The organism is Xanthobacter albus (genome assembly GCF_043194895.2).
Taxonomy (GTDB): Bacteria; Pseudomonadota; Alphaproteobacteria; order Rhizobiales; family Xanthobacteraceae; genus Xanthobacter.
This window is the reverse complement of the sequence record NZ_CM195532.1, coordinates 4,259,898-4,373,188: the sequence shown is the minus strand read 5'-3', so window position 1 is coordinate 4,373,188 and position 113,291 is coordinate 4,259,898. Positions and strand designations below refer to the sequence as shown.

The 113,291-nt window shown below is 70.6% G+C and carries 95 protein-coding genes, 1 tRNA gene and 1 riboswitch (2 of these 97 cut by a window edge); of the genes, 45 read left to right on the top strand and 51 right to left on the bottom strand.

The window, feature by feature from the left end:
• Positions 1-184, bottom strand: the 5' portion of a protein-coding gene (locus tag V5F75_RS19435) for a GatB/YqeY domain-containing protein (protein ID WP_394035165.1). 275 nt of this gene lie to the left of the window's left edge; the window shows 184 of its 459 coding nt (coding positions 1-184); its start codon is at positions 182-184; its stop codon lies beyond the left edge, outside the window.
• Positions 185-528: 344 nt separating this feature from the next.
• On the opposite strand from V5F75_RS19435, the gene carA reads away from it, so the two are divergent.
• Together carA and V5F75_RS19425 are read left to right on the top strand one after the other, a co-directional pair.
• On the top strand, positions 529-1,767 hold the full coding sequence (gene carA, locus V5F75_RS19430; protein ID WP_394035164.1) for a glutamine-hydrolyzing carbamoyl-phosphate synthase small subunit: 1,239 nt from the start codon (positions 529-531) through the stop codon (positions 1,765-1,767).
• Positions 1,768-2,132: 365 nt separating this feature from the next.
• Positions 2,133-2,603: a CBS domain-containing protein gene (locus V5F75_RS19425; RefSeq protein WP_394035163.1), complete on the top strand. Its 471-nt coding sequence runs from the start codon at positions 2,133-2,135 to the stop codon at positions 2,601-2,603.
• Between the two features lie 45 nt (positions 2,604-2,648).
• On the opposite strand, the gene pgi is transcribed toward V5F75_RS19425, so the two are convergent.
• From pgi to ypfJ, 15 genes are all read right to left on the bottom strand, one after another.
• Entirely contained in the window at positions 2,649-4,277 is a 1,629-nt protein-coding gene (pgi, locus tag V5F75_RS19420) for a glucose-6-phosphate isomerase (RefSeq protein WP_394035162.1), read from the bottom strand.
• A gap of 606 nt (positions 4,278-4,883) precedes the next feature.
• On the bottom strand, positions 4,884-5,111 hold the full coding sequence (gene rpsU / locus V5F75_RS19415; protein ID WP_234052638.1) for a 30S ribosomal protein S21: 228 nt from the start codon (positions 5,109-5,111) through the stop codon (positions 4,884-4,886).
• A 189-nt stretch (positions 5,112-5,300) separates the two neighbouring features.
• Complete coding sequence (locus tag V5F75_RS19410) at positions 5,301-5,657, bottom strand: hypothetical protein (RefSeq protein WP_394035161.1); 357 nt, start codon at positions 5,655-5,657, stop codon at positions 5,301-5,303.
• A gap of 79 nt (positions 5,658-5,736) precedes the next feature.
• Positions 5,737-6,846: a 5-(carboxyamino)imidazole ribonucleotide synthase gene (locus V5F75_RS19405; RefSeq protein ID WP_394035160.1), complete on the bottom strand. Its 1,110-nt coding sequence runs from the start codon at positions 6,844-6,846 to the stop codon at positions 5,737-5,739.
• Positions 6,847-6,850: 4 nt separating this feature from the next.
• Positions 6,851-7,333 carry a 5-(carboxyamino)imidazole ribonucleotide mutase gene (gene purE / locus V5F75_RS19400; RefSeq protein WP_394035159.1) on the bottom strand — a complete coding sequence of 161 codons (483 nt, stop codon included), beginning with the start codon at positions 7,331-7,333 and terminating at the stop codon, positions 6,851-6,853.
• 80 nt (positions 7,334-7,413) lie between these two features.
• Positions 7,414-8,313, bottom strand: coding sequence for a diguanylate cyclase (locus V5F75_RS19395; RefSeq protein ID WP_394035158.1), 900 nt, complete (start codon positions 8,311-8,313; stop codon positions 7,414-7,416).
• A 183-nt stretch (positions 8,314-8,496) separates the two neighbouring features.
• Entirely contained in the window at positions 8,497-9,432 is a 936-nt protein-coding gene (locus tag V5F75_RS19390) for a lipid A biosynthesis lauroyl acyltransferase (RefSeq protein WP_394035157.1), read from the bottom strand.
• Positions 9,433-9,491: 59 nt separating this feature from the next.
• Entirely contained in the window at positions 9,492-10,514 is a 1,023-nt protein-coding gene (locus tag V5F75_RS19385) for a zinc-binding dehydrogenase (protein ID WP_394035156.1), read from the bottom strand.
• Positions 10,515-10,535: 21 nt separating this feature from the next.
• Positions 10,536-11,285 (bottom strand): SDR family oxidoreductase, encoded by a 750-nt coding sequence (locus V5F75_RS19380; protein ID WP_394035155.1) that lies wholly within the window; start codon positions 11,283-11,285, stop codon positions 10,536-10,538.
• Positions 11,286-11,358: 73 nt separating this feature from the next.
• Positions 11,359-12,642, bottom strand: a complete 1,284-nt coding sequence (locus V5F75_RS19375) for a beta-ketoacyl-ACP synthase (protein WP_394035154.1) — start codon at positions 12,640-12,642, stop codon at positions 11,359-11,361.
• 280 nt (positions 12,643-12,922) lie between these two features.
• Complete coding sequence (locus tag V5F75_RS19370; RefSeq protein ID WP_394035153.1) at positions 12,923-14,110, bottom strand: beta-ketoacyl-ACP synthase; 1,188 nt, start codon at positions 14,108-14,110, stop codon at positions 12,923-12,925.
• The gene (locus V5F75_RS19365; RefSeq protein WP_394035152.1) at positions 14,103-14,576 is read right to left on the bottom strand and encodes a 3-hydroxyacyl-ACP dehydratase FabZ family protein; all 474 of its coding nucleotides are present in this window, start codon (positions 14,574-14,576) and stop codon (positions 14,103-14,105) included. Before V5F75_RS19365 ends, V5F75_RS19370 begins: the two co-directional genes overlap by 8 nt.
• A gap of 31 nt (positions 14,577-14,607) precedes the next feature.
• The gene (locus tag V5F75_RS19360; RefSeq protein ID WP_012113283.1) at positions 14,608-14,889 is read right to left on the bottom strand and encodes an acyl carrier protein; all 282 of its coding nucleotides are present in this window, start codon (positions 14,887-14,889) and stop codon (positions 14,608-14,610) included.
• A 240-nt stretch (positions 14,890-15,129) separates the two neighbouring features.
• A complete protein-coding gene (locus V5F75_RS19355) occupies positions 15,130-16,767 on the bottom strand; it encodes an acyl-CoA dehydrogenase family protein (protein ID WP_394035151.1) in 1,638 nt (545 codons plus the stop codon).
• Positions 16,768-16,895: 128 nt separating this feature from the next.
• Complete coding sequence (gene ypfJ / locus V5F75_RS19350; protein WP_394035150.1) at positions 16,896-17,801, bottom strand: KPN_02809 family neutral zinc metallopeptidase; 906 nt, start codon at positions 17,799-17,801, stop codon at positions 16,896-16,898.
• A 161-nt stretch (positions 17,802-17,962) separates the two neighbouring features.
• Here ypfJ and rnhB point away from each other — a divergent pair, with 161 nt between their 5' ends.
• Together rnhB and V5F75_RS19340 are read left to right on the top strand one after the other, a co-directional pair.
• Positions 17,963-18,658: a ribonuclease HII gene (gene rnhB, locus V5F75_RS19345; protein WP_394035149.1), complete on the top strand. Its 696-nt coding sequence runs from the start codon at positions 17,963-17,965 to the stop codon at positions 18,656-18,658.
• Between the two features lie 301 nt (positions 18,659-18,959).
• Entirely contained in the window at positions 18,960-19,724 is a 765-nt protein-coding gene (locus V5F75_RS19340; RefSeq protein ID WP_394035148.1) for an aldolase/citrate lyase family protein, read from the top strand.
• 33 nt (positions 19,725-19,757) lie between these two features.
• On the opposite strand, the gene V5F75_RS19335 is transcribed toward V5F75_RS19340, so the two are convergent.
• The 3 genes from V5F75_RS19335 to V5F75_RS19325 all read right to left on the bottom strand — a co-directional run bounded on the left by V5F75_RS19335 (position 19,758) and on the right by V5F75_RS19325 (position 24,887).
• Positions 19,758-21,356, bottom strand: a complete 1,599-nt coding sequence (locus tag V5F75_RS19335) for an AMP-binding protein (RefSeq protein WP_394035147.1) — start codon at positions 21,354-21,356, stop codon at positions 19,758-19,760.
• A 205-nt stretch (positions 21,357-21,561) separates the two neighbouring features.
• Positions 21,562-22,113 carry a CAP domain-containing protein gene (locus V5F75_RS19330; RefSeq protein ID WP_394035146.1) on the bottom strand — a complete coding sequence of 184 codons (552 nt, stop codon included), beginning with the start codon at positions 22,111-22,113 and terminating at the stop codon, positions 21,562-21,564.
• Positions 22,114-22,235: 122 nt separating this feature from the next.
• Positions 22,236-24,887, bottom strand: coding sequence for a DUF3772 domain-containing protein (locus V5F75_RS19325; RefSeq protein WP_394035145.1), 2,652 nt, complete (start codon positions 24,885-24,887; stop codon positions 22,236-22,238).
• A gap of 196 nt (positions 24,888-25,083) precedes the next feature.
• Here V5F75_RS19325 and dapE point away from each other — a divergent pair, with 196 nt between their 5' ends.
• Together dapE and V5F75_RS19315 are read left to right on the top strand one after the other, a co-directional pair.
• Positions 25,084-26,268, top strand: a complete 1,185-nt coding sequence (gene dapE / locus V5F75_RS19320; RefSeq protein ID WP_394035144.1) for a succinyl-diaminopimelate desuccinylase — start codon at positions 25,084-25,086, stop codon at positions 26,266-26,268.
• Between the two features lie 19 nt (positions 26,269-26,287).
• Positions 26,288-27,049, top strand: a complete 762-nt coding sequence (locus V5F75_RS19315; RefSeq protein WP_394035143.1) for an alpha/beta hydrolase — start codon at positions 26,288-26,290, stop codon at positions 27,047-27,049.
• A 50-nt stretch (positions 27,050-27,099) separates the two neighbouring features.
• Here V5F75_RS19315 and V5F75_RS19310 read toward each other — a convergent pair whose 3' ends face one another.
• The 3 genes from V5F75_RS19310 to V5F75_RS19300 all read right to left on the bottom strand — a co-directional run bounded on the left by V5F75_RS19310 (position 27,100) and on the right by V5F75_RS19300 (position 30,748).
• Positions 27,100-27,633, bottom strand: a complete 534-nt coding sequence (locus V5F75_RS19310; protein ID WP_394035142.1) for a queuosine precursor transporter — start codon at positions 27,631-27,633, stop codon at positions 27,100-27,102.
• A 62-nt stretch (positions 27,634-27,695) separates the two neighbouring features.
• On the bottom strand, positions 27,696-28,001 hold the full coding sequence (gene rpmB / locus V5F75_RS19305) for a 50S ribosomal protein L28 (RefSeq protein ID WP_393989946.1): 306 nt from the start codon (positions 27,999-28,001) through the stop codon (positions 27,696-27,698).
• A 269-nt stretch (positions 28,002-28,270) separates the two neighbouring features.
• On the bottom strand, positions 28,271-30,748 hold the full coding sequence (locus V5F75_RS19300; RefSeq protein ID WP_394035141.1) for a PBP1A family penicillin-binding protein: 2,478 nt from the start codon (positions 30,746-30,748) through the stop codon (positions 28,271-28,273).
• 358 nt (positions 30,749-31,106) lie between these two features.
• Here V5F75_RS19300 and V5F75_RS19295 point away from each other — a divergent pair, with 358 nt between their 5' ends.
• From V5F75_RS19295 to V5F75_RS19270, 6 genes are all read left to right on the top strand, one after another.
• Positions 31,107-32,267, top strand: coding sequence for a c-type cytochrome (locus V5F75_RS19295; protein WP_394035140.1), 1,161 nt, complete (start codon positions 31,107-31,109; stop codon positions 32,265-32,267).
• A gap of 198 nt (positions 32,268-32,465) precedes the next feature.
• Positions 32,466-35,270, top strand: a complete 2,805-nt coding sequence (locus V5F75_RS19290) for a [protein-PII] uridylyltransferase (protein WP_394035139.1) — start codon at positions 32,466-32,468, stop codon at positions 35,268-35,270.
• Between the two features lie 315 nt (positions 35,271-35,585).
• A complete protein-coding gene (gene mnmA, locus V5F75_RS19285) occupies positions 35,586-36,758 on the top strand; it encodes a tRNA 2-thiouridine(34) synthase MnmA (RefSeq protein WP_394035138.1) in 1,173 nt (390 codons plus the stop codon).
• 121 nt (positions 36,759-36,879) lie between these two features.
• Entirely contained in the window at positions 36,880-37,527 is a 648-nt protein-coding gene (locus tag V5F75_RS19280) for a class I SAM-dependent methyltransferase (RefSeq protein WP_394035137.1), read from the top strand.
• 86 nt (positions 37,528-37,613) lie between these two features.
• Positions 37,614-37,690: transfer RNA gene (locus tag V5F75_RS19275), tRNA-Met, on the top strand.
• 152 nt (positions 37,691-37,842) lie between these two features.
• On the top strand, positions 37,843-38,295 hold the full coding sequence (locus V5F75_RS19270; protein WP_394035136.1) for a DUF805 domain-containing protein: 453 nt from the start codon (positions 37,843-37,845) through the stop codon (positions 38,293-38,295).
• Between the two features lie 128 nt (positions 38,296-38,423).
• Here the strand turns inward: V5F75_RS19270 and mmsB are convergent, their stop codons facing one another.
• The 3 genes from mmsB to V5F75_RS19255 all read right to left on the bottom strand — a co-directional run bounded on the left by mmsB (position 38,424) and on the right by V5F75_RS19255 (position 42,150).
• On the bottom strand, positions 38,424-39,320 hold the full coding sequence (gene mmsB / locus V5F75_RS19265; protein WP_394035135.1) for a 3-hydroxyisobutyrate dehydrogenase: 897 nt from the start codon (positions 39,318-39,320) through the stop codon (positions 38,424-38,426).
• 83 nt (positions 39,321-39,403) lie between these two features.
• Complete coding sequence (locus tag V5F75_RS19260; RefSeq protein ID WP_394035134.1) at positions 39,404-40,537, bottom strand: isobutyryl-CoA dehydrogenase; 1,134 nt, start codon at positions 40,535-40,537, stop codon at positions 39,404-39,406.
• A gap of 116 nt (positions 40,538-40,653) precedes the next feature.
• A complete protein-coding gene (locus V5F75_RS19255; RefSeq protein WP_394035133.1) occupies positions 40,654-42,150 on the bottom strand; it encodes a CoA-acylating methylmalonate-semialdehyde dehydrogenase in 1,497 nt (498 codons plus the stop codon).
• 150 nt (positions 42,151-42,300) lie between these two features.
• On the opposite strand from V5F75_RS19255, the gene V5F75_RS19250 reads away from it, so the two are divergent.
• From V5F75_RS19250 to yihA, 3 genes are all read left to right on the top strand, one after another.
• Complete coding sequence (locus V5F75_RS19250) at positions 42,301-43,215, top strand: LysR family transcriptional regulator (RefSeq protein ID WP_394035132.1); 915 nt, start codon at positions 42,301-42,303, stop codon at positions 43,213-43,215.
• A gap of 273 nt (positions 43,216-43,488) precedes the next feature.
• Positions 43,489-44,775: a methyl-accepting chemotaxis protein gene (locus V5F75_RS19245; protein ID WP_394035131.1), complete on the top strand. Its 1,287-nt coding sequence runs from the start codon at positions 43,489-43,491 to the stop codon at positions 44,773-44,775.
• A 139-nt stretch (positions 44,776-44,914) separates the two neighbouring features.
• Positions 44,915-45,514 carry a ribosome biogenesis GTP-binding protein YihA/YsxC gene (gene yihA / locus V5F75_RS19240; protein ID WP_394035229.1) on the top strand — a complete coding sequence of 200 codons (600 nt, stop codon included), beginning with the start codon at positions 44,915-44,917 and terminating at the stop codon, positions 45,512-45,514.
• 124 nt (positions 45,515-45,638) lie between these two features.
• Here yihA and V5F75_RS19235 read toward each other — a convergent pair whose 3' ends face one another.
• The 3 genes from V5F75_RS19235 to V5F75_RS19225 all read right to left on the bottom strand — a co-directional run bounded on the left by V5F75_RS19235 (position 45,639) and on the right by V5F75_RS19225 (position 48,181).
• Positions 45,639-46,670 carry a patatin-like phospholipase family protein gene (locus tag V5F75_RS19235; protein WP_394035130.1) on the bottom strand — a complete coding sequence of 344 codons (1,032 nt, stop codon included), beginning with the start codon at positions 46,668-46,670 and terminating at the stop codon, positions 45,639-45,641.
• 207 nt (positions 46,671-46,877) lie between these two features.
• Entirely contained in the window at positions 46,878-47,069 is a 192-nt protein-coding gene (locus V5F75_RS19230) for a hypothetical protein (RefSeq protein WP_394035129.1), read from the bottom strand.
• 440 nt (positions 47,070-47,509) lie between these two features.
• Positions 47,510-48,181: a cold-shock protein gene (locus V5F75_RS19225; protein ID WP_393990018.1), complete on the bottom strand. Its 672-nt coding sequence runs from the start codon at positions 48,179-48,181 to the stop codon at positions 47,510-47,512.
• 714 nt (positions 48,182-48,895) lie between these two features.
• Here V5F75_RS19225 and V5F75_RS19220 point away from each other — a divergent pair.
• Positions 48,896-49,540 carry a nitroreductase family protein gene (locus V5F75_RS19220; protein ID WP_509212115.1) on the top strand — a complete coding sequence of 215 codons (645 nt, stop codon included), beginning with the start codon at positions 48,896-48,898 and terminating at the stop codon, positions 49,538-49,540.
• Positions 49,541-49,550: 10 nt separating this feature from the next.
• Here V5F75_RS19220 and V5F75_RS19215 read toward each other — a convergent pair whose 3' ends face one another.
• Positions 49,551-49,796, bottom strand: a complete 246-nt coding sequence (locus V5F75_RS19215) for a hypothetical protein (RefSeq protein ID WP_394035127.1) — start codon at positions 49,794-49,796, stop codon at positions 49,551-49,553.
• Positions 49,797-49,916: 120 nt separating this feature from the next.
• Here V5F75_RS19215 and V5F75_RS19210 point away from each other — a divergent pair, with 120 nt between their 5' ends.
• On the top strand, positions 49,917-51,524 hold the full coding sequence (locus tag V5F75_RS19210) for a gamma-glutamyltransferase family protein (protein WP_394041001.1): 1,608 nt from the start codon (positions 49,917-49,919) through the stop codon (positions 51,522-51,524).
• An 84-nt stretch (positions 51,525-51,608) separates the two neighbouring features.
• Here the strand turns inward: V5F75_RS19210 and V5F75_RS19205 are convergent, their stop codons facing one another.
• The gene (locus tag V5F75_RS19205) at positions 51,609-51,821 is read right to left on the bottom strand and encodes a hypothetical protein (RefSeq protein WP_394035125.1); all 213 of its coding nucleotides are present in this window, start codon (positions 51,819-51,821) and stop codon (positions 51,609-51,611) included.
• A 261-nt stretch (positions 51,822-52,082) separates the two neighbouring features.
• Positions 52,083-52,670, bottom strand: a complete 588-nt coding sequence (locus V5F75_RS19200; RefSeq protein ID WP_394035124.1) for a CarD family transcriptional regulator — start codon at positions 52,668-52,670, stop codon at positions 52,083-52,085.
• A 571-nt stretch (positions 52,671-53,241) separates the two neighbouring features.
• Between V5F75_RS19200 and ahcY the strand changes: the two genes are divergently transcribed.
• Positions 53,242-54,639 carry an adenosylhomocysteinase gene (ahcY, locus tag V5F75_RS19195; RefSeq protein ID WP_394035123.1) on the top strand — a complete coding sequence of 466 codons (1,398 nt, stop codon included), beginning with the start codon at positions 53,242-53,244 and terminating at the stop codon, positions 54,637-54,639.
• Positions 54,640-54,740: 101 nt separating this feature from the next.
• On the opposite strand, the gene rimM is transcribed toward ahcY, so the two are convergent.
• Positions 54,741-55,292 carry a ribosome maturation factor RimM gene (rimM, locus tag V5F75_RS19190; RefSeq protein ID WP_394035122.1) on the bottom strand — a complete coding sequence of 184 codons (552 nt, stop codon included), beginning with the start codon at positions 55,290-55,292 and terminating at the stop codon, positions 54,741-54,743.
• Positions 55,293-55,421: 129 nt separating this feature from the next.
• Here rimM and V5F75_RS19185 point away from each other — a divergent pair, with 129 nt between their 5' ends.
• The gene (locus tag V5F75_RS19185; protein ID WP_394035121.1) at positions 55,422-56,873 is read left to right on the top strand and encodes an FAD-binding oxidoreductase; all 1,452 of its coding nucleotides are present in this window, start codon (positions 55,422-55,424) and stop codon (positions 56,871-56,873) included.
• A 451-nt stretch (positions 56,874-57,324) separates the two neighbouring features.
• On the opposite strand, the gene V5F75_RS19180 is transcribed toward V5F75_RS19185, so the two are convergent.
• From V5F75_RS19180 to V5F75_RS19170, 3 genes are read right to left on the bottom strand one after another with little or no spacing between them, the layout of a single operon-like run.
• On the bottom strand, positions 57,325-59,379 hold the full coding sequence (locus V5F75_RS19180; protein ID WP_394035120.1) for a SpoIIE family protein phosphatase: 2,055 nt from the start codon (positions 59,377-59,379) through the stop codon (positions 57,325-57,327).
• Positions 59,379-60,305, bottom strand: coding sequence for a hypothetical protein (locus V5F75_RS19175; protein WP_394035119.1), 927 nt, complete (start codon positions 60,303-60,305; stop codon positions 59,379-59,381). The genes V5F75_RS19180 and V5F75_RS19175 overlap by 1 nt, the downstream gene beginning before the upstream one ends.
• The gene (locus tag V5F75_RS19170; protein ID WP_394035118.1) at positions 60,295-61,041 is read right to left on the bottom strand and encodes a hypothetical protein; all 747 of its coding nucleotides are present in this window, start codon (positions 61,039-61,041) and stop codon (positions 60,295-60,297) included. Before V5F75_RS19170 ends, V5F75_RS19175 begins: the two co-directional genes overlap by 11 nt.
• Before the next feature lie 164 nt (positions 61,042-61,205).
• Between V5F75_RS19170 and V5F75_RS19165 the strand changes: the two genes are divergently transcribed.
• The 7 genes from V5F75_RS19165 (at position 61,206) to V5F75_RS19135 (ending at position 68,526) form a co-directional block, all read left to right on the top strand.
• Entirely contained in the window at positions 61,206-61,883 is a 678-nt protein-coding gene (locus V5F75_RS19165; protein WP_394035117.1) for a hypothetical protein, read from the top strand.
• Complete coding sequence (locus V5F75_RS19160; RefSeq protein WP_394035116.1) at positions 61,880-63,862, top strand: MFS transporter; 1,983 nt, start codon at positions 61,880-61,882, stop codon at positions 63,860-63,862. Before V5F75_RS19165 ends, V5F75_RS19160 begins: the two co-directional genes overlap by 4 nt.
• A complete protein-coding gene (locus tag V5F75_RS19155) occupies positions 63,859-64,872 on the top strand; it encodes an ABC transporter substrate-binding protein (RefSeq protein ID WP_394035115.1) in 1,014 nt (337 codons plus the stop codon). Before V5F75_RS19160 ends, V5F75_RS19155 begins: the two co-directional genes overlap by 4 nt.
• Before the next feature lie 2 nt (positions 64,873-64,874).
• On the top strand, positions 64,875-65,552 hold the full coding sequence (locus V5F75_RS19150) for a GNAT family protein (protein WP_394035114.1): 678 nt from the start codon (positions 64,875-64,877) through the stop codon (positions 65,550-65,552).
• A 292-nt stretch (positions 65,553-65,844) separates the two neighbouring features.
• Complete coding sequence (locus V5F75_RS19145; RefSeq protein ID WP_394035113.1) at positions 65,845-66,294, top strand: ATP-binding protein; 450 nt, start codon at positions 65,845-65,847, stop codon at positions 66,292-66,294.
• Between the two features lie 311 nt (positions 66,295-66,605).
• Complete coding sequence (locus V5F75_RS19140) at positions 66,606-68,234, top strand: Na/Pi symporter (protein WP_394035112.1); 1,629 nt, start codon at positions 66,606-66,608, stop codon at positions 68,232-68,234.
• Entirely contained in the window at positions 68,224-68,526 is a 303-nt protein-coding gene (locus V5F75_RS19135) for an STAS domain-containing protein (protein ID WP_394035111.1), read from the top strand. The genes V5F75_RS19140 and V5F75_RS19135 overlap by 11 nt, the downstream gene beginning before the upstream one ends.
• 78 nt (positions 68,527-68,604) lie before the next feature.
• Here the strand turns inward: V5F75_RS19135 and epmA are convergent, their stop codons facing one another.
• Positions 68,605-69,702: an EF-P lysine aminoacylase EpmA gene (gene epmA / locus V5F75_RS19130; protein ID WP_394035110.1), complete on the bottom strand. Its 1,098-nt coding sequence runs from the start codon at positions 69,700-69,702 to the stop codon at positions 68,605-68,607.
• A 104-nt stretch (positions 69,703-69,806) separates the two neighbouring features.
• Here epmA and efp point away from each other — a divergent pair, with 104 nt between their 5' ends.
• Positions 69,807-70,376 carry an elongation factor P gene (gene efp / locus V5F75_RS19125; RefSeq protein ID WP_394035108.1) on the top strand — a complete coding sequence of 190 codons (570 nt, stop codon included), beginning with the start codon at positions 69,807-69,809 and terminating at the stop codon, positions 70,374-70,376.
• A 229-nt stretch (positions 70,377-70,605) separates the two neighbouring features.
• On the top strand, positions 70,606-71,049 hold the full coding sequence (locus tag V5F75_RS19120) for a response regulator (protein ID WP_394035107.1): 444 nt from the start codon (positions 70,606-70,608) through the stop codon (positions 71,047-71,049).
• Positions 71,050-71,561: 512 nt separating this feature from the next.
• On the opposite strand, the gene grpE is transcribed toward V5F75_RS19120, so the two are convergent.
• Both grpE and hrcA read right to left on the bottom strand, forming a co-directional pair.
• Entirely contained in the window at positions 71,562-72,188 is a 627-nt protein-coding gene (grpE, locus tag V5F75_RS19115) for a nucleotide exchange factor GrpE (protein ID WP_394035106.1), read from the bottom strand.
• Positions 72,189-72,302: 114 nt separating this feature from the next.
• Positions 72,303-73,406, bottom strand: coding sequence for a heat-inducible transcriptional repressor HrcA (hrcA, locus tag V5F75_RS19110; protein ID WP_394035105.1), 1,104 nt, complete (start codon positions 73,404-73,406; stop codon positions 72,303-72,305).
• Between the two features lie 178 nt (positions 73,407-73,584).
• Between hrcA and rph the strand changes: the two genes are divergently transcribed.
• Genes rph through hemW form a run of 3 tightly spaced genes read left to right on the top strand, consistent with a single transcriptional unit; the run spans position 73,585 to position 76,162 of the window.
• Positions 73,585-74,298, top strand: a complete 714-nt coding sequence (gene rph / locus V5F75_RS19105) for a ribonuclease PH (RefSeq protein WP_394035104.1) — start codon at positions 73,585-73,587, stop codon at positions 74,296-74,298.
• Positions 74,298-74,933 carry an RdgB/HAM1 family non-canonical purine NTP pyrophosphatase gene (rdgB, locus tag V5F75_RS19100; RefSeq protein ID WP_394035103.1) on the top strand — a complete coding sequence of 212 codons (636 nt, stop codon included), beginning with the start codon at positions 74,298-74,300 and terminating at the stop codon, positions 74,931-74,933. The genes rph and rdgB overlap by 1 nt, the downstream gene beginning before the upstream one ends.
• Before the next feature lie 17 nt (positions 74,934-74,950).
• Positions 74,951-76,162 (top strand): radical SAM family heme chaperone HemW, encoded by a 1,212-nt coding sequence (gene hemW / locus V5F75_RS19095; RefSeq protein WP_394035102.1) that lies wholly within the window; start codon positions 74,951-74,953, stop codon positions 76,160-76,162.
• A 93-nt stretch (positions 76,163-76,255) separates the two neighbouring features.
• Here hemW and V5F75_RS19090 read toward each other — a convergent pair whose 3' ends face one another.
• Positions 76,256-79,039 carry a heavy metal translocating P-type ATPase gene (locus tag V5F75_RS19090; RefSeq protein WP_394035101.1) on the bottom strand — a complete coding sequence of 928 codons (2,784 nt, stop codon included), beginning with the start codon at positions 79,037-79,039 and terminating at the stop codon, positions 76,256-76,258.
• Positions 79,040-79,199: 160 nt separating this feature from the next.
• Here V5F75_RS19090 and V5F75_RS19085 point away from each other — a divergent pair, with 160 nt between their 5' ends.
• On the top strand, positions 79,200-79,475 hold the full coding sequence (locus V5F75_RS19085; protein WP_394035100.1) for a metal-sensitive transcriptional regulator: 276 nt from the start codon (positions 79,200-79,202) through the stop codon (positions 79,473-79,475).
• A 206-nt stretch (positions 79,476-79,681) separates the two neighbouring features.
• On the opposite strand, the gene rsmD is transcribed toward V5F75_RS19085, so the two are convergent.
• Together rsmD and V5F75_RS19075 are read right to left on the bottom strand one after the other, a co-directional pair.
• Positions 79,682-80,233, bottom strand: coding sequence for a 16S rRNA (guanine(966)-N(2))-methyltransferase RsmD (rsmD, locus tag V5F75_RS19080; protein ID WP_394035099.1), 552 nt, complete (start codon positions 80,231-80,233; stop codon positions 79,682-79,684).
• 15 nt (positions 80,234-80,248) lie between these two features.
• Positions 80,249-82,306 carry a pseudouridine synthase gene (locus tag V5F75_RS19075; RefSeq protein ID WP_394035098.1) on the bottom strand — a complete coding sequence of 686 codons (2,058 nt, stop codon included), beginning with the start codon at positions 82,304-82,306 and terminating at the stop codon, positions 80,249-80,251.
• A gap of 300 nt (positions 82,307-82,606) precedes the next feature.
• Here V5F75_RS19075 and V5F75_RS19070 point away from each other — a divergent pair, with 300 nt between their 5' ends.
• Complete coding sequence (locus V5F75_RS19070; RefSeq protein WP_394035097.1) at positions 82,607-83,050, top strand: nucleoside deaminase; 444 nt, start codon at positions 82,607-82,609, stop codon at positions 83,048-83,050.
• 473 nt (positions 83,051-83,523) lie between these two features.
• On the opposite strand, the gene V5F75_RS19065 is transcribed toward V5F75_RS19070, so the two are convergent.
• Positions 83,524-84,507 (bottom strand): NAD(P)H-dependent flavin oxidoreductase, encoded by a 984-nt coding sequence (locus V5F75_RS19065; protein ID WP_394035096.1) that lies wholly within the window; start codon positions 84,505-84,507, stop codon positions 83,524-83,526.
• Between the two features lie 295 nt (positions 84,508-84,802).
• On the opposite strand from V5F75_RS19065, the gene V5F75_RS19060 reads away from it, so the two are divergent.
• The 5 genes from V5F75_RS19060 (at position 84,803) to V5F75_RS19040 (ending at position 94,361) form a co-directional block, all read left to right on the top strand.
• Positions 84,803-86,626, top strand: coding sequence for a mechanosensitive ion channel family protein (locus V5F75_RS19060; RefSeq protein WP_394035095.1), 1,824 nt, complete (start codon positions 84,803-84,805; stop codon positions 86,624-86,626).
• 358 nt (positions 86,627-86,984) lie between these two features.
• Positions 86,985-87,731 (top strand): ImuA family protein, encoded by a 747-nt coding sequence (locus V5F75_RS19055; RefSeq protein ID WP_394035094.1) that lies wholly within the window; start codon positions 86,985-86,987, stop codon positions 87,729-87,731.
• Positions 87,622-90,132 (top strand): Y-family DNA polymerase, encoded by a 2,511-nt coding sequence (locus V5F75_RS19050; protein WP_394035228.1) that lies wholly within the window; start codon positions 87,622-87,624, stop codon positions 90,130-90,132. The genes V5F75_RS19055 and V5F75_RS19050 overlap by 110 nt, the downstream gene beginning before the upstream one ends.
• 41 nt (positions 90,133-90,173) lie before the next feature.
• The gene (locus V5F75_RS19045; RefSeq protein WP_394035093.1) at positions 90,174-93,455 is read left to right on the top strand and encodes an error-prone DNA polymerase; all 3,282 of its coding nucleotides are present in this window, start codon (positions 90,174-90,176) and stop codon (positions 93,453-93,455) included.
• A gap of 576 nt (positions 93,456-94,031) precedes the next feature.
• On the top strand, positions 94,032-94,361 hold the full coding sequence (locus V5F75_RS19040) for an SMR family transporter (RefSeq protein ID WP_394035092.1): 330 nt from the start codon (positions 94,032-94,034) through the stop codon (positions 94,359-94,361).
• A 69-nt stretch (positions 94,362-94,430) separates the two neighbouring features.
• Here V5F75_RS19040 and V5F75_RS19035 read toward each other — a convergent pair whose 3' ends face one another.
• Both V5F75_RS19035 and V5F75_RS19030 read right to left on the bottom strand, forming a co-directional pair.
• Positions 94,431-95,057, bottom strand: coding sequence for a GNAT family N-acetyltransferase (locus V5F75_RS19035; RefSeq protein WP_394035091.1), 627 nt, complete (start codon positions 95,055-95,057; stop codon positions 94,431-94,433).
• A 220-nt stretch (positions 95,058-95,277) separates the two neighbouring features.
• Entirely contained in the window at positions 95,278-96,564 is a 1,287-nt protein-coding gene (locus V5F75_RS19030) for a glycerate kinase type-2 family protein (protein ID WP_394035090.1), read from the bottom strand.
• A 161-nt stretch (positions 96,565-96,725) separates the two neighbouring features.
• Here V5F75_RS19030 and clcA point away from each other — a divergent pair, with 161 nt between their 5' ends.
• Entirely contained in the window at positions 96,726-98,102 is a 1,377-nt protein-coding gene (gene clcA, locus V5F75_RS19025) for a H(+)/Cl(-) exchange transporter ClcA (RefSeq protein ID WP_394035089.1), read from the top strand.
• A gap of 165 nt (positions 98,103-98,267) precedes the next feature.
• On the opposite strand, the gene V5F75_RS19020 is transcribed toward clcA, so the two are convergent.
• Both V5F75_RS19020 and V5F75_RS19015 read right to left on the bottom strand, forming a co-directional pair.
• Positions 98,268-99,077 carry a ChbG/HpnK family deacetylase gene (locus V5F75_RS19020; RefSeq protein ID WP_394035088.1) on the bottom strand — a complete coding sequence of 270 codons (810 nt, stop codon included), beginning with the start codon at positions 99,075-99,077 and terminating at the stop codon, positions 98,268-98,270.
• Positions 99,074-100,084, bottom strand: coding sequence for a glycosyltransferase family 2 protein (locus V5F75_RS19015; RefSeq protein WP_394035087.1), 1,011 nt, complete (start codon positions 100,082-100,084; stop codon positions 99,074-99,076). Before V5F75_RS19015 ends, V5F75_RS19020 begins: the two co-directional genes overlap by 4 nt.
• Positions 100,085-100,471: 387 nt before the next feature.
• Between V5F75_RS19015 and V5F75_RS19010 the strand changes: the two genes are divergently transcribed.
• On the top strand, positions 100,472-101,305 hold the full coding sequence (locus V5F75_RS19010) for a universal stress protein (protein WP_394035086.1): 834 nt from the start codon (positions 100,472-100,474) through the stop codon (positions 101,303-101,305).
• 16 nt (positions 101,306-101,321) lie between these two features.
• On the opposite strand, the gene V5F75_RS19005 is transcribed toward V5F75_RS19010, so the two are convergent.
• The 5 genes from V5F75_RS19005 to tyrS all read right to left on the bottom strand — a co-directional run bounded on the left by V5F75_RS19005 (position 101,322) and on the right by tyrS (position 107,817).
• On the bottom strand, positions 101,322-102,107 hold the full coding sequence (locus V5F75_RS19005; RefSeq protein ID WP_394035085.1) for an ABC transporter ATP-binding protein: 786 nt from the start codon (positions 102,105-102,107) through the stop codon (positions 101,322-101,324).
• A 7-nt stretch (positions 102,108-102,114) separates the two neighbouring features.
• Positions 102,115-103,134 carry a FecCD family ABC transporter permease gene (locus V5F75_RS19000; RefSeq protein ID WP_394035084.1) on the bottom strand — a complete coding sequence of 340 codons (1,020 nt, stop codon included), beginning with the start codon at positions 103,132-103,134 and terminating at the stop codon, positions 102,115-102,117.
• Complete coding sequence (locus V5F75_RS18995; protein ID WP_394035083.1) at positions 103,134-104,090, bottom strand: ABC transporter substrate-binding protein; 957 nt, start codon at positions 104,088-104,090, stop codon at positions 103,134-103,136. Before V5F75_RS18995 ends, V5F75_RS19000 begins: the two co-directional genes overlap by 1 nt.
• A gap of 12 nt (positions 104,091-104,102) precedes the next feature.
• Positions 104,103-106,124 carry a TonB-dependent receptor plug domain-containing protein gene (locus tag V5F75_RS18990; RefSeq protein WP_394035082.1) on the bottom strand — a complete coding sequence of 674 codons (2,022 nt, stop codon included), beginning with the start codon at positions 106,122-106,124 and terminating at the stop codon, positions 104,103-104,105.
• A gap of 123 nt (positions 106,125-106,247) precedes the next feature.
• Positions 106,248-106,450: riboswitch (cobalamin riboswitch) on the bottom strand.
• Positions 106,451-106,572: 122 nt separating this feature from the next.
• Positions 106,573-107,817 (bottom strand): tyrosine--tRNA ligase, encoded by a 1,245-nt coding sequence (gene tyrS / locus V5F75_RS18985; protein WP_394035081.1) that lies wholly within the window; start codon positions 107,815-107,817, stop codon positions 106,573-106,575.
• A 133-nt stretch (positions 107,818-107,950) separates the two neighbouring features.
• On the opposite strand from tyrS, the gene V5F75_RS18980 reads away from it, so the two are divergent.
• From V5F75_RS18980 to V5F75_RS18960, 5 genes are all read left to right on the top strand, one after another.
• A complete protein-coding gene (locus V5F75_RS18980; protein WP_394035080.1) occupies positions 107,951-109,060 on the top strand; it encodes an anhydro-N-acetylmuramic acid kinase in 1,110 nt (369 codons plus the stop codon).
• A gap of 176 nt (positions 109,061-109,236) precedes the next feature.
• Entirely contained in the window at positions 109,237-109,953 is a 717-nt protein-coding gene (locus tag V5F75_RS18975) for a phosphatidylserine decarboxylase (protein WP_394035079.1), read from the top strand.
• Positions 109,953-110,807, top strand: coding sequence for a CDP-diacylglycerol--serine O-phosphatidyltransferase (gene pssA, locus V5F75_RS18970; RefSeq protein WP_394035078.1), 855 nt, complete (start codon positions 109,953-109,955; stop codon positions 110,805-110,807). The genes V5F75_RS18975 and pssA overlap by 1 nt, the downstream gene beginning before the upstream one ends.
• A gap of 79 nt (positions 110,808-110,886) precedes the next feature.
• Positions 110,887-111,681, top strand: coding sequence for a GntR family transcriptional regulator (locus V5F75_RS18965; RefSeq protein WP_394035077.1), 795 nt, complete (start codon positions 110,887-110,889; stop codon positions 111,679-111,681).
• A 571-nt stretch (positions 111,682-112,252) separates the two neighbouring features.
• Positions 112,253-113,291: the 5' end (the start) of a vitamin B12-dependent ribonucleotide reductase gene (locus V5F75_RS18960; protein WP_394035076.1), read on the top strand. The gene runs 2,696 nt beyond the window's last position; only the first 1,039 of its 3,735 coding nucleotides appear in the window; it begins with the start codon at positions 112,253-112,255; the stop codon falls past the right edge of the window.

Genomic DNA, 113,291 nt, shown 5'->3' with positions numbered 1-113,291 from the left:
GCTTCACCATCTTGGCGAGCAGGGCGCGCAGCTCGTCGTCGGTCAAGGGGTCCTTGCCCTGGCCGCGCTGCTCGATGTCGCGGTCCTTCAGGGCGGCGTTGACGAGGCGCAGGGTGGACAGGCGGCGCTTGTCCTGGGCCTTCATCGCCTCTTTCAGGGCGGCGTTGATGTCGTCACGAAGCACGGGTCGGTTTCCTTGAAGAAGAGCCGGGCGCGGAACGCGGGCCGGCCTGCCGGGCGGGGCGCTCACCACCTTGCGGCGTGAGGGCGCCTGGGCCACCGGGCAGGGACAGCCGCGCGTTCACGTGAATGTTCACAGGCTCGGGCTCGAATGGTCCAGCGTCGTGTCACACATCCCGGCGATAAGGCTCCGGCATGCTCGGTTCCTGCGGATGCGCCCTCCCGAGGGGGCGCCGCAGGCAGCGCCTGGCGGCCGGGGCGGATCTCGAAGCGCCGGGCACCGGCGCACACGTTTTTTCGCGCGCGGACGCTGGAAACGCGGCGCGTGACGCTCTATCTAGGCGATCCATGACGAACGAACAAGACCAGACCCCCACCGAGCCGGTTGCCACCGGCTCCGGGCGCTCTCCCGCGGCTGACGGCTGGAGCGAGCCCGTCCCCACCGCCGTTCTCGTCCTTGCCGACGGCACGGTGCTCGAAGGCTTCGGCATCGGTGCCGAGGCCACGCTCGCCGGCGAGGTGTGCTTCAACACCGCCATGACCGGCTATGAGGAAGTCCTCACCGATCCGTCCTATTCGGGGCAGATCATCACCTTCACCTTTCCGCACATCGGCAATGTCGGCACCAACGAGGAGGACATCGAAACGGTGTCCATGGCCGCCGCGTCGGGTGTGCGGGGGGTGGTGCTGCGCACGGCCATCACCGCGCCGTCCAACTACCGCGCCACGCGTTCGCTCGATGCCTGGCTGAAGGCGCGCGGCATTCCCGGCATCACCGGCATCGACACCCGCGCCCTCACCGCGCTCATCCGCGAGGCGGGCATGCCGAACGCGGTCATCGCCCATTCGCCCAAGGGCGAGTTCGATATCCCCGCCCTCAAGGCGGAGGCGCGGGCGTGGCCGGGGCTGGTGGGCATGGATCTCGTGCCCTCCGTCACCGCCGCCCAGCGCTTCGACTGGACCGAGACCCCCTGGGAATGGCCCGCCGGCTATGGCCGCCAGGATGCCCCGCGCCACCATGTGGTGGCGGTGGACTACGGCGTGAAGCGCAACATCCTGCGCCTGCTCGCCGCCGCCGGCTGCAAGGTGACGGTGGTGCCCGCCACCACCTCGGCGGAGGATATCCTGGCGCTGAAGCCCGATGGCGTGTTCCTCTCCAACGGCCCCGGCGATCCGGCGGCCACGGGGGAATATGCGGTCCCGGTGATCCGCGATGTCATCTCGGCCGGCGTGCCCACTTTTGGCATCTGCCTCGGCCACCAGATGATCGGCCTCGCGGTGGGCGGCAAGACCGTCAAGATGCACCAGGGCCACCACGGCGCGAACCACCCCGTGAAGGACCTCACCACCGGCAAGGTGGAGATCACCTCCATGAACCACGGTTTCGCGGTGGACCGGGAGAGCCTGCCCGCCAACGCGGTGGAGACCCACGTCTCCCTGTTCGACGGCTCGAATGCCGGCATCGCCCTCTCCGACAAGCCGGTGTTCTCGGTGCAGTACCACCCGGAGGCCAGCCCCGGCCCCCAGGACAGCCACTATCTGTTCGACCGGTTCGTGGCGCTGATCGAGAAGAACAAGGCGGCCTGAGCCGCCTCCACCGCCCCGCCGCAGGACGCGCGCGGGGCGGTTTTCGCCGCCCCATCCGCGGGCGCGCGTCGCCGCCGCTGCGGCGGCCTTTCCTCCCAAAAAGAATCTCGTCCGGCCCCGCCACGGCTCCGTGCCGCGGGTGGGCGCGCGGCTGCGCTGCTTCCCGGCTGCGCTCCGATACCGCAGGCCCGTCGGTCGGCGGTATCCGGACGACGCGCGGCGGTATCATGCGCCAAAATGTCGCGCTTGCGGTTGACAGGACGATTTGTCGCGGCTCAGCATGGGTCGTCCGGCAGCCGCCGGGCGCCATCGGGGCAGGAGCCTTCGCAAGACGCCGCCACCAGCCGGCGGGGGAGGGAACGCCAGTGATCACCGTGGACGACATCCTGCGCGCCAAGCGCGACACCCGCATCATCGCCATCCGCGTCTCCGAGACGTTGGCCAAGGCCACCTTGCTGATGAAGCGTGAGAACGTCTCGTCCGTCCTGGTGATGGACGAATGCGGCTCGGAGCACGGCACTGTCATCGGCGTGTTCTCCGAGCGCGATGTGGCGCGCGCGGTGCTGGCCTACGGCGCACAGGCGCCGGGCATGCTGCTCGCCTCCTTCCTGGAGCGGGAGCCCACCTGCTGCGCGCCCACGGATTCCATCATCACCGCCCTGCGGCTCATGGATGAAAACCAGGTGCGCCATCTGCCGGTGATGGAGGATTTCGCCCTCGTCGGCGTCATCAGCGCCACCGATCTCCTGCGCCATTTCCTGCGCGAGGCGGAGGCAAAGGGCCATGCCGACGCCCTGCTGACGAGCGGGGCGCCGGAGCTGACCGTGCTGAGCTGAGACCGGGACTCGCCGGTGCGGGCGCGTGGGCTGAAGTCCCGCCGCTCAGGCGTGGTGGGAGGAGAGGTGCGCGAGCAGCCCGAGGGTGGAACCGGAGGCGCCCTCGGGGGCGCCTTCTCCGCGCACGGCGGGCAGGAGTGCGGTGGCGAGTTCCTTGCCCAGCTCCACGCCCCATTGGTCGAAGGCATTGATGTTCCACACCGCCGCCTCCACGAACACCCTGTGCTCGTAGAGGGCGAGAAGGCGGCCGAGGGTGTAGGGATCGAGTCGGCGGTAGGCGAGGGTCACCGACGGGCGGTTTCCGGAGAACACCCGGTGCGGCGCCAGCGCCGCCACCTCGGCCTCGGGGAGGCCCTTCGCCCGCAGCTGGGCGGAGGCCTCCTCCAGCGTGCGCCCGCGCATGAGCGCTTCCGACTGGGCAAGGCAGCTCGCCACCAGAAGCTCATGATGCTCCCGCAGTTCCGGCTCGTGGCCCTCGGCCGCCACCAGGAACTCCACCGGCACGATCTGCGTGCCCTGGTGCAGGAGCTGGAAGAAGGCATGCTGGGCATTGGTGCCGGGCTCGCCCCACACCACCGGGCCGGTGGCCTGGGCCACGGGCAGCCCCTCGCGCGTCACGCCCTTGCCGTTGCTCTCCATGTCGAGCTGCTGGAGATAGGCCGGCATGCGCGCGAGCCGCTGGTCATAGGGCACCACGGCGCGGCTGGCATAGTCGCAGACGTTGCGGTGCCACAGGCCCACCAGGGCGAGCAGCACCGGCAGGTTCTCCGCGAACGGGGCGCTGCGGAAGTGCCGGTCCATCGCCTCGGCGCCGGCCAGCAGCTCGCGGAAGCGCTCCGGCCCGATGGCCAGCATCACCGGCAGGCCGATGGCCGACCAAAGGGAGTAGCGCCCGCCCACCCAGTCCCAGAAGCCGAAGGTGCGCGCCTGCGGGATGCCGAAGGCGGCGACTTTGTCGCCAGCGGTGGATACCGCAGCGAAATGAAGGCCGACCGCCTCCTCCCCCAGCGCCTCGACGATCCAGGCGCGCGCCGTGCGGGCGTTGCGCATGGTCTCCACGGTGGTGAAGGTCTTGGAGGCGACGATGACGAGGGTGGTGGCGGGGTCCAGCCCCTTCAGCGTGTCGGCCACATGGGCGCCGTCCACGTTGGAAACGAAGTGGCAGCGGGGGCCGTCATGGTAGGGCGCCAGCGCCTGGGTGGCCATGGCCGGTCCGAGATCCGAGCCGCCGATGCCGATATTCACCACATCGGTGATGGCGCGGCCCGTGGCGCCGGGGATGCGGCCCGCGCGCACGCCCTCCGCGAAAGCGGTGAGCCGCTCCAGCGTGGCGCGGACCTCCATCTTCACGTCCACCCCGTCGAGCATGAGGGGCGTTGCGGTGCTGTCGCGCAGGGCGACATGGAGCACGGCCCGATTCTCGGTGGTGTTGATGCGCGCGCCCGCGAACATGGCGTCACGCAGCCGGGCGACACCCGCGGCCTCGGCCACCTGCAGCAGCAGGGCGAGGGAGGACGCATCAAGCTCGGTCTTGGAAAAGTCGAGCAGCAGGCCGCCATCCGTGCGGGAGAAGGCGGCAAAGCGGCCGGGCTCGGCATTGAGCACGCGCAGGTCGCGGCGGGCCGCCGCGCGGGTGGAGGCAAGCATACTCCACAGGGGCTGGGTCGCGGTCATGGACGAAGGGGTCCTTCGACCGTCCGGCGGTCCCCCGGCGGCGCCGAGCGATCCGTCGGCATCCGGTCTCACGGTGGTTGACGTACCGGAGACACCCATGCACCCCGAGGTTGACAGCAGTACGTCGCTCATGTGCCGGCACTGCCCCATTGGAGGCGATAGGGTGGTGGAGTGATGAACCGGATGGGGCGGGCCGGTTCCAAGACGGCCGGCGTCCCCTTGCGGGGCTGCACGCGCAGCCGGCTCGCCTTCCTATAGCACGGGTCGCTGGCGTTGCACCGGGGGCAGGGAGCCCCCATGGGGCCGTGCAGCAGCCGGAGGTATCGGAATCAGTTGCGCGGGCCGGTTTTCAACAGATGCGAGGACCGCGCGCACTGCGCCCGCCCACGGCGACCCTCCCGGAACTGGCGTGCGCGGCTCCGCCACGGCCTGGAGACGCTGCGCTTCCGCCCACCTTGCCGGTTGCCGGCGCCCGGTGGCGTCAGGCTGCGAGGGTCAAAACGAAAATCCGCGCGGCTTGACCACGCGGATTCCGAACGTCACGAGATCGGTCCCCGAAGGCGCGGCCGCCGTTCTGCCGCCGAGGCGCGGAACGGCGGGATGCCCTCAGCGGCTGCGGGGCTTGGAGGGCAGCAGGCCTTCGCGCTGGGCGCGCTTGCGCGCCAGCTTGCGGGCGCGGCGGATGGCTTCCGCCTGCTCGCGCGCGCGCTTCTCGGACGGCTTCTCGTAATGACCACGCAGCTTCATCTCGCGGAAGATCCCTTCGCGCTGCATCTTCTTCTTGAGCGCCTTCAGGGCCTGATCAACATTGTTGTCGCGGACGAGAACTTGCACGTGTTTGCCTCTTCGAACTGTTGCGCCGATCCGGTGCGGAAATGATCTGGGACTCCGAACCCTGGGGCAAGGCGCCGAGCGGCGCCCCTGCGGCATGTCCGAAGGAAGCGCTCTATTATCAGAGAGGGACGCGGTTGTCCACCCGCCCGCATCCGCCGGCTTTGCCACGCGGGGCCTTGCGCCGGCTTATTATTCGGCGCCCAGGAGCACTCCCGCGAAGGGTGGGGAGGGGTCGTTGGCGGGCGCGCGGCCATCCGCATCGGTCAGGAATCGGATCACCGGCGGGCGGCGCAGCTCGCCACCACGGAATCGATATTGCGGCACGGGCGGCAGGTCCGTCTGCCTGCGGCGTTGGCGCTGGGCGGCCCGGCAGAGGCTGTCCAGCTCGTCCCGGAGCTTGAGATCGTGGAAGAAGCCCTGGGCGATGGCGAGCCCGCGGATGAAGCGCAGCTCGATCTCGATCAGGCGCCAGCCGCAGAACCGCCCCGATCGCGCCAGCGTCAGCGCCATCTGCCGGGCATCGGACAAAGCTTCGCCGTTGGCCATCCGGGGGTCCCCCGCCGCCGAAAAAGAATCACCAAGGACTGATTCGCTAATGGTTGTATCACACCGCGACTCGGCGGCGTCAGCAGCTTTTTCCCGCGCCGTTGTGAAATGCGCCGCTTTCGGCGCAGATGCGATTCACATGGCCCATCTTGCGTCCGGGACGCGCCTCGGCCTTGCCGTAGAGATGCAGGCGGGCGCCCGGCTCGGCCAGGATTTCCGGCCAGGAGAGCACGTCGTCGCCGATGAGGTTGGTCATCTCCACGCGGCCCAGGCGCCCGGTTTCTCCCAGCGGCCAGCCGGCCACGGCGCGCACATGCTGCTCGAACTGGGAGGTGACGGCCCCGTCCTGGGTCCAGTGGCCGGAATTGTGCACGCGCGGGGCGATCTCGTTCACCAGCACGCGCTCGTCGGCGCCGTGGCCGACCACGAACAGCTCCACCGCGAACACGCCCACATAGTCCAGCGCCCCGGCGATGGCGCAGGCGAAGGCGCGGGCCTGCCGCGCCGTGGCCGCGCTCACCTCGGCCGGCACCGTGGAGGTGTGCAGGATGTGATTGCGGTGGACGTTCTGTGTCACTTCATAGGCGGCGAAGGCGTCGTCGGCGCGGCGGGCGGCGATGATGGAGACCTCACGCTCGAACGGTACGAAGCCTTCGAGGATGGCGCTCTGCCGGCCGATGGCGTCCCAGGCGGCGGAAAGGTCGTCGCCGGGGCGCAGCGTCACCTGCCCCTTGCCGTCATAGCCGAAGCGGCGGGTCTTCAGCACCGCCGGCAGGCCGGTTTCCTTCGCCGCGCGAATGAGGCCGTCGAGGTCGTCCACCGGCGCGAACGGCGCGGTTTCGATGCCGAGGCCGTTGACGAAGGTCTTCTCCTGGAGCCGATCCTGGGTGAGCGCCAGGGCGCGGGCGCCGGGCCGCAGCGGCACGCGCTGCGCCAGGAACTCCGCCGTGTCGAGCGGCACGTTCTCGAACTCGTAGGTCACCACCTGCGCCATGGCGGCGAAGCGTGCGAGGGCCTCGAAATCGTCGTAGGCGGCGCAGATATGCGCGTCGCTCACCTGGAAGGCGGGGCTTCCCGCCTCGGGGCAGTAGATGACGCTCTTGAGGCCGAGCTGGGCGGCCGCGAGCGCGATCATGCGTCCGAGCTGGCCTCCGCCGAGGATGCCGATGGTGTCGCCGGGGTGAAGCATAGGATCAGACGGGACGCTCCGTCACCGCCGCGGTGCGCGCGGCGCGCCAAGCGGAGAGTCGTTCGGCCAGCGCCTCGTCGCCGAGGGCGAGCACGGAGGCCGCGAGCAGCGCCGCATTGGTGGCGCCGGCCTTGCCGATGGCGAGGGTGCCCACCGGCACGCCGGCCGGCATCTGCACGATGGAATAGAGGCTGTCGAGGCCCGACATGGCCTTCGATTCCACCGGCACGCCGAACACGGGCAGGGTGGTGAGGGCGGCGACCATGCCCGGCAGGTGGGCCGCGCCGCCGGCACCGGCGATGATGACCTTGCAGCCGGCCGCCTTGGCCGACTTGGCAAAGTCGAACATGCGCTCCGGCGTGCGATGTGCCGAGACGATCAGTGCGTCGTGCGGGATCTCAAGCGCTTCCAGCGTCTCGACCGCATGGCGCATGGTTTCCCAATCGGACTGGCTGCCCATGATGACGGCCACCGGCCGCGATGCCATTTCGATCACCCTCAGCAAACGCAAAGCGCGCGTTTATCGGATCGGCGCCGCGCCGGCAAGGGGCAACGCCGGCATTGCGCTCATGCGATGGCTGAGTCGCGGGCGGGCGGGGCCACCACGGTGCGGTTGCGGCCATCGTTCTTGGCGGCGTAGAGGGCCACGTCCGCCTTCTTGAGGAACTGGTCCAGGCTCTCGCCCGGCTCGTATTGCGCGACGCCCAGGGAGATGGTGACGGACACCGTGCCGCCGGAGGGCAGCGGAACCTCGGTCTGAGCCACGGTGATGCGCATGCGCTCGGCCTCCGCCAGCGCCTTGCGGGCGTCATGGTCCGGCAGGATGGCGACGAACTCCTCGCCGCCCAGGCGCGCCGCCTGGCCGGGCGCCCGCCGCGCCTCCTCCGCGACCGCCTTCAGCACGCAGTCACCGGCATCGTGGCCCTTGGTGTCGTTGATCTTCTTGAAGTGGTCGATGTCGAACATCACCAGCGACACCGCGCGGCCCTCGTCGCCGGCGGCGCAGATCACCTGGGCGCGCTCGAAGAAGGCGCGGCGGTTCAGGAGCCCCGTCAGCGGATCGATGGTGGCGAGGCGGATCAGCTCGCGCCGCGCCTGGTTCATGCGCTCGGCCGCCCGCAGCCGGGCGTAGAGCTCGGCCGGCACCGGCGGCTTGGCCACGAAGTCGTCCGCGCCCGAATCGAGCGCCTCCACCAGCTGGTGGCCGTCGGCGTTGGACGACATGGCGATCACGTAGAGCGGGCGCCCCGCGTTCGAGATCAGCCGCGCCTCCCAGCACAGCTCCAGGCCGGAGACGTGGGGCAGCTCGAAGCTCGTCAGGAGCACGTCGATGGGATGGCCGGCGCGCAGGTAGTCGAGCGCGTCGGCGCCGTCCGAAAAGGCGATCACCTCGTGCCCGACGAGCTGCAGCGTCTGGCCGATCAGCTTGAGGGAAACGCGACTGGGATCCGCCAGAACGATTTGCATCTCACTCGCCGTGTCTTGCCGTGGGGGTCGCGGGCATTTGGCCCCGGAGCGCGGGATCGGCCGCCTGGGGGAGGTGCAGCAGAATCGGCCGGGAGCGGGCACGCTTCCAGCAACCCCACGCCTATCTCCGCGTGGAGGGCTTACGTCAAGCGGCTCTTTTTGCCGAAGGCGGGGCGCGTCATTCTACCGCCAGCGGCGGTGCAACCACAGCCATTGCTCGGGGTACTCGCGCACCCATTCCTCGATGACAGAGGTGACGACCTGCATGGCGCCCACCACCTCGATCTTGCCCTCCGTGTCGCGGGGCAGGGGCACTTCCTCGGTGATCTCCACGCGGAACCGGGCGCCGGGCAGGCGGATGACGCGCATGCCGTGAACCGGGCAATCGAACTGGCGGGCGAGACGCGCCAGCGTGGGGTTGGCGTAACAGGGGCGGCCGAAGAAGGTCACCTTCGGGCCGCCGCTCCAATGCTGGTCCACCAGCATGCCGAGATGCTGGCCGTCCGCGAGCATCCGCGCCATGACGCGGCCGGCATCGCGGCCGGCGCGGATGAGCCCCGGCATGTTGCCGGCGCGCATCTCCTCGATGAGGTCGGCCGCCTTCTTGTTGTTGGGCGCGCGGTAGAGCACGCCGCCCGGCATGTGGAACTTGGCGCCGGCGACGGCGCAAAGCTCCCAGTCTCCGGTGTGGGCCGTGAAGAACAGGGCGGGGCGCCCGTCGTCGCGCAGGCGCTCGAAGATCTCGACGCCCTTCACCTCGATGCGGCCGGCGCCGGGATGGGCGGGGTCGTAGTCCCACAACCGGTCCTGCTGGGCGAAATCGGCGGCGAGCCGGCCCATGTTGGCCCAGACGCCCCGCACCAGGTGCTCGATCTCGGCGCGGCTCTTTTCGGGAAAGGCGGCCCTGAGGTTGCGCCGGGCGGTGCCGCTGACCGGGAACAGGGGGCCGATGAGCCGCGCCCAGAAGGCCATGCCGCCCGAGGACAGCCACAGCGGCCACAGGCGCAGCCACCAGATGGAAAAGCGCACATAGCCGCCCACCACGCTCTCCACCACCGGCGTGAGCAGGGCGGAAAGGCGCTTCTTGAGGCGGCGGAGAGGTTTCTTCGGCTTCGGCACGGCGGCTCGATGGCTCAGGCGACCCAGCGGAAGGGGCGCGCCCCGTCCGCCGGTCTTTGTCAGAACTGCACGACGATCTTGCCGAACACGCGGCGGCTTTCGAGGCGCTCCAGGCCCTCGTTGAAGTTTTCGAGCGGCACGACGGTGTCGATCACCGGCTTGATGCCGCGGCCCATCTTCTCCAGGCCGTCGGCCACGTTGCGGATGGTGGCGCCGAAGGAGCCGAAAATCTTGTACTGGCGCTGGAAGAGCTGCATCAGGTTCATCTGCACGCTCACGCCCGAAGTGGAGCCGCAGGTGACGAGGCGCGCGCCCGGCTTCATGGACAGCAGCGAGGCGTTCCAGGTGTCGGCGCCCACGTGCTCGAACACCACGTCCACGCCCACCTTCTTGGTGATCTTGCGCACCTCATGCTCGAAGCGGTCGCGGCGGTAGTTGATGACGTGGTCGGCGCCCAGGGCCTTCGCCTTCTCCCCCTTCTCATCGTCGCCGACGGTGGTGATGACGGTGGCGCCCACGTCCTTCGCGAGGCGGATGGCGGCCGAGCCGATGCCCGAGCCGCCGGCATGCACCAGCACGGTCTCGCCCTTCTCCAGCTTGGCATTGTCGAACAGCATGTGCTCGACGGTGGAGAAGGTGATGCCGGCGCAGGCGGCCTCCTCGAAGGAGATCCCCTGCGGCGCGAGGATCACGAGCCGCTCGGGCATGTTGATGACGTCGCGGGCGAAGCCGTCGATGTGGAAGCCCAGAACGCCGCCCACGCTCTCGCACAGGTTGTCACGCCCAGCGAGGCAGTTGTGGCAGTGGCCGCAGGTCATGGCGCCGTACATGGCGACCGTCTGGCCCACCTTCAGCCCGCGCACGTCGGCGCCCAGCGCCACGATCTCACCGGCCGCCTCGGCGCCCACCACCAGCGGCATCTTGCGCTTGGCGAAGGCCATGCCGCGCCAGCCCCACACGTCGATATGGTTGAGCGCCAGCGCCTTCACGCGGATCTGCACCTCGCCGGCGCCCGGCGCCTCGGGCTCGGGCAGGGTCACGAGTTCGAGCTTGCGGTCGGAGACGAGCTGGAGGCCACGCATTCTTTTTCTCTGAAGTTGGTGTCAGCGGTGGGCGGGGAGGGCGGCGGAAAGCCCGCCGTCCACCGGCAGGATGGCGCCGGTCATATAGCCCGCGCCGGGGGAGAAGAGGAAGGCCGCCACCTGCGCCACGTCGTCGGGCGTGGCGAAGCGGCCGGCGGGGATTTGCGCCTCCATTCGGGCGCGGTAGTCCGCATACTTCTCCAGCATGGCGGTATCGATGAAGCCGGGGGCGATGTAGTTCGCCGTCACGCCCCGCCGGGCGGTCTCGATGGCGAGCCCGCGCACATGGGCGAGCAGCGCCGCCTTGGAGGCGGCATAGGCCACGTTGCCGGGATTGGCCTGGAGCGCCGCCACCGAGCCGATGGCGACGATGCGCCCCTCGCGCGCCCGCGTCATGGGCCGCACCAGGGCGCGGGCGAGGCGGGCGAAGGCGAAGTGGTTAACCTGCATCACCGCCTCGGCCTTCTCCTGGTCCATCATGGCGGCGAGCGTGTCATAGGAGGCGCCGGCATTGTGGCAAAAGCCGAACCACGGCGCGCCCGCCTCCAGCTCCTGCGCGAACGCTTCCACGGCATCCCGGTCGGCGAGGTCGAGGGCACGCGCGCTCACCTGTGCGTCCGGATGGGCCGCGCGCGCCTCGTCCACCAGCGCCTGCGCCTCCGCGGTTGCCGAGCGATAGGTGAAAGTGACCGCGAAGCCGGCCTCCACCAGCCGGCGCACGATGGCCGCGCCGAGGCCCCGGCCGCCGCCGGTGACGAGGATGGGCTTCATCGCGGATGTCCGGGCACGGCCTGCCCCGCGCGCGCGGGAGCGGGAGAAGGAAGGTTGAGGTGCGGGGACCGGCTCACGCCGGCTCGCCCGCGAGCACCAGGCACACGTTCTGCCCGCCGAAGCCGAACGAGTTGGAGATCACCCGCCGCACCTGGGCGTCGCGGGCGACGTTCGGCACCACGTCCAGCGGAATGGCCGGGTCCGGCACGTGGTAATTGATGGTCGGCGGAATGCGCCCGTTGGCGATGGTGAGCAGCGACACCGCCGCCTCGATGGCGCCCGCGGCCGTCAGCGTGTGGCCGATCATGGACTTGTTGGAGGAGATGGGCGTCTGCGCCAGCTTTTCCTCGCTGAACACGGCCTTCAGCCCCACATATTCCATGCGGTCGTTCTCGGGGGTCGAGGTGCCGTGCGCATTGATGTAGTCCACGTCGTCGGCGGTGATGCCGGCATCGGCGAAGGCGTTGCGCATGCAGCCGATGATGGGACGGCCGTCCGGATTGGAGCGGGTGCGGTGGAAGTTATCCGCCATCTCGCCGCAGCCTTCCAGCACGCCCAGGATCCTGGCGCCGCGCGCGACCGCGTGGGCATAGCTCTCCAGCACCAAGGCGGCGGCGCCCTCCGCCATCACGAAGCCGTCGCGATTCTTGGCGAAGGGCCGGGCGGCCTCCTCCGGCTTGTCGTTGGCGGTGGTGAGGGCCGAGAGCAGCGAGAAGCGGATGAGCGCTTCCGGGTGCACCGAGCCGTCGGTGCCGAGCGAGAGCGCCACCTCGGTGTCGCCGCGGCGGATGGCCTCGACGCCGAGCTGGATGGCGGTCGCGCCCGAGGCGCAGGCGGTGGACAGCGAGATGGGCTGGCCGCGGGTGCCGAAGCGGTCGGCGAGCCGGTCGGCCACCGAGCCGAACAGGAAGCGCTCGTGCCACGGGCGGAACTTGCCCGAATCGGCCGCGCCGAGGAGGTCGTGATAGACGATGGGATAATGCCCCACCGCCTCGGCGAGCTGCCGGCGCTCAGGCCATTCCAGCTCCACCGGCGGCACGGCGGCGAACAGCGGGCCGGGGAAGTCGCCCGGCGCGCCGATGGCCGCCTCCGCGATGGCCTCTTCCACCGCCAGGGTGGCGAGCTTCTCGGAAAGGTCCGGTGCGGGCACGCGGCCCTCGAACAGGAAGTCCACCGTGCCGGCGATGGTGGTGCGCATGCCCTCGATGGGGAAGCGGGTGATGGTGTGGATGCCCGATTCGCCCGCCGTCAGGCGCCGCCAGTTGTCGTCCTTGCCCTGGCCGAGCGAGGTGACGATGCCGATGCCGGTGACGACGACGATGGGCCGTCCGAACTTGTCCAAATGCGCCTGCGTCATGTCGCGGCTCCCCCAATTCGAGGTGCGCCCGCCCCGAGGCGCCCGTGGATGGCGTGTGCTGCCCGGCGCGCGCTGCGCGGCCTGCGGCCCGTGTCGCCGGAAAATACGCCCAAGCCGCGCACAAGGTAAATGCGCGGCTGACGAACCGCCCGCCCCGTGAAGCCGCATCCTGCGCGGGGCGCCGAAACGGAGAAGCGCCCGGCGGGCGATCGAGGCGGCTCGACCGGACCGGGCGCGTGATTCCCAAAGGTGCCCGAGGGGGCGGAGGGCGCAGGCGCCCTCAGATCTTCTCGACCACGCCCGCGCCTTCGCCGCGCCAATGGCCGACGGAGGTGACCACCACACGGGAAACCACGCCGCCGTCCTGCTCCAGCGGATCGTCCGCGAGTGCCGGATAGAGCGCGCCCTTGGAGACGCACAGGGCGCCGAGCGCGAGCCCGGCGATGAACTGCGCCTCGAAGCCGTGGCCGAGGCGGTTCGCCACGGCGCGCACCGGCAGCCCGGTGGCGGTGAGGGCCTCGGCCTCAGGCTGCGTCGCGTCCCGCGCGCCGGTGGCGCAGGAGATGACGGCGCTTTCGCCCGCGGTGCCGGCGGTGGTGATGAGCGCGCGCACCTTGTCGCGCACCGCGCCCTCCACCTGTCGCCGCGCCCGCTCGGACCACACGCCGGAGAGCCTGGCGATGGGCGTCGCGCCCCGCGCCTTGGCGTGGTCCGGCGATTCGAGCACCAGGAAGGCGCCCATGGAGCCCGCCGCGATGCCCGGCTCCGGCGTGGAGAAGACGGGACGGAACGCGCCCTTCAGGCAGAAATCGTCCAGGTCGTTGAGGAGCAGCGTGTCCTCGCGCTCGGCGTTGTAGGCGCCGCCCACGAGGCCGATCTCGCTCTGGCCGGAGGCGATGCGCGTGAAGGCGATGCGCACCGCGTCCACCCCCGCGCTCTCCTCGCCCATGAAGGTTCGGGACGAGCCCGTGACCCCGTGGACGATGGAGATGTTGCCGGCCAGCAGGTTGGAGAGCTGCGCCAGCGAGAGGGTGGGCCGCAGGTCCGACAGCAGGCGCTCGTTCAGCAGCCGCCCGGGATCGTTGGACGTGGACAAATCGTTGAGGATGGCCGCGTCCACCGCGAAGTCGCGCTCGCCGCCGCCTGCCGCCACGATCATGTCGGTGCGGGAGAGGATCTCGGCGTCCTTCGCGATGCCGGCAGCCTCCAGCGCGAGGCCGGCGGCATAGGTACCGATGCGCTGCCAGGGCTCCATCTGCCGCTGATCGCCCCTCTTGGGGATCTGCGTGTCGAAATTGACCTTGACCAGCGGATGCACCACGTACGGCGCAAAGGTGGTCGCGTCGGTGACGGGTGCCTGACCCTTGGTCAGGGCCTCCCAGTGGGCTTCGAGCCCCTCGCCGAGGGAGGATACGAGCCCGATGCCCGTGATCCACACCTCGCGCCGCGTGGCGCGTGCATCAGGCATCGGCAAAGTCCGTCAGGGGAAAGGAAACGTGCTCGGCCACCTTCATGACCACCGCCTTCATCTTGCCTTCCGGCCAGGGCAGCACGCGGAAGGTGAGCTCGGCGGAACACACCAGCTTGCCTTCGAACAGGGCCTGGGTGCGGGCCACCACGAAGCCGGAGCCCTCGTGCAGGATCTCGGAATAAAGGTCGAGATTCTGCCCCGGGACCACGAAGGTGCGCAGCTTGGCTTCCTTCACGGTGGCGAGGAAAGGCATCCGCTCGAAGCGGTTGCGCGCCAGCACCAGCCATCCGGTGGTCTGCGCCATGGCCTCGATGAGAAGCACGCCGGGCATGATGGGATAGCCCGGGAAATGCCCCTCGAAGATGGAGCTTTCCTGGGGCACCAAGCCCTGGCAATGGATTTTGTTGAGCGACGGGTCGATGGTCACGACCCGGTCGATCATCTTGAAGACTTCAGGACGCATCAGCTCCGTCCGGTCGCGCGCGGGATCAGATTCAGGCGGCCTTGGCGGCCACCAGCTCGTCGATGCGCGCGCAGAGATTCTTGAGCACGAAATACTGCTCGGTGGTGGCCTTGCCGTCGTTCACTTCCTGCGTCCACTGCTCCAGCGGCAGCTTGATGCCGAACGCCTTGTCGATGGCGAAGGCGATATCGAGGAAGTCGAGGCTGTCGATGCCCAGATCGTCGATGGCGTGGCTGTCCGGCGTGATGGTGTCCCGCGGGATATCGCACGTTTCCGCGATGATGTTGGCCACCGTGTCGAACGTGGAAGACATGGACTGACGCCTCTCGTGTACTGGCCGCTACCCGCCGCACCCGCATCGCGCGAGCGGTACGCCGCCGTCGGCCGGGCCGACGTTGCGGCCGGATGGCCCTGGGATGAGTTGACGGCCCCTATAGCGAACGCGTGCGGAGGTTTCAATGGCCCCCGCCCGCAGGTGTCCGCCGGACCCTGCGTCAACCGTTAATCGCCCTACCGGAATTGACATCGCACGCGGGGCCCCGCGCCGCAAGCCTCATGCCGCGCCGGCCCGCGCCAGCAGGAGATCGCAGGCATCTTCCACCGCATTGGTGCCGTAGCCGCCGCGCGGGCGGGCGAGGCGGGTGGCCGCATAGGCCTCGGCCACCTCGGGCGGCGCGGTGCGGGCGAGGGCGGCCGCGGCGGCCAGGATGGAAAGATCCTGCGCCGCGCGCCGCGCATGGGCCTCGGGGGCGGCGCCGCCGGCGATGAGTCGCTCCAGCGCGTCGGAGAAGGCGGGCACGCCGGGGAGCCCCACGGCATCGGCCTTCAGCTCCGCGAGCAGGGTGTGCACGGCGTGGGGGTCGCGCGCGGCGCCGCGCAGCAGGTCGAGGGCGAGCATGTTGCCCGCGCCTTCCCATATGGCGTTCACCGGCGCTTCCCGGTAGAGGCGCGGCATCATGCCCTCCTCCACGTAGCCATTGCCGCCCAGCGCCTCCATGGCCTCGAACACGAAGGCGGGCGCCGTCTTGCAGAGGGCGAACTTGACCGCGGGGGTGAGCAGGCGGGCGCGCGCGGCCTCTCCGTCGCGCGGGCCGCCGTTGGCCGCCTCGTCCTCGAAGCTCGCGGCGAGGCGCAGGGCGAGGGCGGTGGCCGCCTCCGCCTCCAGCGCGAGATCGGCCAGCACCATGGCCATGGCGGGCTGGTCCACCAGCCGCCGCTGGAAGGCGCTGCGGTGACGGGCGTGGTGGAGCGCGAGGGTGAGGGCAAGGCGCATCAGCCCGGCGGAGGAGACCGCGCAGTCGAGCCGGGTGAGCTGCACCATGCGCAGGATGGTGCGCACCCCACGCCCTTCCTCGCCCACCCGCCAGGCGAAGGCGCGCTCGAACTCCACCTCGCCCGAGGCGTTGGAGCGGTTGCCCAGCTTGTCCTTGAGGCGCATCAGGCGCAGGCCGTTCACCGCGCCGTCCGGCCGGAAGCGCGGCATGAGAAGGCAGGTGAGCCCCGCCGGCGCCTGGGCCAGCACCAGGAAGGCGTCGCTCATGGGGGCGGAGAAGAACCACTTGTGGCCGGTGATCTCGTATTCGTCGCCGCCGGTCGGTATGGCGCGGGTGATGTTGGCACGCACATCGCTGCCGCCCTGCTTCTCGGTCATGCCCATGCCGATGGTGACGCCGGCCTTCTCCCAGAAGGGCAGGAAGCGCCCGTCGTAGCGGCGCGAGCGGATGCGCGGCAGCCAGTCGCGCAGCAATTGGGGGCTCGCCGCCAGCGCCGCCGGGGCGGCGTGGGTCATGGTGAGGGGACAGACGTGGCCGGCCTCCGCCTGGGTGACGAGATAGAGATGGGCGGCGCGGCGGACGAGGTCCGCCCGCCCGGCCACGTCCCAGCCGGAGCAGTGGAGCCCCGCCGCGACGCTCTCGCCCATCAGCGTGTGGTAGGCGGGGTGGAACTCCACCTGGTCGCGGCGCCGGCCCTGGGCGTCGTGGGTGTGGAGCAGCGGCGGGTTGGCGTTTGCGAGCCGCCCCAGCTCCAGGCGCGCGGCGCTGCCCCAGGCGGCGCCGAAGGCGGCGATGGCCTCCCCGTGTCCGGCCGCCGCCGCGCTTTCCATCAGCGGCGTGTCGAGGGTGGCGAGGTTCACGTCGCCGAACGGCGGCGGCTGGTTGAGCACCTCTTCGGTGATCGGCGGCAGGTCCATGGCGTTTCCCCGGTTTCCCCCGGCGCGGGCCCGGCTTGTCCCGGTGCCGATCCGCCGTGCGGAAAGCATGGCGGCCCCGATGGGAAATACAACTTTTAGTATATTATACTTTTTGGTTATCCGGGGGCTCAGATGGGCCCCTGGAAGGTATTGCATTGCTGCGTGGAGCCGCTCTTAAGCCCGCGCGTGAACCACGCGACCCGCTGGCGCGAGGTGCCGTGGGTGAAGCTGTCGGGCACGGCGTAGCCCTGGGAGCGCTTCTGGAGGGTATCGTCGCCGATGGCGGTGGCGGCGTTCAGCGCCTCCTCCACGTCGCCCTCCTCGAGGATGCGATAGCGGGCATTGGCGTGGTAGGCCCACACTCCGGCGAGGCAGTCGGCCATCAGCTCCACGCGCACGGAGAGGGCGTTGGCCTCGGCGCGCGAGTTCGCCCGCGCCTGCGCCTGCTGCACCTTGGGCAGGATGCCGGTGAGGTTTTCCACATGGTGGCCCACCTCGTGGGCGATCACATAGGCGGCCGCGAAATCGCCGCCCGCGTTGAAGCGGTTCTTCATCTCCTGGAAGAAGGCGAGGTCGAGGTAGACCTTCTGGTCCAGCGGGCAGTAGAACGGACCCATGGCCGATTGCGCCCCGCCGCAGGCGGAGCGGGTGGCGCCGGAGAACAGCACCAGCTTGGGGTCCTGGTAGGTGCGTCCTTCCGCGCGGAAGACGTCGGTCCACACGTCCTCGGTCTGGGCGAGCACGGCGGCGGCGAAGCGGCCGAGCTGGTCCTTGGGCGCGCCCTGGCTCGCGCTCTGCTGGCCGCCCTGGCGCTGCGGGGCGTATTGCTGCTGCTGGCCGCCGCCCATGCCGTTGATGGCCTCGAGCCCGCCGATGAGCACCGCCGGGTTGATGCCCAGCGCCCAGCCGATCAATCCCACGATGATGATGGTGCCGATGCCGAGCCCGCCGCGGCCGCCCGGTATCCGGGAGCCGCCGCCCTCGCCGCGCCGGTCCTCCACATTGTCGCTGGAGCGATAGTCCTCCCAACGCATCGACCCGCCTCCCGCGCTTGCTCCGGCCCGCGTGGCCGGGGGGAGCCCCGCCATCAGCCCGGGTATCTCACCGCCTTCTGTGTTACACCGCGCGCCGCGCGGCCACCACCCTGCGTCGCGGCAGGGGCGCGGCGGCGCGGCGCCGGAAGGGGAGAGCGGGCATGCCGGCAGGACGGCGGACGGCGGGGCCGAAGACGGGGCGGGCGCGGGCGGCGGAGCCCTTCGCCGCGCTCGATTTCAGCCGCGAGCGGGCGCTCATGGCGCGCGGCATCCTGCCGATCGCCGGGGCCGACGAGGTGGGGCGCGGGCCGCTGGCCGGGCCGGTGGTGGCGGCGGCGGTGGTGCTCGATCCGCAGCGCGTGCCCGCCGGCCTCAACGATTCGAAGAAGCTCTCGGCCGCCCGGCGCGAGGCGCTCTATGCCGAGATCTGCGCCACCGCGGAGGTGGCGGTGAGCCTTGCCCCGCCGGCGCGCATCGACCGTGACAACATCCGCCAGGCCACCCTGTGGGCGCTGGCGCGGGCGGTGGCGGGCCTGCCGCGCCCGCCGGCGCTGCTGCTGGTGGACGGCAACGACCCGCCGCCGGCGGCCTGCCCGGTGGAGGCCATCGTGGGCGGCGACGGGCTCGTCGCCTCCATCGCCGCCGCCTCCATCGTCGCGAAGGTGGTGCGCGACCGGCTGATGGCCGGTGTCGGCGCCGCTTTCCCGGCCTATGGCTTCGAGAAACACAAGGGCTACGGCACCCCGCGCCACGCCGAGGCGCTGGACGCCCACGGCCCCTGCCGCCACCACCGGCAGTCCTTCGCCCCGGTGCGCGAGCGGCAGCTCGCGCTGTTCGGCGACGAGGGGGAAGCGTAGCGGGCGGCGGGGGTGAGGAGTGTCCGCGGACGTGCGTGGCGGTTCGTGTCGGGAAATGCGTGACGATAGGAGCTGGAACACATCCGGCGGGTCCGAATTCACCGGATGCTTTCTCATGCAAGGACCCGCGCGCTGGTCTCGCCGGTCGTTCCAATGGGTCTTCGTTCAAGCCCGCGCGGCGCTTGAACGAAACTGAAATGGCGCCGGCCGAAGGCCGGGGTGTAATGAGGTGAAAAGGCCGCCGGTGACCCGTGTCCGCGCGCCGGAGCGAGGGTGCCGCCGCGCGGCGATGGAGGAGCCCATGCGTCGTCCCGACAACCACTTCAAGCGCGCGCTGCATGCCGGGCGCCAGCAGCTCGGCCTGTGGTGCTCCATTCCGAGCCCCCTCACCGCCGAGGCGGTGGCCGCCTCCGGCTTCGACTGGCTGCTGATCGACGCCGAGCATGCACCCAACGAGGTGCCGGATATCCTCTCCATGCTCCAGGCCACCACCCGCGGCACCGCCCATCCGGTGGTGCGGGTGCCGTGGAACGATCCTGTCGTCATCAAGCGCGTGCTGGACCTCGGCGCCGACACCATCCTCGTGCCCATGGTGCAGAATGCCGAGGAGGCGCGGGCGGCGGTGGCCGCCACCCGCTATCCGCCCAAGGGCATCCGTGGCTTCGCCGGCAACGTGCGGGCCACCGCCTTCGGCCGCATGAGCGACTACTTCTCCCGCCACGAGGAGGAGATGTGCGTGCTGGTGCAGGTGGAGACCATGGAGGCGCTGGAGCAGGTGGAGGAGATCGCCGCCGTGGAGGGGGTGGACGGGGTGTTCATCGGCCCCGGCGACCTTTCCGCCTCCATGGGCTTCCTGAACGACACCCGCAATCCCCGCGTGGTGGAGGCCATCGAGACGGCGATGCTGCGCATCCTCTCCACCGGCAACCGGCCGGGCATCCTCGCCAATGATCCCGCCTTGGCGCGGCGCTACATGGCGGCGGGGGCGGCCTTCACCGCCGTGGGCATCGACGTGATGCTGCTGGTGCGCGCGGCCGACGAGCTGGCCCGCAAGTTCCGCGAATAGCCAGGCGCGTCGCCCTGCATCGGCTGAGGGGCCTCAGCCCCTCAGCGCGCGGCGGATGACCTTGCCGGTGGTGGTGAGGGGCAGCTCGTCCGTGAACACGATCTCGCGCGGATATTCATAGGCCGCGAGGCGCGTGCGCACGAAATCCTGGATATCCGCCACCAGGGTGTCGGAGGGCGCGTAGCCCGGCGCCAGCACCAGCACCGCCTTGACGATCTCGGTGCGCATCGCATCGGGCTTGCCCACCGCCGCCGCCAGCGCCACCGCCGGGTGCCGCAGCAGCGTGTCCTCGATCTCCGCCGGGCCGATGCGGTAGCCGGCGGAGGTGATGATGTCGTCGTCGCGGCCCAGGAAGTGGAAGTAGCCGTCCTCATCCTGCCGCGCGAGGTCGCCGGTGAGGAACCAGCCGTTGCGATACTTTTCCTCGGTCGCCTCCGGGCGGTTCCAATAGGAAAGGAACATCACCGGATCGCCGGCGCGCACCGCGATCTGGCCCATCTCTCCGGCCGCCGCGGGCTTCCCGTCCTCGCCCAGCACGCACACCTCGTGGCCGGGAATGGCCTTGCCCGTCGCTCCCGCGCGGGAGACGCCCAGGGCGGCGTTGGAGCCGATGACGTAGTTGCACTCGGTCTGGCCGTAGAATTCGTTCACCTGCACGCCCAGCGCCTCCCGGCTCCAGGCGAAGGTCTCCGCCCCCAGCGCCTCGCCGGCCGAGCCCACGGTGCGCAGGTCGAGCCCGAAACGCGCGCGGGGGGAGGGGACGGCGCGCATCATCTTGAGGGCGGTGGGGGGAATGAAGGCGTTGCGCACGCCGGCCGCCGCCATCAAGGCGAAGGCGGCCTCGGGGTCGAACTTGCCCCTGGGCTGCACCACCACCGGCACGCCGAGGGCGAGGGCCGGCAGCACCGTGTTGAGCAGCCCGCCCGCCCAGGCCCAGTCGGAAGGGGTCCACATGCGGTCGCCCGGGTGGGGCAGGAAATCATGGGTGAAGCGCACGCCGCTGACGTGCGGCAGCAGCACGCGGTGGCCGTGCAGCGCGCCCTTGGGCTGGCCGGTGGTGCCGGAGGTGTAGATCATCAGGGCCGGCGTATCCGGCCCGGTGGCAAGGCCCGTGGGCCGGTCCGCTCCGCCCGCCACCAGATCGGCGAAGGCGAGGGCGTCCGCGCGCGCCCCGTCCACGCTCACCACCAGGTCGAGTGCCTCCGGCCGCGCCGTCACCTTGGCGAGGCCGGCATCGTCGGTGACGAGCGCCCGCGCTCCGGAATCCGCGAGCCGGTAGGCGATCGCCTCCACCCCGAACGCGCCCGCCAGCGGCACCGCGACGGCGCCCAGCTTGTAGACCGCGAAATGGGTGGCGAGCACCTCCACCGACTGGGGCAGCAGGATGGCGACCCGGTCGCCCGCCCGCACCCCATGCGCCGCGAGGCCATGGGCGAGCCGGTTGGAGAGGGAAGAGAGCGCGCCGTAGGAGAAGGGCGCGAAGCCGCCGCCGGCGGGCAGGAAGAGGGCCGGCCGCTCCGGCGCCTGGGCGGCCCATTGGTCGCAGGCGTGGACGGCGATGTTGTAGGTCTCGGGCAGCGCCCAGCGGAAGGCGCGGATCAGCCCGTCATAGTCTTGAATGTCCGGCAGCATCCCGTGAAGTCCGTGCCTCGCCCCTCGAAACGGGCGGGACGCTATGGCATCTGCCGCGAACCCAGGTTCACCGCACATGCCATAGACTGTTGCCTTTACGCATTTTCCTAACGCGAACCGGTATCCACTTCGCTTGAAAATGCTCTAACGGGTCGGAGCCGCCGGGTCCACGATTGGTTTGCCGCGACGCAAAACGCGGCGCGGCTCAGCGCTCATCCGGCTGGGCGAGCACCAGCGCCCAGTAGACCTTGTACTTGGAATTGGGCGCGTTGGCGGTGGCGATACCCATGCGGGTCACGCCCGGCGTCAGCATGTTCTTGTTGTGGGGCGGGGAATCGCGCCAGCCGGAAAAGGCCTCCGCCAGCGTGTGATAGCCGGCGCCCACGTTCTCCACCGCCTGCCGCGCCTTGTAGCCGGAAGCCTTCACGCGCTGCACGAACGAGCGCCCGCCCACCTCGTGGGAGAGGTTGTCGGCCCGCGCCATGGCGTTTGCCTGCTCCTGGGCGAGCTGGGTCAGGGCGGGGTCGAGGGTGAGCGCGGAAAGGCCGCGCGCGGTGCGGTAGTCCGAGATCATGGAGACGGCGGCCTCCGCGTCCACGGGTTTCCCGGTCTTGGCGAGGTTGGTGTAGAAGGCGGGCTGCTCGTTGAGCGTCTCGGTGGTGCCGCAGCCGGCGAGCAGCAGGGCGAGAACGAGGCCGGCGCTCGCGCGTCGGGTGCCCCTGCGGGTGAGCGACGGGGCGGGGAAAAGGGCGCGCATGGCGGCTCCTGGAGGCGATGCGGAAGCGGTGCCCCGCCGGGGCGGGACGCCGGTACGGCTCCGGCACTTGTGCGCCGGGGCCGGTATAGGGGGCGTTAATCCCCCTGCGTGAGGCGGAGCCCTCAGGCGCCGTCCGGCAGCGGGCCGGCGGCGGGCGGGGGCGCCAGGTCCGCCGGTGGCTGGGAGAGCACGGCCCAGGGCTGCGCCGCCATGCCGATGCCCGCGGCGCGGAACCGCGAGAGGATCTGGAAATGCAGGTCGCTCTTGACGGTCAGCGAATAGTCCACGTTCGCCACCACGCACCTGAGCTCGAACACCATGCCGCCCTCGATGAACTTGGTGAGGAACACCCGCGGCGGCGGTGATTTCATCACCTGCGGATGGGTGCAGGCGCAGCTCACCAGGATGTCGCGCACCTCCTCCGCGTCGGCGTCGTAGGAGACGTTGAGCGTCACGATGATGCGGCCGGTGGTGTTGGCGTGGGTCCAGTTCTTCACCATGCCGGTGATGAGATCGGAATTGGGCACGATCACCGAGGCGCGGTCGAAGGTCTCGATCTCGGTGGAGCGCACCGAGATGCGCCGCACGTAACCCTCCTCGCCCTTCACCGCGATGGTGTCGCCCACCCGCACCGGCCGTTCCGCCAGCAGGATGAGGCCCGACACGAAGTTGGACACGATGGCCTGGAGGCCGAAGCCGATACCCACCGAGAGGGCGCCGGCCACCAGGGCGAGGTTCTCGAGGTTGAGCCCCAGCTCGCTCGCGGAGACCATGATGGCGATGATGACGCCCACATAGCCGACGATGGTGGAGATGGACGATTGCAGCGAGGGCTCCAGCCCCGTGCGCGGCAGCAGCGCGGAGGTGATCCACCGCTGCAGCCCGCGCGCGATGACGATGCCCACCAGCAGGAAGATCGCCGCGTAGAGCACGCTGGAGAGCGAGATGGTGATGTTGCCGATGCGCACCCCGAAGGTGACGCGCTCCATCGTGTCCATCACGTCGGTGGAGGAGGCGCCCCAGCTTCCCACGATGAGGAAGGCGGCCACCACGAATAGCAGTACCTTGAGCAGGCCGGAGATGATGACCCCGATCAGCTCCAGGCTGTTGGGCTTCAGGCCGAGCGTCTTCGACAGGTGGCGCGCCCGCGGCGTGTCGGCCGCGAGCCCGGTGCCGAAGAAGGAATCGATGAGCCCGTACAGCACGTAGAGGATGCCGAGGATGGCGCTCGCCACCACCACGCGGCTCGCCACGAAGGCGGCGAAGCTCACGTAGCCGGTGACGAGGGCGCCGATGACCAGCGCCACCACCAGCCACACCAGGAAGCGCACCCAGTGCCGGCCCTCGATGGGGTGGGACTGGGTTTCCCGGGCCTCGCTGTCCTTGCCGCCGCTCTCCTTGCCCCCGCTCTCCTGCCCGGCGTTCTCGTCGTCCTCCTCCGAGCTCGCGAGGTGGAGCAGGAAGCGGGCGATGAAGGCGGCGATGAGCAGCGCCATCAGCGCGCTCGTGATCACCGTGAGGCCGAGCGGCACGAACAGCACCCGGTGCAGCGCATTGAGCACCGCCGCCACCACCAGCGTCCACACCGCCCAGGAGAAGTAGCGGAAGGTGATCATCGCCGCGCGGTCGGAGATGGGCGGCATGCGCCGCCAGGGCTCGCCCGGCGCCAGCATGGCCCGCGCCGCGCCGGTGCCGATGGTCTTGATGATGACCGCGAGGGCGATGCCGCGCACCAGTTCCTCCGCGCGGGGCGGCACCAGCTCGAACGTGTTGATGAGGGCGACGCCGAGGACCGTCGCAATGGGCGCCACCGTGACTTCCAGAAGCAGCACCTTCAGCGCCTCGCGGGCGGAGCGCAGGCGTGTGAAGGTCTCGCCCGCCGGCGGCGGCGGGGTGCGCAGGCGCGCGCGCAGCCAGCGTCCGCCGGCCACCACCAGCGCCACCGCCGCGAACACGCCGATGAGGATGCCCGTGAGCGCCAGCGGCTGGTGCCGGCGCGCGGCATAGGTGCCCCAGTCGGAGATGAGGAGCTGGGTGGAATGCAGCTCCACGCCGGTGGCGGCGATGGCCGCCGTCCACAGGCTGGGATCGAGGATCGAATCGGTGCGCTCGAACAGCTGGCTGGTGAACAGGGCGCGGCGCCGGGCGCTGATGCGGTCGGTGGCCTGGGCGCTGCGGTCCGCCAGGGTGCGCACCGGCGCCAGCACCGCTTCGAGGTCGGCGGTCACCTTCTGCAGGTGCTCGCGGTCTGTGGTCACCGCCGGGTCCTCGGCGGGCGCGCCCTCGCCGGGCTTGGCGGGGATGGACTTGAACCGCGCCCGCGCGTCGGCGAGCCGCGGGCCGATATCCTCCGTCAGCTGCTGCAGGTCGCGGCGGATGGGGTCGAGCCGGGTGCGCAGGTCGTCGAGGTCGGTGGCGCGCAGGCCGTCCACCGAGAGCGCCGCTTCCAGCGCGTCGAGGGCGGCGCGGTTGGCCTCGATCTTCTCGCGGGCGGCGAGCACGGCGGGATCGGGCGGCAAGGCTGCGGGTTTCGGCGGCGGCGCGGCAGCGGTGGCAGCGGGCGCGGCACCCTCGGCCGGCTGCGCTGCGGGCGCGGCTGCGGCCGGTTTTCCGGCGCCGGCGTCCTTCGCATCGCTTCCCTTCGCCGCGTCGGCGGCCGGCGCCTGCTCCGCGGCAATGGCGGGGACGGGCCGCACCACGGCATCGATGCCCGCGAGCGTGCCCGCCCACAACGCGAGCGCGGCGATCAGCAGCTTCGACTTCGGCAAACGCATTCCTCACCTCCGAGCCGGCGTTCCTGTCCCGCGAACGCGGCAGAGTAAAGGCGGCCGCCCGGTGCCACCGCCCCGCGCCGCGCCTGCCGCAAGGGCATGCGGCGCGACGAAATCTCTGGCGTCCCCGCCGCTGTTCCCGCTAATTCGGGACGCGCCGGACCCGCCCCACGCCCGGCTCGTGAGAAGGTTCTCCTTGATGACCCCGACCGATCCCGTCAAGCCCGCCGCCGCGCCGCTCGACGCGCGCGACCCCGTCGCCCTCGCCGCCGCGCTCATCCGCTCGCCCTCGGTGACCCCGCAGGCGCAGGCGACGCTCGACCTCGTGGCCGATCTCCTGGCCGGTGCCGGATACCGGGTGGAGAAGCTCACCTTCGCCAGCGGCGGCGTGCCCATCGCCAATCTCTACGCCCGCATCGGCGAGGAGGGGCCGAACCTGTGCTTCGCCGGCCATGTGGACGTGGTGCCCGTGGGCGACGCGGCGCGCTGGAGCCACGGCCCCTTCTCCGGCGAGATCGCGGGCGGGCGGCTGTTCGGCCGCGGGGCGGTGGACATGAAGGGCGCTGTGGCCGCCTTCATGGCCGCGGCGCTCGCCTACGGGCGGCCGCAGAAGGGCTCGCTCTCCTTCCTCATCACCGGCGACGAGGAGGGCCCCGCCCTCGACGGCACCGTGAAGGTGGTGGAGTGGCTGAAGGAGAAGGGCGAGCGGATCGACCATTGCGTGCTGGGCGAGCCCACCAATCCGGTGGCGCTGGGCGACGCGTTCAAGATCGGCCGGCGCGGCAGCCTTTCCGGCGTGGTGCGGGTGAAGGGCGTGCAGGGGCACGTGGCCTATCCCCACCTCGCGGACAATCCGGTGCCGCGGCTGGTGCGGCTCCTCTCCGCGCTGATCGCCGGGCCGCTCGACGCCGGCTCCGATTTCTTCCCGCCCTCGAACCTGGAAGTGGTTTCGGTGGACGTGGGCAACACCGCCTTCAACGTCATCCCGGCGGAGGCCGACGCCCGCTTCAACGTGCGCTTCAACGACCACTTCGCCCTCGCCACGCTGAAGGCGGAGATCCGCCGCCGGCTCGATGCGGCCGGCGAGCCCTACGACCTGGTGTTCCAGCCGGGCGCGAGCGAGAGCTTCATCACGGCGCCGGGCCCGTTCGTGGATATCGTGGCCGGGGCGGTGGAGGCGGTCACCGGCCGCCGGCCCGAGCCCTCCACCTCCGGCGGCACCTCGGACGCGCGCTTCATCAAGGATCTGTGTCCGGTGGTGGAATTCGGCCTCGTCGGCCAGACCATGCACAAGGTGGACGAGGCGACCACGGTGCGCGACCTGGAGGACCTCACCGCCGTCTACGGCCACATCATCACGCGCTATTTCGCGCAGTTCGCCTGATTTTTGAAAGGTATGACGCATGAGTTCCGCTGAAACCGCCTATCGCTTCGACATGGACGGCCGCAACATCGCGGTGCGCGCGATTCCCGGTACGGCGCCGGGCGTGTTCTGGCTCGGCGGCTTCAAGTCCGACATGACCGGCACCAAGGCGGAGCGGCTCGCCGCGCTCGCCGCCGCGCGCGGCAACGCCTTCGTGCGGTTCGATTATTCCGGCCATGGCGTGTCCGGCGGCGCGTTCGAGGAGGGCACCATCTCCCGCTGGCTCGAGGAGGCGCTCGCGGTGTTCGACCGCGCGACGCAGGGCGAGCAGGTGGTGGTGGGTTCCTCCATGGGCGGCTGGCTGGCACTGCTGCTGGCGCGGGCGCTGGCGGCGCGGGGCGAGAACCGGCTGCGGGCGCTGGTGCTGGTCGCGCCCGCGCCGGATTTCACCGAAACCCTCATGTGGGCGCGGTTTCCGGCCGAGGTGCAGAGCGAGATCACCGTCAACGGGCGGTTCCTGAAGCCGACGGCCTACGGCGACGAGCCCTATGTCATCACCCGCGCGCTCATCGAGGACGGGCGCCGTCACCTCCTTCTGGGAGCGCCGTTCCAGGTGGGCTGCCCGGTGCGCATCCTGCAGGGCGCGAAGGACGAGGACGTGCCGTGGGAGCACGCCATGCGGCTCGTGACCTGCCTCGCGGAGGACGACGTGGTGTTCTCGCTGGTCAAGGACGGCGACCATCGCCTGTCCCGGCCCGAGGACCTGGAGCGGCTGGCGCAGGCGGTGTCGGAATTCCTGTGAGGCGCGGCGCCGGCGTCCCTTCGGGATGCCGGCGCGATGCCGGGGGGCGCTCAGGCCTCGGCGGGGGCGGTCTCTTCCGCCGCGCGGGGCGTCCACACGGACATGCGGCCGATGAGGTAGCGGTAGGGTGCCAGGAACAGCGCCACCATGGCCGCCTTCACCAGATAGTCCACCATCGCCCAGTTGGCCCACGGCAGGTCCGTGCCCGAGAAGGCGAGGGTGAAGAACACGGCGGTGTCGATGGCCGAGGAGATGCCGCCCGAAAGCGCCGGCGGCAGCCACCACGCCTTCTGGCGCAGGGCGTTGAACACCGTGGCGTCGAGCAGCTGCGCGACGATGAAGGCGGTGCCGGAGGCGAGGGCGATGCGCGGCGTCGCCAGAAGCGCCGAAAGCGCCAGCGCGAGGCCGAATCCCACGTAGATCACCTGCCGGGTGCGGGCGAGGCCCAGCCGCCGGTTGGTGAGGTCGTTCACCAGGAAGGTGAAGGGATAAGTGAAGGCGCCGTAGGTGAGGTAGTCCTGAAGGCCGAACGGCGTGAAGGGGAACTGCACCAGGATGTTGGCCGCAAGAACCGCCGCGCACATGGCAAAAACCGCGAGCGCGAACGCCCGCGGTTCGGACCACCTTGAAACCGTGGAAGGAGGCATCAGGCGGCGGGGGCCGCTTCCGGAGCCTTCAGGGCCTTCACGATGAGGCGCTTCAGCTCGAGCGCGCGGGGAGACAGCTCCTCATCGCTGGCCTTCTTCAGGAAGGCATCGAGGCCGCCGCGATGATCGACGCTCTTGAGGGCGTTCGCGGAGATGCGCAGGCGAATGGACCGGTTGAGGGTCTCGCTCTGGAGCGTCACGTTGCACAGGTTCGGCAGGAACCGGCGCTTGGTCTTGCGGTTCGAATGGCTCACGAGGTGGCCGGTCAGCACCGCCTTACCGGTCAGATCACACCGCCGGGACATGGCAGAAGTCCTTCTTCGTCTTTCTTGGCGCGGGAAACGCCACCTGGGACAGCCCGCCTTCTTCGGGAAGACGCGCCCCGCGGCACTCACCCGCCGGATCGGGAAGCGGCTCCTATAAGGGGGAGGCGCTCCGCAGTCAAGGTCGGCCCCCGCAAACGACGGCACCGCGCCGCTTTTCGGGGGCTTCCCGCCGGCGGAAAACGGGGAATCGCCCCGGTTGGGGCGGCGCGGGCGACTCGCATGGCGCGTGCCGTCCGCGTGTTGCCGCCTCAGCGGCGGCCCTGGCCGAGGAAGGTCTCCCCGAACCAGCGCTCGAAGGTCATGGGCGGCTCGCCGCCGGCTTGCCCCTCGGGCTGGCCCTGGGGCCCGCCGTAGCCGGAGGGCGGGCCGGCCTGGCCCACGATGGCCGGCGGGCGGTCGTCGGGCAGGTTCTCGGGGGCGAGGGTGCCACCGGGGGCGCCGTAGCCATAGCCGCCGAACCCGGCGGTGCGGGTGCCGCCGGGCAGCTCCGCCACCGGCATGCCCTGGTGCGCCACCTTCATGTAGCGGCTCCAGATCTCCACCGGCAGGTTGGCGCCGGAGGCCTTCTTGGTGGGGGAGGAATCGTCGTTGCCGAGCCACACTGCGGTGACGAAGCGGGCCGTGTAGCCCACGAACCACGCGTCGCGGTAGTCCTGCGAGGTGCCGGTCTTGCCGGCGGCTTCCCAGCCGGGCAGGTCGGCGCGGCGGCCGGTGCCCATCACCAGGGTCTGGGTGAGCATCTGGTTCATCTCGGCCGCGTAGGCGGGGTCCATCACCCGGCCGGGGCCGGAGCCGGAGCGCTGGAACAGCGCCTTGCCGCCCGCGTCCGTCACCGTCTCGATGACATAGGGGATGACGCCGATGCCGCCGTTGGCGAACGGCACGTATGCGCCCGCCAGCTCCAGCACCGAAACCTCCGAGGTGCCGAGCGCGATGGAGGGGTTGGGATCGAGCGTGGAGGCGATGCCGAGCCGGTGGGCGGTGGCCACCACCGCCTTCGGGCCCACCTCCAGCGCCAGCCGCACCGAGACAGTGTTCAGCGAGAGCGCCAGCGCGGTGGTGAGGGAGACCGGCCCGCGGTAGTCGTGGGTGGAGTTTTCCGGCTTCCAGCCCTTGAGCTGGAGCGGGGCGTCCTCGCGCACCGTGTCGGGGGTCAGGCCCGCTTCCAGCGCCGTGAGGTAGACGAAGGGCTTGAAGGACGAGCCCGGCTGCCGCCGCGCGGTGACGGCGCGATTATACTGGCTCTCCTCGTAGGAGCGCCCGCCCACCAGGGCCCGCACCGCGCCGTTGGTGTCGAGCGACACCACCGCGCCCTGGCTGACGCCATATTTGCCGCCGGACTTGGCGAGGGTCTCCTCCAGCGCCTTCTCGGCCGCCTGCTGGAGGTTGAGCTCAATGGTGGTGCGCACGCTCACGTCGCCGGAGAGGGGGCCGACATACGAATCGAGCTGCTCCATCACCCAGTCCGCCACATAGCCCATGGAATCGGGGGTCTTGGCGCGGGCGAGCTGGGCCGGCTTGGCGATGGCGGCCTGGGCCATCTCGGGAGTGATCATCCCCTGCTGCCTCATGGCCGTGAGCACCAGCGCGGCGCGCGCCTGGGCGCCCTTCAGGTTGCGCGTGGGGGCGAGGCGCGAGGGCGAGTTCACGAGGCCGGCGAGCATGGCGGCCTCCGAAAGGGTGACCTGCCGGGCCGACTTGCCGAAATAGCGCTGGGCCGCCGCCTCCACCCCATAGGCGCCGGCGCCGAAATAGACTCGGTTGAGGTAGAGGTCGAGGATCTGGTCCTTGGTGAACTTGGTCTCCAGCCACAGGGCCAGCACCAGCTCCTGGATCTTGCGGGAGGCGGTGCGCTCCTGGGTGAGGAACAGGTTCTTGGCGAGCTGCTGGGTGAGCGTCGAGCCGCCCTGCCGCAGGCGCCGCGAGGTGAGGTTGGTGACGAGCGCGCGGGCGAGACCCTCGGGGTCGAGGCCGAAATGGGTGTAGAAGCGCTGGTCCTCGATGGCCACGAACGCCTTGGGCAGGTAGGGCGGCAGCTCCGAGATGGGTACCGCGACCCCGCCCATGTCGCCGCGCACCGCCAGTGTCTTGCCGTCGGCACTCAGGATGGTGACCGTGGGCGGGCGCTTGGGGATCATCAGCGTCTGCATGGGCGGCAGCTTCGAGGCCTCGTAGGCGACGATGCCGATGAGGGCGATGACGCCCCACACCGCGAGCACGAGGCTCCATTTCACCAGGGTCCAGACGAGCGAGCGCCGACGCCGGCGCGGGCGCGCCGCCTGCGGGGCCGGCGGCTCGGCCTTCGCCTTGCCGCGCTTCTTCTCGCGTCCGCCCAGCTCGGGATCTCCTCTCTCGCGGCGCTCCGAGGGCTCGGGCGCCAGGATTTCGGGCACGGCGCCGCGGGCCGCGGCCTTCGGAGCCGGCTTCTGCGGCGCCGGTTCCGGGTCCCGCGCCGCGCCGTCCCGCGTCGCGGAAAGCCGGGGGGCGGCGTCGCGCTCGCCGGTCCGGCTGGTGCTCAGCGGCGGCACGCGGTCGAAGCGGTCCACCGGCGGCTCGGCGCGGGTCTGCCGGGCCTTGGACTTGGCTTGATCCTTGGCCTGATCCTTGGTCGCGCGCGGGGCGCCGAGCGGCCGGTCCTCCGGCGACAGGCGAATATCGAGGCCCGTGTCCGGGCGATCCGCATCGGGTTCGCGCCGTGTTCCCTCGCCGTAACCTCGCGTCGCCATCGACTGTCCTGCCGCTCCGCCTCGTGCCTGCGATTCTCCTTCCACCACCCAAATGGGGCGAAAACGGCAGCGAGGGCGGCGCTCCCCCGCCTCTTTCCGCTCTGCGGATGGAGGAAGTCTGCGTGGGGCGCCGTGAAGGGAGGGTTAAGGGGCTGATCGCGCCTGGAGGAGCTTCCTTAAGGTTCACTTAAGCTGCGCCGGGCATTTGCCGGCCGGCTCCTGCTGCCCGCGCCGCCGCGCGGCCGTGGAGGCCGCCATTGCCTGTCATCGCAACATTCTGACGACACTGCATTTTTCGATAGCGCGAAGGCCTTTTCGGCATCTGCCAGGATCGAAGAAAAGAAAGTGGGAGGAAGACGTGGACTATCCGCTTTTGGGGGGCTACGTGGCGACGTTCCTTGTCGCCATCGGTTATTTCGCCTACAATGACGGTGCCCGGCAGGCTCCAGCGGCACCGCCCGCGCAGAGCGCCTCCGCGCCCCGGGTCGCGACGGCCCTGGCCGTGCAGGCCGCCGCCCCGGCGCCCGTGGCCGACGCTCCCGCCGCCAAATCCCCCGCGTCCAAGGCCCCCGCCGCCCCGCCGGCCGCGGTGCAGGAATGGACCGTCCCCGACGTGGACGCGCTGCCCGACGATGCCTTCGGCCGCATGGTGCGCCGGGGCCGCGAGCTGACCCAGCGCACCTTCGCCCATCTCGGCCCCGAGGTGGAGGACCCGGCGATGCGGTTCGCCGGTAACAATCTCGCCTGCCAGAGCTGCCACCTGGAGGCCGGCACCAAGGAGTATGGCCTGCCGTTCGTGGGCGTCTTCGCGGATTTCCCGCAGTATCGCGGGCGCGAGGGCCGGGTGGCCACGCTGGAGGACCGGGTCAACGGCTGCATGACGCGCAGCATGGACGGCAGGGAGCTGCCCTGGGATTCCGAGCCCATGGTGGCGTTCGTCACCTACATCAAGTTCCTGTCCTCCGACCGGCCGGTGGGCAAGCCGACGCCCGGCCGCGGCACGCCCAAGATGGCGGAGCTGACGCGCCCCGCGAGCCCCGAGAAGGGGAAGGTGGTGTTCGAGGCGCACTGCGCCTCCTGCCACGGCCCGGAAGGCCTCGGCAAAAGGGTGGGCGCGGTGGGCGACCGCCAGGGATTCGAGTTCCCGCCCCTGCGCGGCACGGACACCTTCAACAACGGCGCCGGCATGGCGCGGCTCATCACCGCCGCGAGCTTCGTGCGCGCCAACATGCCGTTCGGCACCAGCCACGATTCGCCCGTCCTGACCGAGGAGGAGGCGTGGGACGTGACCGCCTATGTGGAATCCCTCGACCGGCCGCAGCGGGCGGGCATCGAGGAGGATTACCCCAAGCGGACCGAGAAGCCGGTGGATGCCGCCTACGGCCCGTTCGCCGACAGCCTGCCGGCGGAGCAGCACAAGTATGGCCCGTTCCAGCCGATCCGCGACGAGATCAAGAAGCTGAAGGCCAAGCCCGCCGCGAAGGATGCCGCCAAGGACACGGCGAAAACCGTTCAGTGACAGTGCCTGAGGCCTCGGTCCGTTGGCGGGCCGGGGCCTCCACAGCGGGCGGCGTTCCGGCCGCGCCTGCGCGTTCCTCTCATGCGGTGGCGCGATATCATGCGTGCGGGCGGTCCGCCCGCACGCGCCGCTCGCGGTGACGCGCCGTTTGCGCTAAACATGACGGCTGTTCTCGACTGTGGTTTCAGATCGCCGCGCATGTCCAACGTCCGTACTTCCAGAGCCAACCGCACCATCGGCGAACCGTTCGAGGGGCAGACGCTGCGGGCCAGGGTCCGCGAGATCGCCAAGGCGCACCAGGGGCGGGACCTCGACCTGCGCAATGCGGTCGTCGGCTATCTCAAGGGCGCCATGCAGGAGGCCCGCGCCGAGGCCGAGCGCCTCCTGAAGGAGGACGGCTGCGGGCGCTGCTGCGCCATGCGCCTCTCCGCCTTCCAGGACGCCATCATCGCCAGCGCCTACGAGGTGGCGACCACCATCCTCTATCCCGCGGACAACCCCTCCCGCTCCGAGCGCATGGCCGTCGCGGCGGTGGGCGGCTACGGGCGCGGCATGCTCGCGCCGGGCTCCGACACCGATATCCTGTTCGTGCTGCCCTACAAGCAGACCGCCTGGGGCGAGAGCGTCGCCGAGGCCATTCTTTATATATTGTGGGACCTGGGCCTGAAGGTGGGCCACGCCACCCGTTCGGTGGATGAGTGCCTGCGCCAGGCGCGCGCCGACTTCACCATCCGCACCTCGATCCTGGAGGCGCGCTTCCTGGCCGGGGACAAGGCCCTGTTCCACGACCTGGAGCAGCGCTTCGACAAGGAGGTGGTGGAGGGCACCGCCGCCGAGTTCGTGGCCGCCAAGATGGCCGAGCGCGAGGAGCGCCTGCGCCGCGCCGGCCAGTCGCGCTATCTGGTCGAACCCAACGTGAAGGACAGCAAGGGCGGCCTTCGGGACCTGCACACCCTGTTCTGGATCGCGAAATACGTCTACCGCGTGCAGACCACCAGCCAGCTCGTGGCCAAGGAGGTCTTCACCCGCGAGGAGGCGCGCCTCTTCACCCGCTGCGAGGATTTCCTGTGGTCGGTGCGCTGCCACCTCCACTTCCTCACCGGCCGCGCGGAAGATCGCCTCTCCTTCGATGTCCAGCGCGAGATGGCGCAGCGTCTCGGCTACACGGAGCATCCCGGCCAGAAGGACGTGGAGCGCTTCATGAAGCACTACTTCCTGGTGGCGAAGGACGTGGGCGACCTCACCGCCATTCTTTCCGCCGCGCTGGAGGAGCACCAGGCGAAGCCCGTGCCGGGCCTGCGCGGCATGGTGGAGCGCCTGCGCCCCGGCCACCGCCGCGCCGCGCTGAAGGACACGCCGGACTTCATCCTCGACCACGACCGCCTCAACGTGGCCGATGCGGAGGTGTTCAAGCGCGATCCGGTGAACCTCATCCGCATCTTCCACGTGGCGGACAAGCGCAACCTCGCCCTGCACCCCGATGCCATGCGGCTGATGGCCCGCTCGCTCCCCCTCATCGACGCCAAGCTGCGCGACAACCCCGAGGCGAACCGCCTGTTCCTGGAGGTGCTCGCCTCGAAGAACGCACCGGAAACCGTGCTGCGGCGCATGAACGAGGCGGGCGTGCTCGGCCGCTTCCTTCCCGAGTTCGGGAAGGTCGTGGCCATGATGCAGTTCAACATGTACCACCACTACACGGTGGACGAGCACCTGCTGCGCTGCATCGGCATCCTTTCCGAGATCGAGCACAAGAACAATCCGGAGAACGGCCTCGCCAACGAGCTGATGGCCACGGTGAAGAACCGCAACCTCGTCTATGTGGCGATGCTGCTGCACGACATCGCCAAGGGCCGGCCGGAGGACCATTCCACCGCCGGCGCCCGCATCGCTCGGCGCCTGTGCCCGCGCCTCGGCATGACGCCGGTGGAGACCGAGACCGTGGCGTGGCTGGTGGAGCAGCACCTCATCATGTCCACCGTCGCCCAGTCGCGCGATCTCTCGGACCGCAAGACCATCGAGAATTTCGCCTCCGTGGTGCAGAGCCTGGAGCGGCTGAAGCTGCTCACCATCATCACCACCGCCGACATCCGCGCGGTGGGGCCGGGCACCTGGAACAGCTGGAAGGCCCAGCTGCTGCGCACGCTCTATTATGAAACCGAGCCGGTGCTCACCGGCGGCTTCTCCGAGGTGGACCGGGGCAAGCGCGTCACCGCCGCCCAGTCCCAGCTGCGCCATGCGCTCGCCGATTGGCCGCCGGAGAAGGTGGAAGCCTATCTCGCCCGCCATTACCCCTCCTACTGGCTGCGCATGGACCTGGAGGCGAAGCTGCGCCACGCCCGCTTCATCGATGCCACAGAGTCGGCGGGGGAGAGCATCGCCACCCAGATCACCATGGAGCCGGGCCGGGGCGTCACCACGCTGACCGTGCTGGCGCCGGACCATCCCAAGCTCCTGTCCATCATCGCCGGGGCGTGCGCGGCGGCGGGCGCCAACATCATGGACGCCCACATCTCCACCACCACCGACGGCCTCGCGCTCGACACCATCGCCATCCGCCGCGCCTTCGAGCGCGACGACGACGAGGAGCGCCGCGCCGGCCGCATCCGCGAGGCGGTGGAGCAGGCGCTGAAGGGCGAGGTGCGGCTGCCGGAGGTGATGGCGCGCAAGCTGCCCAAGGGCCGTCGCACCTTCTCGCTGGAGCCGGAGGTGATGGTGAACAATTCCTGGTCCAACCGCCACACGGTGGTGGAGGTTTCGGGCCTCGACCGGCCAGGCCTCCTGTTCGCCCTCACCAACACCCTGTCGCGGCTCAACCTCAATATCGCCTCGGCCCATGTGGCCACCTTCGGCGAGCGGGCGGTGGACGTGTTCTACGTCACCGACCTGATGGGCGCGAAGATCACCGGCGCGGCCCGCCAGTCGGCCATCCGGCGGGCGCTGGTGGCGGTGTTCGAGGGCGCGCAGGACGACGAGGACGCCCCGCGCCGCGCCGTGCGGGCCTGAGGCTGCGGCGAGGCCGGCGTGGCCCGATCACGAAGCATGACGGCCATGCGCGTCCCCTCACGGGGCGCGCGCCGTGGTGAGGGCTGGCGCGGACGCCCTATCAGTTTGATATGATATGGTTTTTCGCGCCACCTTCGGCCATCTGGGCGCGCCTGGGGTGGCCGCGCCCGGCGCCGTGGCCGATTTTTGGTCTTGCTCCCGTGGCCTGAAAGGTGCGAGCAAGTTGCAGCTGGGCCACTGGGCCCGCATCCCAGAGCAAGGCAATCGCGCGCGGCGCCCGTCACTCCACGCCCGCTGCGCGGAATCCGACCGAACATGAGCACCGATCACGACCTCCTCGACCTTCCGGGCGACCCGGCCTCCATCCGCGTGGTGGTGGCCATGTCGGGGGGCGTCGATTCGTCGGTCACGGCCGCGCTGCTGGCCCGCGCGGGCTATGACGTGGTGGGGGTGACCCTCCAGCTCTACGATCACGGGGAAGCCGCGCACCGCCGCGGCGCCTGCTGCGCCGGGCAGGACATCTACGACGCCAGCGAGGTGGCGCGCGCCCTGGGCATTCCCCACTATGTGCTCGACTACGAGAGCCGCTTCCGCGAGGAGGTGATCGATCGCTTCGCGGCGAGCTACGCCTCTGGCGTCACGCCCATTCCGTGCGTGGACTGCAACCGCACGGTCAAGTTCCGCGACCTGCTCGCCACCGCTGAGGAACTGGGCGCGCAGGTGCTCGCCACCGGCCATTATGTCTCGAGCCGCGCCTTGCCGGACGGGCGGCGCGGCCTGTTCCGCGCGGCCGAGGCGGCACGGGACCAGAGCTATTTCCTTTATGCCACCACCGCCGCGCAGCTCCAGCGCCTGCGTTTCCCCCTCGGCGACATGACGAAGGGCGACGTGCGCGCGCTGGCGGCGCGGTTCGGCCTGCCGGTGGCCGACAAGCCCGACAGCCAGGACATCTGCTTCGTGCCCGGCGGCAATTATGCGGAGGTGGTGGAGCGCCTGCGCCCGGAGGCGGCGGAGGCGGGCGACATCGTGCATCTCGACGGGCGCGTGCTCGGCCGCCACCGGGGGGTGATGCATTACACCATCGGCCAGCGCAAGGGCCTCGGCATCGCCGGGCCGGAGCCGCTGTACGTGGTGGGCATCGATGCCGTCCGCCGCGAGGTCCGGGTGGGCCCGCGCGAGGCGCTGATGGTGCGCGCGGTCTCCATGGCTGACGTGAACTGGCTGGGTGAGGGCGCCTTCGAGGACGCCTGCGCGCGCGGCCTGGAGGTGCAGGTGAAGGTGCGCTCCACGCGCCCGCCCGCGCCGGGCCGGCTCGGCCTCTCGCAGGAGGGTTCCCCGGCCGTTCATCTCGCCCTCGGCGAGGAAGGCGTTGCGCCGGGGCAGGCTTGCGTGCTCTACGATAGCGCCGGCGACGGCGCGCGCCTGCTTGGCGGGGGCACCATCGTCAAGGCGGAGCGCGCCGCCCGCAGCATGGCTGAGGTGGCCTGAGGCGCCGCCCAAGACGACAACCGGCCGCCGGGCGTCGCAAGGACGCCGGCAGGCCCAGGGATGGACGGTCCGGGAAAGGCGTTTGCGGTCACCGCAGGGACGATGCTGGGAGAAGGCGAGGATGGCGGTTCAGTACGATCTCGAGGGCCAGAAGCGCGCCTATGCCAAATGGGCCCCCATCTATGACAAGGTCTATGTGAAGCTCCTGGCCGATGCGCAGCGCAAGGCGGCCACCACCGCCGCCGCCTGCGGGCCCCGCATCCTGGAAGTGGGCGTGGGCACCGGGCTGGTGCTGCCCTATTACCCGCCCAACGTGAGCGTCACCGGCATCGACCTCTCCTTCGACATGCTGCAGAAGGCGGTGGAGAAGAAGGTGGACCGCGGGCTCGACCAGGTGGGCCTGCTGGCCGCCATGGACGCCTGCAACCTGGGCTTCGCCGACGAGACGTTCGATGCGGTCACGGTGCCCTTCGTCATCACCCTGGTGCCGGACCCGGAAGGCGCGCTCGATGAAATGTACCGGGTGCTGAAGCCCGGCGGCGAGATCATCGTGGCCTCCAAGCTCGGCGCCGACGAGGGGCCGATGATGCACATCGAGCAGGCGCTGGCGCCGCTGGTGAAGAAGGTGGGCTGGAGCATCGCCTTCAAGGCCGGCCGCCTGCGCACCTGGGCCGCGCGCTACCCCGACATGGAGGTGGTGGAGGTTTCGCCGGTGTTCCCGGTGGGCTTCTTCAAGCTGGTGCGCATCAGGAAGAAGATGAAGGTGTAAGACTCGCCTGTCTTTCTTGACAGGGGGGAAGGCGGCCCCCTATAAGCCCGCCTCTAGCCGATGCGCCGCGTCGCGTCGGCGGATGTGGCAGCGTAGCTCAGTTGGTGAGAGCGCCGGATTCATAACCCGGAGGTCGGCGGTTCAAGTCCGCCCGCTGCTACCATCCCTCCGCTTCCCGAAATTCCGTATCTGGCAGTCCCGGTTCCGCGGCTTTCCGCGCGCGGATCTCGCCTTCCTCATCCCTATAGCCGCGAATCACTCTATCAGGCTGGCGCTGCCATGTGGGATCATGGGGCGGGAATGGGAGAGGGGCCAATGGACTTCATCACAGCGGTCAAGACCTGCCTGTCGAAATACGCCGTGTTCCAGGGCCGGGCCTCGCGCAGCGAGTTCTGGTGGTTCGAGCTGTTCCTGCTGTTGGTGGCGCTGGCCGTGCCCTTCATCGTCGCGCTGCTGTTCGGCGGGGTGATGACCGAGCATATGTCCGCGGACGGCATGGGCGAGACGGGGCATGGCTGGGGCATGATGTGGGGCGTGGGCGGCTTTGCGGGCGCCATTCCCCATCTGGTGAATCTGGCGCTGTTCCTGCCGGCGCTCGGGGTGACGGTGCGGCGGCTGCACGACGTGGGGCGCAGCGGCTGGTGGGTGTTGCTGATGGCGGTGCCGCTCATCGGCTTCCTGGTGCTGCTGTTCTGGTTCGTCCAGCCTTCCGAGCCGCGCGCCAACGCCCACGGCCCGCAGCCCCTGCCGGCGCTGCCCGCCGCCTGAGCGTCCGCCGCCTGAACGCGGAAAGGGGCGGATGACGCCGCGCGTCTCCGCCCCTTCGTGATGCCAAAGACCCCTTGCGCCGGATGCCGTGGCCTTCGCCAAGGTCCGCGCGCCGCCGGCTTTGTCGCTCAGGTCTCGTCGCGGGCGCGGATCCACTCCACGATGCCCGAGAAGTCCTTGCCCTCGTTTCCTTCCTCCGCGAAGGCGGTGTAGAGGGCGGTGGCGGCCGCGCCCAGGGCGGTGGCGGCGCCGGCCTGGGTGGCGGCCTCCTGGGACAGGCGCAGGTCCTTCAGCATGAGGGCGGCGGCGAAGCCGGGCTGGTAGCCGCGGTTCGCCGGGCTCGCGGGCACCGGGCCCGGCACCGGGCAATAGGTGTTGAGCGACCAGCACTGGCCGGAGGAGGTGGAGGCGACCTCATAGAGCGCCTCGTGCGAGAGGCCGAGCTTCTCGCCCAGCACGAACGCCTCCGAGACCGCGATCATCGAAATGCCGAGGATCATGTTGTTGCAGATCTTCGCCGCCTGCCCCGCGCCCGCGCCGCCGCAATGGACGATCTTCCGGCCCATGGCCTCCAGATAGGGCCGCGCCTTGGCGAAGGCGCTGTCGGTGCCGCCCACCATGAAGGTGAGGGTGGCGGCTTCCGCCCCGCCGACGCCGCCGGACACCGGCGCATCCACGCTCTCGTGCCCGGCCGCCTTCGCCGCCTCGTGGAAGGCGCGGGCGGAGGCGACGTCGATGGTGGAGGAATCGATGAACAGCGTGCCCGGCTTCGCCGCCGCGAACAGGCCCTCGGCCCCGGCGGTGGCGCCCACCACGTGCTTGCCGGAAGGCAGCATGGTGACCACCACGTCGGCGCCCGCCACGGCCGCGCGGGCGCTTTCGGCCACCGCGACGCCCCGCGCCTTTCCGGCCTCCACCGCCGCGGGGGCGAGATCGAAGCCGGTGACCGCGTGCCCGGCCTTGATGAGGTTGCCGGCCATGGGCGCGCCCATGTTGCCGAGACCGATGAATGAGATGGTGGCCATGTGGTTCCTCCCGTGGGCCCCTTTGGGGATGTCGTCGCGGCACCCGCGCGGCCGTCTGCGTGGCCTTGCGCGGGCGAGCGTCCTCAGCCGATCAGCGTGCGGGACACGATGAGGCGCATGATCTCGTTGGTGCCTTCGAGGATCTGGTGCACACGCAGGTCGCGCACGATCTTCTCGATGCCGTAGTCGGCGAGGTAGCCGTAGCCGCCATGGAGCTGGAGCGCCTCGTTGGCGATCTTGAAGCCGCTGTCGGTGGCGACGCGCTTGGCCATGGCGCACAGCGTGGTGGCATCGCCCGTCTTGGCGTCGAGCGCGGCGGCGGCCCGCCACAGGAAGGTGCGCGCCACCTCCAGCTCGGTGGCCATGTCCGCGAGGCGGAACTGCAGCGCTTGGAATTCGTCGAGCCGCTTTCCGAACGCCTTGCGCTCACGCATGTAGGCCAGCGTCCGGTCGAGCGCCGCCTGGGCCCCGCCGAGGGAGCAGGCGCCGATGTTCAGCCGCCCGCCGTCGAGCCCTGCCATGGCGATCCTGAAGCCCTCGCCCTCCGCGCCCAGGCGGTTCTCCACCGGCACGCGGACGCCCTCCAGCATGACGGCGCGGGTGGGCTGCACGTTCCAGCCCATCTTCCGCTCGTTGGCGCCGAAGGAGAGGCCGGGGGTGCCGGCGGGAATGACGAGGGTGGAGATGCCCTTGGGGCCTTCGCCGCCGGTGCGCACCATCACCACATAGATGTCCGAGGTGCCGGCGCCGGAGATGAACTGCTTCTGGCCGTCCACGATGTAATGGTCGCCCTCGCGCACCGCCCGCGTCTTCAGCGCGGCGGCGTCGGAGCCTGCGCCCGGCTCGGTGAGGCAATAGGAGGCGAGGTGCTCCATGGCGGCGAGCTTCGGCACGAAGCGCCCGCGCTGGGCGTCGTCGCCGAAGCGGTCGATCATCCAGGTCGCCATGTTGTGGATGGAGAGATAGGCCGCGGTGCCGGGGCAGCCGGTGGCGAGCTGCTCGAAGATCAGCGCCGCATCGAGCCGCGAGAGGCCGGAGCCGCCCACATCCTCGCGCACATAGATGCCGCCCATGCCCAGCGCCGCCGCCGCGCGCAGGGTCTCCACCGGGAAGTGCTTCTTCTCGTCCCACGCCACGGCATTGGGGGCGATCTCCGCGTCGGCGAAGTCGCGCGCCATGTCGCGGATGGCGATCTGGTCTTCGGAGAGGGTGAACATGTCGCTCGCGCCATGGGAATCGGGGGCGACGGGGCGGGCGCCCCGCCGGATGGTCCGGCATCGCCGGCGGGCCGGAACCAGGCGCCCCGCCTTCGCGCGGGCGCCCGGCCGCGGGCTCAGCCCATGGTGGGGATGACGAAGTCGGCGCCGTCCTTGATGCCCGAGGGCCAGCGGGAGGTGACCGTCTTGGTCTTGGTGTAGAAGCGGATGGAGTCCGGCCCGTGCTGGTTGAGATCGCCGAAGCCCGAGCGCTTCCAGCCGCCGAAGGTGTGGTAGGCGAGCGGCACCGGGATCGGCACGTTGATGCCCACCATGCCCACGTTGACCTTGGAGGCGAAGTCGCGCGCCGCATCGCCGTCGCGGGTGTAGATGGCGACGCCGTTACCGTATTCGTGCTCGGTGGGCAGGCGCAGGGCTTCCTTGTAGTCGGGCGCGCGCACCACGCACAGCACGGGGCCGAAGATCTCTTCCTTGTAGATGCGCATGTCCGGCGTCACGCGGTCGAACAGGCAGCCGCCCATGTAGAAGCCGTTCTCATAGCCCTGGAGCTTGAAGTCGCGCCCGTCCACCAGCAGCTTCGCGCCTTCCTGGACGCCGGCGTCCACATAGCCCTTCACGCGCGCCACCGCCTCGCGGGTGACGAGCGGGCCGAAATCCGCCGTGGGGTCGGTGGAAGGGCCGATCTTCAGGCTCTCGACGCGCGGCACCAGCTTCTCGATGAGGCGGTCGGCGGTGGCCTCGCCCACCGGCACCGCCACCGAGATGGCCATGCAGCGCTCGCCCGCCGAGCCGTAGCCGGCGCCGATGAGCGCGTCCGCCGCCTGGTCGAGATCGGCGTCGGGCATGATGACCATGTGGTTCTTGGCGCCGCCGAAGCCCTGCACGCGCTTCCCGTTGGCCGCGCCGCGCGAATAGATGTACTGCGCGATGGAGGACGAGCCCACGAAGCCGATGGCGTGGATGTCCGGGTCGTCGAGGATGGCGTCCACAGCCTCCTTGTCGCCGTTCACCACGTTGAGGATGCCGGCCGGCAGGCCCGCCTCGATCATCAGCTCCGCGAGGTGCATGGGCACGCCGGGGTCGCGCTCCGACGGCTTCAGAATGAAGGCGTTGCCGCAGGCGATGGCCGGGCCGAACTTCCACATGGGAATCATGGCCGGGAAGTTGAACGGGGTGATGCCCGCCACCACGCCCAGCGGCTGGCGCATGGAGTAAAGGTCGATGCCGGGCCCGGCGCCGTCCGTGTACTCGCCCTTCATGAGGTGCGGGATGCCGCACGAGAACTCGATCACCTCCAGGCCGCGCTGGATGTCGCCCTTGGCATCGGGAATGGTCTTGCCGTGCTCGCGGGCGAGCAGCTCGGCCAGCGCGTCGTAGTCGCGCTGCACCAGCTCCAGGAACTTCATCAGCACGCGGGCGCGGCGCTGCGGATTGGTGGCGGCCCAGGCCGGCTGCGCGGCCTTGGCGTTCTCCACCGCCGCGCGCATCTCGACCGTGCTGGCAAGGGCGACGGTGGCGATGACCTCGCCCGTCATGGGCTGGAACACGTCGGCCTTGCGGCCCGAAGTGCCCGGCACGTGCTTGCCGCCGATGAAATGGCCGATGTCGCGCATGGTGCGTATCCTTCCCGGTGAATGCGTTTCCAAGAGTGTTGCGGCCGCTGGGCGCGACCTTTGTTGGCCGGCACAATGCCCTATCCTTTTGTGCACATAAAGGGCAATCTTCGCACGCTCAATGTGCAGAAATAGACAGGGGAGGGGCGCATGGCGGATTTCGACTGGTCGGACCTGCGCTTCTTCCTCGCGGTGGCGCGCGCGGGCCGGCTCACGGCGGCGGCGGCCCGGCTCGCGGTGGAGCATTCCACGGTGAGCAGGCGGCTCGGCGCGCTGGAGGCACGGCTGGGGGCGAAGCTGTTCGATCGCCGGCCCCACGGCTATGCCCTCACCGCCGCCGGCGAGCGGCTGATGGCGGCGGCCGAGGGCATGGAGAGCCTGGCCCTCGCCGCCCAGGGGGCCATCGCCGGGGCGGACCTCGGCGTCGCCGGCACGGTGCGCATCGGCGCGCCGGACGGTTTCGGCACCTTCTTCCTGGCGCCGCGAATCGCCGCCCTGGCCGAAACCCATCCGGACCTCGACATCCAGCTCCTGGCCATGCCGCGGGTGTTCTCGCTCTCGAAGCGCGAGGCGGATCTCGCCATCTCCCTCAGCCGGCCGAAGGAGGGGCGCCTGCACGCCCGCAAGCTCACCGATTACCGTCTGCGCCTCTATGCCTCGCGCGGGTATCTCGCCCGGCACGGGCCCATCGGGAACCGGGCGGAGCTCAGCCGCCACGCCTTCGTCGGCTATGTGGACGACCTCATCTACACGCCCGAGCTGGACTATGTGCCCCTGGTGGCGAAGGACCTGCGGGTGCGCCTCAAAAGCTCCAGCCTGGTGGCGCAGCTCACCGCGACTCGCGGCGGAGCGGGGGTGTGCGTGCTGCCGTGCTTCATGGGCGAGCTGTTCGCGGGGGAGGGGAGCGACGCCCTGGTGCCGGTGCTGCCGGAGGAGGTGGGCATCACCCGCACCTTCTGGCTCATCAGCCACACCGACATGCGCGATCTCGCGCGCATCCGGGTGGCGGCGGATTTCATCGCCGGAGAGGTGCTCAAGGCGCGCGGCATGTTCCTCGCGGCCTGACGGGCGGCGCGGCCGGACAGGTGAAACCGGGGGGGCTGGTCTGTCGATGCCGGTGCTGGCCCATTGAGACAGCGGTGTATTCAGTCCGCGCTGGCATCAAAATCCGCTTCGCCTCCCGATCTCGCATGAATATGCTGCCCTTCGGGGGGAGTGGGCCGCATCGCCCATGCCCGTAGGTCACGGAGGAACGCCTCGGAACCGCACGGTGCCCGGCTCGTCGAGCCGTTCCAGACGTTCGTGTCGCGTAGCTTTCCAAATCTGGGAAACAACACCATGTTCGGGCAGAAGTCGAAGAGCGATGAGCTGATTTCCGTTCTTGGAAATTATTGCGGTGTCGGCCTGTGGGATGCGGTCCTCGTCAATGAAGACGCCATGCATCCGCAGAGCAAGTGGACCTGGACCAACGAATTCCGCCGCCTCCTGGGCTACAGCGGAGATTATGATTTCCCGAACGTCGTTCAATCATGGTCGGATAAGCTTCACCCTGAAGATGCCGGGCCGACCTTTGCCGCATTCGGGGGCGCGCTGAAGAAGAAGGATGGCAAGTCCATCTACAACGTTATTTACCGCCTGAAGATGAAGGACGGCTCTTACCGCTGGTTCCGCGCCACGGGCGGCGTGGTTCACGATGCGAGCGGCAAGGCTGTCCGCGCCTGCGGCTCGCTGGTGGACATCCACGACAACGTCCTCGCCGAGCAGGCGGCGAACAAGCGGGTGGAGATGGTCGAGGCGCTGACGGCGCGCTTCGATACCGAGGCGTCCTCGCTCATCGGCACCTTCCAGTCCACCGCCCAGTCCCTGCAGGCGGCGGCTAGGCAGCTCGCCGGGGCGGCGAAGAAGACCTCCGACGAATCGGTGGTCGTGGTCTCGACCGTGGAAGAGGCGGCCGCCAACCTCTCCACCGTGGCCTCCTCCTCCGAGGAGCTGGGGGCTTCGGTGGACGAGATCGCCCGCCAGATCGACCTTTCGGCCGAGATGTCCAAGGGCTCGGTGAGCGAGGCGCGCACCACCTCCGCGATCATGAGCGAGCTGAGCGCCGTGGCGGCCGATATCGGCAACGTGGTGGATCTCATCTCGGGCCTCGCGGGGCAGACCAACCTGCTCGCGCTCAATGCCACCATCGAGGCCGCCCGAGCCGGTGACAGCGGCAAGGGCTTCGCCGTGGTGGCGAGCGAGGTGAAGCAGCTCGCCTCCCAGACCGCCTCCGCCACCTCCGAGATCTCCACCAAGGTGGCCGCCATCCAGAACGCCACCACGCGCGCGGCCTCGGCCATCGAAGGCATCATGCGGACCATCGGGTCGGTCAACGACGCCATCACCTCCATCGCCTCGGCGGTGGAGGAGCAGGGCAGCGCCACCCGCGAGATCGTGCGTTCCATCAGCCAGGTGTCGGACGGCACGCACATGGTGACGGAGAACATCTCCAACGTCTCCCAGGCGGCGGGGGAGACCGAGCAGGTGGCGCAGAGCCTCCTCTCGTCCTCCACCACCATCGGCACGGAGGCCACCACGCTGCAGGAAAAGATGCGGCGCTTCATCTCCGATCTGAAGGCGGCATAGCCCCGTGGCGGCGGCGCGCCTTGCCTTGGCGCGCCGCCTCTAGGATAAGGCGCCCATGAGCCAAAACCCGAGCCAAGACCCTTCCGGCGCCGCGCCCGCCGACTCCGAGACCGATCCCTTCCTCGAAGCCGGACGGCTGATGTTCGCCGCCGACTGGCAGTTCATCGCCGCGGCCCCCACCACCGAGGTGCTGCCCCCCATGCAGGGGGTGGAGGTGGCGCTGGCCGGGCGCTCCAACGTGGGCAAGTCCTCGCTGGTGAACGCGCTCACCGGCCGCAAGGCGCTGGCGCGCACCTCCGTCACGCCCGGCCGCACCCAGGAGCTCATCTTCTTCCGCGCACAGCCGGAGATGATGCTGGTGGACATGCCCGGCTACGGCTTCGCCAAGGCGCCCAAGGAAAAGGTCGATGCCTGGACGCGCACCATCCGCGCCTATCTGCGCGGACGGGTGAACCTCGCGCGCGTGTTCGTGCTCATCGATTCCCGCCACGGCATCAAGCCGGTGGACGAGGAAATCCTGGACCTGCTGGACAAGGCGGCCGTCTCCTACGCCATCGTGCTCACCAAGGTGGACCAGGTGAAGCCCTCGGCTTTGCCCGATGTGGTGGCCGCCGTGCAGGAGAAGATCCGCAGGCGCCCCGCCGCCTATCCGGAAGTGTTTCCCACATCGAGCGAGACGGGTGAGGGCTTTGCGGCTCTGCGCGCAGCCATCGCCCGGCTGGTGGCCGAGCGCAGTTGACCGCGCCTCAAGGCGTTTCCGAGCGAAGTGGAAGCCGGCCCGTGCGAAGGAAACGCATCATTGAAAGAGGATGGATCGTTACGGCGTTTCCGCGAAACGCCGTAACGATTCCGGGGCCGGCCGTTCAGGCCCAGAACTCCGCGATCCTGGGCGCCTCGATCTTCGCCCGCGCGTAGCCGGCCTTCAAGGCCGGCTCGATCTGCTTCGGGTCGAGTAGGCTCACGCCGGGCGGAGTGCCGGCGATGATGAGCATCGCCTTCGTCCCGGTGTCTTCCAGCGCCGCGATCTCCTTGTGGATGTCATGGGGAATGCCGCTCAGAAGGCTGCCTTCGTAGCCATTCGTCAGCGTGATGACGATGGCGCGCTTGGAGCCGGCCACGAGGTCGGTGTGGGCCCACGTCTTGGCGATGCCGCCATCCATGCAATAGCGCTGGCCGAGCAGTGTCGGTCCGATGATGCCCGGCAGGGAGGAACTGGCGGCGGCGGCATGCGCGAGCGGAATCCCGTTCTTCCGCGCCACATCCTGATGCACCACCAAGCGCTCACCCGTGTAGCAGTCATTGGCGGTCGTGAACATCTTCGGCGTGGGCCAGCCGGTACGGCTGTCGCCTGTGAGCAGCCAGGCGAGGCGCTCGACGCCATCGCCGTTGACGTGGTTGTCGGACGCGAGCGCGGCATGGCCGATGGCCCGGATCGTCTGCGGACTGCCGTCCTTCACGCTGAAATTGATGTCCTGTGCGCGCTTCTGGCTCGCATTGGGTGCTGTCAGCGGCGCGAGCTTGGCGAAGAGCCCCGGAAAATGGCCGAAGAAATCGAACTCGGCGCGCAGCTGGAAGAAGCGGCCGGACAGAAGGGAGGAGCCCAAATAGGAGCCGGCGGATGTTCCCACCACCATGTCCGCGACCGTGGGGTCGACCCCCTGCTCGAGCAGGCCGTGGAAGAAGCCGCAATACCAGGCCACGTAATATTCGCCGCCGCCACCAAGCACGAGCGTGCGGTCGAGATTCCTCGCGAGGTCGGAAACCGTCGGCTGGTCGGGAACCGGCCGCGCCAGCCCGTCATTGTCGAAGAGCTTATCGGAGATGGCGGCGGCAAGCTGCGCCGGTCCCGTGGAGGGGACATCCGCTTCGCTCGCCTGCGCTATTCCCGAGGTCATCAATCCGGCTGAAGACGCGAGACCCACAGCGGCTTTCACAAGGTGTCTACGCGAGAGCATCGTAAGTCCCTTCGCTGGCAGCGGCGCGCGGCCGTCTCTCCGGATGCTCCTCCATATCTGAAAATTTGAAAACGGTAGGATACGATGACCCGAGCCACCCGCTGACCTCGGCCGCGCCGGGATCGGACCTCCGTGGCGGCGGGCCGTTCAGGGACGGTCGTGCTCTTCCTGGATCAGCGCCTCGGCGGCGGCAATGGCGCCCTCGAGTTCCGATATCTTGCGCAGCATGCCATCGGAGGGGAGCGTGCGGCTCTTGGCTGCGGTCAGCAGCAGATCGCGCTGGGCGGTCTTGAGGCGTTCGAGGAGGCTCAGAAGGTCGGCCTCTACCGTTTGCGGCATTTTTTTTCGCTACTCCAACGAGCTGCGTGGTGGGGGAATAATGTCGGGCCCGGTGGCGCGCATAGCCTCGTGGGACGTGCCGCGGCCACCCTTAAAACCCGATTTCGATGCGTTTTTCATCACGGAGCGCGCCATGCGCCTGATGGCGGCTTCGAGAACCGGGTGTTGCACGCTTCTTCGCTGTGGACCAGCCCAATTTCACCGAAAAGGGCTCTTCGTCCGCGTCGATGTCCCGCGCATGCGCCAAGTCCGGTACGGCGCTGGCGGACCTTCGGGAGCCCGGGCGAATGTGGGGAGCACGGCTTCCTGAAGCGCCGAGGGGGCGCCCGCTCCGCGATCCTGTTCCGCGTGGCAGCAAGACGTCCGATTGGCGGGGCCGTGCCTGAAAACGACTGCGCGCACCACCGTTTCCGATGGTGCGCGCAGCGCGGTGTCTCAGATCAGTCAGCCAGCTCGATGCCGCGGGCTTCGGGACCCTTCGGGCCCTGACCCACCTGCACCACCACGCGCTGGCCTTCGGCCAGGTCGGTGAGGCCGGAGCGGGAGATGACGGTGACGTGGACGAACACGTCCTTGCCGCCGCCTTCCACCGCGATGAAGCCGAACCCCTTGTCGGGGTTGTACCACTTCACGGTGCCCACGCGCTCCTCGGTGGGGCCGGTGGCGGCACGGGGGCCACCGCCGCCCATGCGCGGACCGGCGCCGGGGCCGGCACCGGGACCAGCGCCGAAGCTGCGGCGCGGCGGGGCGGCCTCGGCGGTGGAGGTGTCGACGTCGAGCACCTCGGTCACCTGGCGGCCCTTCTGGCCCTGGCCCACCCGCACGGAGAGCTTGGAGCCGGGAGGCACGCTCTCCTGGCCGGCGGCCTCGAGGGCGCGGGCGTGCAGGAACACGTCACCCGACCCGTCGGACAGCTCCACGAAGCCGAAACCCTTTTCCGGGTTGAACCACTTCACCGTGGCGTCGATGGGCGGGCCGGAGGGAGCGGGGGCGCTGAAGCTGCTCGGCGATGAAAACGGACGGTCCCCTCCGAAGCCGCGATCACGCGGCGGCGCAAAGTCGTCGTCAAAGCCACGGCGGCGCGGCTCTCGGAAGTCTCGGTTACGGCTCATGTGTAATTCCGTTGAGGTCATTCGCCAATTTGGGCTTAGGCCATCCACCACTGCTGAATTAAAACGCGTCTATTGTGCAGATTAACTTGCACGTCTTGGGGGATTTGACCTCCGCCTTCGAACGACGCTCAACCCAGCCACCCGCTTCTTGCCTCGTAGCCTAATGGACAAGGTGACAAATTCGCGTCCAAACAACTCCGCTGCACGCGCTCTGCCAGCCACCAATGACACTAACACACATTTGGTTCCACTTGGTACATGAATGTTGAACTCTTGCACGGCCGCGCGATCCGCGCTCCAGGCGGTGGGCGCGCTTTTAATGCGCCGGCAAAACAACTCAGGCGTGTTGAGGGCGAGAGGCGGGGCGTGCCGTTCCGGTAGCGCCTTCCGCAATGCAGCATCCGGCCGGGGGCTTGCCCGCAAGCCGATGATTTCACCCGCAGTTGCATTGCGACACGGAGATTCGCGACGCACAGGCGCAGGGCTGCGACGGGTCGTCGGCCACGGCGCGGGGCGGGATTGGCGCCGACGCTCCTCGGTACATTGATGGCGCGCGTCGTGCCGGCCTGCAAGGTATCCTGCACCTCCCGCGCGCCTCGGCGAAGGTATCGCTTGGCGGGTTCGGCGCGCGATCACAAAAAGTTGAAGTGAGATGTTATTTTCGCGGGACGGCGCGCACCACCAAATTTGCGGCTTGATCGGAGGCGTTTCGTTATGAGCCATGGGCAACAACCTCATCACCATCAGGCGCCGCCGAGCCATAACGGTGTGCCGCTTCCCACCGCACCTGTGCCGGAGGCGTTATGGCTGATGGAGCACAGGCGCTCTCCGCCGCTGCGTTCCCTCGTGGGGCCGGGGCCCGATCCCGCGACTCTGGACCGCATGCTCGCGATTGCGGCCCGCGTGCCGGACCACGGCCGGCTGGTGCCCTGGCGTTTCATCGTGTTGGAGGGAGACGCCCGCGCCGCGGCCGGCGATCGGCTCGATGCGCTCTATGCCCGCCAGGTGCCGGACCGGCCGGCGGAGAAGGCGCACATGTGGCGCGACTATCTTCTGCGGGCCCCTGTGACCGTGGTGCTTGTGAGCCGGCCCGATCCCGCGGCGAAGATCCCGTTGTTCAACCAGGTGCTTTCCGCCGGCGCGGCCGGCATGAACCTGATGCTCGCGGCGGAAGCGCTGGGTTTTTCGGCGCTGTGGCTGCTGAAGTGGCCGGGCCGCGACCGCGAGGCGGCGGCGCTGCTGGGTGTCGGGGAGGGGGAAACCGTCGCTGGCTTCTTTCACATCGGCCGTCCGGCCGAGCGGGTAGCGGACCGCCCGCGCCCGTCCCTGGCACAGGTGGTGACGCGCCTCGCGCCGTGAGGCCACCTGCTCAGTGGTGCAGGGGCTCGTTCCGCGTGGCCTTGCGGAAATAGGCGATCGAGGCATAGACGCCGACAAGGCCGAAGATGGCCATCAGCGCATATTCGCCGAGGTCACCCATGTTGAAGAGGCCGGCGAGGGCCCAGCCGGCGGCGACGGCGGTGGCGATGGCCTGGGTGGCGATGAGAATCGCCGCGCTGCCGACCGTCAGCATGTTGCTCCAGTTCACCGATCCGGGGGCCGCGGGCCGCGTCATTCATCTCTCCTCGACGGCCCGGCGTGTGCTGGAGCCTTCCTTCGGGCCGGAACTTGACCTGCCCGCCGGGCGCGGTCAAGGCTCCCGCCCCTTGAGCCAATGTCCCGCCCGGAGTTCGCCATGCTGCCCGCCAGCGCATATGAGAGTGTCCATGCCCGTCGCGGCATCGTGGCGGCGCCCCACGCCCTGGCGGTGGAAGCCGGGCGGCAGGTGCTGGCCGAGGGGGGCAACGCCATCGAGGCGGCGGTGGCCGCGGCCGCCGCCATCGCGGTGGTCTATCCGCACATGAACCACCTGGGGGGTGACGGCTTCTGGCTGGTGCGCGAGCCCTCCGGCCGGGTGCGCTACATCGAGGCGTGCGGTCCCGCGGGGCGCGAGGCCACCATTGCCCACTATCGGGATCTCGGCCACGAGAGCGTGCCCGCGCGCGGTCCGCTGGCGGCGCTCACGGTGCCCGGCGCGGTGGGTGGCTGGCGGCTCGCGCTAGAGGCCGCGCGCGCCCTCGGCGGGCGCATGGACCTGCCGCGCCTGCTGGAGGCCGCCATCCGCCATGCCCGCGAGGGCAGTCCCGTCACGGCCTCGCAGGCACGGCTCACGGCCGAGAAGGCCGGCGAGCTGAAGGATCTGCCCGGCTTCGCGCCGGTGTTCCTGCCGCAGGGCGCCCCCCCGGCGGAGGGCGCGCCGCTGCGGCAGGAGCGGCTGGCCGACACGCTGGAGCACCTCGCGCGCGCGGGGCTCGACGATTTCTATCGTGGCGACGTGGGTCGCGAGATGGCGGCGGACCTGGAGCGGATCGGCAGCCCCGTGCGGCGGGAGGATCTTTCCGCCTTCGCGGCGCGGTCGCGCGAGCCGCTGAAGGTGAGCCTGCCGCAGGGCGAGGTGTTCAACGCGCCGCCGCCCACCCAGGGTCTCGCCTCGCTTCTGATTCTCGGCCTGTTCGCCCGCCTGAAATGCGAAGGCGCGGAGACCTTCAGCCACATCCACGGCCTGGTGGAGGCCACCAAGCAGGCCTTCCTGGTACGCGACAAGGTGGTGTGCGATCCCGAGCGCGTCACCGCCGATCTCGGCCACCTGCTCTCGCCCGACGGCCTCGATGCCCGCGCGGCGCGGATCGATCCGCGCCGCGCGCTGGCGTGGCCGCGCCCGGCCCAGGCGGGCGACACCATCTGGCTCGGGGCGGCGGATGCCTCCGGGCTGGTGGTGTCCTATATCCAGTCCATCTATTTCGAGTTCGGCTCGGGCTGCGTGCTGCCGTCCACCGGGGTGCTGATGCAGAACCGGGGTGCGAGCTTCTCCCTCGATCCGAAGGCGCTCAACGCGCTGGCGCCCGGCCGGCGGCCGTTCCACACGCTCAATCCGGCGCTGGCGGTGCTGCGCGACGGGCGGGTGATGGGCTACGGCACCATGGGCGGGGAAGGCCAGCCGCAGACCCAGTCGGCGGTGTTCACGCGCCATGTGCTATTCGGCGTGCCGCTGGGGGAGGCCATCGCCCGGCCGCGCTGGCTTCTGGGCCGCACCTGGGGCGCGCCGGAAACGCGGCTGAGGCTGGAATCCCGTTTCGAGGAGGGGCTGGTGGAGCGCCTCGCGGCGGCGGGGCACGATCTCGTGGTGCTGCCGGAGGCGTATTCGGACACCATGGGCCATGCGGGCGCGGTGGTTCTGCATGCGCGGGGCGGTCTCGAAGGCGCCCATGATCCGCGGGCGGACGGCGGAGCCGCCGGAGTCTGAGCGGCGGAGCGCGCCGCGCACGCCGCCCCCGGCCGTAACCGGGGGCGGCGCCGGATGCGCCGGCGCATCATGTCGGACGAGAGGTCAGCGCTGGCCGTGCCGCTCGTCGTCCTTGCGCTGCGGGTTGTGCTGGCCACCCTGCTGCTGGCCGCCCTTCTGCTCGCCCTGCTGGCCACCCTTCTGGCCGGGCATCTGGGCCTGCTGCTGGCGCTCGCTGCCGCGCTGGGCATCGGGGGTCTGCGGCTTCTGGCCGGGGTTGGGCTGCGACGGGCGCTGGTCCTGATCGCGCGTTGCCATGTGCGGTCCTCCAACTTGAGCCCCGTGCAAATGAACGCCGCGCCCGCGCCGAGGTTCCCTGCCCGGCGGCGGAGGTGCCGGAACCGGGTGCGCGGGGACCGCCCCGCCCTGGGCCCCCGGCGGCCATCCGCATGCGAAGGAGAGCCGCGAAAGGGCATGGGGCGCCCTCCGGACGACGGGCGCCTGTCGATGGCGCCGCAAAAGCAAAAGGCCCGGCAGAGCCGGGCCTGGAGCATGATCGAAGGCGTGGTGAAGAAGGGCTCAGGCCGCCTCTTCCGCGTCCATCTCGGAGTCCATTTCCGCTTCGTCGGCGGCCTTGGCGGAGCCGCGGCGCGGGCCCTTCAGCAGGTTCTGCTCGATGAGCTTCACCGCCTCGGTCTCGGTGATGTTCTGCACCGCCGAAAGCTCGCGAGCCATGCGGTCGAGGGCGGCCTCATAGAGCTGGCGCTCGGAATAGGACTGCTCGGGCTGGGTCTCGGAGCGGTAGAGGTCGCGCACCACCTCGGAGATGGCGACGAGATCGCCGGAATTGATCTTGGCCTCGTACTCCTGGGCCCGGCGGCTCCACATGGTGCGCTTGATGCGGGCGCGACCCTGGAGGGTTTCGAGCGACTTTTCGACGATGTTGGTCTCGGAGAGCTTGCGCATGCCGACGCTGGCAATCTTGGGTACGGGCACCCGCAGCGTCATCTTGTCTTTTTCGAAGGAGATAACGAACAGTTCGAGCTTGAAACCGGCGACTTCCTGTTCCTCAATGGCCATGATTCGGCCGACGCCATGCGACGGGTAGACAATGTGCTCACCCGTCTTGAAGCCGAGACGGGTCTGCGCGTTCTTCTTGGTCGACATGCTCTTGACCACTCCCGATCCGCCCCGGAGGCCGGATCTGATGGCGCGCGTGACGTCCCGGTCCGGTCACCGGGGCGTGGTGCGCCTTGCGCTGTGGACATGGGTCGCGGCCGGACGCCCGACGACCCGCTTTGCCAGCCGAAGGCCACAACAAGATGCCGCGTCACGCCCCCTGGGCTCGTGGCCCGGCGGTTGACACGCAGATCTCGCTTCAGTGCTCCAGAAGCTCCTGTGATCTCGAAAGCCTGGATGCCCGTTTGGGGGTAATCCGAGATTGCGCGGTGGTATGCGCGCTTGCAGCATTGGTGGAAGCAATCGACTGTAAAGTGCCGTATATCACAATTTTTGTAAGAATCAAAGCGCGCCTGTCGTCAATCCGACCAGCCCGCGTTTGCACAGGGTCGTTGGGCGGGCCATCCGGGTTTCGTTGCGCCGGCGATATAAACATTTCTTTATATCTTGATTGCCGCGTCCGGCGCGCCGTGCTAATTGCCCCGCCTGCCGAGCCCGATGCCGCGCCCTCATCGCCGCGCGCCCGGTTCGGAGCGGCCGATTTCTTGCGGAGTGAGCCATGAGCAACGATTACGTGGTGAAAGACATCAACCTTGCCGACTGGGGTCGCAAGGAACTGGACATCGCCGAAATCGAGATGCCCGGCCTCATGGCCACCCGCGCCGAGTACGGCCCCGCGCAGCCCCTGAAGGGCGCGCGCATCGCCGGCTCCCTGCACATGACCATCCAGACCGGCGTCCTCATCGAGACGCTGAAGGCGCTGGGCGCGGATGTCCGCTGGGCCTCCTGCAACATCTACTCCACCCAGGACCACGCCGCCGCCGCCATCGCCGCCGCCGGCACCCCGGTGTTCGCCGTGAAGGGCGAGAGCCTGGAAGACTATTGGGAATACACCCACCGCATCTTCGAGTGGGCCGACGGCGGCACCCCGAACATGATCCTGGACGACGGCGGCGATGCCACCGTGCTCGTCCACCTCGGCAAGCGCGCGGAGAGCGGCGACACCGCCTTCCTCGACGCCGCGACCAACGAGGAAGAGGAAGTGCTGTTCGCGGCCATCAAGCGCCGCCTGAAGCACAAGCCCGGCTGGTACACCCAGCTCGCCACCAACATTCGCGGCGTGACGGAAGAGACCACCACGGGCGTGCACCGTCTCTACGAGATGCAGAAGAAGGGCACCCTGCTGTGGCCCGCCATCAACGTGAACGACAGCGTCACCAAGTCGAAGTTCGACAACCTCTACGGCTGCCGTGAGTCGCTGGTGGACGGCATCCGCCGCGGCACCGACGTGATGATGGCCGGCAAGGTCGCCATGGTCGCCGGCTTCGGCGACGTGGGCAAGGGCTCGGCCGCTTCGCTGCGCAATGCCGGCTGCCGCGTGCTGGTCTCCGAGATCGACCCCATCTGCGCGCTCCAGGCGGCGATGGAAGGCTACGAGGTGGTGACCATGGAAGATGCCGCGCCCCGTGCCGACATCTTCGTGACCGCCACCGGCAACGTGGACGTCATCACCGTGGACCACATGCGCGCCATGAAGGATCGCGCTATCGTCTGCAACATCGGCCACTTCGACAGCGAGATCCAGGTCGCCGGCCTGAAGAACTTCAAGTGGCACAATGTGAAGCCGCAGGTGGACGAGGTCGAGTTCACCGACGGCAAGCGCATCATCCTGCTCTCCGAGGGCCGGCTCGTGAACCTCGGCAACGCCACCGGCCACCCGAGCTTCGTGATGAGCGCCTCCTTCACCAACCAGACGCTGGCGCAGATCGAGCTGTTCACCAAGCCCGGGCAGTATGAGAAGAAGGTCTTCACCCTGCCCAAGCACCTCGACGAGAAGGTGGCCTCGCTGCATCTCGACAAGGTCGGCGCCAAGCTCACCAAGCTGTCCGACCAGCAGTCCTCCTACATCGGCGTGTCGCAGAGCGGGCCCTTCAAGCCCGACCACTACCGCTACTGAGCGGCACTGCCTCCTGAATGCGAACGCCGGCCCTCGGGCCGGCGTTTTCGTTTTAATTCAGGACGACGCGGACAGTCCGGGCCGGCGCGGGTGTCGCGGGCTCAGCCCTGCGTATCCTCGCCCGGCTCCGGCCGCTCGGTGCCGGCGTCGATGAAATCTGCGGCGAGCACCACGCGCCCGGCGGCCACGTCCACCACCGGCACCGCGAGGCGGGTGAACGGCACCATGAGCGTGCGCCCGCGTGCGGCCGCTGCGGGGGTGTATTCCAGCACGTCGCCTGCGCCGAAGTCGTGCAGCGCCGTCACCGTGCCGATGGTTTCGCCGGCCTCATTCTCCACGCGCAGGCCCAGGAGATCGGCGTGGTAGAAGGTGTCTTCGTCCTCGGTCTCCGGCAGGAGGTCGCGCGGCACGTAGAGGTCCACATTGGTCAGGGCCTCGGCCGCGGTGCGGTCGTCCACCCCCTTGATGCGCGCCACGAAATGCTCCTTCGCAGGGCGCAGGGCGGTGAGGGTGAAGGCGCGCCGCCCCTCGGCATCCGTGAGGGGGGCGTAGTCGAGAAGCGCTTCCGGGTCCTCGGCGAAGATGAACAGGCGCACCTCGCCCTTCACCCCGTGGGGAGCGCCGATGCGGGCGATGAGGATGCGTTCGGTCACTTCAGTCTCCGGAGCGTTGGCACGGGCGCTTCTTCTTCCCCAAGACGCGGCAAAATGAAAGCCCGGCGGTGCCGGGCGCGGCGTCATCCGCCCTTGCGGCGGGGCGAGGGGTGATGCACCTTGCGCGCCATGTCTACCGCTGCTCCCGCCCCCCTCCTGTTCGATGCCGGCCGCCTGCAGGCCCTGCTCGAGCGCATCTCCGCGCGCATCGGCGCGCGCAACGTCGTCACCGATCCGGCGGAGCTCGCGCCCCTGCTGGTGGAAGGCCGGGGCCTCTACCACGGCGCGACGCCGGCGCTGCTGAAGCCGGCCGACACCGCCGAGGTGGCGTTCATCGTCGCGGAGTGCGCGGCCGCCGGGGTGGCGCTGGTGCCCCAGGGCGGCAACACCGGCCTGGTGGGCGGGCAGGTGCCGTTCGGCGCGCTGCTTCTCGGCCTCTCGCGCATGAACCGCATCCGCAGCCTCGACGCCACCGACCTCACCGTGGTGGCGGAGGCGGGCTGCACGCTGTTCCAGGTGCAGCAGGCGGCGGCGGAGAAGGGCTGCCTGTTCCCGCTCTCCATTGCTTCCGAGGGCACCTGCCAGATCGGCGGCAACCTCTCCACGAATGCCGGCGGCACGGCCGTGCTGCGCTACGGCAACATGCGCGAGCTGGCGTTCGGCCTGGAGGTGGTGCTGCCCGACGGGCGCATCTGGAACGGCCTTTCGCGCCTGCGCAAGGACAATACCGGCTACGACCTGAAGGACCTATTCATCGGCGCCGAAGGCACGCTCGGCATCATCACGGCCGCCTCGCTGCGCCTGTTCCCGGCGCCGCGCCAGCGCACCACCACCTTCGTGGGCCTTGCCGATCCCCATGCCGCGCTCGCCTTGCTCAATCGCCTGCGCAGCGTGGCGGGCGATGCGCTCACCGGCTTCGAGTTCCTCTCAGAGTTCGGGCTGGAGACGGTGCTGAAGCACGTGCCCGGCACCTCGCGGCCCTTCTCCGAGGCGCACGCCTTCTACGTTCTGGCTGAGCTCACCTCCACCCGCCGCGACGACGACCTTCCCGCCCTCGCCGAGGGCGTTCTGGGAGAGGCGTTCGAGGCGGGGGAGATCGAGGACGCGGTGATCGCCTCCAGCGAGGCGCAGTCCCAGGCGCTGTGGAAGCTGCGCGAGTCCCTCTCCGAGGCGCAGAAGTTCGAGGGCGGCTCCATCAAGCACGACGTCTCGGTGCCGGTGTCGCTGGTGCCGCGCTTCATCGAGGAGGCGAGCCGCCTGTGCGTGGAGCACATGCCGGGCCTGCGCCCCTGTCCGTTCGGCCACATGGGCGACGGCAACATCCACTTCAACATCAGCCAGCCGCAGGGCATGGACAAGCAGGCCTTCCTCGACACCTGGGAGGCGTTCAACCGCCTTGTCCACGACCTCGTGGCGGGCATGGGCGGCTCCATCTCGGCCGAGCACGGCATCGGCATCCTGAAGCGGGACGAACTGCCCCTCTACAAGGACCCGGTGGCCATCGAGGTGATGGCGTCGCTGAAGAAGGCGCTGGACCCGCTCGGCATCATGAACCCCGGCAAGGTGGTGCCCGGCCTCTGAGGGGGCCCTCCTTCTGTGCTGCTTCCACCGGCCGGACCTTGTCCGCGCCGGCCCGGCGGCCGGCTGCCATCGACCACGCCGGAAGCTGCCCACGCCGTGAGATGGCCGGCGCCTGAAGCATAGTTGCGACCCCGGACCGGGGGCGGGCGGGTTGGCTCAAACGCCACGCAGTCCGCAGCTTTTCCGCTCGCATCGGCTCCCGGGACACGCTCGGGCGCGCCGGGCTGTCGCCGTTTCTCCACGTGACCGGCGGCCGCTTCGCTCGAAAAGGCTCTACCCCCGCGCGGAGGAAGGCAGGCGCGCTCGTGCCGGCATAAGCTGCGGCAGGAGCCTGAGATCGGGACAGGCGCCTGCGCGCGACGCGCGCAGGCAATAGCGCTCTCGTCCGGTTTCCGCCCTTTCTGCGGCGGGGCCTGTGTTCCGGCCGGTTCCGGTGCGCGCGGGCCTGCGGTCAGGCCCCGTGCGTCGCACCCTTGCCGCCGAAATAGCGCAGCGTCAGGCAGGTGATGTCGTCCGCCTGCGGAGCCCCGCGCTCGAACACGTGCACCGAGGCCAGTACCCGCTCCGAGAGTTCGTGCACGGACCATTCGCTGGCGCCGCTCGCCAGCAGCGTCTCCAGGCGCTTTTCCCCATAAGGGTTCTCGTCCACGTCGAAGGCTTCCGTGACGCCGTCGGTGTAGAGGAAAAGGGTGTCGCCCGGCTCGAGCTGGAAGGTGCGCTCGGTGTAGACGAAGCCCTCCAGCACCGCCACCGCCATGCCCCCGGTGGAGGGCACGCTCGCCACCGCGCCGTTGCCGTGGACCTGATAGGGCAGGTTGTGCCCCGCGTTCACATAGGTGACCCGCCCGGTGTCGAGGTTGAGCACGCCGTAGAGCACGGTGACGAACAGCACCTGGTCGTTCTCCACGGCCAGGAGGTCGTTCAGGCGGCGGATGCAGCCTGCCGGCGAGCGCTCGAACAGGGCGGTGGAGCGCAGCAGCGTGCGGGAGATGGCCATGAACAGGGCCGCCGGCACGCCCTTGCCGGAGACATCAGCCACCACGAAGCCGAGGGTGCGGTCGTCGATCATGAAGTAGTCGTAGAAGTCGCCGCCCACCTCGCGCGCGGGGGTCATCTGCCCGTGCACGGCGACGCGGGCATCGGCGGGGAATTCCTTGGGCAGGATGGCGAGCTGCACCTGCCGCGCGATCTCCAGCTCCTGCTGAAGGCCGGCGAGCTTGGTCTTGGTGACGAGGGCCTCGCGCAGCTCCACCACCATGGAGGACAGCCGGGTGTGCTGCTCGACGATGCGGCGGGAGAGATCGTGCAGCACCCGCGCCACGCGCTTCAGCTCGTCGTCCTTCTCCAGGCGCGAGTTGTCGGCGAGCAGGGAGAGCACCTCCTCGCGGTCCGTGGGGTCGATGGAATCGGCCAGCGCCTTGAGCTCGCTGGAAATCACCGCGCCCTGGCGGCGGCGCACCCGCTCGCGCTGGCGCCGCGCCTCGGCCAGGGCCTGCACGTTGGCGCGCAGGGCCAGCACGGCGGAGGCGATGCGGCCGATCTCGTCGGAGCCGGTGTGCTCCACCGTCACCGAGGTGTCGCCGCGCGCGAGCGCCTGCAGCACGTCGATGGCCTCTTCCAGCGGGCGGAAGCTGTACCACAGGAAGACGTTGAGCCCGATGACGCCGAGCAGAAGCACCGCGACCGCGCCGGCAATGGACGCGTGGCGGATGAAGCCGGTCTCCTTCAGGGTCTCGGTGGTGTCGATGAGGCTCACCAGGGCGCCGATGGTGCCGCCGCCCACATCCTCCACCGGGACGGAGATGACATTGTAGCTGTGGCCCTGGATCTCCGCGCGATCGGCCATGGCCTGGCGCGGGGCGATGTCGAGCTTGGCCCGCTCCCACAGGCGGATGTCGGTGCTCGCGACCACCCGCCCGCGCACGGTCACGAGGGTGGTGGAGGCGCCGATGCCGCGCGCGAACCGATCCATGCCGATGCTGGCGTCGCGGCCGAGCACCAGCACGGCGGGGCCCTTGTTCGACAGCAGCACGGTGCGGGTGGAAAGCACCACGATGCGGCTCGCGCCCACCTGGCGCAGGCCGGTGACGACCTTGCCCTTCAGGGCCTGGTCGAGGCTGCCGGCATCGAGGATGCTGCGGTTGCGCTTGGAGCCGCCGCTGCCGAAGATGAGCTCGTGGTCCGCGCCCACCACCTCGAAGGCGGTCTCCGGGTCGGCGATGTCCACCCCCGCCTCCTTGAGGGCGGCGGCGATGCCGGGATGGTCCGCGAAGCCGAGGGCGATGCGGAAGGCGGACGATGAATCCACCCGTTCCAGGATGCGCGAGAGATTGGAGGTCTGGAAGGCGACGATCTCGCGCCACAGCACCGTCTGGCCGGCGATGGCGACCTGATTCTCCCGGTTCTCGGCCACGCGGTCGCGCAGCAGCGCGGCGCCCCATAGGCCGAGCATCAGAGTGATGAAGGCGAGGGCGACGATGAGGGTGATGCGGGTGCGCAGCAGCATCAGTCGCCCCATTGCTCGCCGCGCGCGGCTGCGTCCCGCGTGGCGCGGACGGCGGCGGTCTGGCCAGTGGGGCCCTTGCCAGTGGTGCCCTTGCCGGGGCGTCCCTTGCCCCTGGCGCGGCTTTGGTCCGCCTCCTCGCCCGGCACTGGCGGCGCGCCGATCACCTCACGCCGCAGCCGCTCGACGTCGGGTCGCAGGGAGCCATCGAAATCCACGGCCAGCAGCTCCTCCGCATAGGCCTCGAACACGGCGCGGCGGTCGCGCATCTGCCTGTTGCCCAGGGCGAGCGCGCGGAAGGCCCGGCCCACGGCGCCGCGCGGGCGGCCGGGGCCCGGCTCGGGCTCGAAGTCGCCGGCGGCGGCGCGGCGCAGGGCGTCGCCCAGGCGCGCTTCGGCGCGGTCGAGGGGGAGGCCGGCGACAACCCCCGCCGCCAGCGCCGCCAGCGCCGCGAAGATGAAGGCCGCCACCGCCGCCTGCGCGCCGATGCCGGTGAAGCCGTTCGAGAGGGCGGCCGGATTGGTGGCCACCTCCACGGTGGCGACCGGATTGCCGTTCACGATCACCGGCGCGCTGGTGGAATCGACACCCGGCTCGTCACCGGTGGCGCTGCGGATTTCCCGCCCGTCGGGCCCGCGCAGGATGATCTGGGTGATGCCGGGCGTGCCGGCCAGGGTCTCCGTGAGGTGCGCCTCGACCCCCGGCAGCAGCTTCAGGGGAATGCCGAACCGCTCGGCCTTCTCGAACTGTTGCGCCAGCGCGCGGGCGACCGATGTGCCGATGACCAGCGCATCGCGGCGTGCCCCGTCCTCCACCCGTGCCCTGAAGGCGGAGGTGAGGAGGCCGGCGGCGATGCCGCCCACGACGAGGGTCGCCACGAAGGCGACAATGCTGGCGATGAGGCGCGCCCGCGCCGGATCAGGTCGCATCGTCGAGGGCTCCGAGCTGGCTGAGGCCCCGGTCCACGCGCGCGGCGGCATCGCCCCAGCTCTGCTGCGCCTCCAGGGCGAGCCGGGGCAGGCCGGTCTCGCCGGTGGCGCCGGCGATGTCGCCGGAAAGGATGCCCGCGGTGCGCTCGAACGGACGCGACATGACATGGCCGATGGCGAGGGCGGCGACACCGGCCGCCGCGCCCGCCGCCACCGCGAATCCCAGGGCGAGGCCCGCGAGGGACAGGCCCAGCGATTCGCTGCGCGCGACCCGCGTGCGGTCCGAGGTGGTGATGGAGATGCCGCCGGCGATGCCGAGATCGTTCTCGAAATGCGTGCCGAACACGGTGTCGCCCCGCTCGACGGTGCTCCAGATGCCGCCCTCCGGAAGGCGGCTCACCCAGCCCGCGGGCACGTTCTCGCCGATCATGCTGCGATCCGTGGAATAGAAGGCGCGGCCGGCGGCGTTGAAGATGTCCACGGCCAGGACGGCGGCGTCGCCCGCCTTCTCGCGTTCGATCCGTTCCTGGAGCGGGGAGATCTGGTCGAGGGCGAGGCCGATGGAGAGGTTCGCCTCGGTCGCCGTGCGCAGGTTCGTCAGCAGATTGGCCACGCGCGCGCGCTCGATCTCGGTATTGACGCGCTCGCTCGCGGCAAAACAAATGACGGCGACCGCCACCACCGTGGCGACCACCGCCGATATCATGACCAATGCCAGCCGGCTCACGAACGTCATGGAATTTACTTTGCTGAACCGATGGCCGGGACGTTAAACGCACGCGCGCCACCAAACCAGAGAAAATCCGGCCAAGTTCTAAAAAAACCTGCAATCTCAGGATGCTTCCCATCTCCTTGGGAGTCAGCCATGGTACCCTGTACTCCATTTGGAGGAAACCGCGCATGACGCGCACTGCGCTGTGGCTCATTGGCGTGTTCGCCCTGATTGCAGCCGCCTGCATCGCCTTCGGCGCCTACTTCTCGTCCATCACGCTGGTGAAGGCATACCGATCAGCGGTTGAGGCGCGATTCGCCGTCACCGCCGAGCGGCTGGGCGCGGTGGTGGAGAGGGCGGCCTCCCTTGGCATCGCGCCGGCGGCGCAGGCCACCCTGCCGGCCCTTCTGGAGCGGGAGGCGCGCATCGAGCCGGCGCTCACCTCCATTGATTTCGTGGACGAGCACGGGGCGGTGGTGTTCTCCAGCGATGCGGCCCGCGTTGGCACGCACGCGGACGCGGCGCAGCCCCATGCGGTGCGCCGCGCGGTGCGCAACGATCTCGACGAATCCATCGGCCGGGTGGTCATGCGCTATGATCCCCAGGTGCTCGCGCAGGGGGAGGACGCGCTGCGGCGCGACCTGTGGCGAATCGCCTGGCCGGCGCTGGCCGGCGCCTGCCTCGCCACCATCGCCGTGGGGCTGCTGCTGGCGGCGGCCCTGCGGCGGGCCGCCCGCCGCGCCCGCGATCCCGCCTGCTGGCCGCCGGCGGCGCGCGCCGCCCTCGCCGAGGCCGAGGCGGTGCATGCGCTGGCCGCGCATGGCGCGCCGGCCGCTGGCGCAGGCTTCGGAAAGGACGGCCGATGATCGGGCTTCGCGGGGGAATCACCGTCGCCATCGCTTTCATCCTGTGCGCGGCGCTGGCGCTCATCGCCTGGGGCGCGCACCGGGCGGCCGAGCACACCATCGTTCCCGCCATCCTGGTGAAGGCGGAGAGCGTCGGCCGTTCCGCGGCGGCGCTGGTGGAGCGGGCGGACGCCGCCGGCATTCCCCTCGACCGCATGGTGGGGGTGGGCCCCTATTTCGACGAGCTCCGGGCCGCCAATACCGAGTTCGCGCAGATCGACCTGTCGCTCGCCGGCGGCGGGGGCACCCGTTCCGGCGATGCCGCCCGGCTCGACGCGCCCACCGTGGTGCGCGTTCCGGTGATGCGGGACGGCGCCGCCGTGGGCGAGATCGCCATCACCATCGATCCCTCGGTGGTGTGGGCGCAGGTGGCGGCGGTGCTGGTGGATGTCGCCTTCATCGGCGTGGTGGCGCTGCTGGTGGCGCTGGAGCTGGTGGCGCTGGTGGTGGGCACCCGCGGCATCGAGGCCATGGCGGCGGTGGAGCAGCGGGTGCGCGCCCTCGCGCGGGGGCGCCTCTCGCTTTACCGCAGCGGTGCCGGAACCGAGGCCGAGGGGCTGGTGGCGCCGGTGGATGCGCAGGTCGCCCGCCTCGGCGCCTCTCACGAGGCGGCCCGCGAGAGCGCCCGCGCCCGCGGCGACGCGGCGCTCGCCGCGCGCCTCGACGCGCTTGCCGCCCGCACCGGCATCGGCGGCGTGGAGGCCGGCGAGAGCGGGCTCGCCGGGGCCATCCGCCCCGCCTTGTTCCTGTTCATGCTCACCGAGGAATTGACCCGTCCCTTCCTGCCGCGGCTGGCGCAGTCGCTGGCGCCCGCCGGCGGCGGGCTCGGCCCCGACACAGCGGCGAGCCTACCTATCGTCGCCTTCATGGCGGTGGTGGCGCTGTGCCAGATTCCGTTCGCGGGCCTTTCCGAGCGGCTCGGGCGCCGCTCCGGCTTCGTGCTCGGCGCTGCGGTGGCGGCCGCGGGCTATGCCCTTTCGGCCCTGAGCGCCGATTATTTCCTCTTTCTCGCCGCCCGCGTCGTCGCGGGCGCGGGCTATGCGCTGGTGTTCGTCTCGGCCCAGGGGCATGTGGTGGACCACTCCCAGGGCGCCGGGCGCAGCGCGGCGCTGGCCGTGTTCGTGCGCGCGATCATGGTGGCCTGCCTGTGCGGGCCCCCCATAGGCGGCGTCATCGCCGATCGCCTCGGGCCCTCGGCCGCGCTCGGCGCCTCTGCCGTCCTGGCGCTGGTGGCGCTCGCGGTGGCGCTGCTGGTGGTGCCGCGGGCGCCACGCCGGGCCGCGCACGTGAAGGTGGGTTTCGCGGAGCTGGCGCAGGCGGCCCGCGCCCCGCGGCTGATGGCGCTGCTCCTGGGCTGCGCGTTCCCGGCCAAGCTGCTGTTCGCGGCCCTGTGCCTGCTGCTGGTGCCGCTGGAGCTGCAGCGCCAGGGCTATTCGGCGGCGGCTATCGGCCGCTTCCAGATGATCTATCCGCTGCTCATGGTGGTGGCGGTGCCGGTGTTCGCGGCGCTGGCGGACCGGCTGCAGGCGCGCGCCACCTTCGTGGTGGCGGGCGGGCTGGTCGCCGGGCTCGGGGCGCTGGTGATGCCGCTCCATCCCTCGGTGGGGCTGATCGTGTTCGCGCTGGCGATGCTGGGCCTCGGGCAGGCGCTTTCCATTGCCTCCCAGTCGGCGCTGGTGGCCGACACGGCGGCCAATCGCGGGTTCAGCCCGGCCGGCGTGCTGGGCCTGTTCCGGCTGGTGGAGCGCTCCGGCAACGCGGCCGGGCCGGCGGGAGCCGGCATTCTGATGGCGGCGATCGGATTTTCCTTTACAACCGGCTTGATGGGCGCAGTGGTTGTGGCGGGGGCGCTGGTATTTGCGCTATCCGGGCAGCGTCTCGCCCCGTCAGGCCCGCGCCGCGCCACCCGCGCGGCCTCCTCGGAAGGGAGCCCCGTATGATGGATCGTCGTACCCTTCTCTCCCTGGGGCTCGGGGCTGGTGCCGCCGGGCTCCTCGGCCGGGCCGCGCGCGCCGAGCGGCCGGAGGGGGCCTTTCGCATCCTGATGCTGACCTTCCGCGGCGAGACCGACGTGGAACGCGGCTTCCGCGACTATTTCGCCGCCAACGAGATCGCGGTGGACTTCCTGACCCGCGACGTGGAGCGCGATCCGGCGCGGGTGCGTCCCATCCTCGACGAGGTGCTGCCCAGCTTCAAGCCGGACCTCATCTACACCTACGGCACGCCCAACACCCTGGCCGTGGTGGGCCCCTATGACGCGCCGGCGGACGCCCCCTTTGTGCGCGACATTCCCGTGGTGTTCGCCCTGGTGGCGGCGCCGGTTCAGGTGAAGATCGCGCCCTCGCTCGCCTCCTCCGGCCGGAACGTCACCGGTGCCGTGCACGTGGTGCCCACCGACGTGCAGATGCGCGCCATGCAGAGCTACCGGGCGTTCCAGAAGGTGGGCGTGATCTATTCGCCCAACGAGAGCAACTCGCTCGCCATCGTCGAGGAGATGCGCGCCTTCTGCAAGGGCATCGGCGCCGAGGTGCTGGAGCAGCCGCTCGCCATGCAGGGCACCCGCGCCATCGGAGACGGGGTGGAGGATTTCGTGCGCGGGCTGAAGGAGAAGGGCGCCGACTGGCTCTACCTACCGGCCGATACCTTCCTCGCCTCCATCTTCCGCCGGGTGGGGCCCGCCGCCATCAGCGCGCGGCTGCCCACCTTCGGCGCCACCGAGTTCTTCCTGCGCGAGGGGCAGGGGCTGGTGGGACTCGTCAGCCGCTATTATTCCGTGGGCCAGCTCGCCGGCTCCAAGGCCGCCGAGATCCTGGTGGAGCGCGTGCCGCCCCAGAAGATCCCCATCGAGACGCTGAAGCGCTTCGCCCTCATCATCAACATGTCGGTGGCCAAGCAGCTCGGCGTGTATCCGCCCATCGCGATGCTCAACTACGCGGAAGTGATCACGTGATCATGGCTCTCAGCGCTGCCCAACCGATGCCCTCCATCCGTTCCCGCGAGCTCGGCCCCGACGATCTCGACGCCATGGAGGCTCTGCACCGCCTCTCCATCGGCCCGGTCGCCCGGCCGGAGGTGGTGAAGCCCGAAAGCCGCGCCTATTTCGAGGGCATCCTCGCCGGGCGCGGACGCACCATCGGCCTGTTCGAGGGCGCGGATCTCGTCGCCTACGGCATCCTCCAGCACGACCATACGCCCGAGGACGGCCCGCACCGGCTGCTGCGCCTGCCGGCCGGCACCCCCGTGGGGCGGCTCGCGGGGGCCTCCGTGCACCCGGATTACCGTGGCCACGGGCTGCAGCGGATGACCATCGCCGGGCGGGTGGCCATCGCCCCGCGCGACATGGTGCTGTTCTCCACCGCGGCGCCGGTCAATCCGGGCAGCTGGTCGAACCTGCTCTCGGGCGGCTTCCCCATCGTGGGGATCGAGCTCTTCTTCGGCGGCTACGCCCGCTACGTGATGCTGCGCGACGGCTCCCGCCACGATCCGGGGGCGGTGGTGGTGGCCGATCCGCTCGATTTCGAGCGGCAGAGGGCGCTGTTCGCCGAAGGCTGGCGCGGCTATGCGCGCACGCGCCTGCCCAGCGGCGCCGTGGGCGTGATGTTCGCGCGGCCGCTGCCGGCGGACGCCTGAAGACCGCGTGCTGCCCCAGCAACCCCGAAGCATTTTTACAATTCAACGGGACGCGGAAATGCCTTAGACTGCATTTCGCGGGTGAAGCGAGAGGCGAGCCGCCGTTTATGCAGGCGCGCGGCGGCCCCAGTTCGAAAGTGCTGCGGGAATGAAGACCAAAAACTCATCGCGGGCGACGGAAACCGCCCCCATTGTCCCGATCGCCCGCCTCGCTTTCGCGCGGAGGACCGCCGTTTCGCGGGCGCCCCGCGCGGCGGGCACCGCCTGCGATGCCCCCACCTGAGCAGCGGCCATGATCACGACCCCCGCCGCCGATACCCTGATCTCTGCGCTGCGGGTCGGCGCGGATATCGCCTCCATCTCGGAGGTCACCTCCTGGCTCGGCGACATGGCCGAGCAGGAGGGCTGGCCGCAGGCCATGCGTTTCGGCCTCGAGCTTTCGCTTGAGGAAGCGCTCACGAACGTCATCTCCTACGGCTTCGACAAGGTGGCGCACGACCCGTCCATCCGCGTCGAGGTCCACCGGATGCCGGGCGGGCGGGTGGCCGTGCAGCTCATCGACAACGGGGTCGCCTTCGATCCCACCACCATCGCGGAGCCGGAGGCGGTGGCGGCCATCGAGGATGCCAGGATCGGCGGCCACGGCGTGCAGCTCATGCGCCACTTCATGGAAAGCCTCGCCTATCGCCGCGAGGATGGCGAGAATCACCTCACCATGGTGGCGGCGCCGGCCGCGCATTAGGGCGCTTCCGCGCGTCGGTGTCGTAGCCCGGAGGGCCTCGGATGCTGTCGGCCTTGTCATGCGCCCTTCACCCAGCGTGAGGTGTCCCTTCGCATCAAACCCGCGGGGAACGAGGCGCCCGATGGCTTCGCGCGATGTCGCAGAAGTGTCATGAAGCGCGGCTATGAGAGCCTCTTCACATCTGAAGCGCTGTGCTGCGTGTCTCTATCCGCCGTGGCGGTTTCGCCGCCGGGCCGCGTGGAATGCCGGGCTGGCGCGGAGGCCCGCCGCTCGGGCACGGGGGACACGGGCCAGGTGCCCATGACGCGCTCATGATGATCTTGGCGGGAATTCTCGCGGGCCTTGGGCTGCTGTTCGTCGGCCTCAAGACGCTTTCGTCGCACCTCCAGCAGGCCACCGGCCGCGGCGTGCGGCACCTGCTGCGCAGCGCCACGCGATCTCCCTTGACCGGCCTCGTTTCCGGCAGCCTCGCCGGCGCGGCCACCCAGTCCAGCAATGCGGTGGCCATCATCTGCGGCAACCTCGTGCGCGGCGGCGTGTTCACCACGCGGGATGCCATTCCCGTTGTGGCGGGCGCCAACGTGGGCACCGCCGCGCTGGTGTTCATCGCCGCCATCGATTTCCGGCTGGTGATCTTCTACCTGTTGGCGCTGGTGGGGTTCGGCTTCCAGCTCCGGCTCGACCGCCGCCCCGCCTGGCGCGAGTGGATGGGCGTGGCGCTGGGGCTGGCGCTGGCGCTGCTGGGGCTCGACTTCATCAAGCAGGGGCCCCGCGCCATCGATCCCGCGGCCCTGGCGGCGTTCCTCGATGCCGGGCTCACGCCCTGGGTGGGCTTCGCGCTCGGCCTCGTGGCGGCGGCCCTCAGCCAGTCCTCCTCCACGCCCACCATCCTGGTTCTGGCCTTGCTGCAATCGGCGGTGATGGGGCTCGATTCCGCTTTCTACGTGGTGCTCGGCGCCAACCTGGGCTCCGGCCTCGCCACCCTGGTGGCCGCCGGGGGGCTCGAAGGCACGGGGCGGCAGCTCTGCTATGCCCATATCCAGGTGAAGCTCATCGGCTGCGTGGTGGTGCTGGCGGTCTGGCTCGGCGCCGGGCTGGCGGGGGGCGATCCGGCGGCCGCGCTCTCCATCCTCGGCGGAGGCAAGGCGGCGCTGTCGCTTTCGCTGCTGTTCCTCGCCCTGCAACTCGCCGGTGCGGTTCCGGTGGCCTTCGCGCGGACCACCGCGGAGGCGATTGCCATCCGCTTCAGCCCGCCGACGCTGGAGGATGGCGCCTCGCGCCCGCGCTATGTCCATGATCGCGCCCTGGAGGCGCCGGCCACCGCGCTCGACCTTTCGGAGAAGGAGATCCGGCGGCTGATCCAGCTTCTGCCCACCCTGCTGCCGGACCTCGACGTGGATGAGGCGCCGGGCGCGGGCGAGCGGCTCGCCCTGTGGCGCGGCGCGGCCTCCATCGCCCGCACCACCGAGGGCTTCCTCACCGATCTCATCGGCCGCGCGCCGGAGCGCGAGACCCTCGACATCGCGCTCCAGCAGCAGGCGCTGGTGGAGATGATCCGCGTGCTGCAGGACACGCTGCACGATTTCGCGGAGGTGGTGGAGAGCTATGACACGCCGCCCCAGCTCGCCTTCAACCTGTCCGAATCGCTGCGGGTGATCGTCCTGTCCCTGGCGGACGCCGAGGGCGCCGACGACTATGAGGTGATCGCCACGCTGACCGCGGACCGCAGCGAGCTGCTGACGCGCATTCGCCGCAGCCTGGTCGGGGCGAGCATCGGCACGGGCGAGGACGCGCGCCGCCTTCTGCTCGCCACCAGCCTGTTCGAACGCGCGATCTGGCTGATCCGCAGAACCGCCGTGGCGTTGCGCCCGGTCGCGAATGACGATAATGCCAGTGACGAAATGATGTCAGCGGAGCGGGACGGCATCCATGCACATTGAGCGTGAGCAGGTGGACGGCGAAATCCTGCTGAAGGTGGCCGGGCGGCTCGATACGCCGAACGCCAAGCCGTTCGAGACCAGCCTGATGGACGTGGTCTCCATGAGCGACGGCGCCATCGTCGTCAATCTCGCCGGGGTGGACTATGTCTCCTCCTCCGGCCTGCGCGCCCTGCTGGTGGCGGGCAAGGCCATGCGCAACGCCAAGCGCCGGCTGGCGCTCACCTCGCTTCAGCCGCAGATCCGCGAGGTGTTCGACATCTCCGGTTTCTCGACCCTGTTCGAGATTTCCTGACCGGGCCTTCCAAGCTCTTGCGTTGACGTGTTTTCCTCACGCGAAGCGGTTTCCGCTTCGCGTGAGGCCGCTCCAGCCTCACGGCGTCGCCACAGGCGCCCACAGCACGTCCTCGATGCGCCGGGCGCCGGTGGCCAGCATCGCCAGCCGGTCGAAGCCCAGGGCGCAGCCGGCGGCATCCGGCATCTGCGCCAGGGCGGCCAGGAAGTCCTCGTCGAGGGGATAGCGCTCGCCGTAGAGGCGGCTCTTCAGCTCCATCTCGTGGGTGAAGCGCCGGCGCTGCTCGGCCGGATCGGTGAGCTCGCCGAAGGCGTTGGCCAGCTCCAGCCCGCAGGCATAGAACTCGAACCGCTCGGCGAAGCGCGGGTCCTCCGGCTTCGGGCGCGCGAGGGCGGCCTCGCTCAGCGGGTAGTCGCACAGGAAAGTCGGGCGCCCCATGCCCAGGTGGGGCTCCACCCGCTCCACCAGCACCTTCGAGAAGATATCGGCCCAGCCGTCGTCCGCCGCCACGCGGATGCCGGCCGCGCGCGCGGCCGCGGCCAGCGGCGCCGGGTCCGCGGGAATGCCGGGGGCGGGCAGGGTGGCGGGCAGGTCGATGCCCGCGTGCCGCGCGAAAGCCTCGGTGAGGGTGAGGCTTTCCGGCTCCGCGAATGGATCGCACGCCGCGCCGCGATAGGCGAAGGCGCCGGCGCCCCCGGTGCGGGCAGCGAGCCGCAGCAGAGCGGTGCAATCCTCCATGAGGTCCGCGCAGGAGGCGCCCGCGCGGTACCATTCCAGCATGGTGAACTCCGGATGGTGGGCCATGCCCCGCTCCCGGTTCCGGAACACGCGCGCCAGCTCGAAGATGCGCGGCTCGCCCGCCGCCAGCAGCTTCTTGGCGGTGAATTCGGGCGAGGTGCGCAGGTGGAGCGGCCGGCGGCCGCCGTCGGGGGCGGTGATCTCGGTCGCGAAGGCGTGCAGGTGCGCCTCGTTGCCGGGCGAAACCTGGAGGATGGGTGTCTCCACCTCCATGAAGTCCCGCTCCAGGAACCAGGCCCGCGTTGCGGCCGTGATGCGGCCCCGCGCCAGGAGGAAGGGGCGGCGGTCGGCATGGACCTCCCGGTCCCACCAGGGGCTTTGGCCGGAGCCAGATACCAGTTTCACGGGGAAACGTCCTTCACAAGCCGGATTGGGCATCCGAAACGCCGTGGCGAGGGTGGCGCTCGGCGTCAAGATGGGTATGGTGCGCGCCGACGAAGATAAGCGGCGTGCCGCCGCGAAAAGTTCGAGGAAGACGCGACGTGGTCAAGGTCATCGCCAGCTCCCTGCGCAAAGGCAACGTGGTCGATATCGACGACAAGCTCTATGTGGTGCTCACCGCCGAGAACATCCATCCCGGCAAGGGCACGCCGGTCACGCAGCTCGACATGCGCCGCATCTCCGATGGCGTGAAGATCTCCGAGCGCTACCGCACCACCGAGCAGGTGGAGCGCGCCTTCGTGGAAGATCGCCCGCATACCTTCCTGTACGAGGATTCGGAAGGCTACACCTTCATGAATCCCGAGAGCTTCGAGCAGCTGACGGTGTCCAAGGAAGTGATGGGGGACCTTGCCGTGTACCTCCAGGAAGGCATGGAATGCATGCTTTCCACGCACAATGGCAATCCCATCGCTATCGAGCTGCCGGCGCGCGTCACCCTGGAGATCGTGGACACCGAGCCCACCGTGAAGGGGCAGACCGCCTCCTCCTCCTACAAGCCGGCCGTGCTCTCCAACGGCGTGCGCACCATGGTGCCCCCGCATGTCGCCGCCGGCACCCGCGTGGTCGTGATGACCGTCGACGGCTCCTATGTGGAGCGCGCCAAGGACTGAGGGTGTCCTCCGCCGTCGCCCCCACCTGTGGAATGACGGCGAGACCCTTCGTTCCCGCGCCCTAAGCCTAAAGGCCCAGGGAACTTTCGCCCCCGCCGCCCGTTGAGCGGGAAAACGGCTGAAGCCCGCCGATGCCGCCCCGCCAGATGCCGGGGCGGGCCGGAGGGGAGGCCGGAAAAGGACCTGTCGCGCGCCTGTGCCGCGGCCGGTTGGCGAAAGGCGTGACGACATGGATCTCGCGGGATTGCGGGTGCTCGTCGTGGAAGACGAGTTCCTGGTCGCCCTGGGCCTCGAAGGCGAGCTGCGCACCCTCGGGTGCGATGTGGTGGGCCCCGTGGCCAGCCTATCGGCGGCCATGGCCGCCGCTCGCAGCGAGGGCCTCGACGCGGCGCTTCTGGACGTGAGCCTCGGCAGCGAGAGCGTTTTCCCCGCCGCGGTGGTGCTGGCGGATCGGGGCGTGCCCTTCGTGTTCTGCTCGGCCTTTACCGGGCGTGAGCCCATGCCGCGCGCCTTGGCGGACCGGCCCCGCGTCGCCAAGCCCTTCACCGGTCGCATGATTGCGGATGCCCTCGTCACCATCGTGAACGGCAATGCGGGAGAAGATGGCCTTTCAGCCGGCTCCGGTGACGGTCGCGCCGACGCGGCGCACCTGCCCGCCCCGGAGCGTTCCTAGAGCAATTCCAGCGAAAGTGTGCAGCGGTTTCGCGTCCGGAATTGCGTCAAATCAATAAGTTAGAGCAATTCCAGCAAAAGTGCGCAGCGGTTTCGCGTCCGGAATTGCCTCAAATCAATAGGTTAGGGCAATTCCAGCGAAAGCGTGCAGCGGTTTTGCGCGGGGAATTGCGGCAGAGCCAGGATTGAGCGCATTTTCAAGAGAAGTGGGTCCCGGCTCACGCAAAGAAAATGCGCGATATCGAAAACCCAGAATGATTGCCGCGAGCCGATGCGAGCGGAAAACGATCGACGGCGCGGCCAAGAGAAGCCAGAGCGCCTGACAATGCGCCCGGCCAATTCGTTGAGGTGGCCGGATCGGGACGGCGGCTTCGCGGCGGTGGGAGAGGGGACGACCCGTTTGGCCGGATGGTTCCCCTCCGGCTTTCACTGCGTGCGGCAATCTGGAAATGCTGATTGAGATGGAGAGCCCGGAGGCGGGCCGTCGGCCCGCCCGGTGTCCTCGCTTGGCCGTCAGGCCTCGCCTTCCGGCTTGGCCTCGGGCGCCGGGGCCTCGGCCTTGGGGCCGCCGCGGGCGACGCCCACCATGGCCGGACGCAGCACGCGCTCGCCGATGACGTAGCCCGCCTGCACCACCTGCACCACCGTGCCGTTGGGCACGGACGGGTCCGGCACCTCGAACATGGCCTGATGAAGGTTGGGGTCGAACTTCTCGCCGCGCGGCTCGATGCGGCGGATCTTGTGCTTTTCCAGAGCCTGGGCGAGGCCGCGCTCGGTGATCTCGATGCCTTCGAGCAGCGCCTTCACGGCGCCCTCGGCCTGGTCCTTGGCCTCGTCATCCACGGCCGAGAGCGCGCGGTTGAGGTCATCGGCGACCGTCAGCATGTCGCGGGCGAAGGAGGCGATGCCGTAAACCTTGGCGTCGGCGATTTCCCTGTCGGCGCGGCGGCGCACATTCTCGGCCTCGGCGAAGGCGCGCAGATACTTGTCCTTCAGCGCGGCGATCTCCGTTTCCAGGCGCTCCTTCTCGGCCTGGAGAGAGGGCTCGGCGGGAGAGCCCGCCTCGGGAGCGCCCGCCTGGTTGAGCCCCGTGTCCTCGATGCCGTCGCCGGTCTCCGGCGCGCGCGTCTGCTCGCTCATCCGGTCTTTCCTTTTTGGCTGGAGAAGGTCCGTGCGGACCTGCCGTTGATCCCACGGCATATCGGAGCGTGGAGGGCAAAAATCAAGCCTGCGCGATCAGATGGGGACGCGCCATCAGGCCGCGTCGCCCCCTCCCGGCGCGCCGAGCACCCGGCTCACGAGGCGGGCGGTGAAGTCCACCATGGGCACGATGCGCCCGTAATTGAGCCGCGTCGGCCCGATGACGCCGAGCACGCCCACCACCCGCCCCTGGCCATCGCGATAGGGCGCGACGATGGTGGAGGAGCCGGACAGGGAGAACAGCCGGTTCTCCGAGCCGATGAAGATGCGCAGCGCCTGCGCCTCCTCGGCGCGGCCCAGGAGGTCCACCACCTCGCGCTTCGATTCGAGGTCGTCGAACAGCAGGCGGATGCGCTCCAGGTCCTCCAGGGCATGAAGGTCCTCCAGCAGCTTCGCCTGCCCGCGCACGATGAGCTTGCGCTCGGCCGGGTCGTCGCCGGACCAGGAGGCGAGCCCATCCTCCACCACCCGCGCGGTGATGGCGTCGAGGTCGCGCCGCAGCTCGGCGAGCAGGCTCTCCATCTCGGCCCGCGCCTCCGCCAGGGTGCGGCCGCGGATGTGGGCGTTGAGGAAGTTTGTCGCTTCCGTGAGTGCGGACACGGGCAGCCCCGGCGGCAGCGCCAGGGCCCGATTCTCCACCTGCCCGTCCTCGGAGACGAGGATCACCAGCGCCCGGCCGGGGTCGAGGGGCACGAATTCCACATGCTTCAGGCGCGGGTCGGTCTTGGTGGCGGTGACCACGCCCGCCCCGCGCGCGAGGCCGGAGAGCAGGGTGGAGGCCTCCTGCAGCACGCCTTCCACGGTGGTGTTGCGGGCGGCCGCCACCACCTGGGTCTCGATGCTGGTGCGGTCGCGCTCGTTGACGTCGCCAACCTCCATCAGCGCGTCCACGAAGAAGCGCAGTCCGCGCTCCGTGGGCAGGCGCCCGGCGCTGGTGTGGGGGGCGTAGATGAGGCCCGCCGCCTCCAGGTCCGCCATCACGTTGCGCACCGAGGCGGGCGAGAGCGTCATGGGGATGAGGCGGGAGAGGTTGCGCGAGCCCACCGGCTCGCCGGTGGCGAGATAGCTCTCCACGATCTGGCGGAAGATCTCGCGCGCGCGGGCGTCGATCTGCGCCAGGGCGCCGGAGGAGAGGGAGAAGAGAGGATCGATCGCCACGGATGCGCACGCCTTTCAGGTGCCGTCCCGCACGCGGCGGCCGCGGGGCGGGTGGCTTTCCTATATGTGTCGCCTCCCGCCCTTCGCTTCAAGCGTGTTGCGGCCGTCCCGCCCTTGCGGTTTGCGCCCCGCGGCTCCAAAAGGAGCGCCCGAAGCGAGAGACATGAAGGAATACGCCATGCGCCCCAGCAAGCGCGCCAGCACCGAGATGCGCGCCGTTTCATTCGAGCGGGGCGTGATGCGCCACGCGGAAGGCTCCTGCCTCGTGAAGTTCGGCGACACCCACGTGCTGGTTTCCGCCACCCTGGAGGAGCGCCTGCCGCCGTGGCTGAAGGGCCAGGGCCGGGGCTGGGTCACCGCCGAATATTCCATGCTGCCTCGCGCCACCCATGACCGCACCCGGCGCGAATCCACCACCGGGCGCCCCTCCGGCCGCACCCAGGAGATCCAGCGCCTGATCGGCCGCTCCCTGCGCTCGGTGACGGATCTCGTCGCCATGGGTGAGAAGCAGATCACCGTCGACTGCGACGTGCTCCAGGCCGACGGCGGTACCCGCACCGCCTCCATCACCGGCGCCTGGATCGCGCTCCACGACTGCCTCTCCTGGATGCGCGCGCGCTCCATGATCCGCGAGATGCCCCTGAAGGAGCACGTGGCGGCGGTCTCCTGCGGCATCTACGAGGGCACGCCGGTGCTCGATCTCGACTACGCCGAGGATTCGGTGGCCGAGACCGACGCCAATTTCGTGATGACCGGCTCCGGCGGCATTGTCGAGATCCAGGGCACGGCCGAGAAGACCCCGTTCTCGCAGGATGAGCTTCTCTCCCTGCTCGGCCTCGCCCGCAGCGGGGTGGAGCATCTGGTGGAGCTGCAGAAGAAGGCGATCGCCTGATGGCTCACCGCATCCTCACCGGGCGGCTCGTGGTCGCCACCCACAATCCCGGCAAGCTCATCGAGATGCGCATGCTGCTGGAGCCCTTCGGGGTGGATGCGGTCTCCGCCGGCGAGCTCGGCCTTGCCGAGCCCGAGGAAACCGCCGAGACCTTCGAGGGCAATGCCCGGCTGAAGGCCGAGGCGGCGGCGGGCGCCGCGCGGCTGCCCGCCTTCGCGGACGATTCCGGCCTCGTGGTGGATGCGCTCGGCGGCGCGCCGGGCATCCACACCGCCCGCTGGGCGGGGCCGGACCGCGACTTCGAGATGGCCATGGAGAAGGTGCAGGCCGCGCTGGAGAAGGCCGGCGCCACCGCGCCCGCGCAGCGCCGGGCGCGCTTCGTCTCGGCCCTGTGCATCGCCTGGCCGGACGGGCACCTGGAGGAATTCAGGGGCGTGGTGGAAGGCACGCTGGTGTGGCCGCCGCGCGGCGCCAAGGGCTTCGGCTACGATCCCATGTTCGTGCCCGAGGGCCACACCCGCACCTTCGCGGAGATGACGGCGGAGGAGAAGCACTCCATGCCCCCCAGGGGCTTCGGCCTGTCGCACCGCGCCCGCGCCTTCCTGCAGCTCTCCCAGGCATGCCTGAAGGCGTGACGGCGGAGACGGCGGACTTGGGCGCGGCTTCCCGCTCATCGCGCGCGACGCCCCCGCTGCCGGGGGAGGGGGCGGACGCGCCTGCCGATGGCGGCTTCGGCGTCTATGTGCATTGGCCGTTCTGCCTCGCCAAGTGCCCCTATTGCGACTTCAACTCCCATGTGCGGCGCGAGGCGCCGGACCAGGAGCGCTTCCTTGCCGCCTACCGGCGGGAGATCGCCCACATGCGCGCCCTCACCGGTCCCCGGCGGGCGGAGACGGTGTTCTTCGGGGGTGGCACGCCCTCGCTGATGACGCCGGAGACGGTGGGCGGCATCCTCGAGGCCATCGATGCGGCATGGCCGCTCGCCGTCGGCGCCGAGATCACGCTGGAGGCGAACCCCACCTCTGTGGAGGCCGCGCGCTTCCACGGCTACGGGGCGGCGGGGGTCAACCGCGTCTCCCTCGGCGTGCAGGCGCTGCAGGACGACGACCTGAGGAACCTCGGCCGCATGCATACGGTGGAGGAGGCGCTGAAAGCGGTGGGCATCGCCCGCGCGGCGTTCCGGCGGGTGTCGTTCGACCTCATCTACGCCCGCCCGCGCCAGACGCCCGAAGCCTGGGCGCGGGAGCTGGAGCGGGCGCTCGCCGAGGGCTGCGAGCACCTCTCGCTCTACCAGCTCACCATCGAGCCCGGCACGCCCTTCGAGCGGCTCTACGGCGCCGGCAAGCTGCTGCTGCCCGACGATGACCTCTCCCGTGCCCTGTGGGACGTGACGCAGGAAGTGACCGCCGCCGCCGGCCTTCCCGCCTACGAGATCTCCAACCACGCCCGGCCAGGCGCCGAGGCGCGGCACAATCTCGTCTACTGGCGCTATGGCACCTATGTCGGCATCGGCCCCGGCGCCCACGGACGCATCGCGGTGGAGGGCGAGCGCCGCGCCACCTATGTGGAGAAGATGCCGGACGCCTGGCTCGCACAGGTGGAGCGTGCCGGCCATGGCATCGTCAGCGACGAGCCGCTCTCGCGCCCCGAGCAGGCGGACGAGATGCTGCTCATGGGCCTGCGGCTGAAAGAGGGGGTGGACCTCGACCGCCATGCCCGCCTCTCCGGGCGGCCGCTCGCGGAGGCGGGCATCGCCGCGCTGGAGGAGCAGGGGCTCGTGATGCGCCGCGGCCCCCGGCTGATGGTGACGGCCGAGGGCTTCCCGGTGCTCAACGCGGTCATCGCCGCGCTTGCGAGGGACTGACGCCGAAGGCCCGTGAGCGTGATGCCCGGGCCTTCAGCCAACCTTCGCGGCATGTGAGCCGCCCCGGTATGGAAGGAGCGGCGCCCCTTCCGCTCATTCCGGACGCCACGCCCGCAGCAGCAGAGCATTGGTGATGACGCTCACGGACGAGAGCGCCATGGCCGCCGCAGCCACCATGGGCGACAGCAGCAGCCCGATGACCGGATAGAGGATGCCCGCCGCGATGGGCACGCCCGCCGCATTGTAGACGAAGGCGAACAGCAGGTTGCGGCGGATGTTCGCCATGGTTGCCCTGGAGAGCGAGCGGGCGTGGCAGATGCCGAGCAGGTCGCCCTTCAGCAGGGTGATGCCGGCGCTCTCCATGGCGATGTCCGTGCCCGTGCCCATGGCGATGCCCACGTCGGCCACCGCCAATGCGGGGGCGTCGTTCACGCCGTCGCCGGCCATGGCCACCACGTGGCCCTCCTTGCGCAGGCGCTCCACCACGGCGGCCTTGTGGTCGGGCAGCACCTCGGCTTCCACCTCCTCGATGCCGAGGCGCTTGGCGACCGCGAGAGCGGTGGTGCGGTTGTCTCCGGTCAGCATCACCACGCGCACGCCGTCGCGGGCGAGGCGCTTCAGGGCGGCGTCGGTGGTGGCCTTCACCGGGTCGGCGACGGCGATGACGCCGGCGGCGTGGCCGTCCACCGCCACCAGCACGGCGGTGGCGCCCTCCTTCTGGTAGCGTTCGGCGGCGGCGGTGAGGTGGTCGGTGTGCACGCTGTGCTCGCCCAGGAAGGCGGCGTGGCCGATCACCACGGTGCGGCCCTCGATGGCGCCGGAGATGCCCTTGCCGGCCGGGCTCTCCACGCCCGAAGGCTCCGCAAGGGCAAGCTCGCGCGCCTTCGCCTCGGCCACGATGGCGGCGGCGAGGGGATGCTCGCTGGAGCGCTCCAGGCTGGCGGCGAGCCGCAGCACGTCGTTCGGCTCGAAGCCGCGCAGGGGCTGGACGGCCACCACCTTCGGCTTGCCCTCGGTGAGGGTGCCGGTCTTGTCCACCACCACCACGTCCACCTTCTCCATGCGCTCCAGCGCCTCGGCATTCTTCACCAGCACGCCGAGCTGGGCGCCGCGCCCCACGCCGACCATGATGGACATGGGCGTGGCGAGGCCGAGCGCGCAGGGGCAGGCGATGATGAGCACCGAAACGGCGGCCATGAGCGCGAAGGTGAGGCTCGGCTCCGGCCCCACCGCCAGCCACACGGCGAAGGCCACGGCGGCGGCCGCCACCACCGCCGGCACGAACCAGCCGGAGACCTGATCGGCGAGGCGCTGGATGGGCGCGCGCGAGCGCTGGGCGGCGGCCACCATCTGCACGATCTGCGAGAGGACGGTGTCGCGCCCCACCTTGTCGGCCCGCATCACGAAGGCGCCGGAGGAATTCACGGTGCCGCCGATGACGCGCTCGCCCGGCTCCTTGGAGGCGGGCATGGCTTCGCCGGTGACGAGGCTTTCGTCCACCACCGCGCGGCCCTCGGTGACGACGCCGTCCACCGGCACCTTCTCGCCGGGGCGCACGCGCAGCAGATTGCCGGGGGCGACGAGATCCAGCGCCACCTCCGCGTCGGTGCCGTCGGCACGGATGAGGAGGGCGGTCTTGGGGGCGAGGGAGAGCAGCGACCTGATGGCGCCGGAGGTGCGGTCGCGCGCCCGCAGCTCCAGCACCTGGCCGAGCGCCACCAGCACGGTGATGACCGCCGCCGCCTCGAAATAGACCGCGACCGCCCCGTCATGGGTGTGGAACTCGGCCGGGAACAGGCCAGGCACGAAGGTGGCCACCAGCGAATAGGCATAGGCCACGCCCGTGCCCATGCCGATCAGGGTGAACATGTTGAAGTTGCGCGTCTTCAGTGACAGCCATGCGCGCTCGAAGAAGGGCTTGCCCACCCACAGCACCACCGGGGTGGCCAGCAGGAACTGGATATAATTCGAGATCTGCTGCGGCAGCAGGTGCAGGCCCAGCAGGTGCTGGCCCATCTCCAACACGAACACGGGCAGGGTGAGCGCGAGGCCGATCCAGAACCGGCGGGTCATGTCCTGCAGCTCGTGGTTCGGGCCCTCGTCGAGGGTCACGAGCTCGGGTTCCAGCGCCATGCCGCAGATGGGGCAGATGCCGGGACCCACCTGCCGGATCTCGGGGTCCATGGGGCAGGTGTAGATGGTGCCCTCGGGCACCTCGGCGGGCGGCGGGGGCGCCTTCTCGCCGGTGTAGACGGCGGGATCGGCCTTGAACTTGGTCTCGCAGGAGGATGAGCAGAAGAAATAGGTCTTGCCGGCGTGGCGGGCGGCATATTTCGCGCTACCCGGCTCCACGCTCATGCCGCAGACGGGATCGATGACCGGGGCGAGATACTGCTCCGGGTTGGCATCGAACTTGGTCTTGCAGCCGTTGCAGCAGAAATGGAAGCTCTTGCCGTTGTAGGTGCTGCTCGGCTTTCCGGCCTCGGGGGAAGGGTCCACGTCCATGCCGCAGACGGGGTCCTTCACCTTGGCGGAGGCGGGGGCCGCCGCGTGGGCGGAGTGGTCGTGCCCCGCATGGTCGTGCTTCGCATGGTCATGCCCGCCGCAGCAGGCGCCGGCCTTGGGTGCGGCATCCGCCGCCGCAGGCAGCGCGAGCGGAGCCGGCGCGTTGGCGATGGCGCGCGCCGGGTCCGCATCGAATGTCGTCTTGCAGCCTTCGCAGCAGAAGAAATAGGCTTTGCCCTCGAAGCTGCTGGTCGGCTGCCCGGCGGTGGCGGGAACCTTCATGCCGCAGACCGGATCGATGGCGGTCGCCGCCGGCGCGGCCTTGCCGCCGCAGCAATCGGAGGCGCCGGTCTGTTCGGGTGTGTGGGCCATGGCCGTGTCCTCTCGGCTCTCGCAAAGCGGGGCGAAGCCTCGGCCCATCCGCCCCTCGCGGCCTTGAGCTGGCTCACGCCCGGAAGAATTCAAATCAATCCTACACCCCCAGGGGGTATGTGGCTTGTTCAATATACCCGATGGGGGTATATGGCAAGGCATGCGCAGCCCGACGAAGGAACAAGTCCAGAAGCGCCTGAGCCGCATCGAGGGCCAGGTGCGCGGCCTCTCTCGTATGGTGGAGGAGGACCGTTACTGCATTGACGTGATCACCCAGATCTCCGCTGTCCGCGCCGCCCTGAAGCGGGTGGAGGAGGAGGTGCTGCGCGATCACGTGGGCCATTGCGTGGAGCACGCCATCCGCTCCGGCGACGCGGAGGACCAGCGCCGCAAGGTGTCCGAGCTGATGGCCGTCATCATGCGCTCCGAGCGATAGGGCGCTTCTGGCGGGGCCGGTGCCGGCCGGCGGGGGAAGTCGCGGAAGTTCAGGGGGGCGTCGCATGGGCCGGGGCGCGGCTTGAGCGCTCGCGCCGGGAGAGGCATCTTTGGCGCGCGCATGCCGTGGGGCATGCGCGCTCTCCCATGAGCGGGCGCGCGGCTTGCGCGGGAGAGGCGTGGCCGGGGTATCGCGGCCGGGGCCGCTCAGGCTGCCGCGACCGGCTCCAGGAAGATCAGCTCGCTCTCGTCATAGGGCCGGCGCTCCAGCTCCCGGAAGCCTTCCGGAACGGCGAAGGCGCCGGTGCGCTCCTCCACCACCAGCAGCGCCGCGGGTGCGAGCCATCCGCCGGCGCGCGCCGAGGCGAGGGCGGCCTCCGCCAGCCCCTTGCCGTAGGGCGGATCGCAGAACACGAGGGTGTAGGGCTCGCCGGGGCCGAGCCTGGTGGCATCGCGCCGGAATATCCTGGTGACGCCGGTGAGGCCCAGGGCCTCCACATTCTCCCGGATCACGCCCCGCGCGCCTGCGGCCTCCTCCACCATCAGCGCGAAGCGCGCCCCGCGCGAGAGCGCCTCGATGGCCAGCGCCCCCGTGCCGGAGAAGAGATCGAGCACCCGCGCGCCCTCGCAGGGGTCGTCATAGGCGTGGGCGAGCACGTTGAACAGGCTCTCGCGCAGCCGGTCGGAGGTAGGGCGCGTGGCGCTGGAGGGGGGGCCCTTCAGCACCCGCCCCTTCAGCGTGCCGCCGACGATGCGCATGGCAGGCCCCGTGCCTCAGCGCTTGCCGCGCGGGGCCGCGGGGCGGCCGCCGCCCTTGCCGGGGCCGCCCGCGCGGGGGGCCTTGCCGAAGGGCTTGCCGCCCTTGAAGCCGCCGGGCCGCGCGCCATCCTTGGCCGCGCCGCGCGGGCCGCCCTTGAAGCCTTCCTTCGGCGGCCCCCGGCGCTCCTGCCGGTCACCGAAGCTCTTGTTTCCGAAGCTCTTGCCCCCGAAGTTCTTGCCGCGTGGCGCGCCCTCGCCGCCCTCGGAACGCCCGGAGAAGCCGGTGCCGCGCGGCCCGCGCTCGCCCTCGGCGCGATCACGGAAGCCGCCGCCGAATCCGCCCTTGCCGTGCGCCGGCCGGCGGTTCTCGCCGCCCTCGCCGAAGCCGCGCCCCGGCCGGTCCTCACGCTTGCGGAAATCGTCGCGCCGCTCGCCGTCGCGCGGACGGAAGCCGCGCTCGCCTTCGGCACGATCACGGAAGCCGCCGCCGAATCCGCCCTTGCCATGCGCCGGCCGGCGGTTCTCGCCGCCCTCGCCGAAGCTGCGCCCCGGCCGATCCTCGCGCTTGCGGAAATCGTCGCGCCGCTCGCCGTCGCGCGGGCGGAAGCCGCGCTCGCCCTCGGCACGATCACGGAAGCCGCCGCCGAATCCGCCCTTGCCGTGCGCCGGCCGGCGGTTCTCGCCGCCCTCGCCGAAGCTGCGCCCCGGCCGGTCGTCACGCTTGCGGAAATCGTCGCGCCGCTCGCCGTCGCGCGGACGGAAGCCGCGCTCGCCTTCGGCGCGCTTGCCGAATCCGCCGCCGAACCCGCCCTTGCCGTGGCGCGGGCGGTCCTCCTCGAACCGGCGCGGCGCGCCTTCGCCGCGCGGGCGGCGGGGCCGTTCATCACCCTCGCGGAAGGGCGCGCGGCCCTCCTCCTCGAAGCGCCGGCTGCCGGCGGGACGCCCGAAGCCCCTGCCGTCGCGCGCGGGCCGCTCGTCCGGCCGGGCGGCGAGGCGTTCCACCTTCACGGCGCGTCCCTTGCGGTCAGCCACCGTGCCGCGGCTCTCCAGCGCGCCATCCTCGGCGATGCGGCGGCGCGTCCTGGGGCCGGCGGGGCGGAACTCGTCGCGCACCTGGCCTTCATTGCGCACCTGGCCTTCGGCCGCGCTGGCCCTGGTGGCGGCGCGCTCGGCCCGGTCCTCGGCCATGCGGGCGGCGAGGCGGCGGGCGGCATCAGGCTCCTGCTCGATCTCGCGCTCCACCACGGGGCCCTCGAAATCGGCCCCGGCGGCGGCGGCCAGCTCGGCGCCGATCTGCTCCTTGAGCACGCGGGTGCGCACCTCGTCGATGCCGCACTCGGGGATCTCGCCGAGCTGGAACGGCCCGTAGGAGACGCGGATGAGCCGGTTCACCTTGAGCCCGAGGGCGCCGAGCACGTTGCGCACCTCGCGGTTCTTGCCCTCGCGCAGGGAGACGGTGATCCAGGCGTTGGCGCCCTGGACGCGGTCGAGCTCGGCCTCGATGGGGCCGTACTCCACGCCGTCCACGGTGATGCCCTTGATGAGGGTGTCGAGCTTGGCCTGGTCGATCTCGCCATTGGCGCGCACGCGGTAGCGGCGCAGCCAGCCGGTCTCGGGCAGCTCCAGCACGCGGGCGAGGCCGCCGTCGTTGGTGAGCAGCAGCAGGCCTTCCGAATTGAGATCGAGCCGCCCGACGCTGACGAGGCGCGGCAGGCCCTGGGGCAGGATCTCGAACAGGGTGGCGCGGCCTTCCGGGTCGCGGTTGGTGGTCACCACGCCGCGCGGCTTGTGGTAGATGAAGAGGCGGGTACGCTCCTTCTCGGGCAGCGGCGCGCCGTCCACCGTGATCTTGTCCTTCGCCGTCACGGTCACGGCGGGGCTGGTGAGCACCTCGCCGTTCACGGCGATGCGCCCTTCTGCGATCCATTCCTCGATCTCGCGGCGCGAGGCGAGGCCGGCGCGGGCCACGACCTTGGCGATGCGCTCCGCCTCCTTCTTCGGGGCGGCGGGCAGCTCGCGCTTGAGGCGCGGAACGTTGTTCTTGTCCTTGCGGGGCGGTGTGGTGCGCGGCATCTGCTGAATCGAATATGTCCGTTCGGCAGGGCTCGGCGCGAAGCCCTGCCGAACGGACACCCTGCATCTGATTGTTGGAGACGAATGGCGATATGTCCCCGGCCGCGTGCGGCAAGGGACCTTTCCTTCCGCCTCTAGCACACCAATTGTGGCGCGGCGAGCGCCGGGTGCGCTTTTCGCGTTTCGTTGATCGGCGCGAATGTGCCAGATAGGCGCTCCGCCGCATTTTCATCGCGCGCACTGCCGTTCGCCCGAAGATGCTCACGGCGCGCAGAGCAAGACCACGGCCACGGGACGCACATGTCGGGAACCTTCATGCAGATGGCGCTCAACGAGGCGCGCGCGGCCGCCGAGCGCGGCGAGGTGCCGGTGGGCGCGGTGCTGGTGCGCGGCACCGAGGTGCTCGCCCGCGACGGCAACCGCACCCGCGAGCTGAACGACCCCACGGCCCATGCGGAGATGCTGGTGATCCGCGCAGCGGGAGCGCGGCTGAAATCCGAGCGGCTGATGAACTGCGACCTCTACGTGACGCTGGAGCCGTGCGCCATGTGCGCCGGCGCCGCCTCGTTCGGGCGGCTCAGGCGCATCTATTTCGGCGCGTCCGATCCCAAGGGCGGGGCGGTGGAGAACGGCCCGCGCTTCTTCTCCCAGCCCACCTGCCACCATGCGCCGGAAGTGTACGGCGGCATCGCCGAGCGGCAGGCGGCGGAGGTGCTGCGCGCCTTCTTCCAGGACCGGCGCTGAGAGACGCGGGGCCCGGATTTCCGTGCGGCGTCGGGTCTTCCCGCGTGCGCAAGGAGCGGGCGCGCGCCGGGGTCGCTCCGCAAGGTGCAGCTTGGCAAGGGATCGCCGGGCAAGGGCGGCTGGGCAGGTGGCGGGTTGGCTGGCCCGGCCTGGGAGTGAGGCGCTGCCGTATCCCAAGCGGATGGGGGCGGCCGCGCCCGGGGCCACGGGCGCGGCGTCCATTCGAGGGTGAAACGCCGGCAGGCGACCGGGCGGGCCGCCGGCGCAGGTGTGGCGCCGGCCGGCTCCAGGCCCTGCCGCGCGGCTCCTTTCCTATCCTCCGCAGCCCGTCCGTTGCCGGCGCGTCTTCACGGGCGGAAAGGGCGCGCGCTCCAAGCTCCCGGCTCAAAGCGCGCTGCCCCTGCCGCAAGCTTCCGGCCCCGTCGGTCCTGTCTGCCGCGCGCCCGCCTCCTCCGGGCGGGCGCGGGGGCCTCTCACGCGGAGGCGGCGTCGCGGCGGGCCGCCGCGCGGGCGCAGGCGGTCGCCAGGGCGGCGTCATACTCGCGCGCGAGGCGGGCGCACAGCTCGGCCGCGGGCGGGATGTCGGCGACGGAGCCCACCCCATGGCCGGCGGACCACACGTCGCGCCAGGCCTTGGCCTCGTTCGCCATGTCGAGCCCACCGTGCTTCTGCAGGTTGGCCGGATCGAGCCCCGCGCGCAGGATGGAGGGCTTGAGGAAATTGGCGTTCACGCCCGAGATGGCATCCGTGTAGACGATGTCCTCGGCGGCGGAGCCGAGCATCATCTCCTTGAATTCCTGCGCCGCGAGGCTCTCCTGCGTGGCGATGAAGCGGGTGCCGAGATAGGCGAGGTCCGCGCCCATCACCTGCGCCGCTGCGATGTGCGCGCCGGTGGAGATGGCGCCCGAGAGCACCAGCGTGCCCGTGAAGAAGCGCCGGATCTCCCCGACCAGGGCGAACGGGCTCAGCGTGCCGGCATGGCCGCCGGCGCCGGCGCACACGGCGATGATGCCGTCCGCGCCCGCCGAGATGGCCTTTTCCGCGTGGCGGCGGCTGATGACGTCGTGGAACACGAGCCCGCCGTAGGAATGCACCGCCTCCACCACCTCGCGCACCGCGCCCAGGGAGGTGATGACCAGCGGCACCTTCTTCTCCACCGTCACCTTGAGGTCGGCTTCGAGGCGCGCGTTGGACTTGTGGACGATGAGATTGACGCCGAACGGCGCGGCACCGGCATAAGCGGCGTTGCGGGCGCAGATGTCGTCGAGCCAGTCGCGGTAGAGGTCGGTGGTGCGGGCGTTGAGGGCGGGGAAGGTGCCGAGGATGCCGCCCCGGCAGGTCTGCGCCACCAGGTCCGGCCCCGAGACCAGGAACATGGGCGCGGCGATGGCCGGCACCGCGAGCCGGCCGAGAAGGTTGGCCACCGTGGCGGGGGCACAAGCGGGCGTATCGAGCATGGGGTGTCCTCCATCCGCCGTCCTGGCGGGGCCTGTGGACCGGCCGCGGCCTTCTGCGCGCCGCTCCGCGCTGCGGCGGGATCGTCCCGCCGGCGCGCGCCGGATGCCGGAGTTGACCTATAGGTGAACCGCCTGTCAATTCGGTTCACCCGTGCCGGGGGGCGCCGAAGCGGCCAAGAGATGTCGTCTTGGAGGTGTCATCGTAATGCTGCGGATGCGGCGCCCTTGCTATCGTGCAGGCGTGGCGCGGGTGGATCGGAGCGGGCGTGTGATTCGAGCGGGCGGGAGCGAAGCGGTGGCGGGGAAGGTCTTCGGGGCGCCGGGGCGGGGCGCGCGGGCATTGCGCGCGGCCGGGGCGCTCTGGCGCCTCGCGCTCGCGCTGCCGCTGGCGCTCCTTCTTGCCCTCTCCGTGGCGGGGACGGCGGGCGCGCAGGAGGGCCCGAACCTCTCCAATCCCCTCGACCCCCTCGACACGTCGAGCCCCAGCGCGACCTTCCAGTCCTTCCTGCAGGAGAGCCGCCGGCTCGAGGCGCAGTATCTCGACTATGCGGCCCACAAGACGCGCGAGAAGGAGCTGGCCCTGGCGGCCACCGTGCTGCGCGCCCGCCGGCTGTTCGATCTCGCGCCCCTGCCGCCGGCGATCCGCGACAAGGTGGCGAGCGCGGCCATCACCTATCTTGTCGACATCCTCGCCCGCCTGCCAGAGGTGCCAGCCGACGAGATTCCCGGCGCCCCCGGCCGGGACTGGGGCAAGCTGCCGGAGAAATGGGACATTCCCGGCACCGATATCCAGATCGCCCGCGTGGCGGGCGGCCCGCGCGCCGGCGAATACCTGTTCACCGCCGCCAGCCTGGAAGACCTGCCGCAATACCACGCCCTCATCATCGGCCGGCCGCCGCTGCGCCCCTCGGCATTCCAGAGCTGGCATCATGTGCAGGTGAACTTCACGGGGCCGCTCTTCCCCGAGGGCCTGGAGAAGTGGCTGCCGCCCGCGGCTTCCTATCCGGTGCTCGACACGCCGGCGTGGAAGGCGGCCCTTTCGGTGGCGCTGGCGGGGGCGGTGCTCCTCGCTGGCGCCCTGTGGGCACGGCTGGCGCGGCGGGCCGGGCACGGGGGCGGGCGGGTGCGGCAGCTGGCATGGCGGCTCTCCACCCCGCTGGCGGTCATCCTGCTCTATCTGGCGGCGGTGGTCTTCATCCGCCTGCAGATCCACCCCTCGGGGCGGTTCTCCGTGGCGGAGAGCATCTTCTCCACCCTGGTGGTCTACACGGCCGGGGCGTGGCTGGCGTGGAACGCCTGCTTCCTGGCGGCGGAGGCCATCATCGCCTCCCCCCGCATCCCCGACAACAGCTATGACGCCCACCTGCTGCGCCTCGCCGCGCGGCTCGGCGGGGTGGTGGCGGTGGGCGCCGTGCTGCTCTACGGCGCGAACAACATCGGCATTCCCGCGCTGGGGCTGGTGGCGGGCCTGGGGGTGGGTGGCGTCGCGGTGGCGCTCGCCTCCCAGTCCACGCTGGAGAACCTGATCGGCGGGCTCTCCATCTTCGCGGACCGGCCGTTCCGGATGGGCGACACCATCCGCTTCGAGGGCCAGTTCGCGCAGGTCGAGGCGGTGGGCCCGCGTTCCACCCGCATCCGCGCCCTGGACGGCACCTTGTTCACGGTGCCCAACGGGGACTTCGCCAAGCGGCACATCATCAACGTCTCCCTGCGCCGCGAGTGCCTGTTCAAGCATGAACTGGGCCTGCGCTACGAGACCTCGCCCGAGCAGCTGCGCTGGCTGCTGCGGGAGCTGCGCGGGCTGCTCGCCGCCCATCCCATGGTGGAGCAGACTCCCGGCCGCTCCTGGGCGGCGCTGACGGGGCTCGGCGACAGCGCCTTCACCATCGAGGTGAAGGCCCATGTGCGCACCGGCGATTTCGCGCAGTTCCTGGTGGTGCAGGAGCAACTGCTGTTCGAGATCGTGCGCCTGGTGGAGGCGGCGGGCAGCGGCCTCGCCTTTCCGAGCCGGACCGCCTACCTCGCCCGCGATGCCGGCCTCGACGCGGAGGCGCGGGCGCGCATCCTGCGGGAGATGGCGGTGGAGGTGCCTGAGGACGGGCTGTCCGGGCGCGCCTGAGGCCGCCGGGCACGGGCGGCGGCGAGGGCCTTGACTCCCTCCGCAGGTTCCGGAATCTATCTAGAACAAACAGGGAACAAGAGGCGGAAGAACCGTCATGACTTCTCCGCATGCACCCCGCACCGCGGCCGATCTCGCACGCCTGCGCGGCCTCATCGCCACCATCGAGCATGGCGGCGGAATGGAGGGGAAGGGGAGCGGGATGCCATCCGCCGGGGCGCTGCCGGGTGAGGACGGAGGTGTTCCTGGGACCGGGGCCGCCGGTCTGCCGGGGGTGTCCGCAGGCGGGCCGCCGGGCGCTCGGGTCTCCGGTCTGGCGGAGCCCGCGCCGCCGCGCCTCCGCCTGGGGGCGCCGCGGGTGGATGAGGCCCTCGGCGGCGGCCTCCTGTGCGGGGCGCTGCACGAGGCGGCGGGAACGCCGGGGGAGGAGGGCGCGCTCAGCGCCTTCGTCCTGGGCCTTGCCGCGCGGGCCGTGGCGCGGCTGCGGCGGCCTGTGCTGCTGGTGCGGCAGGAGATGGCGGAGTGGGAGGCGGGCCGGCTCCACGGGCCGGGGCTCGCGGCCTTCGGCCTGCCGCCGGAGGCGCTGCTGCTGGTGCGCGTGCGCAAGCCGCAGGACGTGCTGTTCGTGATGGAGGAGGGGTTGAGATGCGCCGGCTTGTCCGCGGTCCTGGGGGAGTTCCTGTCGCCGGTGCCCGAGGCGCTCACCGCCACCCGGCGCCTGTCCCTCGCCGTGCGCGGTTCCGAGCGGTTGGGGCTCGTCTGGCGCCACAAGGCGGACCCCGCCCCCTGCGCCGCCCTTACCCGCTGGCGCATCTCCGCGCTGCCGAGCCCGGCGGCGGACGGGCTCGGCGGCCTTGGCGCGCCGCGCTTTTCCGCCCGCCTCGCGCGCAACCGCTTCGGCCCCGTGGGAACGTGGCCGCTCACCTTTCACGCCGGGCTGTTCCTGCCGGCGCCGGACGGGAACGCGGGCGGGGAGGACGGCCATGAACGTCACGATGAGCACCACGAGGAGCACCATGGGCAAGACCGCGCCGGAGCGGCGCTATCTCAGCCTCGCCCTGCCACGCTTCGCCACGGATCTCGTCGCGCGGCGGATGTCGCCTGAGGCGCGGGCCTGCCCGCGCGTGGTGGTGGCCATGGAGAAGGGGGTGCTGCGGCTCGCCGCCGTCAATGCGCCCGCGGCGGCATTGGGGCTCGCCCCCGGCCTGCCCCTGGCCGATGCGCGCGCCCGCCACCCCGCCCTGGAGGTGAGCGAGGCCGAGCCGGACGAGGCCGCGCGCATGCTGGCCCGCCTCGCCGACGCCTGCGAGCGCTACACGCCCCTGGTTTCCCTCGACGGCGCGGACGGGCTCATGCTCGACGTCACAGGCTGCGCCCACCTGTTCGGCGGGGAGGAGGGGCTGGTGCGCGATCTCCTGCGGCGGGTGGCGGCGGCGGGCTTCACGGGGCGGGCGGCGCTCGCCGCCACCGGCGGGGCGGCCTTCGCCCTCGCCCGCTTCGCTCCCGGCCGGGGCGGGGTGGTGGTGCCGGCGGAGGAAGACCTTTCCGCTTTGCTCGCGCCCCTGCCGCCCGACGCCCTCCGCCTCGACGGGCCGGCGGTGGAGGCGCTGGCGCGGCTCGGCTTCCGGCGGGTGGGCGACCTCTTCGGCAAGCCGCGCGCCCCGCTCGCCGCCCGCTTCGGGATGGACCTGCTGCGGCGGCTCGACGAGGCCCTGGGCCATGTTCCCACGGCGGTGGACTACCGCTTTCCCCCGCCCGTCTTCTGCGCCGAGCGCATCCTGGCCGAGCCGGTGGAGCGGGTGGAGGACGTGCTGGGCCTCGCCGCCCACCTCGCCGGCACCCTCGCCGGGGCCATGGAGCGGCATGGGGCGGGGGCGCGGCGGCTCGACCTCGCCCTGTTCCGGGTGGACGGGAAGGTGACGCGCCTTTCCATCGGCACCAGCCGTCCGCTGCGCGACCCGGAGGTGGTGCGCCGCCTGTTCGCGGAGAAGGTGGCCGCTTTGTCCAGCCTCGATCCCGGCTTCGGCTTCGAGCTGGTGCGCCTCGCCGTGCGCGAGGCGGCGCCGCTCGATATCCGCCAGGAGGGGTTCGGCGCGGACGAGGACTGGGCCGGCGCCCTGGACGCCCTGGTGGACCGGCTCGCCACCCGCTTCGGGACGGAACGGGTGCTGCGCCTGGAGCTTCAGGATCGCCACATGCCCGAGCACGCCTGCCGGGAGGTGCCGGCACAGGGCATGCGCGGCTGGGCCGGCGCCGTCCCGGCTCTCGCGGCGTGCGCGCCGGGGATGGCGGCACCGGAGGGATTTCGGGCGCCGTCCCTCCCGGAGGCGGCCCGGCCGGTTCCGCGGAAGGTCCTTTCCGCCTCGCACGGGCCGGATGGGATGAAGCCGGCGCCGGCCGCGCGCGCAAAGCCCGTGCCGGGGGGGATGGCGCGGCAGCCCCTTGCCGTGGAGGTTGCGGATGGCTCTCCGGAGGGCGCCGGGCGGGAGCCGGCGCCGGCGTTTCGGGAGGAGCGCGCCGGAGCGCCGCCGGCGGATGCGTCCGTTCTCCCTTTCCAGCCCTCGTCCGGGAGCGGGCGGGTGAGTGCCGCCGTGCCGGATGAGGCTCCCTTCCATGTGCGCGCAGGCGTCCACGCGGGGGAGGGGGCATCGGGGCGCGTGGCGGCATCGGACGTGCGCAGGGCCGTGGAGCCGCCGTTCCCGCCGGTGGCGGAGAGCGCCCCCGTGGTCCGGCGGGATCCTGAGAGGCCGGCCGGACACGCCGGGGCGGGGCGGGGCGTTCTCCATGGCGGGGCCGTCGGTTCGGATGCGCACGCGCCCCTTCCGCCGGTCGATGGCGCCCTTCCGGCTTCCCGCCCTCCATCCGCGCGCGGAAGCGATGCCGCGACGGCGGACCGTGCCACGTTCGGGCCGTGGGCATTGGACCGCCCGGTGCAGCGGGATCTTTTTTCCCCTTTGCGGGAGAAGGGCGGACGCCGGCTGTTCCCGGAAGGTGGAACGGGCGCTGCGCCAGAGCATGCGCGTGGGCTCATGCCGGGCGCGGGTGGGGCGCCCGAGCCGATGGAGGGCCACGCCGGGCCTGAAGACGGAGCGAAGCCGGCGCGCGCGGGGATGCGGGACACCGGGGGGAAGGCTGCCGCACGGGGGCGGCGGGATGAGGCCGGAGGGAGGGAGGCCCGCCCGGTCCTGGACGACGCGCCCGATCTCGCCGGCCCGGCGCGGCCGCTGCGCCTGCTGGAGAGGCCGGAGCCGGTGGAGGCGGTGGCGGAGGTGCCCGACGGGCCGCCCATCCGCTTCCGCTGGCGCCGGGTGAGCCACATCGTGGCGCGGGCGGAAGGGCCGGAGCGCATCGCCGCCGAGTGGTGGCGCTCCGGCGCCGATTTGCCCGCCCGCGACTATTTCCGGGTGGAGACCCTCTCCGGCCAGCGCTTCTGGCTGTTCCGCGCCGGCCTCTACGGGGCGCAGGCGGGCGGGCCGGCCTGGTTCCTCCACGGCCTGTTCGGGTGATGCCCATGACCCCGTCCTGTCCTCCGGAGCCCGGACCCGCGATGTTCCCGCGCCTGCCGGAGCGCCGCCCGGCGCCGCGCGCCTCCGCTGCGCCGCCGCCGTTCGTGGAGCTGGCCGTCACCACCAATTTCTCCTTTCTGCGGGGCGGCTCGCACCCTGAGGAATATGTGGCGGCGGCGGAAGCGCTGGGCCATCGCGGCATCGGCATCGCCGACCGCAACACCCTGGCCGGGGTGGTGCGCGCCCATGCCAAGGCCCGGGCGCAGGGCTTCCCGCTGGCAGTGGGCGCGCGGCTGGCGTTCGCCGACGGCACGCCCGACATCCTCGCCTATCCCAGGGACCGGGCCGCCTACGGCCGCCTGTGCCGCCTGCTCACCACCGGCAACATGCGGGCGGAGAAGGGCGACTGCATCCTTGTCCTCGACGACCTGCTCGAGTGGGCCGAGGGGCTGAACCTGGCGGTGATGCCACCGCGCCGCCTGCCGGAGGGCTTCGCGCCCTTCCTCTCCCGCCTTGGAGAGGCGGCGCCGGGCCGCCTCTGGCTCGCCGCGCCCATCGCCTTCCGGGGCGACGACGCCCGCCGCCTCGCCCGGCTGAGGATGGTGGGGGAGGTGGCGCGCGTTCCGCTCCTCGCCACCCTCGACGCGCTCTACCATGATGCCGATCGCCGCCCCCTGCAGGATGTGCTGACCGCCATTCGCGCGCACGTGACCCTCGACGCGGCGGGCACGCGCCTCGCCGCCAATGCGGAACGGCACCTGAAGCCGGCGGCGGAGATGGCCCGCCTCTACCGCGCCCTGCCGGGTGCGGTGGAGGAGACCTGCGCTTTCTTCTCCAGCCTCGGCTTCTCCCTGGACCAGCTGGAGCCCAGCTACCCGCGCGAGACGCGGGACGGCTTCGCGAGTCCCCAGGCGGCGCTGGAGGCCCTCGCCTGGGCGGGGGCGCACGCCCATTACCCCGAAGGCGTGCCGGACAAGGTGATCCGCTCCCTCGACCACGAGCTGGACCTCATCGGCAGGCTTTCCTACGCGCCCTATTTTCTCACCGTGCACGAGATCGTCGGCTTCGCGCGAGGCGAGGGCATCCTGTGCCAGGGGCGCGGCTCAGCGGCCAATTCGGCGGTGTGCTTCTGCCTCGGCATCACCGACGTGGACCCCATGAAGACCGAGCTGCTGTTCGAGCGCTTCATCTCGGAGGAGCGCGGCGAGCCGCCGGACATCGACATCGATTTCGAGCATGAGCGGCGCGGCGAGGTGCTCGCCTTCATCTACCGCCGCTACGGGGCCGCCCATGCGGGGCTCGCCGCCACCACCACCACCTACCGCTCGCGCTCGGCGGTGCGGGAGGTGGGCAAGGTGTTCGGCCTTTCGGAGGATCTGCTGGGGGCGCTCGCCGGCACCATCTGGGGCTGGTCCTCCGGCGGGGTGAATGCGGAGGAGGCGCGCCGGCTCGGCCTCGACCCCGACGAGCCGCGGCTCGCCCGCGTGCTGGAGCTGACGAAGGCGCTCATCGGCTTTCCGCGCCATCTCTCCCAGCACGTGGGCGGCATGGTGGTGACCCACGAGCGGCTCGACGAGACCGTGCCGCTGACGCGTTCCGCCATGGAGGAGCGGCCCATCATCGAGTGGAACAAGGACGACCTGGAAACCGTCGGCCTGCTCAAGGTGGACATCCTGGCCCTGGGCATGCTGACGGCGCTCAAGAAGTGCTTCGGCCTGCTCCAGGCGCATTACGGGATCGAGATGACGCGCATCGGCGACGCCCCGTCCGACGACGGGCGCGTCTATGCCATGCTGCAGCGGGCGGACTCCATCGGCGTGTTCCAGGTGGAGAGCCGGGCCCAGCAGACCATGCTGCCGCGCCTCCGGCCCGAGCGCTTCGAGGACCTGGTGGTGGAAGTGGCCATCGTGCGGCCCGGCCCCATCCAGGGCGGCATGGTGCATCCCTATCTTCGGCGCCGGCAGGGGCTCGATGCGGTGGATTATCCCTCCGAGGCGCTGAGGGAGGTGCTGGAATCCACCCTCGGCGTGCCGCTGTTCCAGGAGCAGGCCATGCAGATCGCCATGGTCGGCGCCGGCTTCTCGGCGGGGGAGGCGGACGCGCTCCGGCGCGCCATGGCCACCTTCAAGCGGGTGGGCACCATCGGCACCTTCCACGAGAAGCTCCTCTCGGGCATGCTGCGGAACGGCTACACGCGCGATTTCGCCGAGAGCCTGTGGAAGCAGATCGAGGGCTTCGGCTCCTACGGTTTCCCGCGCTCCCATGCGCAGAGCTTCGCCCTCATCGTCGCCTGCTCGGCCTGGCTGAAGTGCCATTATCCCGATGTGTTCGCGGCCGGGCTCATGAATGCCTGGCCCATGGGCTTTTACGCTCCCGCCCAATTGGTGCGCGATGCGGGCGAGCACGGGGTGGAGGCGCGCGCCGTGGATGTGAACGCCTCCATCTGGGATCATACGCTGGAAAAGGGCGAGGCCCCCGCCGCCGCGCGCCTTGATCCGCGCCACGGTGACATGGCGGGGGATATCCGCGCCACCCACGCCCTGCGTCTCGGCTTCCGCCAGGTGGAGGGGCTCCGGCAGGAGGAGATGGAGCGCCTCGTCGCGCGGCGCGGGGCGGGCTACGATTCCGTGCGCGACCTGTGGCTGCGCACCGCCCTTCCCCCCGCCACCCTGGAGAAGCTCGCCGACGCGGATGCCTTCCGCGCCCTCGGCCTCGACCGGCGGGCCGCGCTGTGGGCGGTGCGCGGCCTGCGCCGTGCCGGCGACAAGGACGACCTGCCCCTGTTCCGCGCCGGCCCGCCCGGCCCCGCGCGGGAGGCGGAGGTGGATCTGCCGGCGCTGCCGCCGGGGGCCCAGGTGGTGGCGGATTATCGCCACATGAAGCTCTCCCTGAAGGCCCATCCGCTCGCCTTCCTGCGCGGCGAGCTTCAGCGGCGGGGGGTGACGCCCGCCGTCGACCTGCCAGGCATGGCGAGCGGCCGCAGGCTCTCCCTCGCCGGACTGGTGCTGGTGCGCCAGCGGCCGGGCACGGCGAGCGGCGTCATCTTCATGACCCTGGAGGACGAGGGGGCCTGGGCCAATGTGGTGGTCTGGCCACGGGTGTTCGAGGCGTTCCGCCCGCAGGTGATGGGCGCGCGGCTGGTGATGGTGCGCGGCCGGCTGCAGAACGAGCAGGGCGTGATCCACCTGATGGCGGAACGTCTGGAGGATTGGGGCCACCTGCTGGAGCGCCTGGGCGAGAGGAGCGCGCCCGGCGCGGCGCGCACCGCTGCGGCCGGGGACGATCCGGGCACGGCGATGCCGCAAGGCCACAATTTTCACTGAGGCCGGAGCGTTTCCCGGTTTCATGGAATCGGGGAAGCACCCCGGAGTCTTGAGTTGACGCGTTTTCTTCAGGCGAACCGGCTTCCACTTCGCCTGAAAGCGCTCCAAAGGCCCGTGGGCTTTCTCACGGACCGCCCATGAACACGTTCCGTGGGCTGCTGGACGCGCCGCCGCCTGGCGTATGAGCGCCCAGCCTGGCGCCGGTCAAAGGCCTGGGCCGAAGCGATGAGGCGCCCGAAGGCGCGAGTTTTCGAGGGCAGGAATTTTCAAAATGAGGATATCTTTTTCCTGAAGAGAAAAATAGGCTAAGCCCATGGGTGCGGCGTTTCCATCGGCCGCCTTCGCGCCGCGGAGGTCGGGGGCCGGTGCCGGGCCGCCTCGCTCCCGTGCCCGGACGGCGTGCCGTCCGCTCATCGTCCTCCGGCCCCGGCCGGTCGCGTCAGGCCTGGAGTATTTTCACGCGAGGCGGATATCCGTCCCGCGCGGAAAATGTCCGGATCTCTCCTCCCGGAGCCGTCCGCACGGCGCTGTGCCACAAGCCGTTCCCGCCCGCACCAGCCACGAGCCCTCCCGACCATGAGCTATCTCTATCTCGCCGTCGCAATCGTGGCCGAGGTGATCGCCACCTCCGCCCTCAAGTCCACCGAGGGTTTCACCCGCCTGGTGCCGTCCGTGGTGGTGATCATCGGCTATGTGGTGGCCTTCTATTGCCTGTCGATCACGGTGCGGGAGCTGCCGGTGGGCGTCGTCTACGCCATCTGGTCGGCGGTGGGGATCGTGCTCGTGGCCGCCTTCGCGTGGCTCTACTACGGGCAGACGCTGGACCTGCCGGCCGTCATCGGTCTCGGCCTCATCATCGCCGGCGTCGCGGTGGTGAACCTGTTCTCGAAGACGGTTGCCCACTGACGCCGAGCCGAAATGAAAAAGGCGGCGCCCGAAGGCGCCGCCCATTTTGCACTTCAACGGATCTCGGCTTCAGGAGCCGGTGGCCGCCAGCTCGCGCTCATCGTTGGCCGGCATGAACATGTCGAACAGCCGCACCGTGGCGAGGCGCTGGGCCTGCAGCACAGCGCCGGCCACGCCCTGGGCGTCGGCCGCGGCTTCGCGGGCCAGCGACAGGGCCGTGGGGAAGGGCGCCTTCAGCGCCGCCACCACCTCGTCGGTGTCGAAGCTCAGCTCGGCGTTGAACTTGCGGGCGATCTGCTGCATCCGCCGGTTCTGCGCCAGGCAGTTCAGGCACAGGCTGCGGATGCCGCGATTGCGCGCGGCGAGGATCACGCGCTCCAGCAGCAGGGTGCCGAGCCCGTGGTTCTGGAATTCACGCTCCACGCTGAAGGCCGCCTCGGCCTCTCCGGGCAGAACGTCCCCCATCGGATAGAGCTCCGCCGCGGCCCTGAGCGTGCCGTCGACGAAATAGCCATGAACGATAGCGCCGGTGCGGAAGGCCCGCGCCGCATATCGCTCGATGAACTCGGCAGACACCGCTGAGCCGAATCTGTATCGCCGGCTCTCCACATCGAGCCGGAGGAGATGATCCTTGAAGATCTCCGCTTCTCCGGCCCAAAGCTTGCGGATGATGCCCGGTGTGACCTGATCGGTCATGTTGGTCTCCAGACTTGGCGTCTTGAAGCCCTCCGGTTCCTCCACCGCTGAAAATTATGTGCAGCGCAGCAAAGGTCAAGGGTGCTGACGTTAACCTTTCAGTAAGAAAGGGCTTCCCTGCCTTGCCTTGCCGTGTCAAAGTGTTGGAATTGCTCGATCTGTCGGCGCTATGCGCCTTTTGCAGAACCGTCACGATCTGACGGCGGGCATGCGCCCTCATTCAGCCGAGATCATATCGCGGATGGGAGCATCGGTTTCCTTCCTGCACCAATATGGCCCTGAAATCATTGACATTGGTCAATGTCGGGCCGGTCGTGACCAATTGGCCCAGCTTTTCGAAAACGCCGTAAGCGTCGTGGCGGGCCAAGGCGGCGGGGATGTCGAGCCCGGCGGCCCGCGCCCGCTCCAGGGTGCGCGAATCACTCCAGGCGCCGGCATTGTCCTCGGTGCCGTCGATCCCGTCGGTATCGCAGGCGAGGGCGGCGATGCCCGCCCGTCCGCCGAGGGCCGCCGTGAGCGCCAGCAGGAATTCCGCGTTGCGGCCGCCGCGTCCGCCCGGCGCGCCACGCAGCGTCACCGTGGTTTCCCCGCCCGAGAGCAGCACACACGGTGCCCGCGCCGGCAGGCCATGGGCCGCGGCCGAGCCGGCGATGCCGGCGAAGGCGGTGCCCACCTCCCGCGCCTCGCCCTCGATGGCATCGCCCAGGATCAGCGGCGCGATGCCCAGGGCCCGCGCCCGCGCGGCGGCGGCCTCCAGTGCCATCAGCGGCGTGGCGATGAGATGCACCCGCGGGGCTGGCGGCGCCCCCTCCATCCGGTTGGCGCGGATGGCGGCGGCGAGGGCGGGGCTGGCGGGAATGTCGGCGCGCGCCAGCAGCTCCAGCACGCCCTCGGGGTCCGAAGGCTCGGGAATGGTGGGCCCCGAGCCGATGACGGCGGGATCGTCTCCGGGCACGTCGGAGATTACGTAGGTCTCCGTCCGCGCGGGATGGATGGCAGCGGCGAGCCGCCCGCCCTTCACCGCCGAGACCGCCTTGCGCACGCGGTTCATCACCGCGATGGGGGCGCCGGAGGCGAGCAGCGCCGCGTTGAGCGCCTGCTTGTCGGCGAGGGTGAGGCCCGGCGCCGGCGCCGTCAGCAGCGCCGAGGCCCCGCCGGAGATGAGGCACACCACGAGGTCGTCCGGCCCCGCCCCGCGCGCCAGCTCCAGGATGCGGCGGGTGGCTTCGAGCCCGGCGGCGTCCGGCACCGGATGCGCCGCCTCCACCACTTCCACGAAGCGGGTGGGGCAAGCATGGCCGTAGCGGGTGACGACCAGCCCCTCGCAAGGGCGGCCCCATTCCGCCTCGAAGGCCTGTGCCATGCGCGCCGCCGCCTTGCCGGCGCCGAGCACCAGGGTGCGTCCCCTGGGCGGGGCGGGCAGCCGGCCCGCGAACTTGCCTTCCGGCAGCGCGGCGGCGAGCGCGGCCTCGAACAACGCGAGGAGAATGTCCTGTTCCGTCGGCATGGCTGGGGCTCGCCTCTCGTCCGGCTGCCGCGTGCCGCACCGAATCGCGCCCGCGCGGCGGCGGCCGGGGGCATATTCGCATTTCAACGGCCGGCGGAAATGCTCTATGGGGGAGGGGCGTCCCTCTTCCGGCGGCGTGTCAGCATCACAGATGAGCCGTCATGGGTGAACCTGCCGTTGAAGCGCCGCGCACCTTGAGCGATGCCGCATATTACCTCCTTGCGGTGCTGGTCGGCACGCTGGCGGGGGCCCTGGGCGCGGCGTTCCACATGCTCTCCAGCGCCGTGCTGGGCTGGCCGGCGCTGATCCTGCCCTATTTCGAGGGGCCGGAGGCGCTCGGCGTCCTGGCGGCGGTCTCGGCCGTCATGGTGCTGGTCTCGGTGGCGCTGGTGCGCGCCTTCGTGCCGGAAGCGTCGGGCTCGGGCGTGCAGGAGATCGAGGGCGCGCTCGACGGCCAGCGCGAGGTGCGCTGGAAACGCATCCTGCCGGTGAAGTTCGTGGCGGGCGTGCTGTCCCTGGGCTCGGGTCTGGTGCTGGGCCGCGAGGGGCCGACCATCCACATGGGCGCCTCGGTGGCCAAGGCGGTGGGCGACGGCTTCGCCCTCACCATCCGCGACGGGCGCGGGCTGCTCGCGGCCGGCGGCGCTGCGGGCCTTGCCGCCGCCTTCAACGCGCCGCTCGCCGCCATCCTGTTCGTGATCGAGGAGACCCGGCGCCAGTTTCCCTATGGCCTGCGCACCTATAGCGCTGTCATCATCGCCTCGGTCATGAGCGCCATCGTCACCGAGATGATCGGCGGCACCGCGCCCATGATGGCGCTGCAGACGCAGCAGATGCCGTTCTGGCTCATGCCCGCCTTCGCCGTGCTGGGGCTGGTGCTGGGCGGGCTGGGCGTGGTGTTCAACTGGGCCGTGGTGGCGGGGCTGGAAGCCTCGCGCCGGATCGGCCTCAAGGTCTCGCCCTATCTGGTGCCGCTGGTGGTGGGCGCGGCCATCGGCCCGCTGCTGATACTGCGGCCGGAGGCGACCACGGGCGGCGAGGCGCTGGCGGTCTCCCTCGCCACCCATCACCTGCCGCTGGTCACCATGGCGATGATCGTGGTGATCCGCTTCGTCATGACCATGGCGAGCTATTCCACGGGCGTACCGGGCGGCATCTTCGCGCCCATCCTGGCGCTGGCCACCTCGGTGGGCGTGCTGTTCGCCATGCTGCTGGATCTCGCCATTCCGCTGCCGCCGGGGGCGGTGGCGGCGTTCGGCGTGGCGGCCATGGGCGGGCTGTTCTCCTCCACCATCCGCGCGCCGCTGGTGGGCATGGTGCTGGTGGCCGAGCTCACCGGCGCCTACGATCTCATGGTGCCGGTCATCATCACCTGCGTTGTCGCCAACGTGGTGGCCGAGGGGCTGGGCGGCAAGCCCATCTATGAGGTGCTGCTGGATCGCACCCTGCGCCTTGCCGGCAAGGCCCCCCCGCCCGAGCCGGAGGACGAGCAGATCGGCGGCTGGGACGAGCGCGAGCGCCGCCCGCCGAATGTCTGATGCCATGGGGCCCGGCCTTCGATCGGCGCCGGTCCGGTTTCGCGCGAACGCCGGACCGGCGTGACCAGAGGCCCGCAAGAGAAGTTCACGGGTTCTCGGCCTGAGCGCCTGGCCGGCCCGTGGCCGATGGAAACCGGGGAGGCGGCCGCGCCCGCCCGCCGCACGTCAATAGAGCCGCGCGTCGGTCTCGGCGAGGATGTCCGGCATCTGCGGCCCGGCGAGCACCTCGAATTCCACCTCGCGCTGGTGGGTCACGGGGTCGCGGGCGGTGAGGGGGTCGTCCACATGGCCGGGGTGGACCATGATGACCGCGCCCTCCGGCACCCCCTTCAGGAAATGGGCGAGCAGCGGCGCGAAATCATGGTCGGCGCCGAAATCGTAGGCGCCGGCGAAGCCGGTGTTGGTGGAAAGGCCGATGCGGGCGGCATCGCGCGAGAAGCCGTGGCCGAAGGCGCCGATGATGCGGCCCTTCAGGTCGAGCCCGAGCAGGGCATCGGGGGCGGGCCTGACATCCCGCAGCCAGGCGTGGGGCGCGTGGCGCCGGGTGGCTTTCAGCACCGCGCCGCGGATGCCCGGCAGCACGTGGACATGCTGGTGCCCGTCCACGTGGTCGGGTGGTCGGCCGAAGGCGCGCTCGAAGGCGAGGAACTGGGCCTCGATCTCGGTCGCCACGGCGGCGCGGTCGATACGCCCGGTGAAGGCCCGCGCCACCAGCTCGCGGAGCGAGGGCAGGTCGGCGCCGTCGGTCCAGGGGGTGAGGGGGGCGGTGCCGCCGGTCAGGGTGATGTGGAGGCCGATGCTGACCTCCCGTCCAGTGGCCACCTGGTCGAGCTTGATCGCCTCCTCCGCGAGGCCGGGGAACACCGTCATCACGGAGGTGGCGTTGATGCGCCGGGCCTCGATGAGCCTGCGGATGGCGGCCGAGACGCCGGGGGAGATGGCGTAGTCGTCGGCGCAGAGCGTGATGTGCTTCACTGCTGGGCTCCCGCGACCTTCAGCGGCGTTTCCGCCGGAACGGGCGCGGCGGCGGCCCCGGCCGGGTTGAGGACGTGGTCGGCCACGAAATACACGGGCCGCGCTTTGATCTCAGAGAGGATGCGGGCGATGTACTCGCCCATCAGCCCCATCACCAGCAGCTGGGCGCCGCCGATCACCATGACGCCCACCACCACCGAGGGGTAGCCCGGCAGCGGGATGCCCCACACGAGGCGCTCCAGCACGATCCACAGGCCATAGAGCAAAGCGAGCCCCGCCAGCGCCGCGCCGCACAGGGCGGCGAGCCGCAGCGGTGCCGGCGAGAAGGAGGTGAGCGCCTCCATGGAGAGCCCGAGCAGGCGCAGGAAATTGAACGATGTGGTGCCGTGGGCCCGCGCCTCCGGCTGGTAGGGCACCGCCACCTGGCGAAAGCCGATCCAGCTCGACAGGCCCTTGAAGAAGCGGTTGCGCTCCGGCATGCGCCGCAGGGCGGAGGCGGCGCGCGGGGAGAGGATGCGGAAGTCCGCCGCGTCCTCCGGAATGGCGCTGGACGAGCCAAAATTGAGCAGCCAGTAGAAGCCGCGCACGAAATTGCGCCGCGCCATCGGCTCGTCGAGCCGGTTCGACTTCACCGCGTAGGCGACGTCGTAGCCCTCGTCCTTCCACAGGCGCACGAAGGTGCCGATCATCTCCGGCGGGTGCTGGCCGTCGCCGTCCATGAACAGGAGCGCGTCGCCGCGCGCGTGGTCGAGGCCGGCCATGAGGGCGGCCTCCTTGCCGAAGTTGCGCGAGAGCGCCACCACCTGCACGTCGAGCCCGAGCGCGGGCAAGGCGGCGGCGATGGAGGCGCTGCCGTCGCGGCTGCCATCGTCCACATAGACGATCTCCACCTTCAGCCCGCGGGCTTCGGCCTCCGCGCGGGCGCTGCGGCACAGCCGCTCGTGGAAAAAGGCGAGGCCGGCGGCCTCGTTGTAGACGGGAACGACGATGCTGAGATCTGGTGTCATGGCTCGGCCAGGGTCGGCGGTCGCGATGGGAGAAAGTGGTCTAATTCCCGCGACGGAGGATGGATACGGATTTTTTCGCATGACGGTGGAACCTGTCTCGCCACCGGGCGTTTCCAACATAGCGCGGTCGCGCCCCCAACAGACCGTGCATGGCGCGGTCGTCTTGCCCCCCAGAGACGGCCGCGCCGCCGTTTCGGGCCTCCTCCGGGCCGACCGGCCCGGAACCAAATACCCAAAGGCTGCGCCGTCACCCCTCGAATGAAGCGACGGCCAAGACCGCGACACGTCCGGAAAGGCTCCGTGCTTGCGTGACATCAAGACCCGAGACTTTGGGCGAGTTTAGGGTAATGTCGCGACGCTTAAACGGCTGAACGAGGGCCTTCGGTCATGATTCGCGATATTCTGGTCAATCTGGCGCAAGGCGCGGAGCGGGACGCCGCGGCCGAATACGCGGCGAGCCTCGCCGTGGAGTTCGGCGCGCACCTGACGGGCCTGTCGGTGGCCTACGAGATCGACGTGCCGCCCTTCTACATGGGCGCCCTGCCCACCGATTTCATCGATGCCCAGGTTCTGGAGAACCAGGCTTCCGCCGAGAAGGCCTCCGCCCGTCTGGAGGAAATCGCCAAGGCGGCGGGCGTGCCCCATCAGGTCCGCACCCTCGCGGCCTCGCTCGGGGTCGCCGCCAACAGCTTCGCCCGCATGGCGCGCCTGTTCGACGTGACCGTGGTGGCCCAGCCCAACCCGGACCAGCCGGGCCCCGAGGAGGTGCTCGCCGAGACCGTGCTGCTCGAATCGGGCCGCGCCGTGCTGATGGTGCCCTATATCCAGCAGAAGCCCTTCTCCGCCGAGCACGCCGTGGTGGCCTGGGATGGCGGCCGCGCCTCCGCCCGCGCCCTCGCCGAGGCGCTGCCCCTGCTGCACCGCACCAAGGTGGTGGAGATCTTCCGCGTGGTGACCGACGGCGCCGCCGGTGACGACGAGGAAGGCCAGGAGGTCGCCCGCCACCTCGCCCGCCACAATCTCGACGCCCAGATCCGCCGCCTGCCGGTCAAGAGCGGGGATTCCATCTCCGCGGCCATCCTCAACGAGGTCTCCGACCGCGGCTCCGATCTGGTGGTGATGGGCGGCTACGGCCATTCCCGCCTGAAGGAGATGGTGCTGGGCGGCGTCACCCGCGACATCCTCGCCAGCATGACCGTGCCGGTGCTGATGGCCCACTGAGGCCCCACGCCCCCGCTCACCGGGCGGGGGCGTCTTCCGTCCGCGGGCAGCGCGACCACGGCAGGATGAAGCGCTCGCCGTGGCGCTCGCCGCTTTCCACATGGATACCATAGGCCGCTTCGAGCCGCGCGGGCGTCATCACCTCTTCCGGCGTGCCATCGGCCATGAGTCGCCCGCCGTGGAGCAGGGCCACCCTGTCGCAGAAGCGGGCCGCCAGCGTCAGGTCGTGCAGCACCACCACCACGGTGAGGCCCGCCCGCGCCTGCCGGCGCAGCACCTCCATCACATGGAGCTGGTGATAGGGATCGAGCGCCGCCACCGGCTCGTCGGCGAGCAGGGCGCGGCCTTCCACCGCCAGCGCCCGCGCCAGCAGCACGCGCATCTTCTCCCCGCCCGAGAGGCTGCCGGCCGGCCTGCCGGCGAAGGCGTCCACGTCCGCCGCCGTCATGGCGCGGGCGACGGCGGCGGCGTCCACGGCCGGGCTGGTGCCGTGGGGCAGGCGGCCGAGGGCCACCACATGCTCCACCCGCATGGGCCAGTGGATGCGCCCGCCCTGGGCGAGGTAGGCAAGGCTGCGGCCCAGCACCCGCCGCCCCACGGATGTGGCGTCGGCACCGTCGTAGAGCACCGTGCCGGCCACGGTTTCCTGGAGGTGGGCGAGCACGCGCAGCAGCGTGGTCTTGCCGGCGCCGTTGGGGCCGAGCAGGCCCAGCAGCTCGCCGGGCCGGGCGGAAAGCTCCACCCCTTCGAGCACGGTGCGAGCGCCGCGCCTCACTACGATGCCGCTGGCGGAGATCAGCATGGCGGCCTCATTCCGTTTCCGTGCCGAGCCGGCGCAGCAGCAGCAGGAAGAAGGGCGCGCCGATGAGCGCCGTCACCACCCCCAGCTTCAGCTCCGGCCGGGTGGGGATGAGCCGCACCAAGATGTCCGCGCCGAGGGTGAGGGCGGCGCCGGCGAGGGCGCTCGCCAGCAGCAGCCGGCCGGGGCGGTGGCCCACCAGCGGCCGCAGCAGGTGCGGCACCACAAGCCCCACGAAGCCGATGGCGCCGGAGACCGCCACCGAGGCACCCACCATCCCCGCCGTTCCCGCGATGGCGACAAGGCGCAGGCGGGGCAGGGAGAAGCCGAGGCTCTCGGCCGTCTCCTCGCCCAGGGTAAGGGCATCGAGCCCGCGGGCGGTGGAGAGCACCAGCGCCGCCCCCACCAGGATGAAGGGCAAGGCGAGCAGCACGTGCTGCAGGCTGCGGTCCGAGAGTGAGCCCATCAGCCAGAACACGATTTCCAGCGTGGCATAGGGGCTGGGCGAGAGATTGAGCGCGAGGGCGGTGAGGGCGCCCGCGAGGCTGTTGAGCGCGACGCCTGCGAGGATGAGCGCGGTGGTGGAGGCTCCGCGCCGGGCAAGGGCGAGCAGCACCGCCGTGGCGAGCGCGGCCCCCGCGAGGCCGCCGAGCGGCAACGCCAGCGCGAACAGGGTCGCCGCGCCGAAATAGAAGGCCGTGACAGCCCCCAGCGCCGCCGCGCCCGAGACGCCCACCACTCCCGGATCCGCCAGCGGATTGCGCATCAGCCCCTGCAGCGCCGCCCCCGTGAGGCCCAGGCTGAAGCCCACCAGCAGGCCGAGCAGCGCCCGCGGCAGGCGCAACTGCACCAGCACCAGGGCATCGAGCCCGTGGCGGCCGGCGAGGATGTCGGAAACCGCCGCGCCCCAGTCGATGGGGGCGTAGCCGATGGCGAGCGAGAGCGCGAACAGCGCCAGCGCCAGCGCCGAGAGCAGCGCCAGCAGCAGCGGCTGGGGCAAGGCGGCGGGTTCCGCGAAGGCGTCGTCCATCAGCGTGTCCGGGTGGGAGCGGGCGCGGCGGCGATGCCGGCCGGCGCCGCGGAATGGGCGGCCTTCGACAGGCGCGTGAACGCCTCGCCGAGCTGCGGCCCCACGCACGCCCAAAGCCTCAGCGGCATGGGCGCGACGCGCCCGTGCGCGAGCGCCTCGGCGATGGCGGGGTGGCGCATCATCTCGCGGGCGAGGGAGGGCGGCGCGCCGGGCTCGTCATCCACCACCAGCACGTCGGGCCGGGCGGCGAGGATCTCCTCCAGGGAGAGCTGGCCGAGTTTGTCGGGGGAGAGGCGGGCGGCCACGTTGTCGAGCCCGGCCCGGCGCATGAGGTCGTCGGGCAGGCTGTCGCGGCCGACCGTGAAGCCGTTGGGGCGCAGCACCACCGTGCGCGGCGCGGGATGGGGCGGCGGCGGAGCGGCGGCGATGGCGTCCTCGATCTCCCGCACCATCTCCTCCCCCTTCTCGGGCACGCCGAGGCGGGCGGCCACAGCGCGGATCTGCGCATAGCCCTCCTCCAGGCTGGTGGGAATGGTGAGCTCCATCACCGGAATGCCGAAGCGCTGCAGCAGCGCCACGGTGCTGCGGGTGGTGAAGGCGCCGGCGAGCACGAGGTCGGGTGCCAGCGGCACCACCTCCTCCGCGAGGCCCCGGTTGGCGGGGATGCCGGCGGCGAGATCCGTCACCGTGGAGCTGACCGGATCGGCCGCGAGGCTGGTGACGGAGATGACGCTGCCCCTGGGCGCGAGGCGCAGCGCCAGCTCGTCGGCGCAGAGGTTCAGCGAGACGATGCGGCGGGGTGGGGCGGCGGGCTCCGGCCCGGCCGCCCACGCCGGCGCGGCGCGCGCCGGAGCGAGCACGGCGGCGCCGACCACCGCCGCCGTCAGGATGCGGCGCGCCCACCCCCGGCCGGCCGGGCCGGCGGCGGAACGGGGAGGGGGAGAGGCGCGCTGCACTGTCCGGAGTCCTCAGTAGGTGAGCTTCAGGCCGGCATAGGCGGACATGCCGGGGGCCAGATAGCCGTTGGGGTTTTCGTAGGTCTCATCGAACAGGTTGTCGATGCGCCCGAAGATCTTGACGTTCTGGTTGACGGTGTAGTTCGCCGCCACGTTGAAGATGGTGTAGCCGGGCTGCTCCACGAAGGCATAGGTGGTGCGGTCGATGTCCCACCAGTCGGAGAGATACACCAGGGTGGCGGAGAGGGTGAGCGGCTCCACCGGCTGCCAGTTGACCGCCAGCGACACCTTGTTCTTCGGGCGGCGCAGGGGCGTGCAGGTATCGATGCCGGTGGGGGCGCAGGAGCCGGGCGAAACCCCGTCCTCGGGGTGGCCGACGGCGTCGGTATAAGTGTAGTCCGCGCGCACGGAGAGATTGTCGGTGACCTTCACGGCGACGAAGGCTTCCCAGCCGTCCGTGGTGACGCTGGCGATGTTGGAGTTGCTCCAGACATAGGTCGAAACCTGGACTGAATTGATCAGGTTCGTGATGTCGTTGCTGAAATAGGTGGCGCCGAAGCTGACGCGATCCTGCCACAGGGCCTGCTCGAAGCCGGCATCCCAGCCGGTGCTTTCTTCCGGCTGAAGGTTGGGGTTGCCGCCGGAGGGGGCATAGAGCTGGTAAAGGGTGGGCGCCTTGAAGCCGGTGCCGTAGGTGACCTTCAGCTTGGTGCCGGTCTCGGGGAACCGCAGCGCGGGGGCGAGGCGCCAGGTGGTGTGGTCGCCGAAATCGTCGTTGCTGTCGTAGCGCACGTTGGCGGCGAGGAAGAGGCGCTCGAGCAGCGTGGACTGGAGCTGGGCGTAGCCGGCGGTGTCGCCGGTGCTGGCGTCCATGCTCGACCACGTGCTCTCGCTGGTCATGCTCTCGTTGTAGCGCTCCACGCCCAGGAGGATGCTCTGGCCGGGCATGAAGGTGTAGTTGGAGCGCAGGTAATAGGTCTGGCGGTCGCCGTCATAGGCGCTCACGTTGTTCGGGTAGGGGCTGGCATTGTCGCGGGTGTAGTCGGTGGCGGAGACGCCGAAGGTGCTCACCAGCTTGTCGTCGAGCGCCTTCCACTGCCCTTCCGCCTTGCCGATGAAGAACTTGCCGTAGCCCGTGTCCTGCAGCGGCGCGGGATAGCCGGTGTAGGTCGAGGAGTTGTAGAGGTCCGAGGTGTAGGCAAGCTGGGTCTGGATGTAGCGGGCGACGAGGTTCACCGAAAAGGCGTCGTTGATGTCGGCGTCGAGGCGGCCGGAATAGGTCCAGTTGTCGGAGTTGTTGTTGTTCGCCACCTCGCCGGGGAGCAGGATGTTCTGCGGCGTCACCGGGATCGCGGTTGAGGCGAAGTGGCCGACATTGAAGGCGTAGCCGATATTGTTGTTGTAGCCGCCGGTGAGGCTCCCGACCTGGTTGAAGGTGCCGAGGGCGCCCGCCTCCAGGTATCCGGCGGCCTTGGCCGGGCCCGAGCCGCGCTCGGTGGTCATGGAGATGACGCCGCCGATGGCGTCCGAGCCGTAGAGGCCGCTCTGCGGGCCGCGCAGCACCTCCATGCGGGCGAAGTCGTTGGTATACAAGGTGCCGAGGTCGAATGCCCCATTGGCGCTGGAGGGGTCGCCGAGATCGATGCCGTCGAGCAGGATCTTGGTCTGGTTGGAATTCGTGCCACGCATGAAGACCGAGGTGGTGCCGCCGGGACCGCCGGTCTGCACCACATTGAGGCCGGGCACCGATTGAAGCGCGTCCGGCACGTCGCGGCGCTGGGTCTCGTCCAGCTCCTGGCGGGTGATGACGGTGACCGAGCTCGCCACCTCGTTCGCGGGCGTGGGAATGGTGGTGGCGCTCACCACCACGTCCGGCAGGTCGATCTGGCCGCCGTCGGCCTGGACGCCGCCCGCCGACTGGGCGAGCGCCGGCGTCGCGGCCAGGAGGGCGACGAGGCTCGCGGAGAAGGAGAGCGGGGCGATGCGGCGCAGGCCGCCGGAAAAGGCGATGGCTGAAGGCGGGACGACGGACATTCGGACCTCGGGCGGGACGCCAGTGGCACGTCACCGCGAACGAGGGCCCGAGCACCGCGCAGCCCTGAAGCCGCGCGCCGCGAACCAGCCCGCCACCGGAACACCCCGCCCGATGAGCCCGCGTGTGACCACGGATCGACGGCAGGTCTCCTGGCTCGCGGGTCGCCGCCCTTCGCCGCCTTCCCAGGCCCCGAGTGCCCAGTGGCGTTTGGCGAAGGGCTCGCCGCTTACAGTTGCGGGGGCAGCTGCGGAATGGAGCGCCTTGCGCCCGCACCGCATTCCCTTTTCATTCCTCTGGGAGGAATACCGTCAGGAGGCAACCTAGGCGAGGGGTTGTCGGCACGTCAATGCCCCGCTTCCGCGCGGCTTCCGCCGCAATCCCTTATGCGGCGGAACTGTTGCAGCGCGGCATCACCGCCGGCCCTGGCGGAGGCCGGCGGCAGCCTCCTCACACCGGCTTCAGCAGCACGTGCTTCTTCTTGCCGAGGGAGAGCTTGATGACGCCTTCTGCGGTGAGCGCCGCCGGGGTGAGGGTCGCCTTCTCGTCGTTCACGGCCGCGTCGTTCACCTTCAACCCGCCGCCCTTGATCTGCCGGCGCGCCTCGCTCGTGGAGGCGACGAGCCCCGCCGTCACGAACGCGTTGGCCACGCCCAGGCCGGCTTCGAGCTGGGCGGCGGGCACCTCCACCGTGGGCAGGTTCACCGCCAGCGCGCCCTCCTCGAAGGTGGCGCGCGCCGTCTCCCGCGCCTGCTCGGCGGCGATGCGGCCATGCAGCAGGGCGGTCGCCTCGGTGGCCAGCACCTCCTTGGCGAGGTTGATCTCCTGGTCCTTCAGGGCGGCGAGGCGGGCGATCTCGTCCAGCGGCAGCTCGGTGAACAGCTTCAGGAAGCGCTCCACGTCCGCGTCGCCGGCATTGCGCCAGTACTGCCAGTATTCGTAAGGCGAGAGCAGCTCGGCATCGAGCCACACGGCGCCGCCGGCGGTCTTGCCCATCTTGGCGCCGGAGGAGGTGGTGAGCAGCGGCGTGGTGAGCGCGAACAGCTCCGCTCCGCGCATGCGCCGGCCCAGCTCCATGCCGTTGACGATGTTGCCCCACTGGTCGGAGCCGCCCATCTGCAGGATGCAGCCGTGGCGCTTGGACAGCTCCACGAAGTCATAGGCCTGCAGGATCATGTAGTTGAATTCGAGGAAGGTGAGCGGCTGCTCGCGCTCCAGGCGCAGCTTCACCGAATCGAACGTGAGCATGCGGTTGATGGTGAAGTGCGGCCCCACCTCCCGCAGCAGGGGGATGTACTTCAGCTCGTCCAGCCAGTCCGCGTTGTTGGCCATTCTGGCGCCCGCCTCGAAATCGAGGAAGCGGGCGAACACCTTGCGGATCGAGGCGATGTTCGCGTTGATCTGCTCATCGGTGAGCATCCTGCGCGCCTCGTCCTTGCCGGAGGGGTCGCCGATCTTGGTGGTGCCCCCGCCCATGAGGGCGATGGGGTTGTGCCCCGTGCGCTGCAGGGTGCGCAGCATCATGATGGAGAGCAGGTGCCCCGCATGCAGGCTGGAAGCGGTGGCGTCGAAGCCGATATAGGCGGTGATGGGCCCTTCCGCGGCCTTGGCATCGAGGCGCTCGAGGTCCGAGCACTGGTGGATGTAGCCGCGCTCGTCGAGCGTGCGCAGGAAATCGGAACGGAAGGTGGTCATCGCGATCAGTCGGTTGGAGGCGCGTTACGCGCGCGGAAAGGAAGCGTGGTGTATCAGGTCCGGCGCCGGATTGCATGGGGGAGGGCACCCCCGTGGTACGCCCCCGGCGCGGAAGCGGGAGAGGAAGCAGGGCATGCGCGTCGTCGGGCTGATGAGCGGTACTTCCATGGACGGCATCGACGCCGCCCTCATCGACACCGACGGAGAGAGCGTCTCCTGGCTCGGGCCGTCGCTGACCGTGCCCTACGACCCCGAGACCCGCGCCCTGCTGGAACAGGCCATGGCCGACGCACGGGGCGTCAACGCCCGCACCGACCGGCCGGGCGCGCTGGCGCGGGCCGAGCGGCGCATCACCGATCTCCATGCCGCGGCGGTGCGCGCGCTGCTGGTGCCGCTGCGCCTTTCGGCCGGCGATATCGACCTCGTGGGCTTCCACGGCCAGACGGTGCTCCACCGGCCGGATGCGCGGCTGACCGTGCAGATCGGGGAGGGGGCGCGGCTCGCGGCGTCCCTCGGCGTGCCGGTGGTGGCGGATTTCCGCGCCGCCGACGTGGCGGCGGGCGGCCAGGGGGCGCCGCTGGTGCCCGTGTTCCATGCGGCCCTCGCCGCCGGCGTCGGCGGGCCGCGCCCGCTCGCGGTGCTGAACGTGGGCGGGGTGGCGAACGTCACGGTGATCGACGGCGCGGCGCCGCCCATCGCCTGCGACACCGGGCCCGGCAACGCCCTCCTGGATGATTTCATGATGTCCCGTACCGGCCGCCCCTTCGACGCCGATGGCGCCGCCGCCGCGCGCGGGCGGGTGGACGAGGCGGCGGTGGTCGCCGTGCTGGACCATCCCTTCTTCCGCGAGGCGCCGCCCAAATCTCTGGACCGCAACGCCTTCCGGGAGCATGCGGCGGCCCGCATGGGGCTCGCCGCCCTGAGCCTGGAGGACGGCGCCGCGACCCTCACGGCGCTGACGGCGGCCAGCATCGCGGCGGTGGTGCCGCTGCTGCCGGCGCCGCCCCGGCGCTGGATCGTGGCCGGCGGCGGCGCGCGCAACCCCACGCTGCTCGCCATGCTGGCGGCGCGGCTCGGGGTGGAGGTCGCGGCCGCCGAGGCGGTGGGCTGGTCGGCCGATGCGCTGGAGGCCCACGCCTTCGGCTTCCTGGCGGCGCGGGCGGCGCTGGGGCTGGCGCTCACCTTTCCCACCACCACCGGCGCGCCGTGGCCCATGACCGGCGGGGTGCTGTTCCGCCCCTGAGCGGGGCCGCCGCGAATCGTGATCCGGCAACGCTTCGTGAAAAGCCGGCGCCGCCATGCTGCGGCCCTCTTCGGGGCCGACGAGGGGCGCGCCATCATCATTTGACGCGGAGCCTCGCGCTCTCTACCTCTGCGCTCGCGTGCCAGCACCCGGCGCGGTGTCCTTCGGAGGCCCCCTTGTCCCTCGTCGCCACCATTCGCAAGTCGCTGGTGCCCATTCACCGCGAAGGCTACCCGTTCATCGCCATCGCGGTGGTGATCGCCCTGCTGCTTTTGTCGCTGAACACCTTCCTCGGCATGATCGGGGTGGGGCTCGCCATCTGGACCGCTTTGTTCTTCCGTGATCCGCCGCGCGTCACGCCAGTGCGTGAGGGGCTCATCGTCGCGCCCGCGGATGGCCAGGTGTCCTTCGTCGGCCTCGCCAAGCCCCCGCGCGAGCTGGACCTTTCCGACGAGCCGCTGCTGCGGGTCTCCATCTTCATGAACGTGTTCAACGTGCACGTGAACCGGGCGCCAATCTCGGGCCGGGTGGCCCGCGTGGCCTACAAGCCCGGCATCTTCCTCAACGCCGACCTCGACAAGGCGAGCGAGGACAACGAGCGCAACGGGCTCGTCATCGATGCCGCCACCGGGCTCGGCGACAGCATCCAGGTGGGCGTGGTGCAGATCGCGGGGCTCGTGGCGCGGCGCATCGTGTGCTTCGTGCGCGAGGGGGAGGAGATCGGCGCCGGCGAGCGCTTCGGCCTCATCCGCTTCGGCTCGCGGGTGGACATCTACCTGCCGCGCGGCACCAGGGTGCAGGTGGCGGAAGGTCAGCTCGCCACCGCCGGCGAAACCGTCATCTGCGATCTCGCGGCGCCCATGCCGCGCGAGACCGCCTATCGGGTGAGCTGATGGACGCGCCCTTTCCCCCGTTCGATCCGGAAGGCCGGCTGCGCCCGCGCTTCGGGCGCATCGGCAAGATTCCGGTGCGGGTGCTCATTCCCAATCTGGTGACTCTGCTCGCCTTGTGCTCCGGCCTCACGGCGGTGCGGCTCGCCATCGAATCGCGCATTGAGCTTGCGCTCGCCGCCATCGTGTTCGCGGCGCTGCTGGACGGCATCGACGGCCGCCTCGCCCGCGCGCTGAAGGGCACCTCGCGCTTCGGGGCCGAGCTCGACAGCCTCGCCGATTTCGTGAACTTCGGCTGCGTGCCGGCGCTGATCCTCTATTTCTGGGGCCTGAACGAGGCCGGCTCCTTCGGCTGGATCGCCGCGCTCATCTACGCTATCTGCGCGGCGCTGCGCCTCGCCCGCTTCAACGTGATGCTGGACGACCCAGACAAGCCCGCCTTCGCGGCGGACTTCTTCACCGGCATCCCGGCGCCGGCGGGCGCCATCACGGTGCTGCTGCCGGTCTATCTGGAGCTCATCGGCGTGCCGCATGGCGGGGTTTCCGCGCCGATCGCGCTCATCTACTGCCTCGCCATCGGCTTCCTCATGATCTCCAAGGTGCCGGCGTGGTCGGGCAAGACCATCGGCCGGCGCATCCGGCGCGACATGGTGCTGCCGCTGTTCGTGCTGGTGGCGCTCTACTTCGCGCTGCTGGCGAGCTATCCGTGGATCGTGCTCTCGGCCTGCTCGCTGCTGTATCTGGCGCTGCTGCCGGTTTCCACCCTGCGCTACCGGCGGCTGATGGCCGCGCACAAGGCCGAGGAGGCCGCCCGAAACCCGGAGAGCGCGGGCGGCCCGCTTCCGGAGCAGCCCTGACGCTGCGTCATACGCTGCACGGGATACGCACTATCCCGGATTCCGGGGCGGCCTGCAGTTGCATTAGCTTCTGCGTGCCATGTGGAACGCCGATTCCGAAAATGCCGCCGCCTCCGGCCGCGCCCGCCGCCGCTCATCTCCCGTGCGCGCCGTGACGCGCACGGAGGAATTGCGGCTGCAGATCGCGGAAGAGATCACCAGCGGCCGCCTCGCGCCCGGCACGCCGCTGGAGGAGGTGGAGATCGCCAAGCGCTACGGGGTCTCCCGCACGCCCGTGCGCGAGGCCATCCGTGATCTCGCGGCTTCCGGCCTCGTGGAGGCACGCCCCCACCGCAGCGCCCTGGTGGCCCGCCCTTCCATGGACCGGCTGAGGGGCATGTTCGAGGTGATGGGCGAGCTTGAGTGCATGTGCGCGGCCCAGGCCGCTGCGCACATGACGGCGCCGGAACGCGCCGCCCTGGAGCGCCTGCATGCGGAGCTCGCCGCCGCCATCCACGCCGGCGACGAGGCGCTTTACGACTGCCTGGACGAGCGCTTCCATGCCGCCGTCAACAAAGGCAGCCACAACGACTACCTGGCCGAGCTGGCCGCGAGCACCCGAGCCAAGCTCCGCCCTTTCCTGAAGGACAAATATCGCGGCCTGGAGCGCCTCGCCCAGTCCTATGCGGAGCACGACCGGGTTCTCACCGCCATCCTGCGTGGGGAGCGCGCCGAGGCGGGCGAGGCCATGCGCGCTCATGTTCTGACGACGCCCGTGCTCGCGGCGCACGGCCTCGACGTGGTGCTCGGCGGTTCCGTCTTCCCGGAACCGGCGCTGGCGGCGGCGATGGAGCATCCCGCCCACGAGACGCCGGCCGGCGCCGCTTTGGTCTGATCCACCACCTTTCCTGACCGTCGGTTTCCGCGGCCGCGCCGGGGGGCGTGGCGCCGTCTTCACGCGCCGCGTCCGTGCGTCGCGTGCCGTGCCGGTGCTGCGTGCGGTATCCCCGCCTACCATATGTTGTGGCCCGCCAGCGGGGGCCCCAGGCGCGCCTGCGCCGCCTGTCCCGTGTGACCTGTGGATGACGGTGACGACGCTCGAAGGCGGGCGGGGTGTGTCGCGGCACCCCCCGACAGGGACGAAACCCGCTCCAGCGCTGGCGTCTTAGGGCTTTATTAACGAATGGCCAGCTACTATATTTAGTAGAGATGAGGCGGCGAAACACCCAAATGGCGGTCAAAGGGCGTTTGACGCGGGCGCCAGACTCGGCCTAGCGTCCGTCTCCTCAGCGGCGGGCGTTCCTTTCGGTCATGGGACCGGCGGGTGGGTTCGGCGTGTTTCTCAGACATGCAGGCGAAGGTCCGTCCCGGCGTGCGCGCGCCGGGCCCGAGGGCGAGTCACGCCTGCTACATTTAGCTGCTATGATATGCGGCCCCGGCTGGGCCGATCGGAAGGAGCACCGGTCATGCGCGTTGAACGTCGCTACACGCAGGAGGGTCGTTCCCCTTACGCGGACATCCCGTTCCGCGAGACCGTGAGCGAGATCCGCAACCCCGACGGCTCCGTGGTGTTCCGCCAGGAGGGAATCGAGGTTCCCGCGCAATTCTCCCAGGTGGCGAGCGACATCCTCGCCCAGAAGTATTTCCGCAAGGCCGGCGTGCCCGCCCGCCTGCGGAAGGTGGAGGAGAACACCGTTCCCGCCTTCCTGTGGCGCTCCGCCCCCGACGAGGCCGCCCTCGCGGCGCTGCCCGAGAAGGAGCGGCTCGTGGGCGAGACCTCGGCCAAGCAGGTGTTCGACCGCCTGGCCGGCACCTGGGCCTATTGGGGCTGGAAGGGCCGCTACTTCGATACCGAGGCGGATGCCCAGGCCTTCTTCGACGAGCTGCGCTACATGCTCGCCATGCAGATGGCGGCACCCAACTCGCCCCAGTGGTTCAACACCGGCCTGAACTGGGCCTACGGCATCGACGGGCCGGGCCAGGGCCACTTCTACGTGGACCATGTGACGGGCGAGGCGCAGGCCTCCACCTCCGCCTACGAGCACCCGCAGCCCCACGCCTGCTTCATCCAGTCCGTGGGCGACGACCTCGTGAACGAGGGCGGCATCATGGACCTGTGGGTGCGCGAGGCGCGCCTGTTCAAGTACGGCTCCGGCACCGGCACCAATTTCTCCTCGCTGCGCGGGGAGGGCGAGCGCCTGTCCGGCGGCGGCCGCTCCTCCGGCCTCATGAGCTTCCTGAAGATCGGCGACCGCGCGGCGGGCGCCATCAAGTCCGGCGGCACCACGCGCCGCGCCGCCAAGATGGTGGTGGTGGACGCCGACCATCCGGACATCGAGGCCTATGTGGACTGGAAGGTGATCGAGGAGCAGAAGGTGGCGGCGCTCGTCACCGGCTCCAAGCTCAACGCCAGGCACCTCAAGGCCATCCTGAAGGCGTGCGTGAACTGCGAGGGCCAGGGTGACAGCTGCTTCGACCCGGAGCAGAACCCGGCGCTCAAGCGCG

Excerpts from the sequence above, each read along its gene's own strand:
- tyrS (WP_394035081.1), bottom strand. The coding sequence starts at position 107,817 with ATGACCACCTTCCGTTCCGATTTCCTGCGCACGCTCGACGAGCGCGGC.
- V5F75_RS19225 (WP_393990018.1), bottom strand. The coding sequence starts at position 48,181 with ATGAGCCGTAACCGAGACTTCCGAGAGCCGCGCCGCCGTGGCTTTGAC.
- V5F75_RS19140 (WP_394035112.1), top strand. The coding sequence starts at position 66,606 with ATGATGATCTTGGCGGGAATTCTCGCGGGCCTTGGGCTGCTGTTCGTC.
- V5F75_RS19220 (WP_509212115.1), top strand. The coding sequence starts at position 48,896 with ATGAGCCATGGGCAACAACCTCATCACCATCAGGCGCCGCCGAGCCAT.
- V5F75_RS19030 (WP_394035090.1), bottom strand. The coding sequence starts at position 96,564 with ATGCCGACGGAACAGGACATTCTCCTCGCGTTGTTCGAGGCCGCGCTC.
- V5F75_RS18980 (WP_394035080.1), top strand. The coding sequence starts at position 107,951 with ATGCGCGTCGTCGGGCTGATGAGCGGTACTTCCATGGACGGCATCGAC.
- grpE (WP_394035106.1), bottom strand. The coding sequence starts at position 72,188 with ATGAGCGAGCAGACGCGCGCGCCGGAGACCGGCGACGGCATCGAGGAC.
- V5F75_RS19010 (WP_394035086.1), top strand. The coding sequence starts at position 100,472 with ATGATTCGCGATATTCTGGTCAATCTGGCGCAAGGCGCGGAGCGGGAC.
- V5F75_RS19090 (WP_394035101.1), bottom strand. The coding sequence starts at position 79,039 with ATGGCCCACACACCCGAACAGACCGGCGCCTCCGATTGCTGCGGCGGC.
- V5F75_RS19000 (WP_394035084.1), bottom strand. The coding sequence starts at position 103,134 with ATGGACGACGCCTTCGCGGAACCCGCCGCCTTGCCCCAGCCGCTGCTG.
- V5F75_RS19075 (WP_394035098.1), bottom strand. The coding sequence starts at position 82,306 with ATGCCGCGCACCACACCGCCCCGCAAGGACAAGAACAACGTTCCGCGC.
- V5F75_RS19270 (WP_394035136.1), top strand. The coding sequence starts at position 37,843 with ATGGACTTCATCACAGCGGTCAAGACCTGCCTGTCGAAATACGCCGTG.
- V5F75_RS19045 (WP_394035093.1), top strand. The coding sequence starts at position 90,174 with ATGTTCCCGCGCCTGCCGGAGCGCCGCCCGGCGCCGCGCGCCTCCGCT.
- V5F75_RS19170 (WP_394035118.1), bottom strand. The coding sequence starts at position 61,041 with ATGACGTTCGTGAGCCGGCTGGCATTGGTCATGATATCGGCGGTGGTC.
- V5F75_RS19145 (WP_394035113.1), top strand. The coding sequence starts at position 65,845 with ATGATCACGACCCCCGCCGCCGATACCCTGATCTCTGCGCTGCGGGTC.
- V5F75_RS19120 (WP_394035107.1), top strand. The coding sequence starts at position 70,606 with ATGGATCTCGCGGGATTGCGGGTGCTCGTCGTGGAAGACGAGTTCCTG.
- V5F75_RS19380 (WP_394035155.1), bottom strand. The coding sequence starts at position 11,285 with ATGAAGCCCATCCTCGTCACCGGCGGCGGCCGGGGCCTCGGCGCGGCC.
- V5F75_RS19235 (WP_394035130.1), bottom strand. The coding sequence starts at position 46,670 with ATGACCTCGGGAATAGCGCAGGCGAGCGAAGCGGATGTCCCCTCCACG.
- V5F75_RS19255 (WP_394035133.1), bottom strand. The coding sequence starts at position 42,150 with ATGCGCGACATCGGCCATTTCATCGGCGGCAAGCACGTGCCGGGCACT.
- ypfJ (WP_394035150.1), bottom strand. The coding sequence starts at position 17,801 with ATGCGTTGGGAGGACTATCGCTCCAGCGACAATGTGGAGGACCGGCGC.
- carA (WP_394035164.1), top strand. The coding sequence starts at position 529 with ATGACGAACGAACAAGACCAGACCCCCACCGAGCCGGTTGCCACCGGC.
- ahcY (WP_394035123.1), top strand. The coding sequence starts at position 53,242 with ATGAGCAACGATTACGTGGTGAAAGACATCAACCTTGCCGACTGGGGT.
- V5F75_RS19165 (WP_394035117.1), top strand. The coding sequence starts at position 61,206 with ATGACGCGCACTGCGCTGTGGCTCATTGGCGTGTTCGCCCTGATTGCA.
- V5F75_RS19185 (WP_394035121.1), top strand. The coding sequence starts at position 55,422 with ATGTCTACCGCTGCTCCCGCCCCCCTCCTGTTCGATGCCGGCCGCCTG.
- yihA (WP_394035229.1), top strand. The coding sequence starts at position 44,915 with ATGTTCGCCGCCGACTGGCAGTTCATCGCCGCGGCCCCCACCACCGAG.
- V5F75_RS19360 (WP_012113283.1), bottom strand. The coding sequence starts at position 14,889 with ATGTCTTCCACGTTCGACACGGTGGCCAACATCATCGCGGAAACGTGC.
- V5F75_RS18965 (WP_394035077.1), top strand. The coding sequence starts at position 110,887 with ATGTGGAACGCCGATTCCGAAAATGCCGCCGCCTCCGGCCGCGCCCGC.
- V5F75_RS19300 (WP_394035141.1), bottom strand. The coding sequence starts at position 30,748 with ATGGCGACGCGAGGTTACGGCGAGGGAACACGGCGCGAACCCGATGCG.
- V5F75_RS19405 (WP_394035160.1), bottom strand. The coding sequence starts at position 6,846 with ATGCTTCACCCCGGCGACACCATCGGCATCCTCGGCGGAGGCCAGCTC.
- V5F75_RS19085 (WP_394035100.1), top strand. The coding sequence starts at position 79,200 with ATGCGCAGCCCGACGAAGGAACAAGTCCAGAAGCGCCTGAGCCGCATC.
- rph (WP_394035104.1), top strand. The coding sequence starts at position 73,585 with ATGCGCCCCAGCAAGCGCGCCAGCACCGAGATGCGCGCCGTTTCATTC.
- dapE (WP_394035144.1), top strand. The coding sequence starts at position 25,084 with ATGACCCCGACCGATCCCGTCAAGCCCGCCGCCGCGCCGCTCGACGCG.
- V5F75_RS19385 (WP_394035156.1), bottom strand. The coding sequence starts at position 10,514 with ATGCGTGGCCTCCAGCTCGTCTCCGACCGCAAGCTCGAACTCGTGACC.
- V5F75_RS19155 (WP_394035115.1), top strand. The coding sequence starts at position 63,859 with ATGATGGATCGTCGTACCCTTCTCTCCCTGGGGCTCGGGGCTGGTGCC.
- V5F75_RS19260 (WP_394035134.1), bottom strand. The coding sequence starts at position 40,537 with ATGTTCACCCTCTCCGAAGACCAGATCGCCATCCGCGACATGGCGCGC.
- V5F75_RS19335 (WP_394035147.1), bottom strand. The coding sequence starts at position 21,356 with ATGCTGCCGGACATTCAAGACTATGACGGGCTGATCCGCGCCTTCCGC.
- V5F75_RS19310 (WP_394035142.1), bottom strand. The coding sequence starts at position 27,633 with ATGTGCGCGGCGGTTCTTGCGGCCAACATCCTGGTGCAGTTCCCCTTC.
- pgi (WP_394035162.1), bottom strand. The coding sequence starts at position 4,277 with ATGACCGCGACCCAGCCCCTGTGGAGTATGCTTGCCTCCACCCGCGCG.
- V5F75_RS19355 (WP_394035151.1), bottom strand. The coding sequence starts at position 16,767 with ATGGACCTGCCGCCGATCACCGAAGAGGTGCTCAACCAGCCGCCGCCG.
- V5F75_RS19210 (WP_394041001.1), top strand. The coding sequence starts at position 49,917 with ATGCTGCCCGCCAGCGCATATGAGAGTGTCCATGCCCGTCGCGGCATC.
- V5F75_RS19175 (WP_394035119.1), bottom strand. The coding sequence starts at position 60,305 with ATGCGACCTGATCCGGCGCGGGCGCGCCTCATCGCCAGCATTGTCGCC.
- V5F75_RS19150 (WP_394035114.1), top strand. The coding sequence starts at position 64,875 with ATGGCTCTCAGCGCTGCCCAACCGATGCCCTCCATCCGTTCCCGCGAG.
- epmA (WP_394035110.1), bottom strand. The coding sequence starts at position 69,702 with ATGCCCAATCCGGCTTGTGAAGGACGTTTCCCCGTGAAACTGGTATCT.
- V5F75_RS19070 (WP_394035097.1), top strand. The coding sequence starts at position 82,607 with ATGTCGGGAACCTTCATGCAGATGGCGCTCAACGAGGCGCGCGCGGCC.
- clcA (WP_394035089.1), top strand. The coding sequence starts at position 96,726 with ATGGGTGAACCTGCCGTTGAAGCGCCGCGCACCTTGAGCGATGCCGCA.
- V5F75_RS19250 (WP_394035132.1), top strand. The coding sequence starts at position 42,301 with ATGGCGGATTTCGACTGGTCGGACCTGCGCTTCTTCCTCGCGGTGGCG.
- rpmB (WP_393989946.1), bottom strand. The coding sequence starts at position 28,001 with ATGTCCCGGCGGTGTGATCTGACCGGTAAGGCGGTGCTGACCGGCCAC.
- purE (WP_394035159.1), bottom strand. The coding sequence starts at position 7,333 with ATGGCATCGCGGCCGGTGGCCGTCATCATGGGCAGCCAGTCCGATTGG.
- V5F75_RS19325 (WP_394035145.1), bottom strand. The coding sequence starts at position 24,887 with ATGCGTTTGCCGAAGTCGAAGCTGCTGATCGCCGCGCTCGCGTTGTGG.
- V5F75_RS19280 (WP_394035137.1), top strand. The coding sequence starts at position 36,880 with ATGGCGGTTCAGTACGATCTCGAGGGCCAGAAGCGCGCCTATGCCAAA.
- V5F75_RS19005 (WP_394035085.1), bottom strand. The coding sequence starts at position 102,107 with ATGCTGATCTCCGCCAGCGGCATCGTAGTGAGGCGCGGCGCTCGCACC.
- V5F75_RS19410 (WP_394035161.1), bottom strand. The coding sequence starts at position 5,657 with ATGGCCAACGGCGAAGCTTTGTCCGATGCCCGGCAGATGGCGCTGACG.
- V5F75_RS19200 (WP_394035124.1), bottom strand. The coding sequence starts at position 52,670 with ATGTCGACCAAGAAGAACGCGCAGACCCGTCTCGGCTTCAAGACGGGT.
- V5F75_RS19215 (WP_394035127.1), bottom strand. The coding sequence starts at position 49,796 with ATGACGCGGCCCGCGGCCCCCGGATCGGTGAACTGGAGCAACATGCTG.
- V5F75_RS19180 (WP_394035120.1), bottom strand. The coding sequence starts at position 59,379 with ATGCTGCTGCGCACCCGCATCACCCTCATCGTCGCCCTCGCCTTCATC.
- V5F75_RS19375 (WP_394035154.1), bottom strand. The coding sequence starts at position 12,642 with ATGACGCAGGCGCATTTGGACAAGTTCGGACGGCCCATCGTCGTCGTC.
- V5F75_RS19205 (WP_394035125.1), bottom strand. The coding sequence starts at position 51,821 with ATGGCAACGCGCGATCAGGACCAGCGCCCGTCGCAGCCCAACCCCGGC.
- V5F75_RS19065 (WP_394035096.1), bottom strand. The coding sequence starts at position 84,507 with ATGCTCGATACGCCCGCTTGTGCCCCCGCCACGGTGGCCAACCTTCTC.
- V5F75_RS19035 (WP_394035091.1), bottom strand. The coding sequence starts at position 95,057 with ATGACCGATCAGGTCACACCGGGCATCATCCGCAAGCTTTGGGCCGGA.
- V5F75_RS19230 (WP_394035129.1), bottom strand. The coding sequence starts at position 47,069 with ATGCCGCAAACGGTAGAGGCCGACCTTCTGAGCCTCCTCGAACGCCTC.
- V5F75_RS19040 (WP_394035092.1), top strand. The coding sequence starts at position 94,032 with ATGAGCTATCTCTATCTCGCCGTCGCAATCGTGGCCGAGGTGATCGCC.
- V5F75_RS19160 (WP_394035116.1), top strand. The coding sequence starts at position 61,880 with ATGATCGGGCTTCGCGGGGGAATCACCGTCGCCATCGCTTTCATCCTG.
- V5F75_RS19395 (WP_394035158.1), bottom strand. The coding sequence starts at position 8,313 with ATGCAAATCGTTCTGGCGGATCCCAGTCGCGTTTCCCTCAAGCTGATC.
- V5F75_RS19370 (WP_394035153.1), bottom strand. The coding sequence starts at position 14,110 with ATGCCTGATGCACGCGCCACGCGGCGCGAGGTGTGGATCACGGGCATC.
- V5F75_RS19290 (WP_394035139.1), top strand. The coding sequence starts at position 32,466 with ATGTCCAACGTCCGTACTTCCAGAGCCAACCGCACCATCGGCGAACCG.
- V5F75_RS19015 (WP_394035087.1), bottom strand. The coding sequence starts at position 100,084 with ATGACACCAGATCTCAGCATCGTCGTTCCCGTCTACAACGAGGCCGCC.
- V5F75_RS19315 (WP_394035143.1), top strand. The coding sequence starts at position 26,288 with ATGAGTTCCGCTGAAACCGCCTATCGCTTCGACATGGACGGCCGCAAC.
- V5F75_RS18990 (WP_394035082.1), bottom strand. The coding sequence starts at position 106,124 with ATGTCCGTCGTCCCGCCTTCAGCCATCGCCTTTTCCGGCGGCCTGCGC.
- rdgB (WP_394035103.1), top strand. The coding sequence starts at position 74,298 with ATGGCTCACCGCATCCTCACCGGGCGGCTCGTGGTCGCCACCCACAAT.
- mmsB (WP_394035135.1), bottom strand. The coding sequence starts at position 39,320 with ATGGCCACCATCTCATTCATCGGTCTCGGCAACATGGGCGCGCCCATG.
- V5F75_RS19245 (WP_394035131.1), top strand. The coding sequence starts at position 43,489 with ATGTTCGGGCAGAAGTCGAAGAGCGATGAGCTGATTTCCGTTCTTGGA.
- V5F75_RS19340 (WP_394035148.1), top strand. The coding sequence starts at position 18,960 with ATGCGTCGTCCCGACAACCACTTCAAGCGCGCGCTGCATGCCGGGCGC.
- rsmD (WP_394035099.1), bottom strand. The coding sequence starts at position 80,233 with ATGCGCATCGTCGGCGGCACGCTGAAGGGGCGGGTGCTGAAGGGCCCC.
- V5F75_RS19135 (WP_394035111.1), top strand. The coding sequence starts at position 68,224 with ATGCACATTGAGCGTGAGCAGGTGGACGGCGAAATCCTGCTGAAGGTG.
- mnmA (WP_394035138.1), top strand. The coding sequence starts at position 35,586 with ATGAGCACCGATCACGACCTCCTCGACCTTCCGGGCGACCCGGCCTCC.
- pssA (WP_394035078.1), top strand. The coding sequence starts at position 109,953 with ATGGACGCGCCCTTTCCCCCGTTCGATCCGGAAGGCCGGCTGCGCCCG.
- V5F75_RS19050 (WP_394035228.1), top strand. The coding sequence starts at position 87,622 with ATGAGCACCACGAGGAGCACCATGGGCAAGACCGCGCCGGAGCGGCGC.
- V5F75_RS19330 (WP_394035146.1), bottom strand. The coding sequence starts at position 22,113 with ATGCGCGCCCTTTTCCCCGCCCCGTCGCTCACCCGCAGGGGCACCCGA.
- rnhB (WP_394035149.1), top strand. The coding sequence starts at position 17,963 with ATGCCGGCAGGACGGCGGACGGCGGGGCCGAAGACGGGGCGGGCGCGG.
- V5F75_RS19365 (WP_394035152.1), bottom strand. The coding sequence starts at position 14,576 with ATGCGTCCTGAAGTCTTCAAGATGATCGACCGGGTCGTGACCATCGAC.